The 115,343-nt window shown below is 51.9% G+C and carries 98 protein-coding genes and 2 tRNA genes; 35 read left to right on the plus strand and 65 right to left on the minus strand.

All coding sequences use genetic code 11. The features are described 5' to 3' along the window. Positions 1-82: 82 nt before the first annotated feature. The 9 genes from GAP13_RS00005 to GAP13_RS00045 all read right to left on the minus strand — a co-directional run bounded on the left by GAP13_RS00005 (position 83) and on the right by GAP13_RS00045 (position 9,547). On the minus strand, positions 83-322 hold the full coding sequence (locus GAP13_RS00005) for a transposase (protein ID WP_158904919.1): 240 nt from the start codon (positions 320-322) through the stop codon (positions 83-85). A gap of 232 nt (positions 323-554) precedes the next feature. Continuing rightward, a complete protein-coding gene (locus GAP13_RS00010; RefSeq protein WP_158904921.1) occupies positions 555-1,502 on the minus strand; it encodes a glycosyltransferase in 948 nt (315 codons plus the stop codon). Then, a complete protein-coding gene (locus GAP13_RS00015; protein WP_158904923.1) occupies positions 1,499-2,842 on the minus strand; it encodes a polysaccharide biosynthesis protein in 1,344 nt (447 codons plus the stop codon). Before GAP13_RS00015 ends, GAP13_RS00010 begins: the two co-directional genes overlap by 4 nt. A 37-nt stretch (positions 2,843-2,879) precedes the next feature. Continuing rightward, positions 2,880-3,800: an NAD-dependent epimerase/dehydratase family protein gene (locus GAP13_RS00020; RefSeq protein WP_158904925.1), complete on the minus strand. Its 921-nt coding sequence runs from the start codon at positions 3,798-3,800 to the stop codon at positions 2,880-2,882. Positions 3,801-3,847: 47 nt separating this feature from the next. Then, positions 3,848-5,608 carry a thiamine pyrophosphate-binding protein gene (locus GAP13_RS00025; RefSeq protein WP_158904927.1) on the minus strand — a complete coding sequence of 587 codons (1,761 nt, stop codon included), beginning with the start codon at positions 5,606-5,608 and terminating at the stop codon, positions 3,848-3,850. Then, positions 5,605-6,693, minus strand: coding sequence for a CDP-glucose 4,6-dehydratase (rfbG, locus tag GAP13_RS00030; protein ID WP_158904929.1), 1,089 nt, complete (start codon positions 6,691-6,693; stop codon positions 5,605-5,607). The genes GAP13_RS00025 and rfbG overlap by 4 nt, the downstream gene beginning before the upstream one ends. Further along, on the minus strand, positions 6,690-7,466 hold the full coding sequence (gene rfbF, locus GAP13_RS00035) for a glucose-1-phosphate cytidylyltransferase (protein ID WP_158904931.1): 777 nt from the start codon (positions 7,464-7,466) through the stop codon (positions 6,690-6,692). The genes rfbG and rfbF overlap by 4 nt, the downstream gene beginning before the upstream one ends. A gap of 3 nt (positions 7,467-7,469) precedes the next feature. Beyond that, entirely contained in the window at positions 7,470-8,798 is a 1,329-nt protein-coding gene (gene rfbH / locus GAP13_RS00040; protein ID WP_158904933.1) for a lipopolysaccharide biosynthesis protein RfbH, read from the minus strand. Positions 8,799-8,800: 2 nt separating this feature from the next. Further along, complete coding sequence (locus tag GAP13_RS00045; RefSeq protein WP_158904935.1) at positions 8,801-9,547, minus strand: ferredoxin--NADP reductase; 747 nt, start codon at positions 9,545-9,547, stop codon at positions 8,801-8,803. 564 nt (positions 9,548-10,111) lie between these two features. On the opposite strand from GAP13_RS00045, the gene GAP13_RS00050 reads away from it, so the two are divergent. The 11 genes from GAP13_RS00050 (at position 10,112) to GAP13_RS00100 (ending at position 21,496) form a co-directional block, all read left to right on the plus strand. Then, positions 10,112-11,359, plus strand: a complete 1,248-nt coding sequence (locus GAP13_RS00050; RefSeq protein WP_158904937.1) for an ATP-binding protein — start codon at positions 10,112-10,114, stop codon at positions 11,357-11,359. 413 nt (positions 11,360-11,772) lie between these two features. Continuing rightward, the gene (locus GAP13_RS00055) at positions 11,773-13,065 is read left to right on the plus strand and encodes an ATP-binding protein (protein ID WP_158904939.1); all 1,293 of its coding nucleotides are present in this window, start codon (positions 11,773-11,775) and stop codon (positions 13,063-13,065) included. A gap of 280 nt (positions 13,066-13,345) precedes the next feature. Next, positions 13,346-14,620, plus strand: a complete 1,275-nt coding sequence (locus GAP13_RS00060; RefSeq protein ID WP_158904941.1) for an ATP-binding protein — start codon at positions 13,346-13,348, stop codon at positions 14,618-14,620. 254 nt (positions 14,621-14,874) lie between these two features. Next, a complete protein-coding gene (locus GAP13_RS00065; protein ID WP_158904943.1) occupies positions 14,875-15,498 on the plus strand; it encodes a type IV toxin-antitoxin system AbiEi family antitoxin domain-containing protein in 624 nt (207 codons plus the stop codon). Next, the gene (locus tag GAP13_RS00070; protein WP_158904945.1) at positions 15,491-15,667 is read left to right on the plus strand and encodes a hypothetical protein; all 177 of its coding nucleotides are present in this window, start codon (positions 15,491-15,493) and stop codon (positions 15,665-15,667) included. The genes GAP13_RS00065 and GAP13_RS00070 overlap by 8 nt, the downstream gene beginning before the upstream one ends. Before the next feature lie 341 nt (positions 15,668-16,008). Then, the gene (locus GAP13_RS00075) at positions 16,009-16,428 is read left to right on the plus strand and encodes a GxxExxY protein (RefSeq protein ID WP_222126096.1); all 420 of its coding nucleotides are present in this window, start codon (positions 16,009-16,011) and stop codon (positions 16,426-16,428) included. 280 nt (positions 16,429-16,708) lie between these two features. After that, a complete protein-coding gene (locus tag GAP13_RS00080) occupies positions 16,709-17,347 on the plus strand; it encodes a type IV toxin-antitoxin system AbiEi family antitoxin domain-containing protein (protein ID WP_222126097.1) in 639 nt (212 codons plus the stop codon). After that, positions 17,344-18,144 carry a nucleotidyl transferase AbiEii/AbiGii toxin family protein gene (locus GAP13_RS00085; protein WP_158904949.1) on the plus strand — a complete coding sequence of 267 codons (801 nt, stop codon included), beginning with the start codon at positions 17,344-17,346 and terminating at the stop codon, positions 18,142-18,144. Before GAP13_RS00080 ends, GAP13_RS00085 begins: the two co-directional genes overlap by 4 nt. A gap of 84 nt (positions 18,145-18,228) precedes the next feature. Next, positions 18,229-18,348 (plus strand): AAA family ATPase, encoded by a 120-nt coding sequence (locus GAP13_RS13280; protein WP_222126098.1) that lies wholly within the window; start codon positions 18,229-18,231, stop codon positions 18,346-18,348. A 76-nt stretch (positions 18,349-18,424) separates the two neighbouring features. Continuing rightward, positions 18,425-19,699: an ATP-binding protein gene (locus tag GAP13_RS00095; protein WP_158904953.1), complete on the plus strand. Its 1,275-nt coding sequence runs from the start codon at positions 18,425-18,427 to the stop codon at positions 19,697-19,699. A 396-nt stretch (positions 19,700-20,095) separates the two neighbouring features. Beyond that, positions 20,096-21,496: an ATP-binding protein gene (locus GAP13_RS00100; RefSeq protein WP_158904955.1), complete on the plus strand. Its 1,401-nt coding sequence runs from the start codon at positions 20,096-20,098 to the stop codon at positions 21,494-21,496. A gap of 548 nt (positions 21,497-22,044) precedes the next feature. On the opposite strand, the gene mntA is transcribed toward GAP13_RS00100, so the two are convergent. From mntA to GAP13_RS00135, 7 genes are all read right to left on the minus strand, one after another. Further along, positions 22,045-22,440 carry a type VII toxin-antitoxin system MntA family adenylyltransferase antitoxin gene (gene mntA / locus GAP13_RS00105; protein WP_158904957.1) on the minus strand — a complete coding sequence of 132 codons (396 nt, stop codon included), beginning with the start codon at positions 22,438-22,440 and terminating at the stop codon, positions 22,045-22,047. 209 nt (positions 22,441-22,649) lie between these two features. After that, the gene (locus GAP13_RS00110; protein ID WP_158904959.1) at positions 22,650-23,450 is read right to left on the minus strand and encodes a hypothetical protein; all 801 of its coding nucleotides are present in this window, start codon (positions 23,448-23,450) and stop codon (positions 22,650-22,652) included. Positions 23,451-23,904: 454 nt separating this feature from the next. Then, a complete protein-coding gene (locus GAP13_RS00115; RefSeq protein WP_158904961.1) occupies positions 23,905-28,050 on the minus strand; it encodes an AAA family ATPase in 4,146 nt (1,381 codons plus the stop codon). Positions 28,051-28,405: 355 nt separating this feature from the next. Then, positions 28,406-29,119, minus strand: a complete 714-nt coding sequence (locus tag GAP13_RS00120) for a transglutaminase-like domain-containing protein (RefSeq protein WP_158904963.1) — start codon at positions 29,117-29,119, stop codon at positions 28,406-28,408. Between the two features lie 240 nt (positions 29,120-29,359). Next, positions 29,360-30,661: an ATP-binding protein gene (locus GAP13_RS00125; RefSeq protein WP_158904965.1), complete on the minus strand. Its 1,302-nt coding sequence runs from the start codon at positions 30,659-30,661 to the stop codon at positions 29,360-29,362. A gap of 907 nt (positions 30,662-31,568) precedes the next feature. Next, positions 31,569-31,901, minus strand: a complete 333-nt coding sequence (locus tag GAP13_RS00130; protein ID WP_158904967.1) for a LytR/AlgR family response regulator transcription factor — start codon at positions 31,899-31,901, stop codon at positions 31,569-31,571. Continuing rightward, positions 31,889-32,320: a type 2 periplasmic-binding domain-containing protein gene (locus GAP13_RS00135; RefSeq protein WP_158904969.1), complete on the minus strand. Its 432-nt coding sequence runs from the start codon at positions 32,318-32,320 to the stop codon at positions 31,889-31,891. The genes GAP13_RS00130 and GAP13_RS00135 overlap by 13 nt, the downstream gene beginning before the upstream one ends. Before the next feature lie 299 nt (positions 32,321-32,619). On the opposite strand from GAP13_RS00135, the gene GAP13_RS00140 reads away from it, so the two are divergent. From GAP13_RS00140 to GAP13_RS00150, 3 genes are all read left to right on the plus strand, one after another. Beyond that, positions 32,620-33,612, plus strand: coding sequence for an MFS transporter (locus GAP13_RS00140; protein ID WP_222126099.1), 993 nt, complete (start codon positions 32,620-32,622; stop codon positions 33,610-33,612). A gap of 79 nt (positions 33,613-33,691) precedes the next feature. Beyond that, entirely contained in the window at positions 33,692-33,940 is a 249-nt protein-coding gene (locus tag GAP13_RS00145; protein WP_158904971.1) for a hypothetical protein, read from the plus strand. Positions 33,941-33,952: 12 nt separating this feature from the next. Continuing rightward, positions 33,953-34,333 (plus strand): hypothetical protein, encoded by a 381-nt coding sequence (locus GAP13_RS00150; RefSeq protein WP_158904973.1) that lies wholly within the window; start codon positions 33,953-33,955, stop codon positions 34,331-34,333. Positions 34,334-34,430: 97 nt separating this feature from the next. Here the strand turns inward: GAP13_RS00150 and GAP13_RS00155 are convergent, their stop codons facing one another. Next, entirely contained in the window at positions 34,431-35,693 is a 1,263-nt protein-coding gene (locus tag GAP13_RS00155; protein ID WP_158904975.1) for an ATP-binding protein, read from the minus strand. Between the two features lie 299 nt (positions 35,694-35,992). On the opposite strand from GAP13_RS00155, the gene GAP13_RS00160 reads away from it, so the two are divergent. Further along, positions 35,993-36,259 carry a hypothetical protein gene (locus GAP13_RS00160; RefSeq protein ID WP_158904977.1) on the plus strand — a complete coding sequence of 89 codons (267 nt, stop codon included), beginning with the start codon at positions 35,993-35,995 and terminating at the stop codon, positions 36,257-36,259. Next, positions 36,228-36,620, plus strand: a complete 393-nt coding sequence (locus GAP13_RS00165) for a helix-turn-helix domain-containing protein (RefSeq protein ID WP_158904979.1) — start codon at positions 36,228-36,230, stop codon at positions 36,618-36,620. The genes GAP13_RS00160 and GAP13_RS00165 overlap by 32 nt, the downstream gene beginning before the upstream one ends. Before the next feature lie 47 nt (positions 36,621-36,667). Here the strand turns inward: GAP13_RS00165 and GAP13_RS00170 are convergent, their stop codons facing one another. Then, positions 36,668-37,357 carry a nucleotidyl transferase AbiEii/AbiGii toxin family protein gene (locus tag GAP13_RS00170; protein WP_158904981.1) on the minus strand — a complete coding sequence of 230 codons (690 nt, stop codon included), beginning with the start codon at positions 37,355-37,357 and terminating at the stop codon, positions 36,668-36,670. A 28-nt stretch (positions 37,358-37,385) separates the two neighbouring features. Between GAP13_RS00170 and GAP13_RS00175 the strand changes: the two genes are divergently transcribed. After that, positions 37,386-37,703, plus strand: coding sequence for a hypothetical protein (locus tag GAP13_RS00175; RefSeq protein WP_158904983.1), 318 nt, complete (start codon positions 37,386-37,388; stop codon positions 37,701-37,703). A 43-nt stretch (positions 37,704-37,746) separates the two neighbouring features. Here the strand turns inward: GAP13_RS00175 and GAP13_RS00180 are convergent, their stop codons facing one another. The 19 genes from GAP13_RS00180 to rny all read right to left on the minus strand — a co-directional run bounded on the left by GAP13_RS00180 (position 37,747) and on the right by rny (position 61,916). Continuing rightward, complete coding sequence (locus tag GAP13_RS00180; protein WP_158904985.1) at positions 37,747-38,964, minus strand: ISL3 family transposase; 1,218 nt, start codon at positions 38,962-38,964, stop codon at positions 37,747-37,749. A gap of 101 nt (positions 38,965-39,065) precedes the next feature. Next, positions 39,066-40,712 (minus strand): hypothetical protein, encoded by a 1,647-nt coding sequence (locus GAP13_RS00185; RefSeq protein ID WP_158904987.1) that lies wholly within the window; start codon positions 40,710-40,712, stop codon positions 39,066-39,068. Positions 40,713-40,878: 166 nt separating this feature from the next. Then, on the minus strand, positions 40,879-42,003 hold the full coding sequence (locus tag GAP13_RS00190) for a GNAT family N-acetyltransferase (RefSeq protein ID WP_158904989.1): 1,125 nt from the start codon (positions 42,001-42,003) through the stop codon (positions 40,879-40,881). A gap of 28 nt (positions 42,004-42,031) precedes the next feature. Beyond that, positions 42,032-43,540 carry a hypothetical protein gene (locus GAP13_RS00195; RefSeq protein ID WP_158904991.1) on the minus strand — a complete coding sequence of 503 codons (1,509 nt, stop codon included), beginning with the start codon at positions 43,538-43,540 and terminating at the stop codon, positions 42,032-42,034. Continuing rightward, the gene (locus tag GAP13_RS00200) at positions 43,537-45,177 is read right to left on the minus strand and encodes a hypothetical protein (protein WP_158904993.1); all 1,641 of its coding nucleotides are present in this window, start codon (positions 45,175-45,177) and stop codon (positions 43,537-43,539) included. Before GAP13_RS00200 ends, GAP13_RS00195 begins: the two co-directional genes overlap by 4 nt. Positions 45,178-45,247: 70 nt before the next feature. Next, the gene (locus tag GAP13_RS00205) at positions 45,248-46,063 is read right to left on the minus strand and encodes a polysaccharide deacetylase family protein (RefSeq protein ID WP_158904995.1); all 816 of its coding nucleotides are present in this window, start codon (positions 46,061-46,063) and stop codon (positions 45,248-45,250) included. A gap of 20 nt (positions 46,064-46,083) precedes the next feature. Continuing rightward, positions 46,084-47,766 carry a BamA/TamA family outer membrane protein gene (locus tag GAP13_RS00210; RefSeq protein ID WP_158904997.1) on the minus strand — a complete coding sequence of 561 codons (1,683 nt, stop codon included), beginning with the start codon at positions 47,764-47,766 and terminating at the stop codon, positions 46,084-46,086. Positions 47,767-47,790: 24 nt separating this feature from the next. Further along, positions 47,791-48,927: a glycosyltransferase gene (locus GAP13_RS13150; protein WP_158904999.1), complete on the minus strand. Its 1,137-nt coding sequence runs from the start codon at positions 48,925-48,927 to the stop codon at positions 47,791-47,793. Then, positions 48,924-50,117: an O-antigen ligase family protein gene (locus GAP13_RS00220; protein ID WP_158905001.1), complete on the minus strand. Its 1,194-nt coding sequence runs from the start codon at positions 50,115-50,117 to the stop codon at positions 48,924-48,926. Before GAP13_RS00220 ends, GAP13_RS13150 begins: the two co-directional genes overlap by 4 nt. A gap of 11 nt (positions 50,118-50,128) precedes the next feature. Next, the gene (locus tag GAP13_RS00225; protein ID WP_158905003.1) at positions 50,129-52,204 is read right to left on the minus strand and encodes a glycosyltransferase; all 2,076 of its coding nucleotides are present in this window, start codon (positions 52,202-52,204) and stop codon (positions 50,129-50,131) included. Then, positions 52,201-53,322 (minus strand): glycosyltransferase, encoded by a 1,122-nt coding sequence (locus tag GAP13_RS00230; protein WP_158905005.1) that lies wholly within the window; start codon positions 53,320-53,322, stop codon positions 52,201-52,203. The genes GAP13_RS00225 and GAP13_RS00230 overlap by 4 nt, the downstream gene beginning before the upstream one ends. Next, entirely contained in the window at positions 53,312-54,235 is a 924-nt protein-coding gene (locus GAP13_RS00235) for a glycosyltransferase family 2 protein (protein WP_158905007.1), read from the minus strand. The genes GAP13_RS00230 and GAP13_RS00235 overlap by 11 nt, the downstream gene beginning before the upstream one ends. After that, a complete protein-coding gene (locus tag GAP13_RS00240) occupies positions 54,228-55,337 on the minus strand; it encodes a glycosyltransferase family 4 protein (protein ID WP_158905009.1) in 1,110 nt (369 codons plus the stop codon). The genes GAP13_RS00235 and GAP13_RS00240 overlap by 8 nt, the downstream gene beginning before the upstream one ends. Positions 55,338-55,350: 13 nt before the next feature. Beyond that, a complete protein-coding gene (locus tag GAP13_RS00245; RefSeq protein ID WP_158905011.1) occupies positions 55,351-56,808 on the minus strand; it encodes a flippase in 1,458 nt (485 codons plus the stop codon). Further along, complete coding sequence (locus GAP13_RS00250; RefSeq protein ID WP_158905013.1) at positions 56,805-57,665, minus strand: DUF6675 family protein; 861 nt, start codon at positions 57,663-57,665, stop codon at positions 56,805-56,807. Before GAP13_RS00250 ends, GAP13_RS00245 begins: the two co-directional genes overlap by 4 nt. Continuing rightward, positions 57,665-59,104: an undecaprenyl-phosphate galactose phosphotransferase WbaP gene (gene wbaP / locus GAP13_RS00255; RefSeq protein WP_371709263.1), complete on the minus strand. Its 1,440-nt coding sequence runs from the start codon at positions 59,102-59,104 to the stop codon at positions 57,665-57,667. Before wbaP ends, GAP13_RS00250 begins: the two co-directional genes overlap by 1 nt. Before the next feature lie 225 nt (positions 59,105-59,329). Next, a tRNA-Leu gene (locus tag GAP13_RS00260) sits at positions 59,330-59,411 on the minus strand. Positions 59,412-59,541: 130 nt separating this feature from the next. Continuing rightward, positions 59,542-60,387: a TIGR00282 family metallophosphoesterase gene (locus tag GAP13_RS00265; RefSeq protein ID WP_158905017.1), complete on the minus strand. Its 846-nt coding sequence runs from the start codon at positions 60,385-60,387 to the stop codon at positions 59,542-59,544. Beyond that, positions 60,384-61,916: a ribonuclease Y gene (gene rny, locus GAP13_RS00270; protein WP_158905019.1), complete on the minus strand. Its 1,533-nt coding sequence runs from the start codon at positions 61,914-61,916 to the stop codon at positions 60,384-60,386. Before rny ends, GAP13_RS00265 begins: the two co-directional genes overlap by 4 nt. A gap of 483 nt (positions 61,917-62,399) precedes the next feature. Here rny and rbp point away from each other — a divergent pair, with 483 nt between their 5' ends. Then, positions 62,400-62,693: an RNA-binding regulator gene (rbp, locus tag GAP13_RS00275; RefSeq protein ID WP_158905021.1), complete on the plus strand. Its 294-nt coding sequence runs from the start codon at positions 62,400-62,402 to the stop codon at positions 62,691-62,693. 117 nt (positions 62,694-62,810) lie between these two features. Here rbp and GAP13_RS00280 read toward each other — a convergent pair whose 3' ends face one another. The 8 genes from GAP13_RS00280 to dxs all read right to left on the minus strand — a co-directional run bounded on the left by GAP13_RS00280 (position 62,811) and on the right by dxs (position 71,687). Then, positions 62,811-64,007: an ATP-binding protein gene (locus tag GAP13_RS00280; RefSeq protein WP_158905023.1), complete on the minus strand. Its 1,197-nt coding sequence runs from the start codon at positions 64,005-64,007 to the stop codon at positions 62,811-62,813. A 195-nt stretch (positions 64,008-64,202) separates the two neighbouring features. After that, positions 64,203-65,693 carry an RluA family pseudouridine synthase gene (locus tag GAP13_RS00285; protein WP_186338800.1) on the minus strand — a complete coding sequence of 497 codons (1,491 nt, stop codon included), beginning with the start codon at positions 65,691-65,693 and terminating at the stop codon, positions 64,203-64,205. Next, a complete protein-coding gene (gene truA, locus GAP13_RS00290) occupies positions 65,686-66,570 on the minus strand; it encodes a tRNA pseudouridine(38-40) synthase TruA (RefSeq protein WP_461493893.1) in 885 nt (294 codons plus the stop codon). Before truA ends, GAP13_RS00285 begins: the two co-directional genes overlap by 8 nt. Positions 66,571-66,574: 4 nt before the next feature. Further along, positions 66,575-66,952, minus strand: a complete 378-nt coding sequence (locus GAP13_RS00295; protein ID WP_158905025.1) for a holo-ACP synthase — start codon at positions 66,950-66,952, stop codon at positions 66,575-66,577. 18 nt (positions 66,953-66,970) lie between these two features. Next, on the minus strand, positions 66,971-68,005 hold the full coding sequence (locus GAP13_RS00300; RefSeq protein WP_158905027.1) for a CdaR family protein: 1,035 nt from the start codon (positions 68,003-68,005) through the stop codon (positions 66,971-66,973). Beyond that, positions 67,995-68,798, minus strand: a complete 804-nt coding sequence (gene cdaA, locus GAP13_RS00305; protein WP_158905029.1) for a diadenylate cyclase CdaA — start codon at positions 68,796-68,798, stop codon at positions 67,995-67,997. The genes GAP13_RS00300 and cdaA overlap by 11 nt, the downstream gene beginning before the upstream one ends. Further along, positions 68,795-69,724 (minus strand): dihydropteroate synthase, encoded by a 930-nt coding sequence (gene folP / locus GAP13_RS00310; protein WP_158905031.1) that lies wholly within the window; start codon positions 69,722-69,724, stop codon positions 68,795-68,797. The genes cdaA and folP overlap by 4 nt, the downstream gene beginning before the upstream one ends. Beyond that, positions 69,714-71,687: a 1-deoxy-D-xylulose-5-phosphate synthase gene (gene dxs, locus GAP13_RS00315; RefSeq protein WP_241864245.1), complete on the minus strand. Its 1,974-nt coding sequence runs from the start codon at positions 71,685-71,687 to the stop codon at positions 69,714-69,716. Before dxs ends, folP begins: the two co-directional genes overlap by 11 nt. Positions 71,688-71,825: 138 nt before the next feature. Here dxs and GAP13_RS00320 point away from each other — a divergent pair, with 138 nt between their 5' ends. Beyond that, positions 71,826-72,380 carry a hypothetical protein gene (locus GAP13_RS00320; protein WP_158905035.1) on the plus strand — a complete coding sequence of 185 codons (555 nt, stop codon included), beginning with the start codon at positions 71,826-71,828 and terminating at the stop codon, positions 72,378-72,380. A 34-nt stretch (positions 72,381-72,414) separates the two neighbouring features. On the opposite strand, the gene GAP13_RS00325 is transcribed toward GAP13_RS00320, so the two are convergent. From GAP13_RS00325 to GAP13_RS00335, 3 genes are all read right to left on the minus strand, one after another. Beyond that, a complete protein-coding gene (locus GAP13_RS00325; RefSeq protein WP_158905037.1) occupies positions 72,415-73,572 on the minus strand; it encodes a hypothetical protein in 1,158 nt (385 codons plus the stop codon). A gap of 59 nt (positions 73,573-73,631) precedes the next feature. Continuing rightward, positions 73,632-75,431: an alanine--tRNA ligase gene (locus tag GAP13_RS00330; protein ID WP_158905039.1), complete on the minus strand. Its 1,800-nt coding sequence runs from the start codon at positions 75,429-75,431 to the stop codon at positions 73,632-73,634. Positions 75,432-75,519: 88 nt separating this feature from the next. Beyond that, positions 75,520-76,428, minus strand: coding sequence for a GT-B fold glycosyltransferase domain-containing protein (locus GAP13_RS00335; RefSeq protein WP_222126100.1), 909 nt, complete (start codon positions 76,426-76,428; stop codon positions 75,520-75,522). Between the two features lie 200 nt (positions 76,429-76,628). On the opposite strand from GAP13_RS00335, the gene GAP13_RS00340 reads away from it, so the two are divergent. Continuing rightward, positions 76,629-77,657: an NAD-dependent epimerase/dehydratase family protein gene (locus GAP13_RS00340; RefSeq protein WP_158905043.1), complete on the plus strand. Its 1,029-nt coding sequence runs from the start codon at positions 76,629-76,631 to the stop codon at positions 77,655-77,657. Here the strand turns inward: GAP13_RS00340 and GAP13_RS00345 are convergent. Next, on the minus strand, positions 77,605-78,225 hold the full coding sequence (locus tag GAP13_RS00345; protein WP_158905045.1) for a TetR/AcrR family transcriptional regulator: 621 nt from the start codon (positions 78,223-78,225) through the stop codon (positions 77,605-77,607). The two genes, GAP13_RS00340 and GAP13_RS00345, sit on opposite strands and share 53 nt — an antisense overlap. Positions 78,226-78,230: 5 nt before the next feature. Continuing rightward, positions 78,231-78,731 carry an asparaginase domain-containing protein gene (locus GAP13_RS00350; protein ID WP_158905047.1) on the minus strand — a complete coding sequence of 167 codons (501 nt, stop codon included), beginning with the start codon at positions 78,729-78,731 and terminating at the stop codon, positions 78,231-78,233. Between the two features lie 486 nt (positions 78,732-79,217). Between GAP13_RS00350 and GAP13_RS00355 the strand changes: the two genes are divergently transcribed. Beyond that, positions 79,218-79,640 (plus strand): transglycosylase SLT domain-containing protein, encoded by a 423-nt coding sequence (locus tag GAP13_RS00355; RefSeq protein WP_158905049.1) that lies wholly within the window; start codon positions 79,218-79,220, stop codon positions 79,638-79,640. A gap of 88 nt (positions 79,641-79,728) precedes the next feature. Here the strand turns inward: GAP13_RS00355 and GAP13_RS00360 are convergent, their stop codons facing one another. Next, entirely contained in the window at positions 79,729-80,382 is a 654-nt protein-coding gene (locus GAP13_RS00360; protein ID WP_241864246.1) for a TetR/AcrR family transcriptional regulator, read from the minus strand. A 50-nt stretch (positions 80,383-80,432) separates the two neighbouring features. On the opposite strand from GAP13_RS00360, the gene GAP13_RS00365 reads away from it, so the two are divergent. The 5 genes from GAP13_RS00365 to GAP13_RS00385 are packed head-to-tail and all read left to right on the plus strand — an operon-like array spanning position 80,433 to position 91,826. Then, positions 80,433-83,939: an alpha-amylase family glycosyl hydrolase gene (locus GAP13_RS00365; protein ID WP_158905053.1), complete on the plus strand. Its 3,507-nt coding sequence runs from the start codon at positions 80,433-80,435 to the stop codon at positions 83,937-83,939. A gap of 56 nt (positions 83,940-83,995) precedes the next feature. Then, positions 83,996-86,977 (plus strand): PD-(D/E)XK nuclease family protein, encoded by a 2,982-nt coding sequence (locus GAP13_RS00370; RefSeq protein ID WP_158905055.1) that lies wholly within the window; start codon positions 83,996-83,998, stop codon positions 86,975-86,977. Then, the gene (locus GAP13_RS00375; RefSeq protein WP_158905057.1) at positions 86,977-90,717 is read left to right on the plus strand and encodes a UvrD-helicase domain-containing protein; all 3,741 of its coding nucleotides are present in this window, start codon (positions 86,977-86,979) and stop codon (positions 90,715-90,717) included. Before GAP13_RS00370 ends, GAP13_RS00375 begins: the two co-directional genes overlap by 1 nt. 36 nt (positions 90,718-90,753) lie before the next feature. After that, positions 90,754-91,326, plus strand: a complete 573-nt coding sequence (locus tag GAP13_RS00380; RefSeq protein ID WP_158905059.1) for a chromate transporter — start codon at positions 90,754-90,756, stop codon at positions 91,324-91,326. Further along, positions 91,314-91,826 (plus strand): chromate transporter, encoded by a 513-nt coding sequence (locus GAP13_RS00385; RefSeq protein ID WP_158905061.1) that lies wholly within the window; start codon positions 91,314-91,316, stop codon positions 91,824-91,826. Before GAP13_RS00380 ends, GAP13_RS00385 begins: the two co-directional genes overlap by 13 nt. A 50-nt stretch (positions 91,827-91,876) precedes the next feature. Here the strand turns inward: GAP13_RS00385 and GAP13_RS00390 are convergent, their stop codons facing one another. Both GAP13_RS00390 and GAP13_RS00395 read right to left on the minus strand, forming a co-directional pair. Next, positions 91,877-93,046: a hypothetical protein gene (locus GAP13_RS00390; RefSeq protein ID WP_158905063.1), complete on the minus strand. Its 1,170-nt coding sequence runs from the start codon at positions 93,044-93,046 to the stop codon at positions 91,877-91,879. Then, positions 93,027-93,977 (minus strand): DUF2156 domain-containing protein, encoded by a 951-nt coding sequence (locus GAP13_RS00395; protein WP_158905065.1) that lies wholly within the window; start codon positions 93,975-93,977, stop codon positions 93,027-93,029. The genes GAP13_RS00390 and GAP13_RS00395 overlap by 20 nt, the downstream gene beginning before the upstream one ends. A 143-nt stretch (positions 93,978-94,120) precedes the next feature. Between GAP13_RS00395 and pepT the strand changes: the two genes are divergently transcribed. Continuing rightward, positions 94,121-95,377 (plus strand): peptidase T, encoded by a 1,257-nt coding sequence (gene pepT, locus GAP13_RS00400; protein ID WP_158905067.1) that lies wholly within the window; start codon positions 94,121-94,123, stop codon positions 95,375-95,377. Here the strand turns inward: pepT and GAP13_RS00405 are convergent. Beyond that, positions 95,349-95,954, minus strand: coding sequence for an NAD(P)H-dependent oxidoreductase (locus GAP13_RS00405; RefSeq protein ID WP_158905069.1), 606 nt, complete (start codon positions 95,952-95,954; stop codon positions 95,349-95,351). The two genes, pepT and GAP13_RS00405, sit on opposite strands and share 29 nt — an antisense overlap. Positions 95,955-96,036: 82 nt before the next feature. Between GAP13_RS00405 and GAP13_RS00410 the strand changes: the two genes are divergently transcribed. The 6 genes from GAP13_RS00410 (at position 96,037) to sufU (ending at position 101,410) form a co-directional block, all read left to right on the plus strand. Beyond that, positions 96,037-96,360, plus strand: coding sequence for a metal-sulfur cluster assembly factor (locus GAP13_RS00410; RefSeq protein WP_158905071.1), 324 nt, complete (start codon positions 96,037-96,039; stop codon positions 96,358-96,360). Between the two features lie 96 nt (positions 96,361-96,456). Beyond that, positions 96,457-97,245: a Fe-S cluster assembly ATPase SufC gene (gene sufC, locus GAP13_RS00415; RefSeq protein ID WP_158905073.1), complete on the plus strand. Its 789-nt coding sequence runs from the start codon at positions 96,457-96,459 to the stop codon at positions 97,243-97,245. Further along, positions 97,235-98,668, plus strand: a complete 1,434-nt coding sequence (gene sufB, locus GAP13_RS00420) for a Fe-S cluster assembly protein SufB (protein ID WP_158905075.1) — start codon at positions 97,235-97,237, stop codon at positions 98,666-98,668. The genes sufC and sufB overlap by 11 nt, the downstream gene beginning before the upstream one ends. After that, complete coding sequence (locus GAP13_RS00425) at positions 98,665-99,711, plus strand: SufD family Fe-S cluster assembly protein (protein ID WP_158905077.1); 1,047 nt, start codon at positions 98,665-98,667, stop codon at positions 99,709-99,711. The genes sufB and GAP13_RS00425 overlap by 4 nt, the downstream gene beginning before the upstream one ends. After that, positions 99,708-100,958, plus strand: coding sequence for an aminotransferase class V-fold PLP-dependent enzyme (locus tag GAP13_RS00430; protein WP_158905079.1), 1,251 nt, complete (start codon positions 99,708-99,710; stop codon positions 100,956-100,958). The genes GAP13_RS00425 and GAP13_RS00430 overlap by 4 nt, the downstream gene beginning before the upstream one ends. After that, on the plus strand, positions 100,955-101,410 hold the full coding sequence (sufU, locus tag GAP13_RS00435; RefSeq protein WP_158905081.1) for a Fe-S cluster assembly sulfur transfer protein SufU: 456 nt from the start codon (positions 100,955-100,957) through the stop codon (positions 101,408-101,410). Before GAP13_RS00430 ends, sufU begins: the two co-directional genes overlap by 4 nt. Here sufU and GAP13_RS00440 read toward each other — a convergent pair. The 11 genes from GAP13_RS00440 to kdd form a co-directional block, all read right to left on the minus strand. After that, complete coding sequence (locus tag GAP13_RS00440) at positions 101,407-102,075, minus strand: 3-oxoacid CoA-transferase subunit B (RefSeq protein ID WP_158905083.1); 669 nt, start codon at positions 102,073-102,075, stop codon at positions 101,407-101,409. The genes sufU and GAP13_RS00440 overlap by 4 nt on opposite strands. 10 nt (positions 102,076-102,085) lie before the next feature. Next, positions 102,086-102,757, minus strand: coding sequence for a CoA transferase subunit A (locus GAP13_RS00445; protein WP_158905085.1), 672 nt, complete (start codon positions 102,755-102,757; stop codon positions 102,086-102,088). Between the two features lie 3 nt (positions 102,758-102,760). Next, positions 102,761-104,398 (minus strand): Na+/H+ antiporter NhaC family protein, encoded by a 1,638-nt coding sequence (locus tag GAP13_RS00450; RefSeq protein ID WP_158905087.1) that lies wholly within the window; start codon positions 104,396-104,398, stop codon positions 102,761-102,763. Positions 104,399-104,500: 102 nt separating this feature from the next. Further along, positions 104,501-105,241, minus strand: coding sequence for a lysine 5,6-aminomutase subunit beta (gene kamE / locus GAP13_RS00455; protein ID WP_158905089.1), 741 nt, complete (start codon positions 105,239-105,241; stop codon positions 104,501-104,503). 39 nt (positions 105,242-105,280) lie between these two features. Then, on the minus strand, positions 105,281-106,840 hold the full coding sequence (kamD, locus tag GAP13_RS00460; RefSeq protein WP_158905091.1) for a lysine 5,6-aminomutase subunit alpha: 1,560 nt from the start codon (positions 106,838-106,840) through the stop codon (positions 105,281-105,283). Position 106,841: 1 nt separating this feature from the next. Then, positions 106,842-108,656, minus strand: coding sequence for a MutS-related protein (locus tag GAP13_RS00465; RefSeq protein WP_158905093.1), 1,815 nt, complete (start codon positions 108,654-108,656; stop codon positions 106,842-106,844). Then, the gene (locus tag GAP13_RS00470; RefSeq protein WP_158905095.1) at positions 108,653-109,624 is read right to left on the minus strand and encodes a hypothetical protein; all 972 of its coding nucleotides are present in this window, start codon (positions 109,622-109,624) and stop codon (positions 108,653-108,655) included. The genes GAP13_RS00465 and GAP13_RS00470 overlap by 4 nt, the downstream gene beginning before the upstream one ends. Positions 109,625-109,629: 5 nt before the next feature. After that, positions 109,630-110,892 carry a lysine 2,3-aminomutase gene (kamA, locus tag GAP13_RS00475; RefSeq protein ID WP_158905097.1) on the minus strand — a complete coding sequence of 421 codons (1,263 nt, stop codon included), beginning with the start codon at positions 110,890-110,892 and terminating at the stop codon, positions 109,630-109,632. A gap of 2 nt (positions 110,893-110,894) precedes the next feature. Next, positions 110,895-111,716, minus strand: coding sequence for a beta-keto acid cleavage family enzyme (locus GAP13_RS00480; RefSeq protein WP_158905099.1), 822 nt, complete (start codon positions 111,714-111,716; stop codon positions 110,895-110,897). Positions 111,717-111,725: 9 nt separating this feature from the next. Continuing rightward, on the minus strand, positions 111,726-113,000 hold the full coding sequence (locus GAP13_RS00485; protein ID WP_158905101.1) for an aspartate aminotransferase family protein: 1,275 nt from the start codon (positions 112,998-113,000) through the stop codon (positions 111,726-111,728). Positions 113,001-113,031: 31 nt separating this feature from the next. Beyond that, positions 113,032-114,072 (minus strand): L-erythro-3,5-diaminohexanoate dehydrogenase, encoded by a 1,041-nt coding sequence (gene kdd / locus GAP13_RS00490; protein WP_158905103.1) that lies wholly within the window; start codon positions 114,070-114,072, stop codon positions 113,032-113,034. 421 nt (positions 114,073-114,493) lie between these two features. Between kdd and GAP13_RS00495 the strand changes: the two genes are divergently transcribed. Together GAP13_RS00495 and GAP13_RS00500 are read left to right on the plus strand one after the other, a co-directional pair. Beyond that, a complete protein-coding gene (locus GAP13_RS00495) occupies positions 114,494-115,048 on the plus strand; it encodes a hypothetical protein (RefSeq protein WP_158905105.1) in 555 nt (184 codons plus the stop codon). A 127-nt stretch (positions 115,049-115,175) separates the two neighbouring features. Continuing rightward, positions 115,176-115,248, plus strand: a tRNA-Thr gene (locus GAP13_RS00500). The last annotated feature ends 95 nt before the right edge of the window (positions 115,249-115,343 follow it).

A 115,343-nucleotide genomic window follows, 5' to 3' on the forward strand; every position in this document is an offset into this window, starting at 1 on the left:
TAAAATGTTGTATACTAGCTCTATAGAATCTAATAATGTGTCTACTTAAATGGGGTTAGTTCAGACTAAAACCGGAAAGTTATCACCGACTGTGACACGAGCGGAGCTCTTTGACTTCCTGCTCGTACTGGGCAACCGCATCGGAAGCCTTCACCTTGAGACTCTGTTCACCGCCCTTCACGAAGGTATCGACCCACGCCTGCACTTCGCTGGGCGCAAGATCGTTCTGCCGAGAAACATCGATTACCGTGGAGCTCTGCCGTAAGATCTGCAAAACAATGTCCGCTTTCTTCTTGGCAGTCCACCTCTGCACCTCTGCCATTTCTTGCCTCCTCATCCATTATGCATGGTCTGAATGAAGAGGGGAACAGAATACGATGAGCTTGCCTCCGAAGATCATGTCGAACTGCTCAAATTCAGGCACTTTTTCAGCTGTTCGGTACATCGCTTCCCTTTAAAGTGCGCGGGTTTTGGAGCATTTCCTTCATTTTTCATGCACTTTCCAAGGCTATTTTATCATATATTCTTTTCCCTAGAAAGACTTTATTACTTTTTCAGGAACCCCCACGTATAAACGTATAGACTTGTAAAATTCGAATTAAAAGTTTATTTGGAAGAAATAAAATAAAATGCAAAGTAATTCTTATAGTTCTAGTCATAGCATATTTGAAATATTTATTGTACTTTTTATATATTTCTCTATTATAAACGCCTCTACAATATTGAATTATTATTCTTTTAAAATTAAAAAGAGATGATTTAATTCCATGATCCTTAATACAGTTTAATTTATTTTCGAGAGTATATTTATCCGGCAATGATAAAATATATTCTGTCCAACGTTTTGTCCAAATCTCGTAAGTAAAATTCGTCCATGTATTTAATTTTTGGAGCGACAAAGAATTCATTATGAAGGAACCAATCCAATATATTCTCTTGTCTTTAAAAGGAATAATTTCAAATAATAATGCATGATGAATAAAATTTCCATCCAAATATCGTTCTATACTATCAGAATACTCAATTATAGTTTTTGAATAAACAAATGATGATAAACATGTCAAATGCCATCCAAGCTCTTTGAGTAACAAATTATAATCATTATATTCTTGATCAGTTATTATCTCTGATCTACCTGTATTTAGTAATATATAATCATATTTTGTCATTTTGCAAATATCAATTAGTTTATTAAGATTTTCTTCATCAAAAATAGTGCTATCGCTGATAATCCACCTATATTGAGCCGATGGATATGAAATAGCTTTTAGAAAATTTCTATCTTTGATATTCGTCTCATTTTTAAAATAAGATACATCAAATTTATCTTTGAATTTTTCGATTATCATTTTAGTATCATTAGATTCAGAATTATCTGAAATATAAACTTTTATATTGTATTTTTTTAAAATTGGGCATAAAGTCTCAATCTGCTTTTTTATGAAATTCGGTCTATTATAGGTTGGTATACATATAGCAATCAATTCACTATAATCATTCATAAATGCCATTCTTTCCTTTTATTAAAGAAAATTTTAAATGACCATGGTAATCCATATAGGTAAGAAGCAATGAATCCTGTGAAAAACATGGTAGGTGGAAGATATTTAGCGCTTAAATAGGTAGTAGCAATAATAAATATTCCGCTCACAACAGATGGTATTACAAAAGGCTCTTCTTTATGCGCACGCAAATAAATTGCTAGCCCATTCACAATAATCTGCAAAAACCATCCTGCCAGAAGCATTGATAGAGGCATCAACCCAAGGAATCTAACCTTCAATTTATCGAAGAACTGCCATCTTCCTGAAAAAACAAAAACCGCAACGAATAACGCAAAAATACCTAATAAATATGTTCCCAATGATAATATCATGTTTTTTCGAAATTCTTTATCCAAATTTTTCCATTCTCGTTTTGCAACCAACATATTCAATTTGGGTGTATTCGCAGAAAACCATGTATTCGAGATACTAAAAATTGCTGTGACCAGACTAATAGTAATTCCTACCTTGCCTGCTTCGATCGGCCCATGAAACTGGAACATAAATGGTGTATATATCTTGAAAATAAAATAGCCACTTGACCAGCTTAATGCATATTTCCATAACAGTCTGAGAATATCATGCTTCCAATCTGTGCTATCAGGTTCGGTTTTCCATAGAGTCCTAAGGAATTTTCGATATTTGATCAGAATTGCTGCCAGGTTGTACAAGTTCGCCAACAATAAAGATATAGCTATTGAATACAAACCAAAATGCAACATTAATGAAATAAACATTGAAAGAGTCCCGACTATGGCTGACTGAAGGCTTAATTTTTGAATATTTGATACTTGGTCACACCCCTGTATGAACGAAGAAACAACACTTGCATAAAACCCGATAGCAGCGCCTATTGAATAGATGATCCATGGCGCCAGCCATACAGAAATGCCAGCCTTTTGAATAAATAGGATATAGCCAACAATGAAAATTACTGGAAATGCGATAAGCACTATGCTTGTCGTCCATTTGAGCACAAATCGGAAAAGAGAAGCCATTCGCTTTCTATATCCCTCAGGACCTGACAAATCCAAAGATCCACTGAAATGCAGGAATGCAAATTCATGTGCAGAAAATTGAAGAATAATCGTGGTAAATCCAAGATCTGCAAAAACTGACAAAGCAGATATGCTGCTGAATGTATACCAAAACCCCTGAATTTCTGGAGTAATAAATAGAGGAATAAGAATAAGAGATATTGGACCTGATATAAGTCGCCAAAATTGATTAGTGTAAGTGCTTATAATATCTTTAGTAAATAGATTTCTAATTCTTATTTTGTTTATTTTCATTTCCATTTTTCTGATAATGAGGATTACTGATAATGATTAAATCTTATTGAATCAGAATTCTTGTTTCTCTTTGCACATTACAGATTGATGTATTTTCAGGAAAATAACCAAGTAGCTTTTGAGCATCACGATTTGTCGAGAAATAAACCACTTTTGTACCTGTCGGTGATGAATGGTCCTTTTCTTCGACTTCAATCTCTAGCCCGAATTCTTCAGAAAAAAGATTGAGAAGTTCGCTTTTTCGTACGGGCTTAGCACTATAAACATCAAGGGCGCAATTCAAAGGTTCCTTTTCAAGACAAAGCTTGACAAGCGAAAAAAGGTCGCTTGGTGCTACATAGTCACGAATTATATCTACTGAATTGGTATGGAAAATTGCGTGATCTTTTGTGCAGCGCACCATTTCGCATAGCAGGAAGCCCGAATCAAGATCTATGAAATGACTAAAAAAACCGAATATGCGCAGATCAATAATACGCAAATCGAGCATGGCTCGATGTTTTGCCTCAGAATTCAGTTTTGCTATGCGGTAAAAATCAGCTGAGGTGATATTGTTAACATCAATAGTAGCCAAGCTATCTTTTGTAACACCTGAATCGAAAGCAGTGCCATAGACAGCGCCGCTTGAAAAATTGATATAAACAACATTTTTATGGCTCAAAAGATAGTCAATTATGAGATTATCGTAATATTCTGTAATTCTGAAAAACTCGACACCAGCATCTTTTTGTTTGTGGGGATCGCCAATTCCAACGCAATTAATTACAGCGTCATAATTACCGTCAAGAAACTCTTCAAATCCAAGAACTCTAGAAAAAGAAATACTATCACAAGATTCAATGAATTCATGAACAGCTTGTTTATTGCGCGCAAAGAGAAATAGCTCACATTGGGGATCTTTAGCAAAATAGTAAATAAGATTTTTTGCAATATGGCTCGTTGCACCAAGAATTGCGATTTTCATCGAGTGTTTCTTTAAATTATAGGTTGATTAAACCATAAAGAATACTGTTAGCGCTTATCAATTAACATAAGTTGCTGCAATTCTTCAACTGGCAATTTAGGGTTAAGATCTTCAACAGGCATATTTACCTCAAGTTTTGGATAGACTACTGTATTTTCTCCTACATCAAATTCGATTATTGCTGCTTCTTTAGCATTGAATATGTTCTTCAGCCTCTCTTCATTTTCATAATCATTGTCTGCAATTCGGAAATATTGCAATCCATATGATTTACCCAAAAAATAAAAGTCTGGTATAATATATCCACTGTCCTTGGTTGTACCTTCTTTTCTGCTATCAAAATACAAATCTTGAAACTGAGTAATCATACCAAGAGATTTATTATTAATTAGAATGATTTTTATTGGAAGCTTATATTGCGCAATTAAAAGAAGTGATTGACATGAAATATGAAGGCCGCCATCACCGACAATGGCAAAAATAGGTCTGCTTTTGTTAGTTGCAAATGCTGCACCAATAGCAGATGGAACAGCAAATCCCATTGGTGCAAGCCCACCACTGGTTTTCCATGACTGATTATTTCTTATAAGTATTTTTTGTGCTGCAAACATCTGGTTTTGCCCAATATCAACGCAATAGATTTGATTATCAGAAGCATATCTGTTTAGAATATCCATTACTAAATATGGTTTCTTATTCTCAACATTTCTAGCAATCTCTGCGTTTTGTCCATATTGGCTTTTTAAACGATCTAGATAAAAAAGCCATTCATTATCTGAAGCATTCCAAGGCATCGTTATTAGTTCATCAATAAATAATTTAGCATCACCTACTGCTGCATATACGTTTCCGAGCCGATGATTCACAATTTCAGCTTCATCAATATCAAGACGAACAATGTTACCGCCTCTCACAAATGACGCTAGATTTGTTCCCGTTTGGCGAGTGTCTAGGCGGGAACCGATCGCAATGACCAAATCAGCATTTGCTATTGCAATATTGGCACAACGATTTCCATAACTGCCAATCATACCAATACTTAAACGATCATCCTCAGGAAAAGCCCCCTTCCCAAGAAGTGAAGTCACAACTGGTAATTTATAGAGCCTTGATAACTCTATTGCTTTTTCTTGAGCACCTGACAGTTTGATACCATTTCCCAAAAGAAGGAGCGGTCTCTTGCAATTTTTAATAAGTGATGCAAGGGTTCCCCTTGAAAAATTGCCAATATATTTAATGCTATTGAAAGCAGAAAGTTTATCATCAAATCCAGTCAAGGAATTCTCATCAACTTCTGCACGTTGTACATCCATCGGAATATCAAGAAGAACTGGTCCATATCTGCCATTTGTGGCAATAGCCCACGCTTTTTCCAATTCATAACGGATTTTCAATGGATTAAATACTTGGACTGCGTACTTAGTGATAGGCTTTACTATTGAAACGATATCTGTCTCCTGAAAACCCTGCTGGCGAATAGGCTTAGAACCTTTATATTCATATGTATTAACCTGACCAGTAATATATAGCGCTGGGATAGAATCAAAGTAGGCATCTGCAATTCCAGTGATCATATTTGTCGCACCAGGACCGCTTGTCGCCAAAGCCACACCAACAGTGCCTGAAAAAATTGAATAGCCCTCAACAGCAATTGCTGCAGACTGTTCATGATACGTCTGGATAAAATGAATATCAGAACGTCGTGACAATGAATCCATAAGATGGGTTATTGCACCGCCAGAATAACCAAACACTGCATGAACCCCTCGTTCCGAGAGGAAATTAACAATATAGTCTGATACTTTCATTTATGAAATCCTGATTCATTTTCAAAATCTATAATCTGCCCTCTTGAGATAGAATAAATATCCTCACCATGAAGAAATGCCAAGTTCCAATCCATAATTTTGCTAAGCGCTGTTTCAAGATTCCATGTCGGTTTCCAGCCCAGGCGGTTCATGGATTTGGAACAATCCAGCTTCAGATAGGCTGCTTCATGAGGTTTGAGGGCTGTATCGATTTCAAAACCTGCTGCTTCAGGCCACATGCTGCAGAGCTTTTCCACAATCCATCGAACTGGTCTTGCATCAGCATCATAAGGCCCGAAATTCCAAGCTTCAGCGTATTCGGTCCCTTTTGTGTAAAGCCTTTCAGCAAGCATCAGATAACCAGAAAGAGGCTCAAGCACATGCTGCCATGGTCGAATCGCTTCTGGATTCCGGATAAGTACTTTTCGCCCTTTACTTATCGCTTTGACAATATCAGGAACAAGGCGGTCTTTGGCCCAATCACCGCCGCCTATGACATTACCCGCTCGCGCAGTGGCAATTGCGACATGATGAGTGCGCCCATAGTCTTTTGGATTGAAAAAAGAGTTCCGATACGCACCGACAACAAGCTCGGCACAGGCTTTTGAACTTGAATACGGATCATAACCACCAAGCGTATCGTTTTCTCGATAGCCCCAAAGCCATTCCTTGTTGTCGTAGCATTTGTCCGTCGTGATGATGACCACGGAACGCACGCTCGCGCAACCTCTGATTGCCTCGAGTAGGTTCGCTGTTCCCATGATATTGGTTTCATACGTGAGCAAGGGCTGCTCATAGGAAAGCCTTACGAGAGGCTGCGCCGCCATATGTATCACAATTTCAGGCTGAGCTGACAAGACAGCCTTTTTCAGGTTCTCAAAATTCCTGATATCTCCTTTTACAGAATGAATTTTCTTTTCAAGATCAACAGCAACGAACAAGCTTGGCTCAGTCGGCGGGTCAAGCGCATAGCCATAGACATCGGCTCCAAGCTCATTGAGCCATATCGAGAGCCATGAGCCTTTGAAACCAGTATGACCGGTCAGGAAGACTCGCTTTCCTTTCCAAAATGCGTGATCAATCATTCCCATACCTTCCAGGGAGCCTTTCCACTGGACCAGAGTCGTTCCAATTCATTCTTGTCTCTCAGAGTGTCCATAGGCTGCCAGAACCCTTCATGTTTATAGGCACGAAGCTGCCCATCTCTGGACAAGTCTTCAAGAGGCTGGCGCTCCCAGATTGTTTCATCACCAGATCGAATATAGTCAAATATGCCGGGCTCACAGACAAAAAAACCGCCATTGATCCATGCGCCATCGCCTTTTGGCTTTTCCTGGAACTGAATGACTGCATTCTGGTTATCGATACCAAGCGCTCCAAACTTGCCAGATGGCTGTACTGCAGTGAGCGTTGCAAGCCTTTTGTTTTTTTTATGAAAATCAAGCAAAGATAGAATATCGATATCAGAAACTCCATCTCCGTACGTCAACATGAATGACTCATTACCGACAAATGACTGTATGCGCTTTATTCTGCCCCCAGTCATAGTGTTTAGTCCTGTATCAACAAGGGTGACTCTCCAAGGCTCGGAATTTGAGGCATGAAACTGAACCAAGTTTTTTTCGAGATCGATTGTAATATCTGTCTGGTGCATGTAATAATGATGGAAATAATCCTTAATTACATACCCTTTGTAGCCGCAGCAGATGATGAAATCGTTGAATCCGTAGTGGGAATAGATTTTCATGATATGCCAAAGAATTGGCTTGCCGCCGATTTCAATCATAGGCTTGGGTTTGAGGTCCGATTCTTCCGAAATGCGCGTCCCGTAGCCACCGGCCAGTATTACGACTTTCATGGGTTATGCTACCCCCTTTGATTTCAGGAATTCTTCAATGATGCCCAATGTATACTCAATTTGCTCCCTTGTGAGCCCCGGGTATGTTCCCAGGAAAAATGTGTCATTCATGATATGATCAGTCCGTTTGAGTCCTCCTGGCGCAACGCGGTGTTCAATACCAATGTACGCCGGTTGCCTGAGCAGGTTCCCTGCGAACAGGTTGCGGGTCTCCACTCCATGATTGTTGAGATAATCTGTCAGCTCCGTTCGGGTAAAGCCGGTATTTTCCGCAACAGTAACAGGAAAGGCAAACCATGAAGGGTCAGAACCCTCTGTCGGCCTGGGCAGGATGAACGCATCCCCGAACTTTTTAAAGCCCTCAGTCCAGGCCTTGAAATTGGCCTTTCGAGCTTCAATGAATTTCGGCAGTTTCTTGAGCTGCTCGACGCCAATCGCTGCTTGCATGTCAGTTACTTTCAGATTGTAGCCGATATGCGAATAGACATATTTGTGGTCGTAGCCTTTCGGAAGCGTTCCATAGGTGGCGCTGAAGCGCTTGCCACAGGTATTGCTTTCGCCTGGCGCGCAATAACAGTCGCGTCCCCAATCGCGAATGGAACGAGCAGCCCGAGCCAGAGTCTCGTCGCTCGTAAAGACACAACCACCCTCCCCCATCGTGATATGGTGCGCTGGATAGAATGAACATGTCGCAATATGGCCAAAACTGCCTACAAAGCGTCCTTTATACGTAGAGCCCAGAGCATCACAGCAATCCTCGATGAGCCATAGATTGTATTTCTCCACCAGCTTCATGATTGCATCGAGGTCGTAGGGGTTCCCCAATGTATGAGCAAGGAAAATCGCTTTTGTCTTCGAGCTGATCGCCTTTTCAAGCTGCCGCACGTCAATATTGTAGGTGCCGATTTCCACATCGACAAACACAGGGACCATGCCATATTGAATGATAGGGTTTACTGTCGTCGGAAATCCTGCTGCGACCGCAATCACCTCATCGCCTCGTTTCAGCCGCCTGTGACCCAGAAGCGGGCTGGTAAGGCTTGCAAGCGCAACAAGGTTCGCGGAAGAACCGGAATTGACAAGGAACGCGTACTCTGCGCCGGTAAACGCACAGAAGGCTGATTCAAACGCTTCTGAATACCTTCCTGAGGTAAGCCAGAAATCAAGCGATGCATCAACCAGGCTCTGCAGTTCCTTTTCGTCAAAGACGCGGCCAGCGTAGCGGACCATGCTCTTGCCGGGCTCGAAAGGCTTGGGGGCGAATTTGATATCATAATATTCTTTGACAAGCTCGGCGATTTGTGCGCGGAGTTCTTTCTCGGTTTTTGCCATTTTTACTCCCATTCGTCGATTTTTATATTTTCGGGGGAAATGCCTGCCTGAGAAAGCGCATCCTTGAATGCGGTAATCATTGCGGGCGGCCCGGAAATGAAAAATGCCGGGTTATTCAAATTGCTCGATTCAGCATGGATTTGGTGAATATCCAGACGGCCGGATTCCTGTCGTATGAATGAAGGCAGCCGCAGATTCGGCTTTTCATTTTCTACAAAAAGAGAAGCTTCCATGAGCCCGGCGCGGGCACAATGTTCTATGAGCTCAGCTGCAAGGAGCATGGAATTTTCGCGAATTCCGTAGTAAAGGCGCACGGTGCGCTCTTTTTGATTATTTGCCAACAAGCCATGGAAATACGGCAAGAATGGCGAAATGCCAGTTCCTCCCGCAATCATCACGACATCTTGCCCGGGCGCAATTGATGTATCGATAATGAAATTGCCATAAGGAAGCTTCAGCCATACCTCTCGCCCCGGAGAAAGATGGTCAGCCATACGGCGGGTATATCGGCCTTTGACACTGTACACTATCTCCAATTCTGGCATTCCAGGCGCAGATGCAATCGAAAAGACTCGCGATTCCGGCCAGAAGCCGCCTGCCGGATCATACTCATCAATAGTGAGATGCAGGAATTGCCCGGCTTTGAATCGTGGAGGATTGGACTCCGGCTTGAATTTGACTGAGTAGGTGTCGGGCCCAAAAGATTTGACGGAGAGGACTTCGGCTTTGAGTTTTACTGGATTGGACATAAAAACCCGCTAAAAACATTTATAGATACATTTGAGGATAAAAACAATCTTCTGCTTGAATTCTGGATAGCAAAATAGCTTCGCCCTCCAAACCCCTCGAGGAGCCCAGCGGGGATATTGCCTTTCACCCCGCACCTTTGCCTTCCGAGCCTTTTTTCAGCCTGGCGCGGGGCGTGCGGGAGGAACATGACGCTGGGAGCGGAAGGTCGCGGCCGAAACACGCTGACCCTTGCTCATCAGCTTTGAAATGTTCAGTTTGTGAACATTCGAAATTGTATAATAGGTATCGGCAGGGTGCAAGGGGGATTCCAGAGAATTTTTGACGGGATGGACGGGATAAGAGCTGGACAGGATTACAGGATGGTGCAGGATGGACGGGATGGTTTTTGGGGGGAGGATTCTAAAAAACCTTTATTTCATTGTGTTAATCCTGAAAAATCCTGTCATCATGTCAGATATTTTTATATGAAGATTTCTTATGCCACATTGTTGACATGCTGGTGCTCCTCGATGAAGCAGGGATTTTATGTTGATTTTTTCATGGTAAGGTATTAAAATTCTGACATGATTTATCGGGATATTATTGATCAGCTGCGTCCTTGGCTGACCCAGGATTTCATTCTCATTCTCAAAGGTGCCAGACAGGTCGGGAAGACGACCATCCTCCAGTATCTGCGACAGGAGCTTGAGAATGAAGGAAGAAAGGTACTATACCTCGCGGCGGACCTCGAGTTTGCCGATCCTTCGTTTGGAGACCCCCGGCTTTTCATACTTCGCCTCGATGACCGCTTCAAAGGCAGCACAGCGACTATTCTTATCGATGAATTTCAAACGATTCCCCATGCAGGCCTCTTTCTCAAAACCATCTATGATCACACGAAGGATCGGTATCGGTTCATCGTTTCCGGTTCCTCCAGCCTCGAGCTGACGAACAATGCCGAATCCCTGACGGGAAGGAAGAAAGAGTTCATAATCCGTCCCTTCTCCTTCCGCGAATTTGTGCGCGCTCGATTGCCGGACATACCCCTCCGATCGTTCACCCTCGATGAAATCCATGAGCTCGCCGATTACACCACACTCTATGGAAGCCTCCTCAAAGATGCCTACGCCGAATACCTCACCTTTGGCGGCTACCCCGGACCAGTGCTCGCACCCGCCCCATTGCGACTCGATATCCTCAAAGAACTCCTCTCCACCTACCTGCACAAAGATGTCGCCGGATATCAGAGAGTCGAACACATCGGAGGATTCAACAACATGGTACGTCTCTTGAGCGCACAGATAGGATCGCAGCTCAATAAGAGCGAACTAGGTTCCACACTCCGACTCAATGCAGAAACAGTTAACCGGTATCTGGATATTTTAGAGGGAACCTTTGTATTCAGCCTCGTGCCACCGTGGTTTTCGAACCCTCGCAAAGAAGTGAGCAAGATGCCGAAAGTCTATGTGAACGATCCAGGGATACTCCTCGCGACCGGTGCCAGGCCTGCGATTCGATCGCCCTATGATCTCCTCGACGGGCATGCGGTCGAAAACGCGGCCTTCCTGACACTCGCTCGCCGCTTTGAGAGGATACGGTATTGGCGCACCACAGGAGGAGCCGAAATCGATTTCATCGTGGAAACTAACAGAGGACCCCTTCCGATCGAAGTTAAATTTTCGGCTGCTACATCGACAGAGCCTGTCGCCCTGCGCAATTTTCGTTCCACCTACCCCGACGCACGGCAAGGCATCATCGTCTCACGAGACGCGATTTCTTCCAAGGGCGTACCGCTGATACCGGCGTATGTGATGGACTTCGTGGAGGTGTGAGAAGAGCAAGACAATCAAGACAGGATGGACAGGATGAGACGGGATGAACGGGATAAGAGTTTGACAGGATGACGGGATGAGACAGGATGAACGGGATGGTTTTTGGGAGGAGAGTTAGACGGGATGACGGGATGAGACAGGATGGACGGGATTTTTTATGGGGAAATGATTTAGAACCAATTATTTTGTCGTGTTAATCCTCGAAAATCCTGTTATCCTGTCGAGTATTCTGTGCATCCTGTCGAGTATCCTGTGCATCCGGTCGAGTATCACGCGAATCCAATCAAGCAGAGATGGCGACCAGCGTGTATCGCAAATATTGACATTTAACTTCGAAAAAGTATCGAAATTTACAACTTTTCTTGACTTATCTATCATTATTCCGCATACTTCTGCTAGAGAGGTGTATCAGCATGCAAAGAACTCTCATGATGAAGCTTCTTGAATGGAAAGCGCGTCCTTCACGGATGCCGTTGCTTCTCTATGGTGCGAGGCAGGTGGGGAAAACATATCTTCTCCAGGAGTTTGGGCGAACTTGTTTTCAGGATACGATCTATATCAACTTCGAGACGGACTCGAGGCTAGCCTCGGAATTCTCCGGAGACATCGATCCACACCGTCTGATTGGAGTGTTGGAGCTGTACTTCAATCGGAAAATCAATCCGGATTCGACATTGATCATTCTGGACGAGATTCAGGCCTGCGAGCGCGCCTTGACGAGCCTCAAGTATTTCTGCGAAAGAGCGCCACAGTATCCCATCGTCGCGGCGGGAAGCGTGCTGGGAGTCACAGTCCATCGGAACCAGCACTCGTTTCCGGTCGGCAAAGTCGAAATGCTCACGCTGTATCCAATGGATTTCGAAGAGTTTTTGCGAGCCCTAGGACAGGAAGCGCTCATCGATGTCATACGAGAAGCATATGCCAATCATGCGCCACTACCTGGAGCATTGCATGAAAAAGCACTTGAACTCTTCAAAACATACCTTATGGTAGGCGGAATGCCGGGCGCGGTGCTGGCATACCTGAAAGATGGCCGGATGCTCGATGCATTGTCCGTTCAGAGCCTCATTCTTTCCAGCTATGTTGCAGACATGTCGAAATATGCCTCCCCAGCGGAAACAACACGAATTCTCGCATGTTTTGACAGCATTCCGGCGCAATTGGCAAAGGAAAACCGGAAATTCCAATACAAAGTGGTGAAAAAAGGAGGCTCGGCGACTATTTTCGGCCCTTCGATCGATTGGCTGGTGGCGGCGGGAGTCGTCCTGAAATGCGACAGAATCGAACATCCTTTCATACCACTTGCAGCGCATAGGGACTTGAGCGCGTTCAAACTCTACATGGCAGACACCGGGCTGCTCCTGTGCAAATCGGGGGTGCCTGCATCGATCATGTTCTCTGGATGGGACAACAGCACCTTTTCGGGTGCCATTGCAGAGAATTATGTCGCAGCCAGTCTCAAGGCAAAGGGATATCCGTTGTACTACTGGGAATCCAAGGGCACGGCGGAGATCGATTTCATTCTCCCCCGCGGCGAAGAGGTCATCCCGATCGAAGTAAAGGCCGGCGTTCACACAAAGTCGCGAAGTCTCGGTGTGTATCGCGCACAGTACAAACCTGACCATGTGATTAGAATATCGCACAGGAATTTTGGGGTAGAAAATGGCATACAGGCGGTGCCGATGTATGCGGTGTTCTGTATGTGAATGACGGGATGAACAGGATGAGGACTGGACAGGATGACAGGATAAGACAGGATGGACGGGATGGTTTTTGTGCAAGGAGGTTTCAAAACCCATTAATTTATCCCGTTAATCCTGAAAATCCTGTCATCCTGTCGATTATCCGGTTCATCCGGTCGAGTACCTTGTACATCCTACCCGGCTTTCAGATATATTCCAATAATTACGCTGAATTTAGGCATTATATTCCAAAATTTACGCTGAAAACTGGATAATTCTATCTCGTTGTGCTATACTTTCACTCATGAAAAACCGCAAGATAGGCAGTAGTATTCTTGAAATTGCCGACAAGCCAGGTAGCAGAATCCTTGTCATCACGGGAGCCCGGCAGACCGGCAAAACGACACTGGCCCGACACCTTTTTCCTGAGTACACGTTTTTATCCATCGAAGACCCCGTGTTACGCAGCAGCTATGCGAACCTCACTGCCTTGCAATGGAAGGATCTGTATCCGCACGCGATCCTCGATGAGGTCCAAAAGGAACCTCGCCTCATCGAGAGCATCAAGTCGGTGTATGACCAGTGGGAAGAACCGCGGTATGTTCTCTCGGGCTCGAGCCAGTTGCTGCTGCTCGAGAAAGTAAGGGAGAGCCTTGCGGGTCGCTGTTCTATCATCGACCTGTATCCTCTGACCATTCCCGAGCTCGAGACTGAAAGCTGGAATGATCCGGTTGCGGATTCCCCATTCCAGAGTATGCTGCGATTTCCAGAGGAAATTCCCGCTCGGATTCAATCCCTGCTTCCAGATTTTCGCCTCGATCCGAACCATGCGCGTATCATGCACGCATGGAATCACTACGTCCGATTCGGCGGCTATCCGGCGCTGACCAACCCTGACATGGAGGATGAAGACCGCTACCGCTGGCTCGCGAACTATGTACGCACCTACCTCGAGCGCGATGTTCGTGACCTTGCCTCATTCAGAGATCTGGAGCCTTTTGTCAAACTCCAGCGGGTAATCGCCCTGCAGACCGCCTCGCTCGTGAATCATTCGGCCATTGGCCAGCAAGTAGGTTTAAGCTCAAAAACAGTCCAGCGATATCTTCGCTATCTCGAAATGAGCTATCAGGTCGTTGTGCTGCCTGCCTGGTCGGGGAACGAGCGCAAGCGCCTTGTCAAATCACCCAAAATCCACATGCTGGATTACGGAGTATTGCAGGCGGTTGTGCAAAAGCGCGGCAGCCCGACTGGGCTCGAATTTGAGAGCATGGTCGTTGCCGAGCTCTACAAGCAGGCGAACACGATCCTCTCCGATGCTCGTTTCACCTATCTCAGAACCCTCGACGGCCGTGAAGTCGACCTTCTCATCGAACTGGATGCCGGCTACCTCGCATTCGAAATCAAAACCACCGAGCACGCATCTACGGCTGATATTCGCCATCTTCGCGACCTTGGGGACATTCTCGACAAGCCCCTCTTGCATGCCTTTGTCCTCTCGAATGACCCCACGACAAAAACGCTCGCCCCGGGCATGACTGCCGTGCATGCCGCGTACCTCCTCGGGAGTGAGACGGGATGAACGGGATAAAAGCTAGACAGGATGACAGGATAAGACAGGATGGACGGGATGGTTTTTTTGGGAGGCGGGGATTTTTCAAACACAATTATTTCATCCAGTAAATCCTGGAAAATTTTGTCATCCTGTCAAGTATCCTGTGCATCCGGTCGAGCATCCCGTGCATCCTGTCGAGTATCGCCGCAATGGTGGCGCTCATTGCTTTTTGTCTTCTATGTCGATAAAATGTCGACATAGCGGTCAATATTGGAGAGGGCATGCGTACTATCAGTTTTGATGTTCCTGAAATTGATTACCTCCAACTCATGGAAAAACTCAAAGGATATGCGTATCCGCGCGACAAGGTGACAAAACTTCTGCGTTCAGGGGAACTTGTGCGCATCCGAAAAGGGCTCTACCTCTCAACCACGACACCTGTCCCGTATTCAAAGGAAATCCTCGCCAACCTCATCTATGGGCCTTCGTATGTTTCGCTGGAATATGCGCTCCAGCGCCATGGCCTCATACCGGAAGCGGTGCGGATCATCACCTCGGTCACCACTGGCAGAAAAAAGCGGTACAGCACGCCCGTGGGCATTTTCGATTACGTGCACCTTCCCGAGCGCTGCTTCGCTCCGGGCATGCAGTACGAGTCTCTTGACCGCAGAAGGAGCTACCTGATCGCCAGCCCCGCAAAAGCCTTGTTCGATACCTTGTTTCTTCGATACCCCGCGGTGCGCTCCGCAGAAATCGAATCCCACTTGTTCGAAAACATGCGCATTGATGAAGAAGAATTCAGTCGCATCGACTTTTCTGGCATCGAACTACTGCTCGAGCAATGCCACCGCCCTTCGATACGCGCGCTGCGCCAACTGGTTCAAAGGAGGAAGCCACATGGCTGATACCCTCTCGGTGCTTGTTGAAAAGCGCCACCCCCAGAGCCTCGATGAGTACGATTCTGCTGAAGTGATGTACAGGATACGAGAAGGGATGGACGGGATGGGAGTTAGACGGGATGACGGGATAGGACAGGATAAACGGGATGGTTTTTGGGGGAGATTTTTAAAATAAATATATTTCGTCCAGTGAATCCTGGATAATCCTGTCATCCTGTCGAGTATCTCGTATATCCGGTCAGACGGGATGAACGGGATGAGAGTTAGACGGGATGACAGGATGAGAATGGATGAACGGGATAATTTTTTTGGGGGGAGAATTTTAAAAAACCATTATTTCATCCAGTGAATCCTGGAAAATCCTGTTATCCTGTCGAGTATCTTGTCTATCCTGTCGAGTATTCTGTGCATCCGGTCGAGAAAAGAATCTATAAATTACAGGGGCGGGTTTGAGAGAAAATTGCAGATATTTGCTTGATTTTTCAATCAAGGGCCAGATTTCTGTGCGTATTTATTATGATGGACAATGAAGAAATTACCAGGAAGATTATTGCCTGCGCTTTTCAAGTGCATAATTCTCTGGGGGGTGGTTTTCTGGAGAGTGTTTACCGGAATGCGCTATTGATCGAGCTTTCTGGTGCGGGGTTATCGGTAATCAAAGAAAAGCCGATATCGGTTTTTTATCAGAATCATTTGGTTGGATCTTTTTATGCGGATATTATTGTCGAAGATTCTGTGGTGCTAGAATTGAAGGCTATTGAGGCTCTTGCGAAGGTGCATGAGGTTCAGCTTGTCAATTACCTGAAGGCGACTGGGTATGATCTTGGTCTTCTCATCAACTTTGGGCCTCTGAGGGTGGATGTGAAGAGAAAAACGAGGGTTTTCATGCCTGGTCTGGATAGGGCGAGACGGGATGAGCAAGATGGGACTGGATGAACGGGATAAGAGACAAGACCGGATGACAGGGTGAGACAGGATGAACAGGATAAAAGACAAGACAGGATGACAAGATAAGACAGGATGAACAGGATTTTTTTGTGGGGAAATGATTTAGAACCAATTATTTTATCGTGTTAATCCTGGAAAATCCCGTTATCCTGTCGAGTATCATGTATATCCTGTCGAGTATCTCGTGCATCCGGTCGAATATTAAATATATTCTGTCTTAACTCGCAATACTATTTACAATAATTAACATTTATGCTTATTATTGTAAATGATGAAATTTGAGACCTTGCTTGCGCTGTTTGGCGATCAGGTAATTTTCGATTTTACGTCGGTTCTCGTGCTCTGCGGCGAATCGAGAGAATCCACGCGCGTCGCCCTCCATCGCATGAAAAAAGCAGGCAAAATCATCGAGCTGAAGCGTGGGCTGTATGCCTTTGCCGCTCCCTACCGCCGTGTACCACTCAACGCCGCAGCGCTTGCCAACCTACTCTATGCGCCCTCCTATCTCTCGGAGCGATGGGCGCTTTCATGGTACGGGGTCATCCCGGAAAAGACCGCGATCTATACCTCTGTCACCACCCGACCAACCCGAAGCTTTGAGAATGCAATGGGGGTCTTCCAGTACCGGACAATCCAGACAACGCTCTTTGGTCCATACCGAACCGATACCATCATGGGGCAGCAGGTATCCATCGCACCCCCTGAGAAGGCTCTCTTCGATCTGTGGTATCTGGAGCACGGTGAATGGACGCAGGCGCGTATGGAAGCCTATCGCTTTGAACCGCGCGCGGTGGACACGGCAGCCCTTCGAGCGCTGATTGCAGCGAGCGACCTGCCACGGCTTGCGCGCGCCATGCGAGTCTGGGAAGACTATGCGCGGGAAGCGGCACAAGGAGTCATAATATGAAGAACGACGCACTGGGGCTTGTTCATTCGATTGCAGATCCGACCGACAGACTCAATGTCCTGCGAGAGTACATCCAGGCACTCATTCTGCGAAGTCTCCATGAATCTCAGGCATTTACCTCCATTGCCTTCTTCGGAGACACCGCGCTGAGGTTCTTGTTCAATTTGCCACGCTTTTCCGAAGATCTGGACTTTTCTCTGGAATTGGAGAAAGAATATCGACCAGTCGTCTGGATGCAGAAAATAAAGAGAGATTTGCAGTTTCAGGGGTATGAGGTTTCGATTTCCTGGAATGACAGGTCAGCGGTGCACGTGGCGTGGGTTGGAATTCCGCACCTACTGAAAGAAGCCGGGCTCAGCGGACATTCTGAGGAAAAACTATCGGTTAAACTCGAATTCGATACCAACCCACCTAAGGGAGCAGTGTGCGCATCGACGCTCATCAATCGCCACACCCTCTTTGCCGTTCGGCACTATGATTTACCTTCACTCATGGCAGGAAAAGTGAACGCACTGCTCACGCGTTCATTTTGCAAGGGGCGCGATTGGTATGACCTCGTGTGGTACCGAAGCCGAAGGCCACCTGTTGAGCCCAATCTTGAACTTCTCAGAAACGCGCTCGCGCAGCAAGGCGTTCACCTTGATGGCGACTGGCGAACACTCGTGCGAGACCGCATCAAACACACCGAATTTGAGGTCATCACCAAGGATGTTGCACCGTTCCTCGAATCGCATGAGGATGCAAAGCTGCTCAGGCCAGAGTATATCACAGCTTTATTGGAAGAAGGGCTTGGATGAGAGGGGATGAACGGGATGGCGTAAAGATTGGCATTTAACTTCAAAAAAATATCAAAATGTAATACTTTTCTTGACTTATCTATATTGATCATTCTGGACGAGATTCAGGCCTGCGAGCGCGCCTTGACGAGCCTCAAGTATTTCTGCAAAAGAGCGCCACAGTATCCCATCGTCGCGGCGGGAAGCGTCCGGCAATGCGTATGATTGACTTTCTCATTTTGTCCAGTATAATCAATCAAGTGGTCAAAATTGGCAAAATTTGACCACTTGAGGTGGCAAAATGATCAAGGATATGATCCTACGACAAAAATACGAAAAAGAAAAAATAGTAAAAGGCAACTATGTCGAGCGTAAAGAAAGAAGCACTGCAAAAAAATGGCTCGAAAGCGATTTGATCAAGGTAATCACAGGACCAAGAAGAGCAGGCAAATCAGTATTCGCCTTCATGCTTTTAAAAGAATCCCCTTTTATGTATTTCAACTTTGACGATGAATCGATACGGTTACGCAATGAATTCAATACAGACGAACTTATAAAAAGCCTCCATGAAGTATATGGCCAGTCCAAAATTGTACTGTTTGACGAGATACAAAATCTACCTCAATGGGAGCTTTTCGTAAACAGATTACAGCGACAGGGCTATAATCTTATAATAACAGGTTCAAATTCAAAACTCCTCAGCAAAGAACTTTCAACTGCGCTCACGGGAAGACATATCCCCATAGAAATCCTGCCGTTCAATTTCAGGGAATTTTTAAGCGCAAAGCATTTCGATTTCAAAGAAGAATTCCTGCAAATTCCGCAAAAAAAAGGAGAACTTCTTCGTTTGGCCGAGGAATACCTTCTTACAGGCGGTTTCCCCGAGATTGTGACAAAAGATCTTGAGCTCAAAGAATACTTAAGAACGCTTTTTGATTCAATCATATTGAAAGATGTTGTGCAAAGGTATCGCGTCAAATACACATCAGAAATAAGCGACATAGGAACATTTCTCGTCAATAATTTTGCAAGTCTATTGAGTTTTAGAAAGATACAAAACGCCCTTTCTTTGAGAAGCATCACGACGACTAAAAAGTATATCAACTACCTTGAAGAATCATATATCTTTTTTGAATTGTCGCAATTTTCAACAAAAGCAATCGAAAGAATGAAATCACCGAGGAAAATGTATATCGTCGATAATGGCTATATCACCGCAAAATCGGTGAGAACTTCTTTCGATAGAGGCAAACTGCTCGAAAATCTTGTATTCATAGAACTGGTGAAACAAAAGAAAGAACCAAATAGCGATTTCTTTTACTACAAGACGAGGAATGGGAGAGAAGTTGATTTTGTCATACGAGAAAATCTGCATATATCAGAACTCATTCAGGTTTCATACGATACTTCGAATATCGAAACCACGCAACGAGAGATAAAAAGCCTGATCGAAGCACGCGAAGAACTCAATGCCCAAGAGTTAGAAGTCATAACCTGGGATGAAGAAAAAGAAATTGAGAAAAATGGAAAAACAATTACCTTTAAACCGATATTGAAGTGGTTGTTACACTCATAGGGATACTGGGCGGGGATTTACGGGATGTTGGACGGGATGACGGGATAAGAACTAGACAGGATTACAGGATAATACAGGATGGACGGGATGGTTTTTTTTGGGGGAGGGAGGAGGTTTTATAACCCAATTATTTCATCCAGTGAATCCTGGAAAATCTTGTTATCATGTCGAATATCCTGTACATCCGGTCAAAGGTGTGCTGCGCGGCCAATGAACCAAAGGCCAGCTTTTCACCCACGCGCACTACCCGGGAGGTCTCTTCATATTGTCTTGTCGAGCATTCGAGCAGACATGGCGCTCTTGAAACCTTTAATTTTGTCAATTATTTGGTAAAATTACCTATAATAATAGCAAATAATTGTTGCACTATGGTATTTAGATGCTATACTTCTCTACATGAAACGGTATGCGCTCGAGATGCTCAGAAAATGGAAGAATGAGCCGAACAGAAAGCCGCTTGTCATTCGGGGTGCGCGGCAGGTGGGGAAGACGGAGCTCGTGCGGATCTTTGCGAAGGAAGAATTCGATACATTGATTGAAATCAACTTCGACGAACATCCTGGCAAGGCGAGCCTCTTCGCTGACGAGGATATACTATCGGTCATTCGATATATTGAAATCGACTCGAATATGAAGATATCTCCGGGCACAACGCTGCTGTTTCTGGATGAAATCCAGGCAGCTCCGTCGGTGCTTTCCAGGTTGCGATACTTCTATGAACGGATTCCTCAATTGCATGTTATTTGCGCCGGATCGCTGTTGGACTTTGCGCTCTCGGAACCCACCTTTTCGATGCCCGTCGGTCGCATTGAATTTCTGTATCTAGGGCCCATGACATTCGGAGAGTTCTTGCTTGCGCGCGGGCAAGGGGAGCTTGAGGATTACCTCGAATCGTATTCACTGACACGTACAATCCCTGAGGCCATCCATGCGAAATTGCGCAGCTCTTTGAGAGATTACTTCTTGACCGGCGGGCTTCCCGGCGTGGTCAAAGCCTCTGTGCAATCGAATTGTGATCTCGAAGATGTGGCCCGAGAGCAGCACAGCATACTGCAAACCTATTATGCGGATTTCGGGAAATACAAGCAGAAGGTCAATGTTCCATTTCTGCAGGGTATATTCCGGAATATTCCTGCACAGGTGGGGAAAACCGTAAAGTACACTTCGCTGAATTCGCAGGCGAGGGCGGCCCAGGTAAAAGAAAACCTCGAACTTCTGGAGAAGGCGCGCCTTATCTACCGCGTATTCCATTCCGATGGCAATGGCATCCCGCTGGGCGCAGAAATAAACCCTTCCTATTTCAAGCTCATTTTTCTCGATACAGGCTTGCTCTCTGCATTTCTGGGTCTGCGGCTGACGGATTTTTTGCCGAATGCCGAATATACGTTGATCCATTCCGGCGCTGTGGCAGAACAGTTTGTCGGACAGCACCTCTTGTATTCCGCTGAGCCTTGGGCAGAACCATCGCTCTACTATTGGAACAGGCAAAGCCCCGGATCGACCGCGGAAGTGGATTATCTCATGCAATGCAGGGGGCAGGTTATTCCTATAGAAGTAAAAGCTGGTTCTCGCGGCCGCCTGAGATCGCTGCACATGTTTGTGCAGGAAAAGCAGGTGCCGCTGGCAGTTCGCTTCAATACCGATCTGCCGTCCATCCATTCCACCCATACCGCGATTGCGGGAAAAGAAGCGAGGCCCTTTGTGCTGCTTTCGCTACCGCTCTATTTAGTAGAACAGACTCAAAGGCTTGTGGAGGGGATGGGAGACTGGACGGGATTACAGGATGGGACGGGATGAGGACTAGACAGGATTACAGGATAAGACAGGATTAACAGGATTTTTTTGTGGGGAAATGATTTAAGACACAATTATTTCATCCAGTGAATCCTGGAAAATCTTGTCATCCTGTCCAGTATCATGTATATCCGGTCAGACAGGATGAACGGGATACTGGAGAGGATTTCAGGATGGGGAGGGATGAACGGGATTTTTTTTGGGGGGGAAGGGAGGTTTTAAAACCCAATTATTTCATCCAGTGAATCTTGGAAAATCCTGTCATCATGTCATGTATCCAGTAAATCAGTCTTGAAAGAGGCCCAGTTATAGCGCCTTTTGAACGTAGCTCGAGAAGAGGCGGAAATCATCCAGGTGCTCCCATGCAATGGCATAGACAATAGCCAAATCGATGCTCTCAATTCAACACAAGAATATCTTGAATATCAACATCCTGAAATAACGTTTCTATGGAATTCGGCCTTTTTGCTTCGATTCGTTGGACACAACGCATAAGAGATTCTAGCTTGCTGGTAATAAGACTTTTATCTACCATTGATGAATTCCATTATTCACAGGGTTTGGGCATGTTGGAGGATGGGATGTATATCTTCGATGCAGATAAGACTGTTCAGGACGAGTTTCGTGTAGAGCTCGATGTCCCGGTTGAGAATGAGTATACCTTTGGATAACACCTGATGCAAGAAAAGCCCGCCTATGGTCCTTAGATCCGACAGGTCAATTTCTCGCCCACATATCCGACTGAATATCAGGATATAATCGAGTTTTTCATCAATGGATATGGGGTGGCGTAATGCAAGGGCAATATCGATATCGCTCTCTGCACGCAGCTGGTCATGTGCCGCGGAACCATGCAAAATTAAAAGAAGTATATCATCCTGCGCACCACAATACTCACGCAAGCGGGCAATGGTTTCTTCCTTGCTTCGGACTGCGCTGGAATTCATATGATAATGATACATCATTCGAAATAGCCGTACAATTCTTTCTGTAAAAGGAGATGGACAGGATACTGGAGAGGATGGACAGGATAAAAGCTAGACAGGATTAACAGGATTTTTTTGTGGGGAAATGATTTAAGACACAATTATTTCATCCAGTGAATCCTGGAAAATCTTGTCATCCTGTCGAGTATCATGTTCAACCTGTCATCATGTCAGATATCCAGCCAATCCCAATTATCATCCGATTTCTGGCGCGAGGGCATGATGGATTCGAGTTCTTTGAGCGCTGAGGTGTACACGACAGTCTGTTCCATTCGAGCGTCGCTGGAGGCGATAAGGCGCTGCACGAGAGGGTCGGATGAAGGGGTTGGTTCATTCAATACATAAGCCAGGTTGAGAAGGTCGATCATTTTTTTGAGGAGCGCTTCAACTCGATGTCGATCGCGCGTGCTCAACGCGAGCATACCGTCGCGAGTCATGCGCATCCAGAGAAGGAAGCGTTCATAGATATCCATGAGGTCTTCGCGAAGGATGTTGACGGTGTGATTTTTGAGGATTGAAGGCTTGAAAGCGTCCAGAATGTCCGAGGCTGCTTCGGCGCCGCTCTCTCGAAGCTCTCGCTGGTGGGGCTCGGAAATGCCAGTATACTGAATGCCGGTCAAGACTCGGTTGAGAGCCCGTTCCGTGGCCTGATCCCGCATGGCAGTATCAGAAGCAAGGGTTTTTTTGGTGAGGGTGGTTTTGTCGAAAAGACGGGAGAGCTCAACGGTTAAAAAGAGCTCGATGTCGCCTTCATCGACCGAGAGGTTATAGGTATCGGCGAGGAGACGAAATCGTTCGCCCGGCGTGAAGAGTGGATCGTCGACTGTGTTTATTTCGTGAATATGGCGCGCGAATTCCTCAAGGAGGGAGCGCTCTCCCTCTGAAAGATCGCTGAGGTTGGTGCTGAAGGTGGCTCCCATTTCTTTGGCGAAGTTTTCGAAGACTTCGTACCTTTTTTTGGAGGTGCTCATGGTGGTTGTAGCGTATACCACGGGAGGGCGCTCCGCAAGTGATGGTCGGGATATTTGACGGGATGGACAGGATACTGGAAAGGATTAACAGGATACTAGACTGGATTTCAGGATGAGGAGGGATGGACGGGATGGAGACTTTTTTTTGGGGGGGGAAGAGAAGACAGGGGACGGGCTGTTGCTTTTCCCAAAAAACATCCTGTTAATCATGGAAAATCCTGTGATCATGTCCAGTATCATGTATATCCGGTCAGAGGGAATGCACAGGATACTTGACTGGATTTCAGGATGAGGAGGGATGAACGGGATAAAGACTTTTTTTGGGGAAGAGAAGACAGGGGTCGCGCGGGGGTCTTTCGCCAAAAAAAAGATCCTGTTCATCTTGGAAAATCCTGTCATCCAGTCGAGTATCATGTACATCCAGTCGAGTATCCCGTACATCCAATCGAGAGGGTCAGTCGCCGAAGTCGAGGTGGGTCTGGTGCGAGTTGGCGATGGTTTTTTGGTACTTGCGGGTGAGGCGTTGGACTTGGGTGGGGAAGCCGAGCTGTTTCCAGAGCTCGATGGCGGCAAGGTAATCGCCCTTGTGCTCGTACATCCTGGCGATGCGGTGCTGGTCGCCGATGCGCGTGTAGATGGCGAAGGCGTGCTCCCACTCGTTGAGGTATTCGTAAATTTGTGCGGCATCTTTGAAGTAGCCGTTCGATTCGAGGAGCTCCGCTGCCTCGAGGTGCGCGCGATTGAAGCGGAGCGTCGCGGCTGCGTCTTGAATGCGGTGCTGCGCGAGGAGATAGGCGACGACCTTATCCTTGGTCTCAGGAATTGCGCTGAGAAATTGCCAGTTGGATTCGTCCACAGCCTGCGTGGCGAGTATCTCTGGATCAAACGATGCCTTGCGAACCAGCGAGCTGCAGACAGTCAACAAAGGATCGTTGAGGCTCAGCGCCAGCTCATCGAGATAGCCCACGACCGAGCGCATGGCAGGAGTCTCTTTAAAGCGCGACATCCAGTCCAAGCCCGCCGTGGAAATGCGCGAATAATCCCTGAGTCTGGCAAGGAGGCGCAATAGATCTTTCCCCGCATTGACCAGATTTTCGACACTGCTTCTGCAGAAATCGGCGAGCATGCTGAGCGAAAAGAGCATTTCATTCTTGAGCTGCGGAAGCATGCTGCGGTCTGCCGCATCGAGAATATCCTCGAGCAGGAGCACAAGACCGCGCGCCATCTCGAGCGCGTGCGCTCCTGTGAGCTCCGATGACATGTAGATCTTGCTCAGGTAGCCTATAGCTTTGCGCGCATCGAGCACAACACGCGCTTTATGCGCGCGATACTGACTCCACAGCGTGAAATGCGCTACTCGGCATACGGTATAGAGGGCCAGCATGTCGTCGTCGATGTGGCGGAGGCACTCGAGCATCTGTTTCTGTTCCTTGAAGAAAATAAAGAGCGCCAAGGCATTCAGGTACTCACCGCGCTCGAGTGTCTGCAATGCCTCATCGAAGAGGGCATTGGCCATGGCTTGATTGTATGCCTTCTCAGGGCTGGGATTGCGTGCGATGAGCTTCCATTGCAGCGTATCGATGCCCTGCAGCTTTGCGAGGCGTTGGTCGTGGGTTTCGGGGACATAGGCTTTCCACTCAGCGAGAGCGCGTTCGATATTCGGTACAAGGCTGTACTCGTGCGCCGCTTCGTGGTACATCTTTGCGCGCGAAAACTCCAAGGCTGCCCGCTCATGGGCGCCCGCCATTCGATAGGCTTCGGCTGCCTCTTGGTGCGCGTTGAGGGATACATAGAGCGTCGCGGCTTGTGCAAAGCGCCGTGTTGCCATGCAGCGGTCGGCTTCTTTCCGGAGGAACTCGACCGCAGCGGGGTCGGCGCCGGGGCCTGTTGCGCGGGCAAGGATGAGCTCGAAGGCGTGGGCCTCTTCGTGATTCTTTTTATAGTAGAACACCGCTTTTTCATAGTTGCCGGCTTTTTCATAGAAGTGAGCACAGTGGTGGTAGTCTTTCTTCTTTTTATAGTAGTCAGCGAGCAGCTCGTACTCCCCACCGCGACGCCAGTCTTCCAGCGCGTGGTCTACTTCGCCCATTTTGAGACGAACGCGCCCTGCCTCGGCATAGCGCCCCTCGCGTTCAAGTGCGAGAATCGAAAGCCGCGTGTGCGAGGTTTTGTCGCCCAGTTGCGTATAGAGTGCCATTGCCGTGGCAAGCTCCCCACTCTGCTCGAAGCACCATGCGGCGCGCGCGATATCGCCAGACTGTTCAAAGAGCGGCGCCGCATGGAGATAGTCGTGCGCCTGATAGGCAGCCCAGCCGCGCGCCTCTTTTTCTTTCTCGCGGTGAGCGGCATTCCGATAACATTCGGCCGCTGCCGCATAGTAGCCGCGCGCGAAGAACATTTCGCCCTGTCGGTTCCACTCCTCGGGCGATGAGGCCTTGCTCCAACTCTCTTCAAGGAGCGACGTGTCGTTGGTCGTGATGACGAGTGAGGAAAGGCGACCGGCGCCCCAGACGGCTGAAGGCTTTAGCCCATCGTAGATGGTGAGGATGGAGCGTGCGCGCATGATGGCGGTATAGAGAAGGTTGAGTTCGTGACTGAGATGGGGAAGCAGCGCTTCCGGCGCGCCATGCGTGGCGCCGTGAGTCATGGTGGACCATAGCGCGTTCGAGGTTTCATCCTCGATGAATTTCCAAAGAAGGACCGTGTCGAATTCGAGCCCTTTTGCCTCCTGGATGGTGAATACGAGTTCTGTGCCGAGCTGTGCGATGAGCCTGCGTTTTTCTTCGGGCGAGCGGACGAGGATGCTGCGGTTCGTGCCGCTCTGCCGGACGATGTGCAGGATACGTGCCTCTTCGATCCCTTCGATGACGACGGGCGGCTTTCCCGTAAATTTCCACGATTCTCTGGCTTCGAACTTGCCGGCCCCCACAAAGGTTTTTTTGAGGTCAAGGAGGGCGTTGCCGAGTTCCACGATCGCGCCAGTGGATCGGAAGTTCAACGAGAGGCGCGATATCTCGGGAACCCTGGCGCCCGACTCGAAAAAGCGAGCGCGTACGGCTTCCCAGCGAAAACCGCTCGGGTTGATGGTTTGACGCTCATCGCCCGCAAAGAGCACATGGTCGCGGTTTTTGCAGAGATCGAAGAGCAGTTCGAGGTGCACATCGGTCATATCCTGAATTTCATCGCAGATGACGAGATCCCAGACGCGAGGGTCCTGCATCCGTTTTCGTTCGATGAGGGCCCGTTTTGCGAGGTCGATTTCATCATAGAGGCCCTGTTCTTCTCGTTTTTTTTCGTAATAGGTCGCGAGGGCGTAGAGCTCCTTTCTGTCGTAGATGAAGTTGGGGGCGCGTTTCTTGCCCAGGAATTCATATTCTTCGAGGCTAAGGAGGGGGCGTGTGAGGAATTCTTTCTTCTTTTTGAGAAATTCGAGAACCCGCGACACTACCTGAAATTCTCCTTCTTGCGGCCTCATACCAAGGGCGTTGGAAAAGTCTTCCATGGTGGAGAAGGCTGAGGAGGCGGCGCAGATGGCATCGAGCCTTCCCCCGAAGGACAGCTGGCGGTAGCGCGCGAGTTCCGCAGCGAGTTCCTGCCGATGCGAGAGACAGATGCTGCCGCTGCCGAGTTCGCGGGCGAGGGTCTCCAGGCGTTTGAGAGAATAGGGAGGCATGGCGCCCTTGAGGATGGCGCGGATTTCTTCCCACAGGAGTTCTGGATCGTAGTTCTTGGCGAGGGGGTGGGCGGCGATCAGGCTCGTGAATTCGTTCAGTCCGACGAAAGTGGCCGGATTCTGCAGGGGGCTGTGGGGATCGATGTTCTGTCGCTGGAGTTCTTCGATGGTGAGAAAATCCGGGAATGGTGGGCGATCTTCGAGGGGGTTTCCTTTGACGAGGCCTCGGTAGAGTTTTGACGCTTCGTCGCGCAGGTAAGGGCTGTAGGTGACAAAAAGGCGCGATGCGCCGAGGAATTCTTTTCGGGAGAGGTAATAGAGGGCGATGGTCGTTTTGCCTGATCCCGCGGTGCCAGAAACGAGGAGCGGCGGGTCGCGCGCGAGGATAGCATATTGTGCGTTGGAGAGGTAGAGATGAAAGTCTAGTTCGCTGAGGGTGTGCGCGGCCAGAAGGCGCTCCCACTCGTCGTCGTCCAGCACATTCCATTTCTGGGGGCCGTAGTCGGCGACGACTTTTTCTTCTATGCCCTCTTGGGTGTGCCACTGCTCGGGTGCGGTATCGAGGTAGAGTTCTTCGATGGTCTCTTCGGTGTCGATGGGGAAGTCGAGGAATGGCGCGTTGTCGGGGAAGCCTGCCCTCGCTGCGCGCGTGACATCGTCGTGTTTGACGAGCGCCCATAGGTAGACGGCGCTTTGGTCATCGATTTTCCCCAAGGTGAAGAGCAGGCGGTCGCCTTTGGTGAGGCGCGCCTCGAAGAGGACTTTACGCGTGGTTCCCGAGAGTTTCTTGACGAGTACACCGCCTTCCCATATCCCGAGGGCGAGAAAGCGAATTTTCTCCGCGAATCGGCGCCGTTCGGCGGGCTGCATCTGGGCAACGCGCGCGGTAACGCGCTGGTTTAAAAATACTCTGTACTGGGTCTGCATGGGGATTTTGAGTATACAGGATATTTGACGGGATTTACAGGATATTGGACAGGATTTCAGGATGAGGAGGGATGGACGGGATGTTTTTTGGGGGAAAGAGAAAAAAGGGCTCGCGCAGAGGGTCTTTCGTCAAAAAAAGATCCTGTTCATCATGGAAAATCCTGTCATCATGTCCAGTATCATGTATATCCGGTCAGACAGATGAACGGGATATTAGACGGGATTTCAGGATGAAGAGGGATGTACGGGATGGTTATAGGGGGGGAGAAGAATGGCGCGAACAGCTATTTCATTTCCCCACAATAAAATCATGTGCGTACAGCTGGCGGTCAGTGTCTTTGCTTGGGGTTATTGCTCATTCTTTTGTCGTTAAAGCGGCCTTTGCGCCTTCGTCCCACGAGACGAGGGTGTAGTTCGCATCATTTACATAGTCTCCCGTTGGGTCAGTTCCATCATAGGCTTTCCATGTGCCATCGATAAAAACTTCTGCGCGATAGTGCTTCCATGTTTCGTGCGCCGCCGCATTGATTTGATCTTGTGTAAAATCCACGCCATGCGCGAGGAGCTTGGGCTTGAGTGCGTTGTATTCTGTAGGGCCCATGCCATTTTGCCCGCCTGTGACGCCGGGCATATATTCCTTCCAGGCTGTCATCCGCGTTGTCAGCTGATACGATTTGGCGACGGAAATGAACACGGCGGCAAAATCCCAGCACACCCCGTATATTTTAGTCTTTCCATCTTCCTGCATCGTGCGCTCTGAAATCATCTCGGATACGGGGAAAATACCCGGTAAAAAATAATTCCATCGCATTGCGTACGAAGCGTCTTCTTGGGTCCCTGGATCCGCATATTTCATGTACTCGTGCTGCCAATTGAGAATATTTTGTGCTGTCTCGGCATCATTGGCGCCCTGAAGGTCCTCGGCATGGATAGAAGCGAGCTGATCCGTCAGCTTGACGCATGGATCGGAGATGACGAATTTTTCGGTTATTGTGGCATCTTTTGGATTGACAGTGCAGGCTATGCACAGCGATGCGATGCCCAATGCAAGAATAATCTTTTTCATCATTGGTACCATCCTCACTCTTGTTCTGTGGTGCAAAGCCAATTTCTTTTTCTACTATACGACAGCGTTGTTCTTATTTCAAATTAATTACTGCGGTGGCGGGCGGGATTGACGGGATGAACTGGATGAAGAGGGTTTTTGGGGGAAAGGAAAATGGGTTCTCACGGGCTCATTGCCCCAAAAAAACATCCTGTTGATCATCGTTAATCCTGTCATCATGTCGAATATCCTGTGTATCCTGTCCTACTGGCAAAAGCGCAGGCCAGCCAGTGCGTAGAGGGGGATATTGGTCAGCCAGCTTTCTTCGCGGTACGGCGAGAGGGAGGTTCGGTAACAGCGAGGTGGCGCAAATTTGTCGCGGTAGACGCGAAGGCTCTTGGCCTGGAGGTTTTCTGCAGCCTTGACCTCCAACGGGTACAGCGATTCGCCACATTGGATGAGAAAATCGACTTTCGCCCGCGAGGTGTCGCTCGACCAATAGAACACATCGATATCATTGCGAAGACGAAGTTCCTGTGCTACATACTGCTCGGTCAGCGCCCCTTTCGCTTCTTCAAACAGATCGGAACCTCGCAGCATCGTCGATATCGGTATGTGCGCATGTGCGGCCAAAAGCCCGGTATCGACCATGAAGAGCTTGAAGGCATTGTCTTCCTGGTATGCTCGAAGGGGAATTCCAGGCTTTGACACCCGATAGACCTTGTGAAGGAGGCCGGCGTCGCAGAACCACTGGATGGCGAGTTCATAGTCACGAGCCCGCGCTCCTTCCCGCACCAAACCATACATGAATTTTCTCTGTTCCCTGGCAAGCTGTGAAGGGATTGAATTCCAGACGGCTCGTATTCGCGGAACCATCGCGGGGTCAGCGTATTTCGAAAAGTCCTGCTCATAGGCGTTCAGCAAGCGTTCCTGAAGTTCTCGAGCCTTGTTGAGATCTCCCGTAGCCACAAAGGTGCTGACGCATTCAGGCATGCCTCCTACTACATAGTAATATTTCAGATAGTCGATGAGTTTCTCTCTGAATGCCTCTATGAATTGCCAGTCGCGCCCACCAAGCATCTCCGCCAATTCCTGCTCCCCCAACGCCCAGAGGAATTCCTCAAAAGAGAGAGGATAGAGATCGAGAAATTCCACCTTCCCGACAGGGAATGAGGTTCCCGCATGCATCGCAATTCCCAAAAGCGAGCCTGCTGCAGCGATGTGATACTCAGGAGCGTTTTCGGCAAAATACTTGAGCGAGGTGAGCGCTCGCGGATTCGCCTGCACTTCGTCGAAAATAAGGAGCGTCGAAGCGGGTTCTATGGGGCAACCGGCTTCAATCCGTAACCCCGTTAGAAGGCGTCCAACATCCAAATTGGATGCAAAGAGCGCGGCCATTCGCTCATTCTCTTCGAAATTGATGTAAGCGACGTTCTTGTAGCATCGCTTTCCGAACTCCTTGAGGAGCCATGTTTTTCCAACCTGTCTGGCACCATGGAGAATGAGGGGTTTCCTATCGGACTTTTTTTGCCATATTTGAAGATCGAGGATGCTTTTTCGTTCCATGATGCATGAGAATAGCATTGAGCTGCACAAAAGTCAAACGAGTTTTGTGGCTTTCAATCACATTTATTGTACGAGTTTTTGTAAAGATGCAAGAAGGGATGTACAGGATACTAGACAGGATTTCAGGATGAAGAAGGATGAACGGGATGGGGGTTGGGGAGATTTTTTTCAATAAATTACATTCATCCAGTAAATCATGATTTATCCTGTCATCATGTCTAATATCCTGGGCATCTCGCATATCTTTCATCAAGGCTGAAAGCCAATCCACCCGAAGCAAAAGCCCTTTCCTACAGCCCGGACAAAGCGCTCACGGAAGCATACGCACGCGAACTGCTGGAGCAAAAAATTTGGGCGCTGGATGTCGCCGCGGCGCGGGATGAAGTCTATCCTTTTGTACACGACAGAGACCAGCTTAGCCTTTGGTCGCGGGAATTCTTTCTTGAAATCGCACGAAGAGTCCGATTCTGCTGAGTTAAAAATCGGGGTCTGATGGTATGAGAGCGATACACCTCATGCGTTCAAGCCTATTGTCAATGAAAGGAATTGGCTAAATCCCTAGAAGCCACCGCCTAACGAAGCAGTGGTACGGGGAGCATGGGCAGGAACGACTTCAGCTACAAACCGCACCATTGTTTTCAACCAGGCACATAATGAAGTCGACGCGCGCCGAGCTGCAAAGCGCCAAGGTGGCGCAAGGCGAGTCTGGGTGTACGGTTCAAATCAGCTGGCTTATGCTGGGCGCGCAAAGCGCCAGGGAGGCCGCCTGGCCTTACATCTTGGAATGTGCGGCCCGACAGCCCGCCTGCCCGACAGGCCCGACCTGCCTGACCTGCCTACAACTCCCAGCCCATCGCAGTTTTGAAGGCGGCGAGGTAGTCGCGGCTGATGGGGATGGTGAGGCGGCTCAGGTAGGACTGGCGGGCGCGGAAGAAGTCAAGGAGGGAGGCGAGGTCCTTTTCTGGCGGCAGGGCGGCTTTGGGGGCCCCTCCCCTGCGCAGTTCGCGGACGCAGCCCGCCTGATGCAGTCGCACCCAACCGGAGTTGCCCCTCCCCTGCGCAGTTCGCGGACGCGGCGGATGGCTTCTTCCAGGCGGTCTTTCATGACCGGCTTCAAAATATAATCAAAGGCATGAAGCTCGAAGGCCTTGATGGCATAGCGGTCGTAGGCGGTGATAAATATGATGGCGGTACCGGGGGGAAGTTGGGCGGCGGTTTCAATGCCGTTCATTTCGGGCATTTCGACATCGAGGAGGACGAGGTCGGGTTTGAGCTAAAGGACGGGATGATGGTATTGAGCGCCGTGCCGAGGCGGCTACCTTGTGGCGAAATTGCATGAAACCCCTTTTGAGCCGGTAGAGAAGCCCTTCGAAAAATGTGTTTTGAGGGCAGGAGAAGGCCCTGCTTTTTGGCGTAGAGGTAGTTGGACGAATCGCCTGAGTGCATGATGTCAGCCTGCGGGCTGCCTTTTTCGGCTTCCAGCTTTTTGATCATGGCTTCGGTTCCGCCCGGATTGATGATGTAGACTTTGACGCCGGGGTTGAGTTTTTTGAACTCGGCTTTATTCGTGGCTGCGGCTGCAACAGCATTGAATGCAAGTACCCTGACCGCAGGTACAATATGGTCGAGTAGTGGACCGGTTCTTTTTCCTGTGCCCACAGGCTGTTGCTTGCGAGTACCGCCATGAAGAGTGCAGCAAGTAGCAGGACTGCCGACAATTTTCTGAACGTTGCGTTCATGATATTGTGCTTCCTTGATTTTTTAAATTTGAGGGTCTGACCCCGTTTTTTAAATTTTGGAGGGGGCATTATTATGGGCAACAAGACGGCGGGTATTGGGCGCTGGCGCATAGCTGTTATGGGAACGCTTTTGCAGCTTTGCCTCGGGACGGTGTATGCATGGAGTTATTTCCAGAAGCCCATAATGGAGCGATTCGGCTGGTCCAACAGTCAGACGGCGTGGACGTTCAGCATCGCGATAGGGGCGCTTGGGCTCGCCGCAGCCTGGAGCGGGATGAACCTTGCAAAATACGGCCCGCGCGGGGCCTTGGAAAAGCTTTGGGCTCGGAAGGTTCAGCGGGACAGAGCGCGGGCGGACGGGGTGCGGCTAACCAGGGTGTGGCGCCTGCCGGCCAGAGCGCAGAGCCGGCGCTGCTCAGTTCCCGGGAAATTCGGGGCGCGATTTTCTCCGCGCGATTCGTGCTTATGTGGCTCGTGTTTTTCCTCAACATCACGGCGGGCATCATGTTCATCGGCTTTCAGTCACCCATGATCCAGGACATGGTGCATGCGCAGGATCCTGGCAAAAGCGCCGCGGAGCTTGCGGGTGTCGGGGCAACCCTCATCGCGATCAGCTCGATGTTCAACGGGTTTGGGCGGCTCTTCTGGGGAGGGCTGTCGGATCGCATCGGGCGGACCAGGGTATTCAGAATCATACTCGGCTCGCAGGTGCTCGTGTTTGTGGAGTTGCTGTTTGTGCGCTCGCCAATGGTGTTCGGGATGCTTGTGTGCTATGTGCTTTTGTGCTACGGGGGCGGGTTTGGGGCGATGCCGAGCTATATTGCCATTGTGTTCGGGCCGCGGATGATGGCGGTGGTGTATGGGGCGATGTTGACGGCGTGGTCGGCGGGGGGGATTGTGGGGTCGCAGATTGTGGCGTTTATAAAGGACCGCTGGCCGGGCGGGGCGGTGGCAGCGTCAGCGGCGCAGGCGGGCGCGAAGGTGGCGCAGGTGGCGGGCGGGGCGGCAGCGGGGGTCAACACTGGGGCGGCTGCTGCTGGAGCAGGGCCGGGGGTTAGAGTGGCGGCTGGAGCGGCAAATGTAGCGGCCGCAGGGCCGGCAGCGATGACGGCGGCCAGCTGGATTTTTCTCATCGGGGCGGCGCTGTTGGCGCTGGGGTTCGGGCTGTCGTTTTTGCTGAGTGATGGGGAAAATTTAAGAAAAGGGGTCTGACCCCCTATTTTCATTTGACACGTTCATTGTTGCATCTTATACTTACTATGTGGGAAATCCCACTATAGGAGATAGATCTATGTCCATTGAAAAAGAATATGATGCTCGTATAGACAAGAAAAAGCGCCTGACTATACGTGGCGCCCGGTATAGCAATTACCATGTCTGCGAATATGAAAACGGCACAGTCGTGCTTGAACCAAGAGAATTGGTACCTCCTTTCGAAGTCTCTAAGCACACCCTTGAAATGATGGATTCTGCAATGATGAATTTCAAGAATGGCAAGGCATCGGCGCCTGTCGATCTTTCTGCTTTCTCTGAAAAATAAGGCACCAGCCAGATGTTCTCGATACGACTCGGCGTTCCAGAGATGGAAGCGCTGTGGGCTGAGCTTTCCAGTAAAGCAAAGATGGGTACGCTCGGGAAGAACGAAGCAAAGCTATACATCAAAATGGGAAAAGCAATGGGCCTTTTATCGAATAATCCGAAGCATCCAGCTCTTCACAGCCATGAAATTGAAGCTCTTAGCAGACGATATGGCCAGAAGGTCTGGCAATCCTACCTTGAGAACAAGAAAAGCGGTGCTGGAAGGATGTACTGGGTGTACGGACCAGAGCAGAATGAGATAACCATAATAGGGCTTGAGCCACATCCAGAGGATAAAAAGAGCTCGGGTTATGAAAAGATCAGGCTTTCTGCGACTGGCCAAAAAGAAGCATAGGTTTCAATTTTCCTGCTTCGCTGAGAAAAGTTAAGTTTTGGGGTCTGACCCCGAGATTTAAAAATTTAAGAAAAGGGGTCAGACCCCTTCTTTAATTTCAGCCAAGCATATACGCCGGATGAATTGCTGTTATGTCTGGTGCGAGGTTTTTGGTTGCGGTGTCGTTTGAAAGGACAAAAGAATGGAGAAGCGGTTTGTCGAGCACGTCACTCAGGTCTCGCAAATGGCGTGCATCGGCTATGGATACTTTTTCTGAAGTCTTGATTTCGAAGGCGAGATATCCTTGTGACAGCTCAACAAGAAGGTCGACTTCCTTCCCATCGAATGTTCTGAGATACCAGAAGCGGGCATCAGAAAGAATGTTTTTTGCCTGCTTATACAGCTCAGCGATGACCATGCTTTCGAATTCAAGTCCTGTCGGACTGCCGCGCTTTTGGACGACTGCCTGGAGCACTCCATAATCGAGAAAATGGATTTTAGGGGATTTGACCAGCCGTTTGCCTTCGGTTCTTGACCAGGAAGGAAGGATGAGCACCTGATAGCTCAGTTCGAGGTACTGGACGTACCGCTGGACCGTTTTTGTAGTGATGCCGATGTTGTGCCCGACAGCCGAATAATTCAGTATGGTTGCTGTCTGAAGCGCGATATATCGCTGAAGCTTGACAAATGGTTCCAGATCCCTGAACATTGCGAGGTCCCGTACGTCACGCTCAAGATAGGTGCGCACATATTGCTTGAGCCATTCGAACCTGTCCTCATCATTGAGCTGAGGGCTGGTCAGTGCCGGATAGCCGCCGAAACGGACATAATGATTCCAGGCTTTCATTTTTTTTGCGTAATTGGCATCAAGCCTGAAATCGGGGAGCATGGATTCAAGCTGACGGGAAATGTCGCCTGGGTGTGACAGCATGATTTGGAAGGGAGAGTCTGCAATCGTGTCGTCCCAGCTTTCTGTTTCGAGTTCCGGGATTGTCAGTGGATACAGGTCGATGATGGTACAGCGTCCTGCAAGGCTTTCCTTTATTTTTTCAAGAAGGAGCAATTGGCTGGAGCCTGAAAGAACATAGCGCGGTTCTTCCCATTGGTCATAGACCGACTTGATGCTTTCAATGAGACGAGGTTCCTTTTGAACTTCATCGAGAATGGCTTTCGGATACAGTTCTTTCCACTGTGAAGCGGTCAAGCTTGCATATGCATTCCGCAGGACCGGATCTTCAATTGAAAGGAACTGGTATTCAGGAAAAAGGTGACGGGCAAGCGTTGTCTTGCCGGTCTGTCTGGCGCCGGTCAGAACAATAATTCTGCTACCCGGCTTGTCCTTGCGCGCCATAATACTGAGGGCACTCTTGCGGTTTTTCATGGTTTATATTTTACAATATGAGAGACAGCCTGTCCAGATATTAGCGTAATATATGGAATACAAATCCATTTTTTAGCGTAATTTTTGGAATTTAAGACATATCCGAATGCTGAATTTTTCTGGTCAGATCACGCGTTTCCATTCTCTAACGAATATAAAATAATCATGGCGCGCGCACCGGATGTAACGTTAAGAAAGGGGGTCTGACCCCGAGATTTAAAAATAGGGGTCTGACCCTAGGCTTAATTGGCTTGACAATATTATCATTTTTGATAATATTAGGACATGAAAGGGAGTATATGGCATATATTGTGCGAATCAGCAAGCAAGCCGACAAGACTATCGCCAAAGCTCCCAAAGCCGTTCAGCAGAAGTTTGCTTTGCTTTTAGATGACCTTGAAAAATATGGACCGATACGAAAGGATTGGCCTAACTTCTCTGCTCTTGGAAACGGCTTATATCACTGCCATCTGTCATATTCGTGGGTAGCGGTATGGCGAAACGAAAAAGCGAGCGTGCTTGTGGAGGTTGAATATGCGGGTAGTCGAGAAAGCGCACCATATTGAAGATTCTAAAAAACTCATCGCTGTCTCTGCGGAAGAAGCTGGAAAGATACTAGAGTATGCAAAGCAGATCGATCCCCATGCTCATTTTGTTGAGGAAACCCCTCTTTCGGACGGTTTCATTTCACCCCATGAATCGGGGTGGTATCAGGATGTGAAACGTTCCTGGCACCCCGGCATAACTCTACGCATCAGGCGCGAGAACGCTGGGTTGACGCAAGCACAGCTCTCCAGAATGACTGGACTTGCTGTAGCCAATATTTCCGCAATCGAGAATGGGCGGCGTTCCATGGGACTTAACGTCGCAAAAAAGCTCGCCACTGCCCTCAAACGGCCGGTATCGGAATTCATTGAGAAAAGTTAAAAAAAGGGGTCTGACCCCGATTTTTAAAAATTTAAGAAAAGGGAGGTTTACATTGCGAGGCTGTTGGGGCTGGCGTGGAGGATGTCGCGGGTCATGATGGTCAGGCTCTTGAAAAAATCGCCCGGATCGGGGGTGATACGCCATTTAATCGCTTTGAACATATCGCGGGGAAAGGTGGATATGATGTCTGCGATGGTTATGGCATCAAGGCCGGCTTCTTTTGATTCAGCCTCCTGCAATGCGACAGCCCAGTCGAATTGGTATGAACAAGCGATAAAATAGAGATCTGCGATGTCTTTTGGCTCCAGGCGGTAAAGTGCGGTAAGTTTGTTGGAAAGGATATTCCTGACCGAATCGATTCGTGGATAGAGCGGATGCGCAATGCATTCACCAAAATGCGCGGCCACGTCGTTGACAAAATCCAGCTTCAGATTTGTTTCTCCATCGCGGACGACTGCGTGTGTGTATGCTTCGTGGCGGATGATGCTTCCTTTCACGAACTGGTATCCGGCATTTTCAAGCGCGGAAAGGGATGCTTCGACAATCTCGTTGAAATGCTCCACGGAATTTCCGAAAAGATCGAGGTCGTCTGAATATCGGTGGTGGAAATAGATTCTACTGAGCGCGGTACCACCGGTGAGAGAAAGTACGCTGCCGCAAACGGGCGCGAGCGTTCGGAGAATCCCATTCTGAAGGGGATACAGGCTCTCCTCGTAGAATTTTTCGTAGCCGCTCATAATGCTCCTTTAATTCTCTCGGCCAGAGATGAGCGATGTTTTCGGTCGTGAGCAGGGCAATCGCCTGGTCTGCTCCGATAAGGCCAACAATATTCTGCCACGGAAGGGCGCGGAGAAGCCTTCTATAGATCGCAGGCTTGTGCAGGCCACCCGCACTCTCTTGTCTGTCCTCGAGAACGGCCAGGAGGGTTTCGGGGTCGGTATCGTAGTCCCATGCGATTCCGGCGAGAAGTTCGAGTTTTCGCTCCCTGGTGAACATGGGTTAAGTATAGCGCCGCGCCCAGCGGGGGTAAAGTTAGGGTTTTGGGCAATTGGGGTCGCCCGGATGGCCGGTTTGGGGGTCTGACCCCGAGTTTTAAAAATTTAGGCTCTTCCGACTTCTCTATGGGTCAGATCACCATTTCTGGCATCATCGACAAGCCGCCCAAGTGAAACAGAATGACCATCTTGAAGCGTGAGCGGTTGCGAAAACCGCAGGCTCGCGCTTTGAGTTTCTGTATCGTTGCATTCACTGATTCATTCTTGGCATTCGTTGCTCCAAGGCGAGTAGCATTCACAATGCCCCAGAGATACTGCCGAATCGTTCGTGCCACGTTGACCACGGGCGCCAGTCGGCTGCGCGTCATCCAATTAAGGAGCTTCCTCCAGTCTCTTGCAGCCTCTTCATGGCTTTTCGTGCGCAAGAGTTCTGCTGCCGCCTCCTTGATCCGCCAGGCGCGCGCCGTCTTCAGGTTGCTTCTGGCAAGCGAGGTGAACGCAGCATCGTGCGGGTACGAGCGAAGCCAGTCGTGTTTCGTCCGCGTCAATGGGCTTGTCTTTCCTTGCTGCTTGAACGCGCGGTGCTCGTCCGCACGTACCTTGTCCAGCGCTTTGTTGAAGTATTGCGCCACATGAAACCGGTCAAAACAGATTTTCTGTACGCCATCGGGGATGCTTTCCCGCACCGCTCCAATGTAGGCATCCCACATGTCCATGCTGACCGACTCGAGCGTACGCAGGGCATGCATATGTGCCAGAAACCATGATTTCAGCGTCTCTTTCTTGCGTCCATCGAGCACATCGACAACACAGTTGCGCTCCTGGTCAAACACCACGGTCACATACTCATGCCGCTTCTGAAATGAGGTTTCATCAATACCAATCCGGGTAAGCGGATGCGCTTCTCTCCGTGCCAGACCGCGCCTGACTGCCCGTTCCATGATCCCGGAAGCCGCATCCCAGCTGATCCGCAAGTGCCGCGCCACATCGGAAAGCGAGGCAACTTTCAAAAGCGATATGGCAACCGCCTCAAAGAGCGCCGTAAACCGTGATCCAGGTTCTCCCCAGGGGACTGTCACTTGCTTTACTCCATGCTCACTGCAGGATATCCGCGGCACTTCTGCTTCAAGAATCGTCGTAAAGCCGCAGGTATCCAAATGTCGCCAGCGGCGCTTCTGATGGTCATAGACCGGGGAAGGCTTTCCGCACACAGGACACGGGAAGCTTGCGCCTTTGGGATGACCGATGATGACTGTTACGGTTGCAGCTGAAAGATCGAGGCTCACCTTCTCGACAAACCAAGGCTCCTTGAGCCCAAGCAGTTTCTCATACAGTTCTCTGTCTTGCATGGCTTCAGTATGGCTGAAACCCCTTGCTTTGTCACCGTACCCATAGGATTTACTGAAGAGCCAAAATTTAAGAAAAGGGGTCTGACCCCTGGTTTTAACTACTATCGTTTGCGTTTGCGCAGCGCGATTGTTTCGATTTCGTGTTCGAGGTCGGTGACGGCTTGTCGCATGTAGTCGACTGAGTCAAAGAATTGTTCGAGTACTTCGCGCTCCGAGGGGTCGCCTGGGCGGCCTTTCGCTGGGGAGTTCATGAGGAGCATGAATTCGTTGAGGACGCCGATGAGGTTGGCGAGCTCGGTGAATTTTTCTATGGGGAGGTCTTCGGGGGAGCGGAGTTTGGTGTCGAGTTTGCGCATCCAGGCGATGTAGTTGGCGTAGATGTCGACAAGGGCAGCGCGCATTTCGCCGAATCCGTCGCGTTCGGGGTCGTAGTTTGCGAGCGCTTCGTCGCAATAGTCTTCTATGAGGTCGATAAGTTCGTCAGCCGCCTCGGGGAAGACTGTCCACTGGGGTGAGGATTCGAAAAATCGGTCCCAGAGGTCTTGGAGGGTGGTGCCGCGGTAGGCCATATCGAGCATGAGGGCTTTGATTTCGTCGGCGTTGAAGGCGAATTCGTACGCTTCGAAAAATCGGTTCAGGCGGGCTTTGAGCGAGGGTTTTCGGCCTTTGCGGGGGATGGCTGGGGCGCGAACGGGTGCGATGGGGCGGGCGGCCTCGGAAGAGGCTCCGTTGGTTTGGGCTGGAGCGGTCTTAGGCGGGGCTGCGCTGGCAGAGTTGCTGGTCTTGGCGGGGGCAGCGCTGGCTGGGCGAGCGTCGGGCATTTGCGTGGGGGCACAAGCCGCGGCGGCGGCGGGATTTTCTACTCTTGCGGGCGCGGCTGAGGTTGGGGTGCTGGTGGCGCGAGCTGCGGAGGCGGCCTTGCCCGGCTTTCTGCTCCCGGTGCCATACGCATCGAGTCCGGAAAGAACGATATGCTCGGGATCGACTCCTTTCTTCCAGATGAGATTCTCGCCTCCAAAGTAAATAATTTCGGCGGCTCGCCCTGCATCTAGATAATCGACGAGGGCGGCGGCGGGGTTCACATAGAGGGCTTCGCCGCCATAGCGATAGACAAGCGAGAGAAGCGTATCGTTGCGGCGGGGGAATTTCAGCTCGTCAAAGGCTCTGGCGAAGGCTGCATCCATTGCGGAAAACCACGCCTCGCGATCGAGGCGCGAGGCTTCTTGCGGCGTGACGGGGGCGGCGGTGAAGATGCCCTTTTGATAGCGTTGCACTGAGAGGCGCACATAGCTGCCTTGCTGGATGCCGCCCGGGAAAAGTGGCTCGAGGTCGAAGACGGACAGGCGGATCAGTCTATCGAAGGCTTGGGAAGCTTGGGCGAGGTCGGCGGGGAAGTTGCCGGGGTACATTTCTTCCAGCATATAGAAAATGTCCATGAAATTCAGAAGATTGTGGAAGCGAAGTATTTCATTATAGGGCAGCACAATATTCTTTTTGGGCAGCGGCGAGGCGTCGGGCAGGCGTATTTCGAGGCGTGGTATGGAAATTCTGTAGGAATGGAAGGGTTCGAAGCGGTGGCCTGGTATGAGTACCTTTTTAGCGCATTCGAGTGGGTCGAGGCGGACGAGAAAGCTCGCTCCTTCCGGGACGTGGGCGGGCGTTTTGGAGGGGGGCGGGTTGGGATGCGACTGTTTGGAAGGTGACTCTTTGGAATGGGGCGCCTTGGGGCTGTTTGATGACTGGCTCATTGTTTTAATTTAGCTGATTCGGAAATGGGTGTAAAGAGAAGTCGCGGCAATCTTCGGAAGTCAGCCCGTGACCCCAAGTTAACACTGGGGGGGTGGCTGGGTACGGCGGCGCAGCGGCGTTCGCGCGCCGGCGCAAAAGTTAAAAATTGGGGTCTGACCCCAAATTTTAAAAATTTAAGAAAAGGGGTCTGACCCCTATTTTTAACTTTTGGAGGGCGGGCTTGAGGGGGCTGCGTTTTATTGTTTCAAGGAGGTCGGATAGAAGGAAGGTGGGCCAGCCTTTGGCCGAGATGGGTGCGCGGTAATACATGAGGGGCATTTCGATGGTGCACCACTTTTTCTTATAGGGTTCATCGCCATTGGCAAAGTCGAAAAAAGTACAGCCCCGAGCAAGCGCGGTTTCAAACAAATGCATGAGCAGAAGACTGCCGGGCGAATATCTGCTCACATCTGCATCCATGAGAAATGAGGGCATGAGGTAAAAAAAGCGGGGTGGCTGAACAAGACCCCAGTGTAGGGCAAGGGGGCTTTCTTCTTTCATGAGTGCGCTGATGTGCACCGGCAAAGCCGGCTGCTGAGATGCTTGAAGATAGAATTCTGCAAATCCCGGAATGGCAAAATTATCGGGCACGCGCATCTGGGCAAAGCGTGCGCGTTTTTGCTGGATCATGTGGCGGGTGAGGGTTTCGCGCTCTTCAGGGCTTTCAGCGACGATAAAGCGCATGCTGCTGTTTTCCGAGAGTTTTTTCTCGGCCCGACGCAGGTTGTAGCGTTCTTTGGAGCTGAGGGTGTGGGCAGGAAGCTTGGCTGCATCGAACCGACGGGCGTAGGCTGAATAGTGCAGTCGTCTGAACTCTCTGCTGAAAAATGGATTCGGCGAGCCGTCGATACAGAAGGCAGGTATCCGGTCGAGGTATAGCACATCGCAGGATGCAGCGCGAGCAGCAGCGTGCAGAGCATTCAGAATGTCGGGCATGAGGGCCGGTTCGAAACGGTCATAGAGGGGGCCTGCGTAATCCGACACGCCATAGCCGAGCCATTCCATGCTGCGCAGGCCCTTTTGCTTTCTGATACCGAGGGGGAACAGCATCGAGCAGGTCCCGGAACGGAGCTCGGTAATCCTGAGTTCCCAGCCGTTCGCCATTCCTATGGTCTTGTACCAGGTTTCAAGCCATGCGTAGCTCTGAAAAGGGTACCACTGCCCTTTCTGTTCGAGGGCGGTCCAGGAAGTGCGGGCGCTCTCGAAGGACTGGTGGGCCTCGATGTTTATGCCGTCGGAAAAATCTCTCATAATATTTAAAAAAGGGGGTCTGACCCCTTTATTTAAAAAAACGATAGGCAATGCCGAGTGTCAGTCGGAAGAGGGGCTTGGTGTTCCCGGCCACAGGGGCGAAAATATAGGATTTCTGGTCGACAAGGGAGGCGCCTGCGGGCCAGCCGCCTGTTGGCGGATTCGGGGGGCGGAGTTCGAGCGCATCCAGAGCGATTCCTCCGGTCAGCGAGGCAGAAAAGAGCCAGGGGCCGGCGCTCTTCTCTCCCCCCAGCGAGAGCAGAAAGCGTTTTTCCAGCACTGGGTCGTTGAGCCATTCGAAGCCGGATTGCGGATCATAGGTGAGGTCCTGCCACGGGTTGGTGGGGCTGTTGGAACCGGCCAGCCTAAATTCGAAAGCAGACGCGAGTGTCGCGAATGGAAATGCCTTGTTCCAGCTGAGCTCAAGGGCGAGGTTATTCTCGCCATATTTGTAGCCAATCATGTTGTCTTCTGTCGCGATTGCCTTAGGCTGGAATCCGGCGGTGTTCCAGCCGATGTCGAAGCGTGTGTCGGGGAAATAGGTGTATCCGTACGCCAGCGTGCTTTCAGTGCCGCTGCGCATGGTGGAAGGGGCAAAGGTATATTTTGTCGCGCCGGCGATATTGAACGCCCAGGTGCCGCTCGGCTTTTCCACGGAAGCGCCGAGCGTGAGCGCCACCTGCCAGGGGTTGTTGGTCCACCCTGCTATTCCAAACATTCCCATATCATCGATAAATGCTTGTGCTATAAGGTTGTATTTGCCGGGCTTTTTTACATTGACAAAAAAGCCCATGACATAGTTGTCGTCGTAATCGCTGGACCATGGGGCGCCTCCCTGCCCCCGCACGTACTGGGTGAAAATCTGCGGCAGGGGGTTGAGAAAGTACTCATAGTCGAAATAGCGGCTGCCGGAGTACACGGTGGCTTCCTGAAAGCCTATGCGCATGTCGCCTCTGCGGATGCCGAACACATGCAGGTTCATGGCTCGGTCGGGGAAGCCTGACGGCCAGGCGTCGGTTTTCTGCCAGGAATCAATGGTAAGGCCGATCCAGCGTGTTTCGAAGAAAAACAGGGGGCCTTCGTACGCGATGCTCGCGGTGGGCGCAGAAATGCCGTTCGAGTTTATAAAGAGCGAATAGGGCGAATCGATATAGTCGAAATTCCGGAAGCGGCCTGCTTTCAGGGTTACGGGCCCGAGCTGCGAGAAAAACCCGCCCTCATCCATAAGGAAATAGATATTGCCGAGGGTCCCGCTCGGATTGTCGGCCAGAAATGGGGCGTACTTGCCATCGGTATTCGCTGAAAGTTTTCCTGTAAATCCCAGGAAGCCCGCATCGAACGAGAAAGCGGCAAACCCGTTCGGAGAGAGACCTCTGTTTTCGATTTCTTCCCCATAGCTGCCTTCATTCAGGACAGCCCCCGCGCCGATTTCGAAGGAGAGTTTTGCGGCGACACCCTGCGTCCGGGTTTGTGCAGAGAGCAGAAAAGGAACCAGCATGAGCAGAAGCCAGATGCAGGTACGGCGGAAACGTCTCATTGTTCAGTTCCTGTATATGTTCCTGCAAGAATACGGTATGACAGACTCATTTCGAGCTCGAAGGCGCTCTGGCCGTCATGCCAGAGGTACGCGGGCTCAATTGTGCCGCAAAGCGCACCGAAGGTCAACGAGATGGGGATGCTGGCAAGTACGTTGTAGCTGCGCGGCGCATTCTCGGTCGTTGTATTGTTGTACACTTTGGTATCGATGAGGTTCGCCTCGGTATTGAGGTCCAGGAACAAAAGGCGGTAGCCGAGGGAGAAGCCCCATCTGGATGCGCCAGCCTGCCGAGCGCCCGTAGCCCGTCCGAAGGCAATCTCGCCATGGCTGGAAATCCAGCGCACGCCCGGCCCATACGGGCTTGTGAGCGGAAGGAGGATGCTCCCGCCGAGGTAGCGCGGATAACGATAGATAAAGCGCAGAAAATAGTTGACATCGTTGGGCTGGGCCTGGCTGCCATCGTAATTGCCCCACAGCCAATGAGTGGAGCCAGCTTCGATGTACGCATGGATAACGGCAGGTTCGGTATTGAATGCTGAAAGGCCACGTTTTTCTTGTGCTTTCTGCTCCTTCTGCGCCGCAGGTATTTTCAGCGGGGCTGCGAAGCGGGCGCCCAGCACATATGCATCGATTGTCGGGGTGGCGGTATCTGATACCCCTATACCGTTCAGATTGATATCATCGAACCCCGCCTGGACGGAGAGCGCAAGCCACGAAAAAGGCTGCCAGGCTGCCGTCAGCACCATGGAATTGTTCGTCTGGGGCACCGATGCCTGATGCCGCGAAATGAGCGGAAAAAGGTCGGTCAGATAGAAGCGGTTGTTGTAGCGCGCCAGCATGGCGTGGTCCGCAGCGCTCAGGCTGAACTGGCCCGGCGAAAGTGAGCTCGCCGGCCATGCCGCTCCTGCGCTTTCTTTGTCGCCGGAAGACTGCGGCCCGAAGGTCCATGTGATTTTGCTCATTGCCTCGACAATCGTTGTCGGGGTTTTGTCTGTTTCGAATCCGTATCCGGGCTCGAGCGGGACATCATTTCCATCCCATGCTTTTACTGCGGGAATCGTCGCAATAATAGAGTCGAGCGAAAAACGTCCGAGCTTGCCGTATCCTCGCAGGGCATCGTACCAGGGGATCCGGGATGAAGACAGAAGGCCGCCTTCGAGTATGCCATTGTAGTCAACCCGGTCGCGTCCGAACGCGATACCGGCCGATCGGGTTTTCCAGTACACGACAGAGCGGCTGAAAAGGTTGCCTTCCACGCTTGTCGCGCCGTTTGCAAAGGGCAGGTTGTCGCTTCTGAAGTAATCGCCCTGCCATTCGGGTTTGACTGCAACGCGCGCGGCGACTCCAAATCCGCGTACGCCTGGAAGGGCGCTCCCCGCTTCTATGGAGAAGTCGGCCAGGGGCGGGCGGGAAAAATAGTTCCTTTGCACATCGATGCCGTTTTTGTATTGTTTCGAGGCATTTTCCAAAAGAAGATTCGCGCTGCGGGATGTTTCATCAAAGGTTGCGGTAAATGAGAGGCGCCATGATGCGTTCTGCACAGAGCTGGGGTTTGTCTGAGCGATTCCCTGCTGGGCTATCGCCGCAAGTAGAACAACAACAACAATTACGATGCGCAAATCTATTGATTGTTTCATGCCACCACCCTCCTTCACACGCAGTTCTGCTCCCTGCTTTTATCTATCCTTGCAATGCATTATGCTGCAATCAATTACCTAAACCCATATTGTTCATGCTTGTCCGGCGTCTTTTTCTGTGCAAAAAGTCGGACAGGCCACCCAATTTGGCTCTGAAAACGTGATACGGCATATCTGCATCGAGGACGGTGCGGTGAATTACAACGGGGCGCTGCACTGGCTCTTCGGTTTTTTTAAAGATTGCAGATTGTGTCGAAAAAATATATGAAAAGCCGGCATCGACCAATGCATTGTATGCTTTTTTGTTATAGGTATGGGGCTCGCCGCCCACCCATGCAAAGGATGCAACTCGTTTGCCAAGGTGCGCCTCAATGCTCTGCTTTGCCGCGAAGATTTCTCGACGTATGGTCGCATCATCAATTTCGCCTATCATTCGCATGTGGCTCTGGGTGTGGCAGCCGATTACATGGCCGCGGAGCGCAAGGTCCTGAATTTCTGTCCAATTCATGGCGATGGGCGGCTTTATGGCTTCTGGCAGGCTGATTCCGTGGTTCAGGCAAAACTGACGCTGCTCAGCCTCCGGTACTGCGGGAAGGCCCGCTGGAATTAAAAACCAGCCAATCAAGCCCCGTGCTTCCAAGAGGGGAGCTGCGACTTCATAATTGTCGAACATGCCATCGTCGAAGCTTATTATAAGTAATGGCTTTGTGTGCTGCAGCGAGCCATCCAGAAACCGCTCAAGCTTCTGTTCATCGATACATTCATAATGCGCAGCGAAATAATCGAGTTGACGGACTAAGTTGTCCTTGCTGGCGGCGAGTGTGACATGGTAACAGACCGCCCTAAGGCTCTCTGAAACTTTCCTGGATGCTGTGGTGTTTCTCATGTCCCGTCCCCGTGCAATTCCTAGAAATGCAAGCCGATGCCAAGCCAGACCTCGAAGCTATCCGCATCCAGGGCTCTGGTTCTTATCAGATCGAGTAGATTGTAGCCCACAGACAGCCGGTATGTGAAGGATCGCGCATATACTGGAAAGATAACAAAATCCGCCCCTCCTGCCAGGTACAGATTTGAAGGGTCCCAGAGTGGTTGGGCGGGGGTCGGCCGCACGTAGCCGGCGTCGACAAAGGGGATGATAAAGACTTCGGCCTCGAGCTTGGACCAGCTAAAAAATCGGCCCTGCGCAAAGTTGATTGGAAATTGCAGGTTGGCGATGGCAGCAATGTCTCCGTACAAAGTTGCCTTTATGCCGCGAAGATAGCTTCCCCACTCAACTTGGGTGCGGTACGAAGTGTCGCCCAGTAATGTCCAGCTTGCGTTCCAGCGGCCCAGTGCCCTGAACTCGAGCCCGGCAAGGTTCTTGAATGAGGTAAAAAAAGAGGCACTCCCATCAATGAGCAAATCGTATGCGCGGGCTGGCGATGGCTTCAGCATATAGCATGCTGAAGTTTCGGACAGGCTAAAAGAACTGCCGCGCCGGAAATTGCCCAGCCAGTCAACCGCGCTGTATCCAAGGCTAATGGTTGAGCCGAGGCCGGCATCATAGGGGCTGAAAGCTGCTAAATTGATGTTATAAAAAATATTCGAATTCAGGGTAAGGCTAAACACTGCTTGAGCGGGCATCTGAAATAGCGGAAAGGAAACACCCAGATAGGCTGCATTTTTCCATTGATGCGGCGCCGTTGCAATGGAGTCAAAAGAATAACCCGTATTCAGCCCTGCATTCCAATTCAACCCACGCCCGAAGGCGTAGTTCACATTCTGAGCAATATTGGCGATGTGTTCTTTGTAAATATCATGGTATTGATAGGAAAAAGTGGGCGAAAAGTTAAAAAAAGGGGTCTGACCCCATTTGTTAAATTTTATAACCGAGCTAATGGAGGCTGCAAAATCATAAATGTGTATCCCAGCGGCGGGGCTGTAGCGAAGGTTGCCTGATAACGCAGTATCCCAAGTACTGCCGAATGCTACGGGGTAAATTTCGAATTGCGTACCTACATCGAAAGTCTTTGTTATGATATAATAATTAGCCGAAGCAGTAATCGGATTCAATGTCCCGAGGAAATTGAAGTCTTTGTAGCGCAGTGCAAAGGAAAGGCCATCGGCTTCGCTGAATTTTGGAAATGGAACAGCAAGGGCTGTCCACGTATCTTCAACATATACATGTATGCGGACAGGGAGAGGCTCTACGGAAGGGGCTGCTGCCTCAGCTCCGGGCGCCAGTTTGGGTGGCACTGTCTCGGGCAGTTCAATATCGATGTGGGAAGATTCGGTGAAAACCCTGTTGTCTTTTAATATGCGCTCTTTTTCTGTGATGTAGAGGCGCAAGTCCTGAAATGTATCAAAAACTTTGCCAATTTGAATATTGAGGAGTTTTGCAAGCGCATAGGTCTGGGTGCGGCCTTTGATGATATAGATGACATCTTCTATGCGAAAGAAGCGAACAGTATTTTGGCCAGGCGGAGAAGATGCTGAGGGAAATTCCCCTCCCGAAGTTTGAGCTGAAGTTTGAGCCGACAAGCTGGCTCCAAGAATAAGCATAAAGAGAAAAACCCAAGGCAATGCGCTCTGTCGCGAAGGGGTATGCATTATTTCCGGCTCTCCAAGTATGTTCTAGCCCAACGTTCGTAAGAGTTCCGCGTACACGTCCTGGTAGCGTTCGACCATGTGGTTGGCCGAATATTCGTTTTGCCAACTTTCTCGCGCTGCGGCTCCCATTTTAGCACGTTTCTCTGCGTCTTTGGCAAGCATGCCAAGAGAGCTTGCAAGCGCCTCCGGGTTGTTCGCGACTAGAACACCGCGCGCAGTCTCTGTATATGGTTTGCCCTCCTTTTTTATTTGCGCAGCACCCTCGGCAATGCCCGCTTCTATGCCCAGCAGCTCCGGAATACCCCCTACCCTCGATGCCACAACGGGAAGCCCTGCGGAAAATGCTTCGAGAATACTCACCGGCATGCCTTCATGGTCCGAAATAAGAACATAGATATCGGCAAAGCGCAGAAAGGCGCTTGCATCGGGCACAGTCCCCAGCGCAAAAAAGTTGGGCGGATCAGCTGCGGACGGCTCCCCTCCTATCCAGACGATGCTCATTACGCCAACCAACAGCTGCGCGGCTTGTCGGAGGATATCGGCCCGCTTGGGGGGGGCGTTTCGCGCAATCATAAGCGCAACCGGAAGCCCTGCTTTGCGGATATTCGCCATTTTGGCGCTCACAAAAACAGGCAGGCCACCCTCCAGCTTAGCCTCGGACACGCCATTGGAGATGTAGTGGGGCTTGTACCCATCATGCTGCATTAGTGCAAGGTCGTGCTTTGATACTGCAATAATAGCACCGCACCTTTTTTTCAGCATTGCATCGAATGCAAGAAATGAAGGGTTGGCAATCTTGAGCTGCTCATATCCATGCATAGTGTAGACAATATGCGAAGCCGGGATACCCCATGCAAGTCGACCAAGGGCTGCGGCTTTTGAGGTATGCACGTGCACTATGTCGGGCCTCCAGATGCGATAGATAGTGGCAATTTCCAGAAGAGCGCGAACCTCGCATAAAGGAGAAAGCGCACGCTTCAGGTTTGGTACAACAATGCGCTCAATACCTGCAGGAATGCCGTGCCATGCTTCTTCGCCGCCTTCCGGGCCATATGCAATCGAGACGGTATGGCCGCGGGCTGCAAATCCTTCTGCAAGCGTCCGCGCGACAGTCTGAGCGCCACCGGCTTCGGAACGCGTAATGAGCTGAAGGATTCTCATACGCCTCGGCCTGTAAGAAGCCGGTCTCCACCATCTTTGCTCATAACGCGCTTTTTATCCGCTGCCAAAAGGCAGATGCCTAGATAAAAGCCAAGAAAACTGAGCCCCCCAGGCGCAAACGCATCGAGCGAAAAGAATACAATATACACCATTAAAGAAATATCAAAAAAACCAAATGGACTGGTCGATTTAGTGATTCTGGCAAAAATGAGCATGCAATATGCTAAAATCGCAAAAAGCCCATTTTCAAAAAACATGGCCAGCATGGAATTATGTGGACCAAAGCCATTCGATAAGAATCCTTCGTAGAATGGAGTATTTTTCATATAGTCATTGATCATGCGCACATTATCTGCGGAATCGGTCCAGCCCCAGCCGATCCAGATATGCTCAAGGCCTTTATGTGCAAACGCATTCCATAAATACTGCCGATTGGCAAGCAGCTTATTTATTGTACCATCAAATGTTAAAGAAAAATAGATAGTGGCAATTATAGCCATAAAAAAGAGCACATATCCAAGGTGCCTTTGTACATGTGTTCTAGAATTTGAGGCCAGCAAAAAGAAAGATCCTACCAAAAAAGCAAGCGGCGCAGTTCTGGAACCTTGCTCGCGCATTCCGATTGCTTCAAATAGCACAATTGAGAAGCCAGCCAGCAAAACCATCCATGAAAGCGCCGCTGCATGCTGCCTCCTTTTCTTTTGCACTATGTAGGCCAGAAAGAGAGGAAACCACACAAACGACATTCCGAATGTATTCGCATTATTGATCCATGGAATCACTCCCAGGCGCATTAAAATAGTTATGATGGTAACAGCGCCCGCCAGTATGGCTAGCGCCGCTCCGAAAATATCTTCGATTTCTTGTCTTGTGTATGCATTAAGAAGCCCTGCTGCGCCGCCAAGCACGAATACTCTCGATCCCGATTTTACAAAAGCTTTGAAACTGCCAGAGCCTATCGCATATAGAAGACCATCTTTGAGCGCAATCGCAAGAAAAAAGCCTAGCACCATGAGCGCCCATTTATCGGAAAGGACGGCTTTCCAGTTCAGAAGCAAATACCACGCAGAAGTGAAAAGGATGATGGCCACTCCTATATAGGTATAATCGCTGAAACTGAAGGCAACACCAAGAGCAAGTGGCACAATTTCATACGAAATTGCGAGCAGTCTGTTTTTTGTATTTTCCATTGACTCTCCATTTATTGCCACTGTTTTTTTAACAAATCATGATAACATTTTGAATAATTTTTTGCACTGCGGTGCAGCGAATACTGCTGTACTTTTTCAAGGCCATTCTGAATGGCTTTTTGCTGTTCTTCCGGATACCCAAGCTTCAAAACAGCCTGTGCTGCAGCTTTTGCATCGCCCTGCGGAAACAGTAGTCCGGCTCCCTTCACAAGCTCCGACAGGCCGCTCACATCGCTTGCGACGACAGGTAACCCTGAAGCCATCGCCTCCAATGCCGCAATGCCAAAGCCTTCTTTTTTTGATGTCTGCAGATAGAGCTGGCATGCGCGCAAAACTTGTGGCACGTCGTTCCGCGAACCCAAAAAGAGGCAGCGGTCGAAAACGCCGAGCTTGCGAGCCTCATCCTCCACAGCTTGGCGATCCGGACCATCGCCTACGAGTACGAGTGCGTATTGCTGCGGCAAAAGCGAAAGCGTGCGCAACGCTGTTGCATGATCCTTTATAGGCACAAAGCGGGCTGTCATCGCAATGCCCTTTCTGCCTTGCAAGCGTTCGAGGACATCGACTGCTGGCTCGATATGCAGCCCGAATTTTTCAGGGTCTACGCCATTTGGCGCGATAATTATTTTTGAGGAAACTATATGCAGCCAGCCTTTCAGCGCAGCAGCTACTGCTTTGCTCACACATAGAATCGCCTGGTAGCGGCTATAGGAAAATGTTTCAATGCCTCTGAAAAAAGGCAGGAGCATGCGATTGTTTTGGCTTGCATGTTCAGTTGTTACATAGATCGGCCTTTTTGCAACGAGACTTGCTGTCGCGCACCAGTGAAAGCTTGGCGCGAGGTGCGAATGCACAATATGCGGTTCTATGCGCCTGATCATCCGCAGCACTGAAAAAATATGAACAGGATTATAGGGGTTCGACGCGTTGTGCTGCTTGGGCTTCTGACAGGCAAAAAACACAGGGATTCCGGAATGGATCAGCGATTCGGCAAATACTGCATTGCTGCCGTCGAGCGCAAGCACATAATTCTGCACCCCCTGGCTTTGCAAGCGCGGTAAAAGCTCCGCTAGGAGCCGCTCCGCCCCTCCTGGTGCAAGCGAATTGATAACATGGAGAACCTTGACAGGCAGGGTAGCAGATACCGCAGCTACTTGCCCGTACTGCTGCGCTGCAATTCTTTTTAGCGAAATAGTGTCTACAAGCCAGGCGATCCACCCTGGAATAAAAGCGCAGCATACCCAGAGCCTGGCAGAAAGCGGAAGGTTGGCAACGGCCGCAATTGCTTTGCCCTGTGTTTTTGCATGCAGCATAAAGCGCACATAATTTGCCGATTCGCGCAGGATCCCCCCTATTGGCAAGCCACCTTTTTCGATCTCTTCCTTATAAAATAAAAGCGTCCCGAATATGTTTGTGGTTCGTAGCTTCAGGCTCCTGGAAGAAAGCCCTTCCGCATGGTACTGTGCCTCATAAAGAACCGTATTGACAAGATACAGCCCGAAGCCAGCTCTTGCGATCCGGTACCACACAACTGCTTCGGTAAGGAATTTCTCTCCTTCAAATTCCGGAAACGAAAATCGCCGCAAAATATCGGTTTTGAATACTTCAGCTTTGTCGCCTCGAATTCCATACTTGTATGTCAGCGATAGCGCATCGGCAACGCGAACATTTTCCGGCAAGGCTTCGCCGATAATCTTCCCTTTAAAATCCGCTTTCAGCCCGATGAGCCCCGCGATATTATCTGCATCTTCAATTTCGGACGAAATATTTCGGATAGTTGCCAGCGCATCAGGAGGAATCCGGTCATCAGAGTCGACAACGAAAACCCAGTAGCCCTTCGCAAGCCCAATTCCTTTGTTCAATGCCCGGTGTTTGCCGCCATTTTCTTGGTATACATGGACAAGATTGAGCTGGGGCTCGTTCTCCCACTCGCGCAGAAGGGTCCGGGTGTCATCTGTCGAGCCGTCATCGATAACTATCCATTCGAAATCCGTGAATGTCTGCGCTTCTATGGACCTTTTGAGTTCCGGAAGCGTATGTGCACGGTTATATGTTGCGGTGATAATGCTGATGAATGGCGTTTTCATTCGTGTTCCCCGGACAAAATTCGATCGAGAACTGCTGAAAATTTCCTGTACTGGGCATCAACGGATAATTCCTGCTCGTAATAAGTCCTGGCCTGGCGGCAAAATGATACATCGCAAACTCTGGCGCGCGTATCGAGATTGCGCAGTGCCTCGATCCAATCTGCTTTTTTTTTGGCCAGAATCGAGCCCGCACGGAGATAATCATAGCCGGCAAATGCTTCTTGTGTCCCAATGACAATCTTGCCATGCATGTAGGCTTCCGCTGTTTTTACTTTTATTCCTTGGCCCCAAAATATCGGGGAAACCACGCAATGTGCCTTCTGGTACCATGCTATTGTGTCTTCGACTGAGCCGACAACTTCGACATTTTTCCGTGAAAGTTCATGCCGGTACTGCTCGAATCCGTGCCCGACAATAAACAGTCTGCCATCCACATTCGGCATGACATTGCGCACAAACCATCGCATGCCATGCAGATTCGGGGGAAAGGCAGAGCCGACAAAGAGCATGACAAAATCATTTGAGCTATGGGTTGGATGGCGATGTGCATTGATGCCAGTGTAGACATCTTGCACAGGTGCAGCCACAATGAGGTCCGGCTTTCGGCCATATAATCTGGACATCATGCGGGCCTCCCTCTCCGATACGGCAATAACAAGGTCTGCGGCGGCAACTGCTGCTGTTTCTGCTCTGATAATTGCAGGCACAAGGAACAGATTATGAATCCTGAAGAGCCTGAGCGCTCTTTGTGCATAATATTTTCTTTCAATATTATGAAATAGCGCGGCAATACGAATTTTGCTGTCAAAGCGCCTGATATCTTCGCAGGCTCTTCCGTATACGCTCTGGTCCACAAAGACAAAATCCACACCGGCCAGCCGCTCCATCAGGATGCTTTGTTCTTTCTTCCCGTATGGCTCGAAATAGCCATGGAGGGCACCTATCAGAATCCTGCCTTTTGTGAGGGGTTCGGCAGTGAGCTCATTGATATACAGTTCATCAAGGTTTCCTTCGAAATATTGTCTGAGCATTGCAAGCACCGACTGCGAGACAATATCGGCACCACCTTGTACTGCGATTACCCGCTCACCGCGGATATAGAGAGCCTTAAAATTCATGACCTGTAACCTTGCGCAAGGGATAGCTGAAGATTACTTTGGCGATTTCAGCAAGGAACAAGCTCTGGCGAAGAGTTGGTGAGAGATCGTTGCCGAGGACTTGTCGCAGTGCTGCGCGGTTTTTATTCAGAAATCTCCAGTTATTTTCAGCCTGGGACATGAAGATTTTTAATTTGCGAAGGACAAAATTGCCCGAGGCAGTGTGTGCGCCTCCGCCCGCCATATCCCTTGGCAGATTCACTTGGACAGCGCGGGAGTCGTACCATATTCTGGCCCCTGATGCCTTTGCGCGAATGAGAAAATCTGTCTCTTCACGGAAACAATTGCCCGTATACGCTCCATCAAAGAGAAGGCCCTCCGCAAGCTTTTTCGAGACGAGAAAGGCTGCGTGCACAAAAGGCACTTCAATTGGTTTGGCATATGCAGCATCAAAATGGGCCTGGAGTGTCACGGGATTGATGATGGTCTGCCAATCGGCGGGCATCAATTTTTTTGCGTGCTCAAATGAATATAAGACCTGTGCATGGGGAACTTCCTCTTCCTTTATCATATACGGTGCACGGGCGCCTACTATATCCGCTTTCTGTGCGTGCAATGTCTCGAGCAAGAAGCTGAGGGAGCCTGGTAGAAGAAGTGCATCATCGTCTCCGAAGTAAATATAGGGTGCGCGCGCGGCATGGATGCCCAGATTCTTTGCATGAGGCTGTTTGAGATTCCGCTCACTGCGCAGATAGCGAATGCGGTTGTCCGACTGTGCGAGCTGCAGCACTGTATCTCTCGTCTCATCCAGCGAACAATCGTCGACGACAATGAGTTCGAATATCTCAGGCTGGAGATAGGTCGGCAAGGTTTTTTCCAGCAAATGCGCTCTGTTGTACGTCGGCACCACCACCGAAATGCATGGCTCATGCATCGGGTTCTCCTACTATCGCAGCAAGATGGCTGCTCCACGGGGCAATGCCGAATTCCTGTTCGACTGCGTGGTGCATTTCCTGTTTGCGAGCAAGGTCTTTCCACTCTGAGGCTGCGTGTGCAAGTATATCGTACAATTGCGCAAAATTGTTTGTGTCGGCATGATAGACACCAGGGAAACTTCTGTCCAGCAGGTAGGCAATCGCGCCGACTTGTGTTCCGACGACTGGTATGCCGCATGCAAGGGCTTCGAGCGTTACCATCTCGAAGCCTTCGTATCGTGAAGGGAAATAAACTACATCCGAAGCACCATATAAATCTGGCAAATGCGCATATGAAACACGCGTTTGTATAGAAATATTCGGCAAGACCTGCAAGATTTCTGATCCACGGGCGTCGGGTGAAACAAGGGTGAGGGTGACAGGCTGATGATGTTCAAGACAATATTCCGCAAACGCCTTAATTCTGTCGATTCCTTTCATCCATTCAAGGCGTCCCACAAAAAGAACCTTCAGTGAGGGCTTCGAACTGTGATTGCTCAAGCGACTGGAGGCGGCTGTAGGCTTGAAATGCATGGTATCTACTGTATTGGGAAGAATTCGGATTTTTTTTGCAGCGGTCCTGTAATATTTCTGCCACTCGCGAGCGGCCTGCGGCGAAACCGCAAGAACTTTTTTGGCTCTTTGCCCTGCGATCATTTCCATTATTTCTTCGAGGCCGAAAAGTTTGAGTTTCCAGGTGTGGGGTATCTGCAAGCCCGCTGCTTTTGCCACACGATATCCATGCATCGAGCCGTGGCAGAACAGCACATCGGCCTTTACCAAAAATGCAGAGTAGCCATTTCCAATGACGAATGCTCCTTTTTTTCGGAAAGTATGTGCGTAGTATGAAAGCAAGGCCGACTGCCAGAAAAAGCCGAACCGGCCTTTGAGCAAGAATGATGCGCTGCGTCCAAGGCTGGCATGTCTCAAGAAACGGGCATCCAGAAGCAGCACTGAATACCCTTGGGCGATGAGCACCTGGCGCGTATAGAACATAACGCGCTCTACCCCTCCAGCGTCCGAAATGCCTTTGGGCGAAACGATGACAGCAATCTTGGCCATTCCCGATCAATCCTTACTTTTTGCGAATGTATCGCAGCAGCGACAACAGCTGTTCATTTTTAAGCATCACTAAATAGACAAAATAGGCTGATGAACCTGCTACTATTGAGACTAGCAGTCTGACCGCCCCACCGTTCATAAAAAAAACGGGTCCATACGCAAATGCCGCACACAGAATTGCACCTGCGAAATATTGCAAAAACGTTTTTCTGTCAAAAATAGTACGCGCATCAGAACGGTTGCATAGTAGCGTATGCACAATGAGCACCGAAAGCTCACCTGCAAGCATCCCCCAGGCGGCACCAATCTGACCAGTTCTTGGCACAAGCAGCGCCATCGCTGCGCCAGTGACAAAAAGCCCTGTAAAAAAAGATATGAGCATTTTCTTTTCTTTTTTTTGTGGAATAAGAATTTGCATTTGCAAAAAATTGGAGAGAGCAACCACGGGCACAAGGAACGCGGTGATTCTGAGAGAACTAGCAGAGGCAGCGAAGGCCTTACCTGCAAAGACCACTGCTAAATCTCCAGAAACAGCAAAAAGCCCTGCTCCTGCAGGCAAGGCGAACAATACTATGAGATCGGCAGACCAGCGGAGAATGCTTCTAAACTCTTCTGGCCGCGTATCAGCAGAGGCCGCGAGCTTTGGCATAAGTACCGTACTCAATGTTGCAATGAATGTAATGATCATCCGCGCAAGACGAATCGAAATATAGTAAAAGCCCGCCTGCACATTGTCCGAAAAGAGGCCAAGAAACAGAAAATCCAAATTGGTGTACGCCGTAATCAAGAAGGAAAGAATCGCAAATACAATCATCGGTTCCACATGCCGAAACAGGTTCAGTCTTTTAAAACTGAATCGGACATATCGGGTGGCAGAAAGCACATTGACTACCATTGCAATAAATGAAGAACCTACAAACAATAAAGCATATATTTTGTAGTCGTTTTCTTTTTTTACCATAAGAAAAAGGCAAATAACGAACGCTGCTTTTATGAATACATTGCGCAGCCCGATATAGCGGAATTGCTCAATCCCCTGAAAAAACCATTCAATAAAGAGCGTCGAAGTAATGATTGTAGCGCCAAAAATAATAAAGAGCCCGAAGTCATTCCTGTATTGAGGAACAACATATATTATTATTGTATATACAATAGTACTTATTGCGGAAGAGAATAGGCTTATAATGAACAGTTCTGATGCAGTGTTTCCCATTGTTTTTCTGTCTGATCTGGTACGCGCAATTTCCCGCATGCCATAGACAGGCAGCCCAAGGGACGCTGCTACAATAAAATAATTAGTGAGTGAAGCGGCAACGCCGAGTTTTCCCATATTTGCAGGCCCCAGAATGCGGGCTATGTAGGGGTAGGTCAAAAGCGGTACTACCATATTAAGGAAGGTGCTCAGGCTGGAAAAAAAGAAATTATACAAGACTTTGGATTTTTTGAAGTCGGCATTGACAGGTTCGATCACGGGGAGCCTCTTTGAGAAGATTCGTCCTTGAGCGCTGTGTGCGTTGCGCGCAAAAGCTGAGCGCGCCGGCTTACCCATCCCTGAACTGCATTGATACGCTTTTCAAGAGCCGAATAAACATCAACAATGGAAGAAACTGTTTTGCCAGGCGTTGCAGAACAAAGCCCGATCGCCAGAAGTCCTTCGTCTACAGGAAAGATCATGAATTGCATGACAAGGGCATTTTTATCGAATGCTTTTATGACAAAATACGCAAGAGGTCTGGCATTGGTAAGGGTGAGCATAACGCTGTCGCGAGCGTTCTCTATCGAAATTGAATACCATGTCGAGCCGAAATTTACATCTTGGATATGTGCAATAAAGCTGAGGCTTTCTGGCAATTTCTCAAAATGCAGGCTCGGGAGGGCTTTTGAAGAACCTGCTGCAGCCACACGATAGACATCATCGAAGAGCACCGTGGTTTTTTTTCTTGTTTCCGAGTAATAGGTAACACCAGCAATTGTTTCAATCTGTGCGAGATTATTGACGAGATCCAGCCTGTCCTTTTCAGAAAATCCTATATTTTCTAGCAAAAATATATCGCCAATGAGCCACGTGGCATCATCTTGACCAGTAAGCCATTGCCGAAAGATAGCCTTCTTTGATAAAGGTATAAAGTGTTCAACCTGCTCCTCATCGGTGGCATCAAAAAGAAGTGGCGCGCTTACCAGGAGCCTTGCCAGCTCGTTGCTTGCAAGGTTGGGTAGCACATTGCGAAGAGGCTGGGCCGCGACAAAAGATGTCAAGCCCAGCAGCAAAACAGCAATGCAGCCTGCAAGCCAGGATTTAGCAGCACGCCGCATGGTTCGTTGCAGCATCAGTATGCACCTTTCCCTTCTATTACCGCAGCAAAGGTCTTGAAAAGAATATAGAGGTCAAGCCATAAAGACCAGCTTTGAATGTAATAAATATCCATGGCAACCCGCTCCTCATAGTCGGTTTCCGAGCGACCAGAAATCTGCCATAAGCCGGAAAGACCGGGCTTCACACTTGCAAGCAAGGCATAGTTATCACCGTATTTTTCTATTTCATCATCAATTATTGGGCGAGGGCCGATCAGGCTCATCTCGCCTTTGAGCACATTCCAAAGCTGTGGAAGCTCATCAAGGCTTGTTTTGCGTAGAAGCATACCGATACGCGTTATTCGCGGGTCTTTTTTCAGCTTGAAATTTTCTTGCCATTCTTTTTGCAGATCAGGATTTTCTTGCAGCATTTTTTCGAGCATTTCCTTCGAATTTTGATGCATTGTTCTGAATTTATGTAACTCAAAGAGCTTTCCGCCTTTTCCGCGCCGGCTGTGTGTATAGATTACTGGCCCTGGCGAATCGAGTTTTATAAGAATTGCAATGAGTATGCAAAGCGGAAGGAAAACAAGTCCCCCGACAGATGACAAAACGATATCAAAAATGCGCTTTAGCACAATATTATGTGAAAGAAGCAGCTGCTGCTCGGTCTGCACAGTGAGAATGCCATCGATATCTCTTACCGACATCCAAAGATTGGTAACACCAAAATAATCTGGAACTAAAAAATAGCTTCGAAAATTGCGCACATAATCGGCGATTATGACTGAAAGCCTCTCTCTGCCCACTCCCGGCATTGCCACTAGAGCTGTCTCAAAGTTGCATTCCTTGACAAGAGGAATGCTCAATTCGAGGCCTTTTAGGACAGGAATGCCCCGATACTCTCCTTGAAGTTCAGAATTATCGTCGAGCATGACAACTGGCCTATATCCGATTGAAGGCTTGTCCAGAAGCCTGTCCACCAGCATCCTACCCGTTACCCCCGCGCCCAGGACAACAACCGGTATTCCCCAATATTTTAATTTGATGAACATTTTCCTGACAGCGCTGCGACCCATCAGAAAAATCGGCACGCTCAGAATAAATGAGAGCACGAAAGCGCTGGAATAAATATCCAATTCATGATTCTGAATATAGAGTGAAAGAATGATACCACCATGTCCCATAAAGGAAGCGATCGCAAAGCGCCTGAGCTCCTCCTGGTGCGAAATATTTACACCCGGATACATGTGCAGCAGGTATAGAACAACCAAAAAAGCTGGCAAATAAGGCCAATACGTTACAAACGATTTAAAATCGATATCTTCCATTCTAAATAGATTGATTATAAAAAAGGCAGTGCCAAAGCTGAAAAGAATAGAAAAAATATCGCCGGCTATAAACAGGATTGCCATGAACAACTTTTCCCAATTCTTTCTTCCGCGATGCCTACTCAAAAATGCTTCAGAAGTCATGCAAGACCTCGCCTATACCAGATGAGTGAATAAATACTGGAAAAACTCACGACCATATTTTAAAGCATACCATTTTTATCAAAACTCAACAACAAAAGCCAAAGGGAAGTCTACCCACGAGTTGAAGCACCCTAAATTGCGCGCGCCGGCGCAAAAGTTAAAATTTGGGGTCTGACCCCTTTTCTTAAAAAAAAAGGGCTGCCCGTTCTGGGCAGCCTTTCATCATGCGGCGAAGAGGACTTGAACCTCCATGCCTCTCGGCACTAGCACCTCAAGCTAGCGTGTCTACCAATTCCACCATCGCCGCACGCTGAGGGTTATATATACTGGCGCGCGCAAAAATGTCAAGGGGCGACGCTGGAAATTTTCATGGGCCGGGGGCGAGGACGGATACGGGATTGGGCGCCCCTGTTTTTACACAAGGTTCGGAACACTATCTAAAGGCTCTCGTACACCCGCTCGATGCCCACACAACGCCGGCTCTCCGGATCGATGCGGAACAGCGCGCCCATGATGGCGGCGCTCCCCTCGGCGGTCTCCATCTTGTAGGGGATCTGGGTGAGGAAGCGGCGGACGCAAATGTCGCCGTTCATGCCGATGACGGAGTCGACGGGGCCGGTCATGCCAAGGTCGGTGAGGTAGCCGGTTCCTTTTGGAAGCGTGCGCTCGTCGGCGGTGGGCACGTGGGTATGGGTGCCCGCGACGATGGAGGCGCGGCCATCGAGGTACCAGGCAAGGGCTTCTTTTTCTTCGTTGGATTCGGCGTGGAAGTCGACAACGATGAGGGCGCCGGCGTTTTCGCGAGCAGCATTGGCGAGGATCTGGTCGGCTTTTGCGAAGGGGCAGTCGATGTCGTACAGTTCGCGGCGGCCCTGGAGGTTGACGACAAGCCATTCGAAGCGGCCTGAAGCGCCGCTCGCTCGCGTGGGGGCAGGTAGGCCGGGGGTGCCCTGCCCTTCTACGTGCGCAACGCCCCTGCCGGGCAGGCTGCGAGGGTAGTTCGCGGGCCTTAACAGCGCGGGTTCGGCTTCGAGCAAATCGGCAGCTTCTTTGCGCTCCCACACGTGGTTGCCGCTTGTGATGACATCGACGCCATAGGAGCGCATCGCGGCGATTTCTTCCTCGCCGATACCAAAGCCTTTGAGGGCATTCTCGCCATTCGCGATGACGAGGTCGGCTTCGGTTTTTTTTATAAGAGAGGGCAAAAACGTGAAAAGCGCCCGGAGGCCGGGCGCTCCCACGATATCACCGATCATGAGGACATTTGCGGTAACAGAACTCATCGTGCGTATTCCACTATGCGGGTTTCTCTAATGATGGTCACTTTGATCCTGCCGGGATAGCGCAGGTCGGATTCGATTTTCTTGGCGATGCTCTTGCAGAGGTCCTTGGCCTGGTCATCGGAGATCTGTTCGTTGTTGACGATGATGCGCAGTTCGCGGCCGGCCTGGATGGCAAAGGCTTTTTCGACGCCGGAGAAGCTCTCGGCAACTGCTTCGAGGTCTTCAAGGCGCTTGATGTAGTTGTCGAGGGTCTCGCGGCGGGCGCCGGGCCGGGCCGCGGAAATGGCATCGGCGATCTGCACGATGACGCTCTCGGGGCAGGTAGGCTCGACGTCGTTGTGGTGTGCGGCGATCGCGTTGATGACTCTCGGATCCTCGCCGAACTTCTTGGCGATCTCGGTGCCGATCTCGGCGTGATTCATGTCGCTGTCGGTGACGATGCCTTTGCCGATATCATGCAGAAGAGCGCCGCGTTTTGCTATCTCGCGGTTGAGACCCAGCTCGGCTGCAAGAAGACCCGCAATGACTGCTACTTCCTTCGAGTGCATGAGCACGTTCTGACCGTAGCTTGTGCGGTAATAGAGACGCCCGACCGCACGGATGAGTTCAGGGGCCATGTTGTGAAGGCCCAAGTCGAAGACGACCTTTTCGCCCTCGTCGTACAGCTTCTGGGTAATTTCTCGCGTGACTTTCTGGACCATCTCCTCGATGCGCGCAGGATGGATCCGCCCATCGGCGATGAGCCGCTCGAGCGAAATTTTGGCGATTTCGCGCTGAATGGGGTCGAAGCAGGAAATGACGACCGCCTCCGGCGTATCGTCGATGATGATGTCGACGCCGGTGAGTGTTTCGAGGGTACGAATGTTACGCCCCTCTCGCCCGATGATCCTGCCCTTCATTTCGTCGGATGGAAGGCTCACGGAAGAAACAGTCGATTCAGCCGTGGATTCTGTCGCTATGCGCTGAATTGTTGTGAGCAGGATATCTTTTGCCTTTTTATCGGCAGTAAGTTGGGCTTCCTGATCGATTTTATTGATGAGCACCTGCGCGTCGTGGCGGGCTTCATTCTCCATGTTCTGGATGATGAGCTTTTTGGCCTCTTCGGCAGTAAAGCCCGAAACGCGCTCGAGTTCCGCTGCGTAACGCTCTTCCTGCCCTGCAAGAAATGCTTCTTTTTCAGCTATCGCATTTTCTCTGCTCTTGAGATTCGCCTCGATGCGCTCGATCGATGCAAGCTTGGCATCGAGGTTCTCTTCCTTAAGGAGAACGCGCCGCTCATATTTCTGCAGCTCGATTCTCCGGTCGCGTAATTCCCTCTCTTGCTGGTTTCGTTCTCGAATGATCTGATCTTTTGCTTCTACCAGGAGCTCTTTTTTCTTGGCCTCCGCCTCTTTTATCGCATCCTGCAAAACATGCTCCGCTTCCCGTTCCGCGGAAGAGAGCTGAAATCTGGCATAAAGCCAGCGGATCATCCATCCTAGAATAAGACCGGCAAGAGGAAGGACGATGTACCACACGAATGGTGCCATATCCCCTCCCTTTTGATAATATGCCGTCATTTTGATTATACCGATGGCGGGGTCTTTGTCAAGTTTGTATAAATTTATGCAAATTCTGGAGTTTTAGGACGGGTTTCATGGTTATTTGGGGCAATTTCGGGGGCGGCGCGCTTGACGACTCCGCACAAAAGGTTTACATTGATTTTAGATAAGCGAAAACTGTGGAAGGACAAGAGCCTTCCAGTAAGTTTTCAGGTTGGAATTGGCTGTTTAATGCATTGTTTTTCCTTTCGTAGCACCGGCGCGCATACGGCGGCAAACGCACAAGCCGGAACTTCTCATCTTCGTTTTTCTTTCGGAAAGACCTACAGTAATCAAAACAGACTCCTAATTTCTCCTCTGAAGACTGCCGGAGCGGCGTTGTGCTTCCTAGTGATCGCTTCCGATTCGCCCTAGGCGGATCAAACCGGTCGCCGTCGTGATGACAGCGCCAAGATTTGAGGTTTTTCCGAAATGGCTAAGAAAATTTATGTCGGTAACATGAATTACAACACTTCCGAGCGTCAGCTCCAGGATCTTTTTGCACAGTATGGTGAAGTTTCGACCGTGAACATCATCGTCGACAGGTTCACCGGCAAGGCGAAGGGATTCGGCTTTGTCGAAATGGAGAACGCCGAAGCGGCCGATGCAGCAATTGCTGCACTCAATGGCCAGGAATTCATGGGCCGCCAGCTCCGCGTGAACGAAGCGCAAGAGAAGCCCCGCTACGAAAAGGAAGATGCTGGCTACAGAAGCCGCAGATACTGATTCTCGGCTGAACTAGCTTGAAGCTTTGAGCCCGGTGCATGTGCCGCCTGCGCCGGGTTTTTTTGTGCCCTGAACAGCCGCCACATTTTTTGTACGAAAAATGTGCGCGGCGCCGCATCAGTATAAGAATCCAAAAAGCCAGAGCGGAATTTTTCTGCCAAAGCCATATTCGATATTGTCCGCTGCAACATAGCTGTCAGGTATGTCCTTTATTTGCTTTCTCGTTTTGTTCTTGCCGCCAACTTCGATAGTGATGTTGCCATCTACGATGAAATCGCCTGTATCGGCAAAGGAAAGCTCATGGCCGCAGGCAAGCTGGTTTGCAAGAAATGTCTCGCAGGCATTGCCAATATCTACGCTTTGTTTCCTGAACAAATACATCAGATTGGTATTCTCGAGGAAAAGCTTGTTGGGCTTCTGGAGAGCGCTGACACCATGCGCATCGCGATACAAAGGTCGAATAAGTTTTGCTTCGGAAAGGTATCCAAGATATGTGAGCATTGTCTGTCGGTTGAGTCCTATCTTCTCGCTCAATTTTGAGATATTGGGAATGAAGGGAGCTGATTCGGCAATAATGCTCAAGAGCTGCTTGAGTTTTGGAACATAGGCAATATCGAGCCTGCGCAGAAGGGGCAGTTCCAGCTCGAGCGTCATATTGATAGTCTCCTCAAGGCGCAAGGGATAGGTGTCGGGTTCTTCAGCAAAATACGGATAATATCCTGTCTGAAGATATGCGGGGAAAAACTGGAATGGCTTGAACTGCGAGACAATTTCAGCAGATACAGCCTCATGCTCGCTTAGGATTTTCTCGAGCGAAAATGCCGGAAATGCCATGTTTGCCGCAAGTGCAAGATACTCACGGAAGGAAAGCCCTTGCATAGTGTACACAACCGCCCTTCGGCTCAAATCCGCTTTGGCGTCGAGAAGGTGAAGAAGGGATGAACCTGTAAATGTAATAAAGAGCTCCGGATAATCGTCATAGAGATTCTTGAGGATTTGCGACCAGCCTGGATATCGGTGGACTTCGTCGAGGAACAGATGCGTTCCGCCCTTCTTTGCGAAGCTGTCTGCCAGTTCAAGAAGGCTATGATCAGAAAACCATAAATTATCGAGACTTACATAGAGCACCTTGTTCAAATCCTGAGCGAATGTCTGCTTGATGTGCTGCAAAAGAAGGGTGGTTTTTCCGACACCGCGGGCGCCCCGAATGCCAATCAATCTCGCATTCCACTGAATTGAGTCATGGATACTGCGCACAAAATGCATCGGTGTTCGCGCGACTTTATGTCTGAATTGCTCGATCAAGTGTTCCATACTCATACTATAATTCCAAATCGTAATTTTGTACAATGAAGTAAACAATTTTTTGCACTTTTTGTTTAGTATGATAAACAAAAATCAGACAAACGAGAGGCGCTGGCTCTTTAATAGCTTAAAAGAGCGCAACCGAAAGAAGGTACAGGTTGCTGGCTTGGACGCTATTCGTATTACAGGTGCTGTGATGAAGCGCTATGTCGACGCGCGTCTCCGGATTCCCTGAGCGTCGAGCATGGCGATCATATGCTTGAAGTGCTCGGGAAGGGGCGCGGCAAAGATGTGGAATTCGTTATCGGCGGGCAAGCGGATTTTGAGGCGCCGGGCGTGGAGCATGAGGGTGGCGTCGGGAAAGTGGGGGTCTTTTTTGCTGTAGATGGGGTCGCCGAGGATGGGGCAGCCGAGGTGAGCCATGTGGACGCGCAATTGATGGGTGCGGCCTGTGCGGGGATAGAGGGCGACGAGGGTGTAGCGCTGGGGTGAAGTGGCCTTCTTGGAGGGGCCGCGCTTGGATGAACTATCTTTGGAAGGGCCGTCGTGGGAGGCGCTGCCTTCTGAGGGGTTGCCATTTGAGGGGCCGCGCCGAGAAAGGCTTTGGGGCGCTTCGGAGGCGCGGGCGGTCCCGGGGCGGGTGCTGGCTGCGGCGGCGCGGGAAGCGGTGATGGGGCGGCCCGGAGGCGTGGCGGTTGGGACCGCAGATTCGGCACAGGACGCGGCAGCGCGGGAAGCGGTATTGGGGCGCGATAAGGCGGCGCGGGTCGCAGATTCGGCGCGCGCGGGAATTTCCCAGATAGCGCGCACTTTGTAGAGGGTGAGGGCGTGCTTGCCGCGGCCGGACGGGCTGACGGCGAATTTCTTGCGGTCGCGGGGGCTGCGCGCAAGCCAGGTGTCGATGCGCCCTTCGGTTGTCGGCGGGGCGCCTCTGACGATGGCGAGATATTCTTTGCGCGCTTCGCGGTCGTGGAACTGGCGGCAAAGAAATTCATGGGCGCGGGCGGTTCGGGCTACAATGATGACGCCGGAGGTGTCTTTGTCGAGGCGGTGGACAATGCCGGCGCGGGGTGGGGGTTCGTTCAACAATGGTAGTGTTCCGAAGCTTGTGTAAAACGGTATGCGCTCGTTCTCGGGCTCGCGCTTTGATGTGGAATTGGGCTCAGGCTCGGGCTCAGATTTGGACTCTGATATGGCTCTGGACTCGCGATTGAGTTCGAGCTCGTTTTTTGCCTCAGCCTCGTTCTCTGTTTGAAGTCCAGTCGCGCGAGCATCCTCACCATGCAAGGAGAGCCACAGGACGCCGTTTGCGAGGGTGCCGCTCCAGTTGCCCGCTGCGGGATGGGTTACCATGCCTTGTGGCTTGTCGATGACAAAGACATCGGCATCGCGATAGAGGATTGTAAGCGGAACAGGCTCGGGCGTGATTTCTTCAGAAGGGGCTTCGGTCCATTCGAGTCTGAGGTGGTCGCCATTCTTGATTTTATGGGAGAGCTTGACTTCTTTGCCGTTGCAGAAAAGGCATGCGCCTCGGGCTTTGAGCTGGGAGCGGCTCATGAGGGCAAGGGTTTCGGAGAGGTATTTGTCGGCGCGCACAGGCTCGGAGAGTGAGGCTGTTCCTTCCCAGACCGAGAGCTGGTGCCCGTCAGATTTAAAAAAAGGGGTCTGACCCCTTTTTTTAACTTTTTTAACCATACGCTTCCTCGCTGTGTCTGCGCGGGTGGCCGTGGACGCGCTCGCCATACTCGACATTCCAGAGGAAAAGCCCGCAGGCAGGCGCGGTGGCTCCCGCCTTGCTTCTATCGCGGGAATCAAGCAGCTCGCGCATAAGGGATTCGCCATGGGCAGGGCTCTCTGCAATCCGCTCGAGCTCGAGCATGGTGCCGACGAGCGAGCGCACCTGCTTCCAAAGAAACGCGTTACCAGCTACCTGGTACACGAGCTTTTCGCCCTCGAAAAAGAAAACCGACTCGCTGATATGTCGCGAGCGCGACGGGCTTTTGTCCTGCGCCGAAGCAAAGGTCGAAAAATCGTGCTCGCCCAGCACCACTGCGGCCATCGCATTCAGAACTGCAACGCGCGGGTAGTACGGCACAAAATGCGCGCACCGCAAGGCAAAAGGATCCGGCGTGCCCCCGCACACGAGAAAATACCGGTATCGCCGCAAGGAAGCATCGAAACGCGCATGAAAATCGGCAGGCGCTTCCTCCGATGAAAGCACGCGGACATCGCGCGGCATGAGCTTGTTGAGCGCGAGTGTGAAGCGGTCCGCTGGAATGGATTGTATGTCCGTATAAAAACTTGCGACTTGTCCCATTGCATGCACGCCGGCATCGGTGCGACCCGCGCCGTTTACGCGGATTTCGTGCCCGTGCATTTTGGAAAGCGCCTTTTCGAGCTCTTCCTGGACCGAGCGGCCGTTTTTCTGCCGCTGCCAGCCCGAAAAATCGGTGCCGTCGTAGGCGAGAACAAGTTTTATGGTGCGCAGGGTGGACGCACGGCTCGGCATGGAATCAGGGCGGGCCGAGGCTTTGGGCACAGGCGGCTGCTGAAAGTCAGGATTTTGCTGCATCGCTTTAGTTTCCTTTCTCTATGATAACCACCGCAACCGCATTGTCCCCCTCATGGGTCATCGAGATATGGATTGTGCCACCGCCATGCCGCTCGAACTCGCGACGAGCATTCCCCTCGAGTTCCATGTACGGTCTGCCCGCGCTGTCATTGACCACCGCTACTTCCTTAAGGGCGAAATGCGCAAGCCCCGAGCCGAGCGCTTTGCCGAATGCTTCTTTTGCAGCAAAACGCGCGGCCAGCGAGAGCGCCATGCCTTTGCTGCGCGATCGGGCTGTCTCGATCTCCGCAGGGTGAAAAAAGCGCACAAGAATGCCGGGGTTTTCCATCCAGCGGCGAATGCGGTCGATATGGACTATATCAATGCCTATGCCAGAAATCATGCTGTGCTCCTCATGCGCTCATGGCTGGGTGGAAGGTGCTGCAGGCGCAGGAAAAGCGGGCAGGCCAGACGATCCGGAGGGCGCCAACAATCCCGGCAACACAGACTGCACAGATTGAGCAGTGCGCACATGTACAGAAATAACCAACGGATCATATGCCTCGACATCGTATCCATCGGGTACTACAGGCGTGAGCGGGACAGTATATTGCCCGGGCTTGGTAATCCCTTTGAAATCCGCCTGGAGGTGAGCATCGGCAGCCGCTGCCGCGTCCTGTCCCTGGCGCGGCAAGAGCGTCATTTTGCCTGTCGGCATCGTTTCGGCAAAGCCCAATGTTGGATCGAGATTCACAGCCTTGATCGGCACATTGTTGAGAGTGATGCGCCGCTCCTGTTTCTGGATCCGCGCAGTGAAGCGGACAGTATTCACATCGATGAGATTGATGAGGTCCGATGGCTTCGAAAGGGGAACGGTGAGTGAAAAGTCCCCAGTTTTGCCGCTCAATTCGATCACATCAGTAGAGATATCCTTTGTATTCGCGATGAGGTTCGATGGCCCTTCGATAGCGATTTCAGACGGCACGATCTCGTACGAGATGAGTTCGTAGCCTTGCTCGAGAAAGCCCTTGAATGTGGGGCTTATCGCGACGCGCTTCGCTGCCAGGCGCTCGAATCCGATAGGGATCTCGGCCGGGTCAGCGCGGAGCTCGAGGGGATCGATATCCCGCGCTTCTCCACGACGTTCGAGTTTCACCGGTACACGGAACACGCCCTCGGATTGGTAGCGCGTAAGGTCGAGGCTAGCAACGATGTCAGCCTCGCGGATGCGGTAAATCTGGTCGCGCTCGCCGCGGATCACGACCCGGACTGTTTTTGGATAGTCTGTTGAAGGCACGAAGCTCCGCCCCTCGGAGATATTGAGCTGGACGGTGATAAGGCGCTGGTCGAGGCGCGTGAGGTTATAGAGGAACATGATGAATATCGCGATGACGAGGGAAATGACCTTGGCTGGCCAGTTTTCGAGCAGTTTCGAAATTCTTGCATCAAGGCTCATAGTCTGCCTCGCTCGTCATGCTGCGGCTTCTGCTCTCTGAAAACAGCATGCGGAGCCGCTCCAAAATCTCATCGGCGGAAAGGTCATAATACAGCTTGGAATCATATGCAAGCGAGAGTGCTCCAGTCTCTTCCGAAGCGATGAGAACGACTGCGTCGGACTCTTCGGATATGCCGAGCGCTGCGCGATGGCGCGAACCGAAGGTTTTTCGGATGTCCTGCTGGTCGGAAAGGGGCAAGAAGCAGCCTGCTGATGCAAGGCGGCCCTGAGAGATGATCGCTGCACCATCATGCAGGGGATTGTCGTGTTCGAACACTGCGATGAGAAGGCTTGTCGAGACCAGGGCATCGAGGGCAATGCCTTTTTCGATATAGGATGAAAGGCCGACTTTGCGCGCAATGACAATGAGCGCACCCCGGCGTTTTTCAGCAAGATACACGGCAGCGCTGACTGCAGCATCGATCCAGGAAGTGCGGGCAGCCGCCTTCTGCTTGATGATCGACTGGCGACCAAGCTGAATGAAAATACGCCTCAGCTCCGGCTGGAGGATGATCGCAAGACTCACCACAAGTCCGGGTGCGAGGATATTCATGATCCATGTGACGGTGGAAAGGTTGAGGAAAAAGGCAGCGCCGTAGATGGCGACGAGGATGAGAAGCCCGCGGATGAGGTATACAGCCTCGGTCATGACAAGGAGCTGGTAGGTTTTATAAATAAGGAAGGCAAGAATTGCGACATCGAGAACGGGGCGCACATAGGTAACCAGGAAGTTCACAAGGGCTGGCGCATTCATAAAGACACCTCGCGCAAAAATTCCTTGCCCAATGGGCGGGCCGGGAATATTGCCGTGAACACGCGGAAGGCGTCGACGGTTTCGGCTACATCGTGGACGCGGATGATATCAGCGCCAGCCATCCATGCGGCAAGCGCTCCGCCTATGCTGCCAGCAAGCCTTTCAGGGATTTCTCTGCCGGTGAGTTCGCCGACAAGGCGCTTGCGGGAAAGGCCTATAAGGACGGGAAAGCCCAGGGAGCGGAGGCGCCCGATTCCCCTGAGCAGGGCCAGGTTGTGTTCTTTGAGCTTTCCGAAGCCTATGCCGGGGTCGAGGATGATGGATTCAGCTGAAACGCCTGCGGCTATGGCGCCCTTGGTTACTGCTCTAAGAAATGTGTAAACTTCTTCAAGGCAGTCGGCATAGGCAGGAGCGATCTGCATGGTCGCTGGCGTACCCTGCATGTGCATGAGCACGACTGCAGCGTGGTGCTTCGCGGCAATTTCGGCCATACCGGGCGCTGCCAGCGCTTCGATATCGTTCAGGATATCCGCACCTGCCTCGAGGGCCGCGCGCGCAACCTCCGGATGACGGGTGTCCACTGAGATCACTGCATCGCTCGCTGCCCTGAAGCGTTCGATGACCGGCAGAAGCCGGGCACGTTCTTCTTTCGGATCGATTTCAATAGAACCCGGCCTAGTCGACTCGGCACCGAAATCGATGATATGGGCTCCGTGGCTCACCATAGCAAGTGCTGCCTCCACGGCTGCCTGTGGCTCGTATTTTCTGCTTCCTTCGAAAAATGAGTCAGGCGTAACATTCACAATGCCCATGATGAGTGGCTGCGCGCCGTACAGAAGGCTGCGCTGCCGCGGCAGTTTCAGTATCGTCCGCGTCAATTCGGTTTGCTCGTTCTGGCAATGGGCGCTTGCGGGGCTATCGGACATGCTGTACCTCGCCAGGAACAGGAATCGGCGTTCCCCGGGCTATGGTTGAAGCGGCAACGCTTGCGGCATACGCGTTCTTTTTCGATTCCGGCCCAAGGCTCCGCTGCAATTCTTCCAGAGCTTTCTGAATTCCCTTTGTATTCAAGCCTGCCTGTGCGAGCAGCGCCTCTCTCGAAGCTTGCGCAAGTGGCGTGTTTTCGAATCCAAGGGATCTGATGCTCGCTCGCACGCCGCGGCGAGCCAAAATCGCAGCGAGTGTTTCGCCAAACCCACCAGCTCGCACGCCATCTTCTGCCGTCAGGATTGCATCATAGCGCGCGCAGAGCGATGCCAGATATTCCTCATCGATATGCGAGAGGAACCGCACATTGTAGACGTCAGCAAGCACTGCTTTTTTCTCCAGCGCATCGGATGCATCAGCGGCTGAATATGCGAGCGGCCCGACGGCGCACACAAGAATCCGCGCTCCAGCACGCTCCCTCATCATTGTTCCCTTTCCGACTTCGAGAGGGCGCATTGCCCCGTTCGCACATGGCGAAAATGCCTTCGGATAACGCATCATGCAGGGAGCATCCAGGGAAAGAGAGAGCTTCATGAAGGCCGCAAGCTCATCTCCATCTGCGGGAGCAAAGAAAATCAAGTTCGGCATGGCTTTGAAGAGCGCAATATCATAAATTCCCTGATGCGTTTCTCCGTCTTCTCCCACCGCGCCTGCCCTGTCGAGCGCAAACAGCACCGGCACATTCGCAAGCGACACATCCTGAAACACCTGATCCACCGCGCGCTGCATGAAGGTCGAATAAATCGCGACGACAGGCCGCAAGCCCCCCTGCGCAAGTCCTGCGGCAAAGGTCACCGCATGTTGTTCCGCAATGCCGACATCGAACACGCGCTGGGGCCAGCGCTCCAGCATTTTTACAACGCCTGTGCCCGAGGCCATCGCAGCCGTAATCGCCATTACACGAGCATCAAGCTCCGCAAGTTCGATGAGCGAATTTGCAAAGCACGAAGAAAAACTCTCTCCATGGCTTGACTCGCCAGCGCCAGGGATATCGGGGCACGAAGGGCCAAGCCCATGGAAGCTCTCCGGATCCTCTTCCGCCCTTTCGAGGCCTTTTCCTTTTTTTGTAATGACATGCACGACAACAGGGCGATTGAGATTTCGCACATGCGCGAAAGCATCAATCATTGCGGTGATACTGTGCCCGTCGATCGGGCCGACATATTCGAACCCGTAATCGACAAAGAGATTTTCCTTGAAAAAGATTGCTTTGACGGCGCGCTTGCTTCTGTTGATGAATTCGGAGAGCGGCTTGCCAATGCGCGGAATCTTGAGTACGGCAGCATCGACATGGGCGCGGAAGGACTGGTAGCGCATCGATGCCGACAACTTCGACAGATAGCGCGAAATGGAGCCGACTGAACGCGAGATGGACATGCGGTTGTCATTCAAGACGAGAATGAGGGGGAACCCGAGTTGGCCGGCATTGCTGAGCCCTTCCATCGCCATGCCTGAGGTAAGCACCCCATCGCCGACCACTGCGATCACTCTGCCCTGCTTCCCTGTATGCGTGCGCGCAGCAAGAAGCCCGAGCGCCGAAGAGATCGCGGTGGAAGAGTGGCCAGTATCGAAAATGTCGTGTTCGCTTTCTTCGCGTTTCGGAAAGCCCGAAATACCGCCCTGCCGGCGCAGCGTATGAAAGCGCTCTGCCCGGCCGGTGAGGATCTTATGCGGATAGCACTGATGTCCCACATCCCACACTATTGCATCCTGCGGTGAGTGGAATACCCTGTGGAGCGCGATGGTTAGCTCCACTACCCCAAGGTTTGAAGCAAGATGCCCACCATTCAGCTGTACCGTTTCGACGATGCGGGAACGAATTTCATCCGCAAGGCGACGAAGCTCAGCCAAGGATAATTCTTTCAGGTCGGCGGGTCCGGAAATGTGATCGAGTAATGCCATGTCGATATATTGTACCATTAATTGAAATGGGTTTCCAGGATAGTGCTCCGAACCTTGTGTAAAGCAGGTAGTGCAGAGCAATTTTCTTAATCAGCGCGGCCTCTTGCCATCAAATGGGGCTCGCGACAAGATATGCATATGCTTATAGACATCAAGATTCTCCATCTGCATCGACCGATTTATTATGAAAAGATCGAACTTGTGAGCGATGAAATACATAACGATGCGATATCTGCGCTTGCCGCACGGTATGGAGAGTGCCTTTTGGTTTTCAGGAATGATAATCTGCTCATACTGAGCGATGATGGGCCGCACCTTGCCGGTAAGCTCGTGCCCTCAACGGTGTACCGCATCGCAGCCCGGAATGGCGGGAAGGGAAGCACTGACACAGCTAGCGCTATACCCGACGAGTCTCAAGGAAATATAGCGGGCAGATCTGCGCCCCGCCAGCTTTCAGCAGATTATTCTATTGCCCGATTCACCCTGTCTGCAGCGGATTACGCGTTTTTCCAGTGGCGAGCGGAATCAGCGCCCCAACCGTCCATCATATTCGAGGAATTTGCGCGCGAAATCTGGTGGGAACGGCTCGAAACCGAAGGGGCATGGTTCCTGCGACTTGTGCTCGAGGACGGGAAGACCTCGGTTCAGGCCCTAAGATCAGTGCTCTCAACCTTGTGTAAAAGAGGGCACTGAGGAAAAAGCTTTCCGACAGCCCAGCACAAGCTGTTCAACCGAGCGCCAGCTTGGGAAGATACTCAGCCTTCGCTTGCCCTGGTGTCCGCCATTCCTTCTTCCAGCTTCTCGCCATCGTCGGGCTCAAAGGGCTTCGTGTCAGAAACGCCCGTTCTTCGAAAAAGCTTCTATATACGTTCTCGAGCGCAGTTGCATCGATGCCGCTCGCCTCGGCATGGGTAGCGGGTCTTCGGCCTTTCGGCCAGCGGATACGGTAGGGCTTTAAGTAGTTGTGCCACATGAGGTAGGCCCAGAGGCGCAGCATGCCGTTTGCGACATTGCGGTTGAAGCAGACACTCTCACGATGGTGGTTTGCCAGGTCCTTTCTGAGCTCGCGATCGGTGTAGTTCGAAGAAAAGAGTGGATTGTGGATCGTCCGTGGCAAGTATGAAGAAATCGTCAGGTGCACGAGTCGCCCCTCTCCCTCACCCCAGTAGGCTGCAAGCCGCCGCACGACCCGCGCATAGTCGGGCTTCTCATCGGTGATCAGCACGAAGGGCCGCTGAGGCTGTGGCGGCTGGAGCGCAAGGCTCGTCGCCAGCACCTCCCTGAATGACCGGCCGATCCCACCCCGTTCGAGCCGAATCTTCGAATAGAGCGCCTTTGCCTTCGCCTTCTGGTCCTGCCGCATGCTCCCTGAACGCCACCGTGTGCAGTGACTGACATCGAGCACGAAGCCGCTTGTCCGTCCCACCGCAATGGGGATTTCGCTGGGGAAGTACTGCGAGCAGTCGAAGGAGACAAAGCCGTCGATACAGATGTCTTCCTTGCTCCGCCGAGCGCGCAGCATCCGGGCGTGGAGCGCAATACCCTGGCGGGCCAGTCGGTCGATACGGGTCGTAAGCAGCGAAAGCGAGCAACCGAGCGCGCGACTCATCCCCCTTAGGCTCTCCCCACCGGCCAGCCTATAGAGCACATCCCGGTACGAGACAATGCGCTTGAGATAGTAGTGCGTAGAGAAGGTCTGGGTGGAAAAGCTTTTTCCGCAGCGCGTACAACGAAACCGGCGCACCTTCCCGAAGGCCTTGGTAGCATACCAGCCAATCGCATAGGCCCAGGGCGAGGCGGGTGCCTCGTGATGGTAGGCACACGCCGGATTGGGACAAAAGGCAAACCAGTGCACGAATACCTCTATGACCGCAGTAGCGGTCATAGAGGTATTCGCGCATACTGACTATCTTTGCTTCAATTCTTTACCCAAGGTTGAGAGCACTACTCAAGGATCGCGTAAATACGGCGTACGCCTGCGCTCGACGACTGTTCCTTCGTTATCTTGAACTTCCCAAGCTCCCCTGTGTGCGTGACATGCGGCCCGCCGCACACTTCTTTCGAAAAATCTCCGATAGTATAGACTTTTACAACGGGCTCATACTTTTCGCCAAATAGGGCTATGGCGCCCGAGGCTTTGGCTTCTTCGAGGAGCATCATGGTCATTGAGACCGGCAGGTCGCGGGCAATCTGCTCGTTGACGATGCGCTCGACTTCGGCAATCTGTTCTTGAGTCATCGGCGCGGGATGAGAGAAATCAAAGCGGAGGCGCTCGGCAGTCAGGTTCGAGCCTTTCTGCGCGACATGTTCGCCGAGCACGATGCGAAGAGCCTTGTGCAAAAGGTGGGTTGCAGTGTGGTAGCGCGTGACGACCTCCGAATGGTCGGCAAGGCCGCCCTTGAACACTTGCTCGCTTCCTGCGCGCGACAGTTCCTGATGCTTTTTGAACGCTTCGTCAAAGCCCGCGCGATCCACGGCCAGGCCGTTTTCGCTCGCGAGTTCTTCGGTGAGCTCGATGGGGAAGCCATAGGTGTCGTAAAGTCTGAACGCAAGGCGCCCGGACATGATTTTTTCGGGGTTTCTGAGCAGGTTTGGCAGCATTTTTTCGAATTCGTGCTCGCCCTTTTGCAAGGTTTCGAGGAATTTTCTCTCTTCGCGCTCGAGTTCTTCGATGATACGCGCGCGGTTTTCTAGAAGCTCGGGATATGGCTCTTTGTAGATTTCGATGACCGCTTCTGCGGGCTTGGCGAGGAAAATGCCGTCAATGCCGAGTTTTCGCCCGTGTCGGACGGCTCGCCGAATGAGGCGGCGAAGGACATAGCCAGCTCCGATATTCGATGGCAGCACGGCTTTCGGGTCACCGAGAATGAATGTTGCAGCACGGATATGGTCCGCGATGATGCGGAAACTGCGATCGGTCTCCGGATTGTTGTCGAGCGCGCCGTAGCGCTTGCCTGTGATCGATTCGAGCACGGCGAGAATGGGTGTGAAGGCTTCGGTTTCGTAGACCGATTTTTTGCCTTGGAGCATAGCGACGGTGCGCTCGATGCCCATGCCCGTGTCCACGCAGGGATGCGCAAGCGGCTCATAGCTGCCGTCGTTTTTTTTGTTGTATTGCATGAACACGTCGTTCCAGATTTCGAAGTATTTGCCGCAGTGGCAGCCGGGACGGCAGTCGGGCCCGCATGCGGGTTTGCCGGTATCGACAAACATTTCGGTGTCTGGACCGCATGGACCAGTTTCGCCTGCGGGACCCCACCAGTTATCCTCACGCGGCAAGAAATAGATTCGCTCTTCGGGGATACCAAGCGAGCGCCAAATCGAAGCCGATTCCTCATCCCGGGGAACGCCCTCGTCGCCAGTGAATACAGTCACCGACAGCTTTGCCGGATCGATGCCCAAGTACTCGGGGCTTGTCAGGAATTCGTACGACCAGCGGATTGCTTCTTTTTTAAAATAGTCGCCGAGCGACCAGTTGCCAAGCATCTCGAAAAAAGTGAGGTGACTCGGATCGCCTACTGCGTCGATATCGCCGGTGCGGATGCACTTCTGGTAGTCAGTGAGGCGCTTGCCCGCCGGGTGAGGCTCGCCAAGCAGGTACGGAACGAGCGGGTGCATGCCCGCGGTGGTAAAGAGCACCGTGGGATCGTTTTCGGGGATGAGAGACTTGCCGCTTATCTCCGAATGCCCGCGGGCCTTGAAAAATTCAATGTATTTTCTGCGTAATTCATGGATTGTAATCATAGCCCAGCCAGTGTACCGAAAGCTCTTTCTCAGGTCAATGAGAGAGGTGGCCGAGCATATCCGTCACCTATTTCGCGAGCAGCGCGCACTAGTGCGCAGTTTCGAAGGCTTGACCTTTTCTTGTTTCAAGCCATGACCGGAGAGGCTCATGAATTTCAATATCTGTCACCCTGCACGGCGCAAGGGTGCGGCCTTCATATGTCAGGCAAACCAAATCATCGAGCGCGGCGGCGCGCCAAGCCGCCGGTATCTGCTCGTGAAGGTTGTAGGGATAGTTATAGGTTTCGGGCAGAATGCGAATTTTCTCTCTTTCCACGTCAGAAACGACAACCGCGCTGAACACGGCCTGAAAGAGAAATAGCCTGCGAAAATTGTCACAGCATGCTTCCAATTGAAATTCACGATCGCTCACCAGCCGTTCGAAGCTCTTGAGCCATTTTCGGAACAAGCCATTCCCTGGGCGTACCGCGAGGCCATGAGAATTGAAATATGCGCGAATCGCTTGCCGGTCGACGAAGGATTCGACTGCGAATTCGATATCCTCGATACCGACAGTTCTGAATATGCCTTTCCAGAACGGGTCGAGAGGTTCAGAAACAAGAAGCCCGACATTGTGGACATGAACCGGTCTCAGCGCTGCTGCGAACTCGCCTCCCAGATCGAACAGCAGGGGCGGCTGAACCACGAGACATTCCGGGTCAAGCCAGATCAGGGATCCCGTGTCCGACGCAGCCATCGCCTCGGCAGTGGCACATGTGAATACTTTGTCGCCGAAAGGGTAATCCATGAATTTTCTCTGCACGGAAAGCGGAATTACTTTCACCTGAAGTCCTTCGAGGTCGTCACACGGCTCATTCGCAGGTTTGGTTGCGAAAACCCATATCTCGCAGTCTCTCATCGGGCCGCCAAATGCGCGTATGCTGTCGATGAGCAGACGCGCATGCGCCTTTTCGGCGCGCGACCGAACTTGGGTGATAAAAATACATTTCAAGACCATTCTCCTTTTTTATTGCTGATAAGTATAATGATACATTATTGGATTCCCGCACAGAAGTGCAGCTTCATATCGAAAAATTCCTCAATCGTTGTTGCTGAATGAACACTCATTCATTATAATTATATACAGCGATGCTGCGCTGGCGACGAGCAAGAATCGGGCGTCAAGCTACATTCGTAGGCTGTTTCTGGAGGCAAATAATGCGCGTGTTTGTCAGTGGGGGGTTCGGGAATGTCGGTATAAGCACGGTGCGTGCGCTTCTTTCCGCTGGTCACGAGGTGTGCGTGTTCGAGCATCCTTCTGCTAAGGAGAAGCGTTCCGCGCGCCTGCGCGAGCTTTTGAAGGCATCAGGTTCGAAGCTCAAGGTTTTTTTTGGCGACATTACAGACGAAGCAGCGATTTCTGAAGCAATGGCCTGTTTTGGAATCGATGGATCTTCCGAAGGGCCAGATGCAGTGATTCACTTAGCGGGAATCATTCCGCCTCTCGCGGATCGAGATCCTGAGCTGGCATACCGCATCAATGTGGGAGGAACGAAGGCGCTCCTCGCTGTCTGCTCGATCTTGCCTCGCCCTCCTCGCTTTGTGTTTGCGTCCAGCATTGCGCTGTATGGCGACCGTCTTGCTTCGCCATGGATTTCCGCGACGGATCCGCTTTTGCCAAACGATACCTACAGCAAAACAAAACAGGAATGCGAAGCTCTCATCAGATCCTCCGGCTTGGAGTGGGTCATTCTTCGCCTCTCCTATGTTGTTTCCAGCGACTGGCTGCCCTTCGATCCCATGCTGTTCAAAGTACCGCCCGCGACACGATTCGAGGTCCTGCATACCGAAGATGCGGGGAGAGCGTTCGCGGCAACCTGCCAGAATCCGGATGCTGTAGGAAGAATTTTCAATATCGGGGGCGGAGCCGCATGCCGGACAACGTATCGCGCGTACCTCGACCGGCTCATGCGGCTTTTCGGGCTGGGCAGCTCTTCATTTTTGCCGGATGAGCTCTTTGCAAAATGCAACTTTCACTGCGGCTGGTTTGTGGATTCGGATGAAGCGGAGGCGGTTTTGCATTTCAGGAGCAAGACTCTTGAGGATTACTATTCTGAGGTACAATGGCGAACGCGATTTTTGCGCCCTTTGGCGAGCATTGCGGCCTTTGTGGTCAAGCCCTGGATGCGTTCTCTCAGTCCGTATCGGGTAAGCCCTGGCCGAGTGCGTTCTCCACAATTAGTCTGAAAAAAGCCTGAATATCATCTGCGCTGAGCTTCAGATCAGTTTTGGAGGAAAGGCGCAGGGTCTCGAGCGCGCCGAGCAGGAGCACCGTGATGCCCGTGTTGTATTGGCGCGGATCATTCTCTGCAGTGCCGGAAACCTGGCATTCTGAAACAAGCTTTGTAATCATGGAAGAAAAATACTGCAGTTTTTCTTCAAGCCTCGCAGTCGTCCCCGCTTCGGCAAGCAACAGCATGATGAGTTCGACATCGCTGAAGAGCTTTGGTAGCGCCTTGTTCACAAAGAACGAAAGGATTTTAAGCGCGGTGAGTCTTTTATCGGCGTTCTGGCTGCCAAGCTGGATCGAAGCGATTCCCTCTTCAAGCCACAATCGATACTCATTCCAGCCTTCTTCGATGATTGTCTCGACCAGCACCTGCTTTGAATCGAAATAGGTGTAGATGCTGCCGACAGGAATGCCGATTGCTTCCGCCATCTCGTTCATGGATACACCAACTCCCTCAAGCGCAAAAAGGCGCTTTGCGGTATCGAGGATGAGTTTGCGCTTTTCTTCGGTTTTGGGTCGAGGCATGAATGTTATTCCTGTATTTCTTCGAAAACGCCGAGGGTTTTGTTTTTGCGCACCCTGTTCCAGTCGAAGATCCGGCCATTCATCGAAATATAGACGCCTGCCGGAAGCAGCTGGACTGCCGCGAATGCTGCGCCGAAATTGAACAGTGCATCCGAGTCGAGGATTTTATAGGGGATCATGGCTCCGGTGAGCACGATGGTTTTATCGAGTCGGGCGCTGCCGATGAGCTTTGCCGTCTCCGCCATGGTGTCGGTTCCGTGGGTGATTATAATGTGCCGCTCTGGTGCTCTCTTGCACGCATCGAGTACCGATTGGCGATTTGCCTCTTGCATGTAGAGGCTGTCGATAAGCTGGTTGAGCTCGACTTGAACGGGCACCGATACTCGTGCGCGCTTCAATACTTCGGGAACATGCGTTTCGGTAAAGGTCAGTTCGCCTTTTATTTCGTCATAATGCTTGTCGAATGTGCCGCCAGTAACAATAATGCGAATAGCTTCGGGATTCATAATGACCGTATAGTACCATGCCGCGCAGAGATATTCCAGCATATTATTTAATACGTTATCGTTAATAATATAAGTATTGTTTTTGCAGTTATTAAATTAATTTTCTGTCAATACTGCTTGACTAATTTTTTCATTTCATTACACTTTCTTTTAATTTGCGGTATATTTTACTGCGAATATTTCGGTTTTTTGGGGAGGATTTTCAGAGTGCAATCTGAAAAAAAGTCAGTATTTTTAACGAGGAAGAAGGCTGCGAGGCTTGTTATTGCTGCTTCTTTCTGTATTGCTTCATTTTTTCTTATTTCATCTTCAGCGACGTTATTCGATTCCAGTATTTTTGCAAGCACAAAAAATAAAAATTCCAGCATTATGTTTGCTGTCACCCTTAAGAATAATGGATCCTATAGCGATCCTGTTTCGCGCCTGTATATCAATGATAAAACAAAAAATCAGGTATTAAAATTCTTCTCTGCAATTACAAATTCGATGCCCGTCGCAAAAGCGATTCTTGACAATTCGATAGCGCATAACGTCAGGCCTAGCCTTGCATTTGCGGTTGCATATGTCGAAAGCCGCTACAATCCAAAAGCCCGTTCGGTCAATACGAGCGGAAGCCTCAACAGCGGCCTTTTTCAGCTTAATTCATCGGTATTCGACAAAATAAGCGAGAAGCAGGTATTCGACCCTTATCACAATGCCAGGATTGGAATCAGCCATCTGAAAGAATACCTCATCCTCAGCGAGGATGAATTCACTGCGCTTGCCGCGTACAATGCCGGCATTACGCGCATTGCCGAGCAAGGCATTCCCGGCGTCACGTTCAAGTACATTTCGGAAGTTTCGATTATGGAACGGAAGATTATGGATCTCTTTGTTGCCAGCATGGTGCTGAGCGGCAATCCGCTCTGATATTTCGCATGCGCGCTGCATGCACGAGCATCTATTGTATGCCGCGTGCCACATTTATTGTTTGCGGCGTCTTATCGCCCAAGGCACATCAGGGTCGCATGCTCTGCACGAAGGGAGTGAGCGCCTCGGCAAGCCCTGTCGCTTCTTTGCGCCCCAGCACCACGAGGCGAAATACAGTCGCCTCAACCAGGGCAAAAAATATCTCCACTGTGCCTTTCACCGAAGAGGTCTCGCTGAATTCTCCCCGCTTTTTGCCTTCGATTACAATATCTGCTAGAATGTGCCGCATTCTGACCGTGCGCCTGCGCACTTTTTCGTCCGGATTTCCGCCTGCTGCCTTGAGCCTGAGCAAGTAATCCAGCACTACCGACAGCAGCTTCGATTCCTTCTCGCACGCTTCAACAACCATTTCGCCGATTTTTAGGATTTTTTCTTCGCTGTTCATGCTTTCGTCGTGCGCGACAACCGCGATCTCGATTTCGACTGAACCGAGAAAACGCTTGAGGCTCTCAGCAAATATCTGTTTTTTGTTCTCGAAATACAGGTAGAGAATTGTCCTTGTGATGCCGCAGCGTTCGGCAATTTTCTGGAAGGTGGTGTCTTCGTATCCTTCTTCAATAAACACATCGAGCGCTTTTTCGAGAATTTCCTGCCTGCGTTTTTCGTGAGCAACCTGTCCAGACAAAATGACCCCCTCTGTCGATATGTTATTATACCATATTCCCCATTTTTCGTACATCATTCGTTGCCCGCAGGCCAAATTCCGAGTATAGTTACCGTAGGAGAAAAACAATGGCGTTGCAGATCAGCAGATCCCTGCGATCGGTGAATGTTCCTCCGAAGCATCTCTGGATGCCTTTTGGAGCAATTGCGATACCGGATTCTGTTTCGGCGCGCGTGGTCGCGCAGAAATTCCAGTTGCCGGCAAGCGAATTGCGAGCGTTATCCCTCATCGACGATGCGTCGCGCATCATTATTGATTTGTACCGCCAGCAATTGTCAAAAATGCTCAGGCATATCGCGGAATCAGCAATGGGGACAGAGAAAGATCGTTCGGCGCTTGCAGATGTGCTCAAGGAGCTCGCGCTCGAATTTCCGCCTCCTGAAGTATTCGATGGTATCGCTGACGCCTCGGATTGGCTTGAATCGTCAAGCCGGGCAAAAGACGGCAAATTGCTCTCCCACCGCGAAGCAGCTCTCGAACAGCTCATTCTTGTCCGGCTTTTCAACGAAAACCCTGCCTGCGCACCATACAGGCCGCTATTTGACGATGGAGTCTCCCCGGCAGGGACAGCACTAGCCGGAAGCCTGGCGGCGAAAACGCCGTATCTGGCCGTTTTTTCAAAACTCGAGGAAGCACTCAAGGCGCTCCCGGGGCTTTCGTACGAAAAAGGCAAGGCGCTCGACCTCATAAGTTTCCTCAGGGAGCCTGCCAAGCGCGCGCCACAGTCGCTTAAAGCGCAACTGCAATGGATTGTCGACAATTGGGGCGAGCTGCTGGGGGATTTCCGCCTTGCCCTCCTTGCGGGCATCGATATGATCAACGAGGAAACCGCACCGCGTTTTCCGGCCGGTCCGGGGCCGGCGCACGCATACCACTATCGCAGCAGCCTGCATGAATACGAAAAATTCAGCGCGGACCGCAACTGGATGCCGTCTCTTGTGCTTTTAGCGAAGAACACCCTCGTGTGGCTGCACCAACTATCGGTTTTCTATGGCCGCGAGATTTCGCGCTTGGATCAGATTCCCGACGAAGAGCTTATCACGATGGCGGAGAGGGGCATTAACGGCCTGTGGCTCATCGGTATCTGGCAGCGAAGCCCCGCCAGCGAAAAAATCAAAAAGCTCTGCGGTAATCCGGAGGCGGCCGCTTCGGCTTACTCGCTCTTCGATTACGAAATCAGCCCGGAACTGGGCGGCTGGGAGGCATTGGACGCATTCAGGGAACAATGCCGGCAATTCGGCATTCGGCTTGCGGCTGATATGGTGCCCAATCATACCGGTATCGATTCATTCTGGGTAAGAACCAAGCCTGAGCTTTTCATGAGCGTGCCCTACTGTCCATTTCCGAGTTATACATTCAACGGACCCGACCTCTCCAGCGACCCATCGGTCGGCATTTGGCTCGAAGACCACTATTATAGCCGCACCGATGCAGCCGTCGTGTTCAAGCGGCTCGATCGGCATACAGGAGAGATCCGCTATATCTACCATGGCAACGACGGTACCGGCATGCCCTGGAACGACACTGCCCAGATCGATTTTCTCAATCCGGCAGCGCGCGAAGCGGTCAAAGAGCGCATTCTCCACGTTGCATCGCATTTCAGCATTATCCGCTTCGACGCGGCCATGGTGCTTGCAAAGCAGCATATCAGGCGCCTGTGGTACCCTGCTCCCGGCGCAGGCGGCGCGATTCCCTCGCGCTCGGAACATGCGATGAGCGATGAAGCCTTCGACGAGGCGATTCCGAATGAATTCTGGCGCGAAGTGGTCGATTTGTGCGCGGAAAAGGCGCCGGACACCTTGCTTCTTGCGGAGGCATTCTGGCTCATGGAGGGCTATTTCGTCCGCACCCTCGGCATGCACCGCGTGTACAACTCAGCCTTCATGAACATGCTCAAGGAAGAAAAGAACTCGCTCTACCGCCTGACCATAAAAAACACCCAGGAATTCGATCGGGACATTCTTAAGCGCTTTGTCAATTTCATGAGCAACCCGGATGAGGAGACGGCTGTAGCCCAATTCGGCAAGGGCGACAAGTACTTCGGCGTCGCAACCATGCTCGCCACCATGCCAGGGCTTCCCATGATCGCCCACGGTCAGATCGAAGGCTTCACCGAGAAATACGGCATGGAATTCAAGCGCTCGTACAAGGACGAAACGCCCGATCGCGACTTTATCGCCCGCCACGAGCGCGAAATTTTCCCGCTTCTTCGAACAAGGCCGCTCTTTTCCGATATCGAGCACTTTTTTCTCTACGATTACATGCGCGCCGATGGCACTATCGACGAAAATGTCTTTGCCTATACGAATGGCCAGGGCGAACAGCGCGCGCTCATCCTCTACAACAACTGCTGGGAGCGCACATCTGGCCGCATTCACAATTCATGCGCCTTTACGCAAAAAAGCCCAAGCGGCAAGAAACACCTCGAAACCATAACCCTAGCAAAAGCCCTCGGCGTCGAGCCATCGCCCGATAATTATCTCATCATGCATGAAATCCGTTCGGGACTGTGGTTCATCTATCGAAGCGAAGAAATCGCTTCGAGCGGACTGCAGGTTGCGCTCGAAGGCTACCAGAGCAAGGTGTTTCTCGAAATTTCCAGCGTGCACGACACCGAAGGACGCTATGCGCGGCTGTACGAAATCGTCGATTCGAAGGGCATTGCGGATCTCGACGATGCCCTGCTCGAGGCCGACCAACCAGACCTCTTCCGTGCCCTGCATAATGCCATAGTGAGCCTGAATGGGGTCGAAGCCGTCGAAAGCCTGTCAAAGAGCGAAGCAATCGCGCGCGCCGCCATATTCTCCGAAATGTTCTTTTCAAGGCTTTGCGCCACGGCTGGCTGCGAATATACCCACCCGGCCTCGCGCGCTGAATCGATCCGCCGGGCGGTCTCCTGGATGAGTTCGGTCTTGTCCGGTCTCTATAATCCTGAGATTCTGGATGAGGCTCCGCTCGCGGCATACAGGATCGGCGCGCCGCGCAAGCGACTGACACTTCTGGTGTATGCATTCATCTCCGCACTCGCCAAATCGTTCGCCGCTGATGGCCTGAGTGAAGATATCGGCCGTGTCGTCGAGGAATACCGCATCACCAAGAAACTAAGAGAATTTGCGGTTGCGCTGAGCAGGACCATACCCGACGAACCAGAAAACAGCATAGATCCATCTGCGGAAGCTGAAATCGCCATCGCGTGGGCACTGCGCGCCGATGCAAAGCTTTTTGCGGCGAGCGCGGTAAGCGATTCCGGCAAAAAAGAGAGCGCGGTCGGCGCGAGTCCCAGTGCGCACGACATTCTCGAATGGGCCTTCTCGAACGCGCTTATGCGCGCGGCGCTCGGTGTCAATCATTATCGCGGAACAGAGTACTTCAACAGAGAGCGGTTCGAGGCGTTTATCGGACTATTGCCTGCCTTCGGGTGGATCGACTCGATTACCCAAATCTTCCCTGAAGGCGATGTCGACGCTGTCGAATTCTGGCATCTGCGTGCAGAACTTTTGGCTGCGCATGAGGCGGATTCGGGATATCTGACTAAAACGCTTCTGGAAAACGTTTTGGCACATGCATCGCCTTGAATTGGCTTGAGCACGAATTTCTGGAGCACGCATTCCGCTAATATTTCTGGCATGGTATGAAGAGGCAGGTCGAAGCAATGGACAGGCGCGCCGCGCGCTACGCTGAGCTTTTGAAAACCCCAATCGGCTCTGATATCGAGCAATACGTGCGGGACAATACAGTAATCTTCGCTTTCCCCTCCCAGGATGCAGCGGATTCATGGGCTCGCGCGCTTTTGGCTTCGAAGGTCTTCAAGGCCGTGGCGCTCGATCGTTTTTTAGGATTTGAACCGCTATTGCGTACAATCGGGCTCGATGACGAGCGAGAACGGGAGAGCGAGCGCGCCGGGACGCGGATGGCACAGCATGCTGACCGATGGGCATGGGCGATACGGGCGCTTGAATCGCTCGAAGGCAGCGAAGCGCAACATTCGCTCGTTCTGAGACGAATTTTGCCCACTCTGCCCGGCGGCGAGTCATATAGCATTTCGCATCTTCTGCGCCTTGTGAGGCTTGTTCCGGCACTATATGAAATCGATGCCTATGCCCGGCAATCGAGGAAAGAACCACTTGGCAGCGCCGAAAAACAAAGGCAATTCGCCTTCTTGCGCGAGGAGCTCGAAGACCTAAAGGCGCTGGCGCGCCATTATCGCGATTTTCTCAATGACCAGAACATCATCGATTATCATTTTCAGGCGCAGGATCAGAGCTTGTCGTCAGGGCAGCACATTCGCGCCTACGGACTTAAAAGAGATTTTGCGCGCCTCGGGCTCGGGATCGAGCATGAGCAACCCAGACTATACTTCCCCGAAAGCGCCTTGCCAGATTCTTCTGAAATACGCCTGCCGCCCTATATTCAATTCGATTCTGCAATCGACGAAATCGAGTATGTGTTCGCTTCTATTTCTGAAGAAATCGAGCAGGGTCTCGAACCGGAAGATATTGCCATTTCAGTCTGCAGGCTGAATCCGCAGAAAGCCGCATGGATCCGCCAGATTGCCGCAGACTGCGGAGTGCCAGTATCGATTCGCTCGGGATCGCCGCTTTCTTCCACCCCATTCGGGCGTCTGTTGCGGGCCATTCAGCAGGCGTCGCGGGAAGGACTGACCCTCGATGCGCTGGACTCGCTCGCCGTGTTTACGAGCATCCAGAATCGAGATCCTGAAGCATGGAGACAGCTTCGGATAACTGCCGCTCGCGCGCATATCCCCTCGCCTTCGCCGAATGCGGCGTATGTTCATGGGCTCTGGAAGGAATCGGCGCAGATCGGCATGAGTGTTCTCAACCTTGTGCAAAAGTACGACGCGCTGTGGAAAGACATTACAGAGGTTGCGCAGAGCAAGAATTTCTCCGGGCTCTACCTGGCAATACTCCGTTTTCTCGAACGCTGGGTCGATACAACCAAACTGAGCGCGGAAAGCTATACCGATCGCTCCATGCGCATGGCGCTCGATGAACTGCAGGCTTTCGTCGAGCGCGAAGATGCTTTTCAGACAAGCCATTTTTCGCCCTTTGAGGTATATCTTGCAGCTCTGAGCACAAAAAATTACATACCGGTTATGGCGGAAAATGCTGTCCGTGTATTCGATTTCGGCACCACCGCCGGCCTGGCAGCGATTTCGCAGTACATAATCGGCGCTTCGCAGGATGGCCTGGCCGCATATTTCGAAAATCAGACCGCGCTTCGCAGTGAACTTGCATCGCTGCTGGGCCTGGACGGAACATATCGCATCGAGGAGCTCGTTGCCCTGCACAGCCTGGGCGATGCCCACTTCAGTTTTGCGCGTGAAAGTTTCGATGGCTATGAAGTCGCCCATCCTTTTTTCGGAGCCGCTTTGGCTGAAAACGCGAATGCAATGCGCAACGGGACAGCTTCTGTTCTGTCTCGGGTACCTCGACGTGTCGAGCGTGCGATATGGCAATCGACGACCATGCTGGCAAGCGATACGCCGCTCGCGCTCACCAAAGGACAAAAACAGCGCTTTTCCGAGGGCTTCTCTGCTTTCCCGGGCCACCTTGCCTTTGATACGCGCACCTATGCCCACCCCGCCCCGCTAGATGCGCCCATCGCGAAGCGTTTCCTTAAGGCCACTGACAGCTTTGATTTCGACAGAGATTTCGCCATATTCAGCCCGCATTCATTGAGAGATCGAATGCGCTGCGGGTTTCGCTGGTTTGCCTCGCGCATTGGTGCTGCAGATATGTACGCTCTCGATGATCTTTCCATGATTCTGGGCAATTTTCTGCATACAACCTACCAGCGCATCATCCGCGCGCTTATGCAGCACGCTTCTGCATCGACTTCTTCTGAGGTCACGGATGACATTTTCCTCGATATCTTCAAGCAGGCGGCCAAAACGACGGCCGAGGAAATGTTTGCCTCAAAAGGTCCAGGCATCCGGCCTGCCCTTATGACCTATTTCGATCGAGCGCGCCACCGTCTGAAAACACTCCAGGAATTCGAAGCCCTCGCATTCCAGCCATATCGAAGAGAAGGCTTCGAGCTGCCTTTCGAGCATGTTTTCGATTCCGAAAAAGCGATCCTGAGAGGCAGAATCGACTGCATTTTCAGCCGGATCGACGAGAGCGCGGGCAATGCCCAATGCCTGGTTATTATCGATTACAAAAAAAACAGCATCCCGAAAGCTTCTGCAATGCGCCCGCGCGGCCAGGAATCATCAGGGGTGGTCGACGATAGCGATGATATAGAGGATACCGCGAGCTCGATGGCTGTTCAGGAATTGCAAGTGCCGCTTTACGCCCTTGCAGAAGAACTAGATGGCAAGCTGGTTGAAGGAGCGCTGTACTGGTCGATTGAAAAAGCCGAAGGCGTAGCGTATATCGCTCCTCCCGCCCTTCCACCAGGTTATGGGCTCGCAAAAGCATTCAAAACAGCCTCGGAAACTGCTGATGTCCGCGCGGTACTGCGGCAAACGCTCGCTGCTGCAAGCATGGCTGTCCGCAATGGGGAGCTGATCGACCTAGCACTCGATCGCGCATCCTGCGGCGACTGCCCGTTCCGCGCGCTCTGCAGATATTGGTATTTTCTGGAGTCATAATGAATAAGCTCGACCTCGATGATGCACAAAGACTCGCGGCCTGCACGAAATCGACCGCAGTCGTCACTGCCGGAGCCGGCGCGGGGAAAACCCGGGCGCTCGTTGGCCGTTTTCTCTACCTTGTTCTTGAAGAGCATGTCGAGCCGGAATCGATTCTCGCACTCACGTTTACCCGCAAGGCCGCAGCCGAAATGTTCCAGCGCGTGTATGAAGCGCTCGGCCGCCCAGAAAATGCTCGCCCGGATCTTGCCAGCCGACTCTCGAATGCGCACATTCAGACGCTCGATTCGTTTTGCAGGGAAATTGTGGCTGGCTGCGCGACTTTGTACGGTTATACGCCCGATTTTGTCATAGACGAAACAGCCTGTGCCGAGGTTGCACACAAAACCGCATACCGCTACGTCCTCGAGCAAATGCAAGCAGATGGGCTGCGCGAGCTCCTTGGCGCCTTTGGTTTCGATGCGGTAGTCAGCGACTTGTTTGCTTCATTCGGAAGCGCGAATGTCGAACCTCATTGGATAGGCCAGCATGTATGCCATCGATCCTTCGAGATCGGCATGCGGGAATTCGAACAGACCGGCACCAGTGTAGTCCAGCAGATGCAAGCAATCGCGGCGCGCATACTCGATGAAGCCGGCAAGGGCACGATTTCCGATTTCAAAGAAGGGAGCGCAAAAACTGTTCGCGTCGCGCAGGTTTTGCTCGAGGCTCTCGATACGGATGCGTCAAAAGACGGGGCTAGCCCGGAGCCCGGCACAGGCAGCATGCAGCAATTTTCTCGCCTCAAGGCTTTTCTCGACTACATCGACAAGCCCGAGAACAGTGTCAACTTCCAGCGTGTCGGGAAAAAAGACATCGAAATTGCAATCAAGGAGCAGGGGCAGCTACTGTTAAGAGACAAAAAGCTGCTCAAAAAGCTTCGGCAAATCATCGATTTCGAGCTGTTCCTTCCGCAATACCGCGCTGCTATGGAACGCCTCGACGAATATGCGGACGCGCTGTGCGAAGAAAAGCGCCGCGCCAATATCATGAACTACAAGGATCTTGGAGCGCTTGCGGTTGATATCCTTTCGCGACAAAAAGATATCCGAGAGTACTGGGCATCGCGGTTCCGCTATATCCTCATCGATGAATTTCAGGACAACAATGCGATCCAGAAGCGGCTTTTGCTCTTACTGAGCCAGGAGCCGGGGATTGAGCCAGGCCCGGCGAGCGCGGAGAGTTCGACAGGAGCAGGACGTCCAGCGAAGATTGCCGAAGGCAAACTCTTTTTTGTCGGCGACGAAAAGCAATCGATTTACCTGTTCCGCGGGGCCGATGTGAGCGTGTTCAAAGCGCTGGCAAGCGAACTGGCAGCTGAGCGATTCGCGCTTGCCCGAAATTATCGCAGCGCAAAAGCGCTGATCGATTTTTTCAACGAAGTGTTTGCGGTAGTCCTGCAGCCAGCTGACCCAGCTCAGCCGCAAGCTTTCGAAGCGATCTACGAACGGATGGAAGCGAGCCCAGAGCCCGAGCCGCCAGGATTTGTTCCGCGTATCGAATACCACCTCGTTTCAGATGAAGTGCCGCTGGAGGGGACCTCGCTACAAGAAGAGGCTGGCCCAGGTTCGTCCGCTGCAACTTCTTCTGGCGCAGCCGCTCGCGTCGCGAAGCTTGGCTCAGCCCTCTCAGCCAGAGAATCCATGGCCTTCCGCATGGCCATGTGGATCCGCAATGCTGTCGAATCCTCTTCGCCATTGTATATCCGATGCAAAGATAGTCTCAGAAAAGCCGAATACAGCGATATCGCGATTCTGATGCGCACCACAAGCCGCCAATACGAAATCGAAAAATACCTGCGCATGCTCGCTGTTCCCTTTGTCACCGAGACTACTGCAAGCCTCTTCACTGAGGCACCGGTCAATGATCTCTATTTTATATTGCGCCTGTTGCTCGACAGCCACGATCTTTTTGCGACTGCTGCGGTGCTGCGAAGCCCTCTCTGCCGAATCACGAATGATGGCTATGTATCGATATTGACAGAAAAACTCAGCCTTGCGGAGCTTCGTGCCAGGTCGCCTTCCGGGGCGCTTGCAGGGCTGAGTGCGGAAGACCAGGCAGCTGTTCAACGCATGGTCTTCTTCTATGATGCCTTCAGCGCGATCGCCGATCATCTGCCGCTTATGGAGATCATCTCGTTTGCCTGGGAACGTGCGTTCATAGGTCTTTCGATTTTGTCCGATCCCCAACGCCACCCGTATCTGGAACACTGGAACGCGATACGCTCAATTGCCGCAGAGACAGAAGCACAGGGCGGCCACGTGCCTGAATTCCTCAGAACGCTTCGGGCTTTCATAGACCAGAAAAGGCTCTTCGATTCAAGCACAATCCAGAAAGAAGAAGCGCAGGGCGTCAGGCTTATGACCATCCACAAATCCAAAGGCCTCGAATTCCCTATTGTGCTCATCCCATGGATGGAAGCCGGAACGAACAAAAGCGGAGGCAGCGATCTGTGGGGCGTGCTCGATGCGCCTCCGGATACGAACCAGGACAGATACTTCACCATCGATATCGGATTCCACGACCGCGCGGATAACGGTTCGAACATTCTGCAGACGCAGGCTCGCACCTTGCGTGTCGAAAAAGAACATGCCGAGACAAAGCGCCTATTCTATGTCGCATGCACGCGCGCAATCGATCACCTCATTCTGTTTGGCGCGGCGCCTTCTCGGTCCTATGATACCGACAGTTTCCATGCGCTGCTGTTCCAGAGCACCTATAAGCTTCATCCTTCAGCAGCTGGGTATCCGGAAGCCGAGCGCCAGCAAACTGAAAATCCACAAGAAGAGCGCCCAGCAGCCGAGCACGCAGAAGCAACAAGCTCGCGGCACCTAGCGAGAATAAAGCTCAGTTTCGAACCGCTCGCGTTCGAACAGGAAGTGCACAGAGAGCGCAGAGCGACCCAGAAACCCGATCTTGCCCAAGTCGCTGCCATGTACGAACGAGCACGCATAGTCGACCTCAAAAGGCCTGCGCGCAAGTTGACGGTGAGCGCAGTTAAAGCGCACGTGGTCAGATCCGAAGCCCCTGTGCCAGCATTTTCCCCTCGCATCATCCAGGAAACCTGCTTCGAGCCTGCATCGGAAGTGTTCGAGAAAAAACGGGCGGCACAGGAAGGAACATCAGACCCGGCTGCTTTTGGCACGTTGGTGCATGAGCTGTTCGCGCATTTAGCTTCAGGCAAACCGTTTGAAACATTCTCGCCATCAGCGATGTACCGCACAGCCAGGAATTCGCTTCGCGCAGATACAGCGGGAATTGCCAGCGTAAGCCGCAACCCAACAGGGACAGAGCTTCAGAAAAAACCTTCGGACGAAATAGCGCGCGCGTACCGCGAACTTGTGCCCCTTCTGAATAGCGACTGCTTCAAAACCCTCTTACAAGGAAATACAGTCTCTATTGAATATCCTTTCCTTCTTTCTATTCCCCCGTGGATGCTCGAAGGCAGAATCGATATGCTCATTGAGCAAAGCAGCGAGGTTATCATCCTGGACTTGAAAACAGATGCACGCTTTGCCCCGATAGATTATGCTCTTCAGCTCGGTATATACCAGAAAGCGATCCGAGAGCTTTTTCCGGACAAGCGGGTTCGCGCCGGTCTTGTGTATTTGCGATTCGGCACGTTTGCATGGATCGAGGGAGAGCTTGAAGAATCCGCAATCGCGCGCTATTGTGAGGCCTTGGCTGCCGCTCAGGAATAAGGTATAGATATACATTCACATTTCGAGGAGAAACCGATGAGAATGCCTGCAAGGGCGGAAGATATCACCAAAACCGAACCGACACCATGGCATATTTTCCTGGTTCTGGCTCAAATCAATACGCTGACACTTGGCGGTGGATATGTCATTGTGCCCGCAATCGGCAATGCGTTCGAAAAACAGGGATGGATTGAAGAAGAAGAATTTTATCGCATTTTTTCGCGTGCGCAGGTATTCCCAGGACCAATAGCCCTCAGCACAGCCTTTCTTGCATCGTATAGAATCGCAGGTGTTCCGGGAGCCATAGCCGCGGTGCTCGGTACTGTGCTGCCACCATTTTTTGCGCTCATTCTTGTGGGAGGCTTTATAAGCCTCTATGGCAATACTGAGCTGTTCAAAAGGTTCTTGGGTGGCGCAGGTGCGGTTGTCCCGGGCCTTGTCGCTTCCATGTTGTGGAAAACAACCAAGAACAGGAAATGGTCCGTGCGCGCAGTGATCGAGGTGGTCGGGCTCGCGATTTTGCTGGTTGTATTCCCTTCAGCAGCATTTTTTCTTCTGCTGGGTGGCATTGCAGTATTCTATATCGGACGGCTTGTATGGAAATCCTGAGTGTTTCGCTTGCATTTTTCAAGATCGGCATAGTCGCGTTTGGGGGCGGCTGGTCGGTAGTGGGGCTCATCAAACATGAGATTGTCCCGCGATGGATGAATGCTGAAGCTTTCAATTCGCTCATCGCGATTGCGCAGTCAACGCCCGGGCCGATTGCGCTCAATGCAGCAACGCTGGTGGGATGGCAGAAAGCCGGCTTTCTGGGAGCGCTTGCCGCAACGTTTTCTGTAATTTTATTTCCTTTGCTCGCAATGAGTTCTGCTCTTGCTTTTGCCAAATATATTCCGCTCAAGCGCTCGCTCGCAGACGAAAGCCTTCGCTCGGGCAGCATGGCGATGATTCTCATGACGCTCTGGACATTGCTGCCACGCACAGCGCTGCCAATGCCTTGGATTTTTGCGCTTGCCGCCTTCGGGATCACGGCATTCACTAAGCTCAATGCGGTCTATGTGATTCTCGGAGCGGGCGCGCTCAATATGCTGATTGGCGCACTTCACTAAAACAAAGGATTTCACGAGCCCAAGGCGCGCTGGCGGTGCTGTGCTCCCTGCTATTCGCGCCGAATTTCCCGCCATTCGCGCTGGACTTCTTTGACTGCTTGAACAAAAGCAGGATACTCTCCAAGCGATTTGAGCGGAGTGAGCTCGCGAGGCAATGAAACGGGCATGACGCGCGCCAGACGCATTTCGGCAAGCAGATTGTCGACATTATCAAGCGCGCATTCGCGTTTGGATGGATCGTTGCCGGGGATATGCCAGCCTGCGTCTGGTCCCTGGCCTTCGACATAGTAGCGCTCTTTCAATAAAAGTAGAGCCCGACGCAGCCAGTCAGCGCGGTACACGCGGATTCCTACATTGGTAAGGCTGGTTGGCGCTGCATTCGGCTTCGAGCCCGCCAGTTTTTCGTGCCAGAACCCGGCAGGCAGGCCATTTTCTTCAAGAAATACAGGATAGGCGGGCTTTTCGGTCATGGCAACGGGGATAATGACGCCAATTTCAATACCTTTCGCATCGAAGGCAGCAAAAGCGCGCAATGCAAGCTCGACTGTCAGGGGCGAATTGGCATCGCCGGCAAAATTCGTGACGACATACCGGGCATTCTGCCACAGGCTCATGCACTGCAGAGCAGCATCGCCATGGCCTGATACCTGGCCATCGGGCCCTTCTTTTTGAGTGAAAAAAGCAATCCGGGAGTGGGGCATCTCAAGGGGATTCAATACCTGCGCTTCAATTTCGCGCTCCCAGCCGCGCACGACAAGGATATGCTCTTTGATTGCGCGCACCGCTTCCACTGCATACGCGGCCATGGCAATGCGCCCTTCACCCTTTTCGCCATGAATAAAATCGGGCACCGGGAAAAGACCGCGCGGCGCATCGAGAGGGAAGGAGGCAGCGACCTCGCCTGCCGGCCATGCGCCTGGGTTTTCTCTTGCCTTGAGAAGTGAAGCTTTCCAGCGCGTGCCCGCGCCTGCCAAAAAGGTGATCGATAGAGCGCGGCCTGCAAAGGCACTGCGCAGCAGCTGAGCAGTCAGCTGAACAAATAAGGCGCGGCGCATTGATTCATCGACAGGGCTTTCGGGCATAGAAAATGCCTCGAACAATGGAGCTGCGTTTATGGCGTTAGCTGCGCTGGCGGCTCTTGCTGCATTTGGCGCGCCGGCTGTCCCGGCGGTCTTTGCAATGTCATGTGTATTCGCCATTTCAGTCATCTGAACACTCATGAACAGTCCCCGGCCCACATTCGGCAGGCGGCTCAAGCGGTTGCGGCGCAAAATCAGCACGATCAGGATGGAATACCATGTATTTCTTGACAAAACCGACAGGGCGGTAGGTCATTTTGGCCTGCCTGAGCCCCTCGTCTCCGAGATCCTGTTCGCGATTGATGTACCGGTAGTGTTTTGCCAGCGATTGCGCGAATGCCTGATTGATAAACTGATAAATACCTTTGAAGCGGTCGCAGGCCTTCTCGAAATGGATTGCGAACATCTTGCCTTTCGCGAGAGGCTCACCAAGGCACCAGCCGACCGGCTCATTCTCGATATAGTACACAGCGCCTCGAAGCCCTAGAACTTCAAAATGTTCCAAAGCATCGCGCGCCGCCGCATAGTCGCCATCGACACCCTTCGCAGTCCGCCATTCTTCCAATACAGCGAGCGCATCTTTGATCCGCGCTTTTGTGAACGCTCTTTGCTCGCAGGAATACGAACTCACAAAGCCATTTACCAGATTGCGCTTTTTATGGTATGCGCGCCCATTGAGCATTGCCAGATCTTCGCGGTTATAGAGATAATCAAAATTGTCCCTGTCCTCGAAAACAAGATAGCCGCGCGCTTCAAGCTCGATGCGGTGCTGATTTGCCTGCGTCTCGGACATGTGGCGCATGTAATCATACTGGTGCATCAGCTTGTCAAAAAGGTCCACAGAAGGGAAACAGCACGGTAAATAGAAGAAGGATTTCTCCCTGCGATGCCCGGAAATAACAAGATTCCCGTCGGGCAGGCGGGAAATTCGATAGTTATAGGTGTGGCGGAACAGATAGAGCCCGGCAAACGTAAACTCTGAAATGCCGTCAGGCAAGAGATTGAGATTAGGATATAAAGCCTCTCTTGCATCGAGCTCGAGGGGCGCGAACTCAGGATAAGTCGGAATCATTATATGAATATACTACCGAAGAGGGCACGACAAGACAAGAATACCCATAATCGCATGTTCGCCTGGTTTTTACCCAAGCTTCAGAACACTACCCCAGTTCCACCCTTGCGCGACCCCACTCATCGGTGCCATATTAGACTATCATGAACAGAACAATCGAATTTCTTTCCCGTCCTTATGCGGACGAAGTAATGAACCGCTTTGTCAGCTATGCGAAGATCGACACCCAGAGCAATCGCCACGCTGAAGAAACGCCGACCACAAAAGGCCAATGGGACCTCGCGCGCACACTCGAACGCGAGCTTCGCGAGATGGGTGTGCCCGATGTCGAACTTGACGATCGCTGTTATCTGATTGCCCGCCTGCCTGCAAGTCCCGGCAAAGAGCAAGCTCCCTGTATCGGGCTTATGGCGCACATGGATACCGCGAGCGATGTTTCGGGAAGCGGCGTCAAGCCTCGAATAATCCGTGATTATGATGGCAAAGCGGTACAACTTTCGGAGCAGTACATCCTTGATCCTGCCGAGTTCCCCGATCTTGCCGAGCATGTGGATGACACCATTATCGTGACCGACGGAAGCACCCTCCTTGGCGCAGACGACAAGGCAGGTGTCGCCGAGATCATGACGGCCATCGCCTGGCTCATCAAGCATCCGGAACTCGAGCATGGCCCCATCGACATCTACTTCACGCCAGACGAGGAAACCGGCAAGGGGATGGACCACTTCCCCCTTAAAAAAGCCAGGGCAGTCGCCTGTTATACCCTCGATGGCGGGAAAGCGCCCGAAATCGAAGCCGAATGCTTCAACGCCTATGCGGTAAAGGCCGAATTTTTCGGCAAAGTAATCCATATCGGCGCCGCGCGCGGCAAGCTCGCGAATGCGGTTGCTATGGCTGCAAGTTTTATCGGCATGCTGCCGCGCTCCGAAAGCCCCGAAGCCACCGACAGTTGGTATGGGTACTACTGCCCCATCGAGGTGTCAGGTACCATCGACCATGCGTGGACCGAAGTATACCTTCGCGATTTTTCCTCGGACCGCATGCAGGAGCGCATCGCGGCGCTCAAGGCATTTGCTGCTGCAGTCGAAGTCCAGTTCCCCGGTGGACAGGTAAAATTAGCCATCACCCAGCAATACCTCAACATGAAACAGAAGCTCGATGCCCAGCCCGCAGTGCTCGAAAAACTTGAGCGGGCGATCAAGACTGCTGGCTTCGAGCCGGTCATGAAACCCATCCGCGGAGGAACCGATGGCTCGCGCCTTACCGAGATGGGCATCCCCACGCCAAACCTCTTTACTGGCGGCTACAACTATCACAGCCGCTTCGAATGGGCTTCCGTGTCGGAGATGGCGCTCGCGGTCGAAACAATCATCAATCTTGTGCTGATCTGGGCTGAATAGCCAGCATGCTGTGAATGCTGTCCAGCCAGGCTTTGCGCTGGGCATAGGTACTGTGTCGGAGGTTCCAGAACACGTGGACATCCGCTTCAGTTACGCCGCAAAATGTAAGCACATTCTCTTTCCAGACCATAACGGGCGGCCAATCATTTAGTATGCCGCTTTCCGGCTCTCGCGCGTCCGTCGTGATGAATACATCGAATCGCTTTTGTGAGAACAGGCCCGGTGCATCAGCGTTTTTGAAATCCGCTTCCCTGAATCCATATGCGATGCCCGGCCGGAACACCCTGTCCAGAAATCCCTTCATAATAGCAGGCGGGCCTCCCCACCAATCCGGATAGACAAAAACAACCCGGTCAGCTGCCTGTATCCGCTCCTGATAGCGAAGCGTCGTCTCATCGAAACTGAACTTGCGGGGCAGCTCTTCCTGGGGCATCACCGGGTTGAAAGCATCGGCATAGAGGTCGATCAAGCCCACAGGATCGTACCCTTGCTGCCCAAGCGAGCGCACAATCTCGGCAGCTATCGCACTGTTGAAACTCTGTTTTTTGGGCTGAGCCAATATTACTAAAGCGTTCATTCCGTCTCCCTCAAAAATTTTTGCTAAATTCCTACTTGACAACTAGAATATATACACAAACTTGACTATATTAGTATAGTATATGGCAGAGAAAACAGAGAAATTTTTGGAAGCAGCGTTACTGGAAATGCTCAAGGCGGTGAAAGACCCCGAGCTGGGCTATTCCATTGTCGATTTGGGCTTGGTGTACCGTGCCGAACAGACAGAAGACGGGATTGAGGTCGACTTTACCCTGACCTATATCGGCTGCCCGCTTGAGGCTCAGCTGAGAAGGGACATTGAGCGGACCTTACAGAAAAAAACCGGCATTCGTCCGGTGCGCGCGCGGCTGGTTTGGAATCCACCATGGACGATAGATCGCGCAAGCGATGAAATCCGCTTGAACATGGGCTATGCGATCTGGTAGCAGCTGGGAACTGGTGCCGGGCGTGCGGCCATCGGCCATTGATAGCGGCCGCCCGGTTTTACCCAAGGTTGAGAACACTATGAGGAAGGAACCATTATGCAAGAAGGATTGATCATTCGCGGCCTTTCGGCAGGTCTCGAAAATAAGCGCATTATCGATGCGCTGCATCTTGAAGTGCCCGACGGAGAAGTGCACGCCCTCATGGGGCCAAACGGCCATGGCAAAAGTACCCTCGCCAACATTCTTATGGGCCACCCCGGCTATGCCGTCGAGGAAGGCGAAGTGCTCTTCGATGGCGAGAATCTCCTCGATCTGGAAGTGTGGGAACGAGCGCGAAAAGGCCTCTTTCTTGCCTTTCAGTACCCAGCAGAGATCCCCGGTGTCACCGTATCGAAATTCTTGAAACGCATCGCCGACTTGCGGCGAAACCCGCCCAGGAATACCTCGGTGTTTTTAAGCGAGCTCAAAGAAAACTTGCGCATGCTCGATATCGAGCCGGCCTTTGTGAACCGCTATCTCAACGATGGCTTTTCCGGCGGCGAGAAAAAGCGGATGGAGATTCTCCAGCTTTTGACAATCCAGCCTCGCTTTGCCATTTTCGACGAAACCGATTCGGGCCTGGATATCGATGCGCTCAAAGTTGTAGCAGCAGGCATCAACCATATGCGCGGGCCTGGCTTCTCCGCCCTCGTGATTACGCATTACCGGCGCCTTCTCGATCTCGTCAAACCAGACAAGGTACATATTCTGGAAAAAGGGCACATTGTAGCTTGCGGGGGCTTCGAGCTCGTCGAGCTTCTGGAGCGCGACGGGTATGACGGCATTCGCCGCATTGTCGCGAATCCGGCGAATCCGGAAGTCCGGGAGGCTGTGTATGAGCACTGAAAGTGCTGCCCTCCAGCCTGATACCTCAATCCGAGCCATAGGGGAAGGCTACGCCGAGCGCTTCGGTTTTTCGATGCCGAACCGCTCGATCGTCAAGACCAGCCAGGGCTTGACCGAAGAAACAGTCCGCGCAATCAGCAAAACCAAGGATGAACCTGAATGGATGCTGCGCTTCAGACTCCGAGCTCTGCACCTCTTCCAGACACTTCCGATGCCCACATGGGGAGCGAATCTCTCTCAGCTCGAATTCGGCTCAATGACCTATTACTCGAAGCCCACAGAGAGTGCAAAAGATTCCTGGGATGCGCTGCCTGCTGATATCAAATCGACCTACGAACGGCTTGGTGTGCCCGAAGCGGAGCGAAAATTTCTGGCAGGCGTGGGAGCGCAGTATGACTCCGAAATGGTCTATCACAATATTCGCGAAGACCTCAAGAAAAAAGGCATCCTCTTCTCCGATGTAGAAACGGCCGTACGCGAACACCCTGGCCTAGTCAAGCGCTTTTTCGGAACCGTCGTACCGCCCGATGACAACAAATTCGCTGCGCTCAACAGCGCGGTGTGGTCGGGTGGCTCCTTTGTCTATGTGCCGCCCGGCGTGCATGTCGACATACCCCTGCAGGCGTATTTCAGAGTCAACTCGCAGGCCTTCGGCCAGTTCGAGCGGACGCTGATCATCGCGGACGAAGGATCTTTTGTGCATTACATCGAAGGCTGCACGGCGCCTGTGTTCTCGAAGGACAGCCTACATTCGGCGGTGGTGGAAATTATTGCTCTGCCGAATTCGCGGATTCGCTACTCCACAGTACAGAACTGGTCGAGCAACATGTACAACCTTGTGACCAAGCGCGCGTTTGCCTACGACAACGCAATTATGGAGTGGGTGGATGGCAATATCGGTTCCAAAGTGACCATGAAGTATCCGGCCATTTTTCTCATGGGCCCGGGGGCCCGAGGCGAAGTGCTTTCGATTGCGTTTGCGGGCAAGGGTCAGGAGCAGGATACGGGAGCGAAAATCTTCCATTTTGCATCGAATACCTCAAGCGTCATCACCTCCAAATCCATTTCGAAAGACGGAGGGACAGCGAGCTATCGAGGCCTCGTCAAAGTCGAAGCAGGGCTCACGAACATCAAGTCCAAGGTAGAATGCGACGCGCTCATCCTTGATCCCCATTCCCGCTCCAACACCTATCCTACAATGGATATCCGGTCGGAACAGGCTACCATGGAGCATGAAGCCAAGGTATCCAAAATAAGTGAAGAACAGCTCTTCTATCTCATGAGCCGCGGCCTTTCCGAAGAAGAGGCCGCGATTATGATTGTAAACGGCTTTATCGATCCGCTTGTGAAAGAATTGCCGATGGAATACGCAGTCGAACTGAACCGTCTCATAGAGCTGGAAATGGAGGGATCTGTAGGATGAGCGGCACAATCTTGGACACACTGAAGGTCTCCAGGCGCGAGAAAGCAAACGACGCTGCGGCGCTCCTTTTCCCCGCGGACTCGAAAAGTTCCGGCTTGAAGCGCCTTGATATTGCGATTTCGAGCCCCGCTTCGGGAGCGCTGTCAGGCGCTCCACAAGAACCGAAAGAACCGGCAGAATACGAACAATACAGGGAAGCTTCCATCGCGCTGGGGGCGGGAGCGGAAGCGGCTGTCCTTGTGCGCTTTGTGGCTGCCGGTGCTGCATCTCAAGATCGCGCAGCAGACGAACCGGCACGCATGCAAGACGCCCGCTTGGCGCGCGCAGAAAACCCGGAAACTCCTGGCTCCCTGCGTCTCACTACGTCCCTGCATATTCGCCTTGCAGCCCATGCTCGACTCAACCTCTATGTGCTATCAAACCTGCCTGCTTCGTTTTCCCGCGAGGCGCTCAGCCACGCCGCGCTGAGCGAAGGCGCTGTGCTCACCTGGACGAACGTGGTGTTCGATGAAGGAAATGGCCTTTATACCACCCGAATCGAACTCGAAGGAGAAGGCAGCGAACTCGATTTTGCCGGTGCCTATGGGGCTCGTTGCACTACTGAGGGAGAACACGCGCTCTCGATTCACCACACAGCGCCGCACAGCAAAAGCCGCACTATTCTCAAATCGGCGCTGAAAGATTCGGCCCATCTTGCGTTCAGGGGCCTTATCCATGTAGAAAACACAGCCCGCGGCACAGACGCGTACCTTGCGAACCGAAACCTCGTACTGGAGGATGGAGCACGCGCGGAAAGCTTCCCACAGCTCAAAATCGAAACAGACGAGGTAGCCTGCAGCCATGGGGCCACCACAGGCGGGCCTCGCCAGGAAGAGCTCTTTTATCTCATGAGCCGAGGGCTGGACCGCGCAGCAGCAAAAAACATGCTGGTGCTGGGGCATCTGGGATCGGTGCTGAACAGGCTACCGCCCGACCTCGCCGAGGAAATGGAAGACATTGCGGCATCGGCGCTTGGCCTGAACGCGCAAGGAAGCTGCATATGAAAACGACCTTCTCTGCCCTGGCTGAGGGCGCCGATATCAGCATAAACGCTGCTGTGGCCCGCGAACTGAAAAAAGAATACCCAATCTTCAGAACACTCCCCAATCTTGTCTATCTCGACAATGCCGCGACCACCCAGAAACCCTTGTCGGTGCTCGATGCTGAGCGCGATTTTTACATGCAATCCTGTGCAAATGTGCATCGCGCAATCCATACCATAGGGGAAGAGGCGACTGCTCGCTACGAGAAAGCACGCTCCAGCATGGCGCGGTTCATCGGCGCTGCCCCCAAAGAGTTGATATTCACCCGCGGAACAACTGAGTCCATCAACCTCGTCGCGCGCACCTTTGGCGAGACGCTGCGCGAAGGCGACGAAATTATTCTCTCCGTGATGGAACACCATGCGAATATGGTGCCCTGGCAGCAACTTGCCGAGCGGCGGGGTGTCGTGCTCAAATTCATCCCCGTCACCGATCTTGGCGAGCTCGATCTTGCCGAATACGAAAAACTTGTCAGCCCGAGAACGCGCCTTGTGGCAGTGACCATGGTGTCGAATGTGCTGGGCACAATCAACCCGATCGACAGGATTGTAGCAACAGCGAGGTCAGCAGGGGTGCCGGTGCTCCTCGATGCAGCACAGGCAGCGCCATCCATGCCCCTCGATGTGAAGGCGCTTGGGGCGGATTTTGTGGCTTTTTCGGGGCACAAGATGTATGGGCCTTTTGGTATCGGCATTCTTTGGGGAAGCGAAACAATGCTCGACAGAATGCCGCCATTCCTCGGGGGAGGTGACATGATCTCAGAGGTCAGGCTGGAAGGTTTTTCGGTCAATGAGCTGCCGTATAAGTTCGAAGCGGGAACACCGCCCATCGCTCAGGCAATCGGGCTTGAAGCAGCGGCCGAGTGGCTTTCCAGCGTCGGACTTGAGGCCCTGGGCGAGTATGAGTCAGCCCTCGCGCGCCGCTTTCTGGATGCGATAAAAGACATTCCTGGGCTCAGGGTTATGGGCAGCGCTCGCCAGCGCGCAGGCATTGTCGCATTCACGCTCGAAAACGCGCATGCGCACGATGTGGCTGCCTATCTGGACAGGCGCGGGATTGCAGTTCGCGCAGGGCACCATTGTGCGCATCCTCTGGCACGCCGGTTCGGTGTTGTTTCTTCAGCCCGTGCAAGCTTTGGCGCCTATAATCTGCCCGAAGACGCCGATGCCGCAGCACGGGCTCTGGCCGATGCGCAGGAGGCACTATGAGCGACCCCTACCAGGCAATATACGAAGAAATTATCCACGAGCACTACAAAAAACCGAAATACCGCAGAATCCTCGAAGGACTGCCATATGCGGAAAACCCTTCATGCGGAGACCGCGTGCGCATCTCGATACAGGTGGGCGATGATGGACACATTGCCAGCGCAGCCTTTGATGGCTCAGGCTGTTCGATCTCCATGAGCTCCGCAGACATCCTTGCCGAGGATCTTATAGGGAAAACCCCGGAAGAAGCCCGAGCGCAGGTAGAGCGCTTCCTTGCGGTACTCCGTGGCGAGCTCGACGTCGATGAACTCGATGCCTATGGCGATGCTGCAGCATTCAAGGGCATCGCCCGCCTTCCGGTGCGCGTCAAATGCGCCGCCCTCGCCTGGAGAGCAGCGCTGGCCCAACTCGACGCAATCAAATCAAAAGGCAATAAGGCCGCAGCCAGCTAAGCCGGCTCCCATAAAAGGATGTCCTCTGCCAGCTCCACATCCGCTTCGGTATGCGCGATAATCCATTCGGCTGTCCATGGCGCGAACACTTCCTTCAGAATAAAAGAGTGGCCGCTTACCACAAAAAAGCCTAGATCCGTCACCACATAGTCCACTTCATGCGCCGCCGTGAGCGGCAGGCTGCATCGCCGTTTGAGCTTGCTCGCTCCCGATTTCTCGAAATGCGTCGTCGCTGCGATGACATGCCGGGAGCCAGCCACAAGATCCATAGCGCCGCCCATCCCTGGAACCATTTTGCCGGGAATCTTGTAGTTGGCCAGGTTGCCTTCCTGATCGACTTCGAGCACGCCGAGAACCGTATAATCGACATGCCCGCCTCGAATGATTCCGAAGCTTGTCGCTGAATCGAAAAAACAGCCGCCTGGCAGGATCGTCACGGCCTTTCCGCCTGCATTGGTCAGGTCCTTGTCTTCCCCGCCGGGAGCGGGTTCAGGCCCAAGGCCGATAAGCCCGTTCTCGGACTGGAGAATTACCGTTACCTCTTTCGGAATATAGTTCCCCACCAGGGTCGGAAGGCCAATCCCCAGGTTGACCACATCTCCCGTTTTGAAAAAACGCGCGATGCGCTGCGCAATAATCTCTTTGTTTTCGATGTATTCGGGCATTGCGGTCTCCTTACGCCGTCACCAGGTAATCAACAAAAATCGATGGCGTGTGCACATGGTCTGGATCGATTGTTCCGATTTCTACCAGCTCCTCAACTTCCGCAATCACGAGCGAACAGGCGGGCGCCATAATCGGGTTGAAATTTCGCGCAGTCTTTGCATAGACAAGGTTCCCTGCTCGGTCACCTTTTTTCGCTTTAATAATCGCGACATCGCCAGGAAGCGGAAGCTCGAGCAGGTACTTTCTGCTATTCACTTCGAAGACGTGCTTGCCTTGCTCGACTTCTGTGCCTGCGCCGGTAGGCGTCAGAATACCGCCAAGCCCGAACCCCGCTGCCCGTATGCGCTCTGCCAGCGTTCCCTGCGGAACAAGCTCGACTTCGATTTCGCCAGAGCTCATGAGTTTCTGGGTTTCCGCATTGGTGCCGATGTGAGATGTGATGACCTTCCTGACAAGGTGGTTGAGAATGAGAGGCGCCAGCCCTGTTGTCCTGCCCGTTTTCGGATCGTAGATAGCCGTATCATTGCACACAATTGTGAGTTCTCCAATGTGCGCCTCGCAGAGTGCAGCGATAATCGCGTCGGGCGAGCCACAGCCGAGAAAACCGCCAATATGCACTACAGAACCGGGCTGAATGAGCGCTGCCGCTTCGCGCGCGCTGATAACGGGTTTCGCAATCATGGCTCAGTCTTCCAGCTTGTATTTCTGCACGCCCCATACCTTGGGCAACACCGCAATGCCAACCGCAAACAGCACTGCCGTCACGAGGAGCGCCAGAATGGTGCTGTCAGTTATTCCAAGCGTGACTATGCCAAACGCCGCGCAAATGGCCACAAACACCGCATAGGGCATCTGCGTTGCCACATGCTCCAGGTGTGGGCAGTTCGCGCCCGTTGACGACAGGATTGTCGTATCGGAAATCGGCGAGCAATGGTCGCCAAAGACCGCCCCTCCCATTACCGACGCCGTCGAATATACCGTGATATTGATGAGAGCATTCCCGGAGAGCCCCATTTTCTCGCCCAGCGCGACCGCGATTGGCATTGCAATCGGGATCATGATCGCCATCGTACCCCAGCTCGTCCCCGTCGAGAATGAAATAACACAGGAAATCAAAAACACAATGAGCGGCAAAAGCCAGAGCGGGAAATTGCCGCCCCGCACCGCCTGGGCAAGATAGTTCGCAAGCCCCACGCCGCCATCTTCCGGGGATTTCTTGATGATAAAACCGATAGACCACGCAAGCGAGAGAATGACAATGGCAGGCACCATCGATTTGATGCCATCCACAATCGCTTCGGCACTCTGCGAAATATTGAGGAGACGCCGCAGCAAAAAATAGATATAGGAAAAGACAATCGCGAACATGATTGAATAAAAGAGCGCCTTCGACGCATCGGTATTGTTGAAAGCCTCTCCGAGGGACATCGAGGCCATCGCTTCACCCATGTTGTGAATATTTTCGCCATCGATCGAGCCCATCCATGTCGTGACCGGGAAGAACACAACCGCGCAGACAATGAGCAGCAGAAGCGGAATGAGAAAATCGAACCAGGTAGCGTTGGTGGTCGCCGCTTTCTGATCGAGCTTGCCTGCGACAATCCCGTACTTTTTCTCGTCAAAAAGCCCAAGGCCTTTTTCGGCTCTGGCTTCCGAGCGCGCCATGGGACCGAAATCGCGCCCTTTGAATGCGACAAATGCGACCATCAGGATAGCGAAAAGCGCGTAGAGATTGTTCGGTATGGTGCGGATGAAATAGGTGAATTCGCTGATACCCAGCTTGTCGAAACCTTCGGAGCCTTTGGTATAGCTCATCACAGTGATGACCCAGCTCGAAATCGGCGCGATAATGCACACCGGCGCGGCGGTGGAATCCAGAATATAGGCAAGTTTGGCGCGCGATATCTTCTTTTCGTCGGTGACCGGCCGCATGCAGGCGCCGATGGTAAGGCTGTTGAAGTAGTCATCGATAAAAATGATGATGCCGAAAATCCAGGTCAAGAGGAGTACACTGGTTTTGCTTTTTGCCTTCTTGCCCGCCCACGAGCCAAATGCGTAGGCCGCTCCTGTTTTATGCCACATGCCGACAAGCGCCCCCAGCAGCGCACAGAACAGAATAATACGGATGTTCCAGCCGTCCGCCAGCATTTCGGCGAGCAGATCGGTAAGTCGTACGAGCGCCTGCAGCGGGTTGCCGCCAGCAACCGTCATCGCCCCGGCAAAGATGCCCAAGAACAGGCTGACAATGACATCCTTTGTCCAGATGGCCAGCAGCACCGTCAGAACCGGTGGCAACAATGCCAGAATCCCGAAGTTTTCCATATGAAGCCTCCTATGTATGAAAATGCCGCACCTGTTTGCGGGTGCGGCACTGGATACCGAGTGTCATTCTTGAGCGCGATCGGAAAGAAAAGCGCTTTTTGCTCATTTCCGGCCCTCCTGGACCATTTTTTTTACGATGAATGTGGCGACATCCTCTGCGTACGTCCCATGGCCAAAACCCGCATCGAAGCCGATTTTGGCCGCAAGCTTGTTGGAAATACGCGGGCCGCCCGCAATGCAGATGAACCTCCCGCGCTCGCCCTTCGCTTCGAGAAGCTCGATAAATTCAGTCAAATTATGAACATGCGAATTTTTCTGAGTGACCACTTGCGACACGAGAATGGCGTCGGCATTGTGGGCTTCCGCGTAGTCGATGAGTGTTTCGTTCGGCACCTGGGCGCCGAGGTTGTGCGCCTCGATCATTTCGTAGCGCTCGAGGCCGTAATGATGGTTGTAGCCCTTCATATTCATGATTGCATCGATACCGACAGTGTGGGCGTCGAAGCCGGTGCAGGCGCCGACGACCACGACCTTTCTTCCAATATGAGCTCGAATGAATGCATTGATTTCGTCCATCGTCATGGGCTTTTCGGAATCGTCGCGATCGCCTTCCACTGTGTCCCAGTCGATGCCATGCTGCGTCGCCGCATAGACCACAAAGAAGGTAAACTCGTCCGACATGGGCGCCATATGGACCACTTCCGCTTCATGGAAGCCCCAGGCCAGCGCAATTCGCCGCGCTGCCTCGAGAGCCCGCGAACCAGCCGGAACCGGAAGGCTGAACGAAAGCTGGACTTTTCCATCGTCCATCGTGTCGCCGTAAGGTCTGATGATGTGCGCCATACTGACTTCCTCCTCTATGCCGGTATTCCGCCCCCGGCTTCACGCCAGCCCAAGCGAGCGCTCAAGCATCGATTCAACAGGGTTGAAATAGCCCTCACCTTTCTCCACAATGCCTTCGAAACCCTTCCCGCCCGTGCGTGAGCGTGAAATATCCGCAAACATGGCCTTCTCGATGCTCTCCATAAGGCCAATGCGCTCGACTTCTTCCATGAAGCCTAGCGTTCGGTCGAGCACCTCATGAGCGCGGCGCACAATGAGGCCATCAGGCCTGAACTCGATCTCGTCCATGATGGACTCGATGCCGTTCATCACGTAGAGCGCGGTCTCGACAGCGATGTGGCGGTCCATCATAAAGGGCGTATGGATTGCCTCGGTGAGCATGCCCAAAAGGTGGATGCCCTGCCCTGTCGCCTTGGACACGAAGTTGAACATGTTGTCCATGACGAGGCCCTTGAAGATGTCGCCGGACATGTGCTTGGTGGGCGGCATGTATTTGAGCGGGTGTTCCGGGAAGATTTCGCGCGCCATCTGCGCCTGCGCAAGCTCGTAGAGAATGCCGTTTTCGATTGAAGGATCCATCTCGAAGGCATGGCCGAGGCCCATCTGCCAGGGCTTGAGGCCTGCGGCGTAAGCAAAGCGCTCGTTCAGGAACTGCGAAGCGAGGACGGTATAGGCTTTTTCGAAGGCGTCGCTGGTGGTAAGGTAGTTGTCTTCGCCTGTGTTGATGATGATGCCCGAATACGCGTTGATCATGCGGCTAAAGCGCTGGTCGACAAAGGTGCGGTACATGTTGATGTCGCGGAAAAGGATGCCGTACATCGAGTCGTTGAGCATCATGTCGAGGCGCTCGAGAGCACCCATCGCCGCTATTTCAGGCATGCAGAGGCCCGATGCGTAGTTGGTCTGGTAGATGTAGCGCTGCTCGCGCTCCATGACCTCGTCGAGGGCCTGCCGCATGATGCGGAAGTTTTCCTGGGTTGCGTAGGTGCCGCCAAAGCCTTCGGTGGTCGGGCCGTAGGGTACGTAATCGAGAAGGCTCTGTGCCGTGGTGCGGATAACGGCGATGACATCGGCACCAGCGAGCGCGGCGGCTTGGGCTTGTTTGACATCTTCGTAGATGTTGCCGGTGGCGACGATGAGGTAGAGAAGGGGGCTGTGGCTGCGGCCTTTGAATTCTTCGAGTTTGGATTCGCGGTAGGCGCGGTTGGCGTCGATGCGGGAGAATTGCCGCCGCGCGAGCGCTGCTGCAAGCTCCTTGGCCTTCTGGCGGTCGCCCATGGGGAGGGTCGCGATATTGAAGCCTTCGGCGATGCGCCTGTCGAGCTCGCCCTGCTCAAGGCCAGTCTGCACAAGCGCATTCGCGTACCAGACCGCGGCCCCTTCGCTCATTTTGTCGCGCAGGGCGTCGACGACAAGGTTCGGGACGGGCGCTCCTTCTGTCGAAACGCCATCCGCTCCGAGGAGCCGCAGTGTCGCGCGTTCGACGGTGACGGTCGTGTGCGCATCGATAAAATCAAGCACTGGCGCGCAAATGTTTTTTGCCAGCTCGCGCGCACGGTCGATTTTCTCTTTTGGTAAATTGAGCTTGTTGGTGACCATATCATTCAGCTCCTCGTTCTTTCTGCTTGTCCTGAGCCGGCGGAGCCCGCCGCGTATCACTCTCAGCCAGCAACTCCTGGGCTCTGTCAACGAGATCCTTGTCGAGACCAAGAAGGCGCGCCACTGCCAGCGCATCGGATTTCGCATGTGCGCTCGCCTTGCCGGTTCGAATCACTTTGTATTGCATGAGCGAATTGATCTGCGCCAAAAGAGCATCCAGCGAGCGCTCGCTCTGCGCAGGTGTCGATTCGATTATGCTCCGAGCCCGCTCTGAATCGAGACCGGCCATGCGGTACGCAGTCCCTTTGCCCTCAGGCAGCGAGCACTCAATATGCGTTGCAAACAAGGCCACAGTTCCCGAAAGCGAAGCGAGCTGTTCGACAGCCGCCTGCATCAATGCTTGGGCTTCTTTTGCGCTCGTAGTATGAGCAAACTCGTCGAAGACAGCAAAACCCGGCTCATTTTTGGCAGCGTGTAAAACCTCGATCAATCTCCGAATTTCAAATCCATATGCCGAAAGCCCCCTACCCCGGCTTTCTCCGGCCGCGCCGATCACATCGATCCAGCCAAACACGACCGTTTCGAATGCCGCAGCCGGCACAAACATGCCGCACTGCGCAAGAAGCTGCAAGAACACCAGCGTCTGCAGGACGCAGGTTTTGCCGCCCATATTTGATCCGCTCAAGATACCGACCGGCGTATCCAGTTCGAAATCAAGCGGCATATACGCCACGCCGCGCTCGCGGCATTCCTCCTCAAGCGGAATGAAACGCGCGCCATGGCATTGAATGCAAGCCGTCCCGCGCGCACGCAGGCGGGGGCGCACCATACCCAATTCCTGTGCCAGCTTCCACTGCGCCAGAGAATAATCAAACCGCTTCACGGCCCTGCAATAGGATTGCAATGCGTCTTTTGCTGCAACAACGAGGGCCGAAAGGCGCACAATCGCTGCCTGCTCAAGCAGCTTCTCCTCATCCCGCGCCTTGCGTCGCGCTTCTTCAGCTTCAAGAAGTTCGGTATCCGGTACAAGCCGAATCATCATCGAACGCGAATCGTAGGGGTCAGCAGCCAGCAAAGGCCCTTGGCCAAGACGCCCTTTCCCCATCGCATCGAGCGCCTTATCCACAGGCAGGATGAGCATCTCTCTTCCTGCAAAATCGATGCCGTATGCTGTGCGGGCAGCCTCCTGGAGCTTTCTGCGCCTCTCGAGGGCTGTTTCGCTCAATCTGGCGATCCTCGCACGCACTGCTGCCAGAGCTGGCTCATGCCGTTCGGAAATCGAAAAGCTCTCGGCATCCGAGCCTCCTGCAGACAACACGTCAAGCAATTCCTGGGTACTGAAAAAAAAACCGAACCGTGTCCGCGCTTCATCATCGAGCAATTCGAAAATGCCTTTGTAATGGACGAGAAATTTCTTGACAAGGAAAAGCTCCATGAGGCCCCATGCATCGGCATTGGATGGGCTGCTTGCGGAAATCTTTTTTGCGGCGGAATTGCTCGCGGAAAAATTGGCCGCACCGGAGCTGCCGGGGGCACTATTTCCTGATGTGCCAGCCAGCGATTCAGGGATTCGCGTCAGCCTCGAAAGGTGCCAAAAGAGCTTGTCGCGGCGCGCGGAATGTTCGAGCGAATCCAGAGCCGCGCCTGCAGCTTCGATATCGTCATAGAATGATTCCAGCGCCTCAAAATCGGTGAAAAAACCGATTTCCGCCACTCTTTCCTTGCCATAGGGGCTCAGAGGCGCAAGGCGCGCAAAAAGTGAATCAGCTTGACTGAAGGACAGGACATGCGGCGGCACAGGCAGAGGTTTTTTCATACATCGCCCCTTTTGTATCGGGCTGAACGCCCGATGTCCGCTGCTTGCGCTTGTTGAGCAAAGCGCGAACCCTCTTCATGCTCGTATGGGTTCCAGCTGAGAATCGAATCGGCGACATCGTGCGGCAGATAGAACATGAATTCTTCCGGTTCGATATCTCTAAGCGCGACAACGAAACCGCGAAACGAAATTTCTTGCTGGATAAACAGTCTACCCCGCGCTGAAAGCGACGCGATTTCGTCCGGGCGGAGAAAAACGCGCGTGATGTCCTTGATGAGTATCGGAATGTCCCTTGCGCTTTTGTGCTTTTCGAGTGTGGCGCTCGAAAGAGCCCCTTCGAAAATCAGTGCTTCGCCTTCTCGTGCTCGGGACGCATCCCATTTAGGCAAATGGACAAGCTGATAAAAAGTAGCCATGCGTTTTGCAATCTGCTGGCAATCCGCCCGATCAGCGCGGACCGCGCAGTACAATTGCGGGTCAGGAAGCACTGATATCTGCGTTAGGCGATCCAGTGTCCCATCGATGATGACTGCATCGATCCCGCGCAGGTGCCGCGCCGCTTCGACGAGCGTTGCAAGCGCTTCGCTTCGGGCTGGCCCTGCTAGGATCGCGCTTCCAGACCTTTCTGCGCGAGCCAGCACTATCGGCCCCAGCGCACTGGAACCCACCGGACCTGCGATGAGCTCCGGCATGCAATCGAGAAACGGCAGCGCGTTGGCGGCGGTCGAGAACACTTCGCCCTTCTCTACTTCGAAGGTCGGCATTTCCAAGCTCGGCATTTTCAAGGCAGGCGCACCCGCAGGCTCCCGGCCTCCACCCTCGTACCCCGCAGAAATCAGCGCGCATTTCAAGCCTTTTTCGCGAAGCAGCGCAAGTATAGCCTTCGCCAGCATGGTCTTCCCGCTTGCTGCGGCAAAACCTGCAATAAAATTCACGCGTCCTGCAAAAAGCGCAGCATTAAGCGACATAGGCTTTAGCATTTCCCGCGCTTGAGATTTTTTGGCTCAAGCACCTTTTCCTCGCCGCTCAGCAGCTTTGCAACGCCGCAGGTTGGATTGAGCCAGGGCTCATCGTAGCAGATGCGGCATTGGCCGCAGTCCTCGTGGTATGTTTCGGGCTCCTCATAGGAGGTGATGACGCCTTCGTAATTGCGCAGGATGACCCGCTTTTCGTTCGATGTGATGAGGTAATCCGGCATGACTGGAATTTTGCCGCCGCCGCCCGGTGCATCGATGACAAAGGTCGGCACGGCCATTCCGGAGGTGTGGCCGCGCAGGTTTTCGATTATTTCGATGCCCTTGGATACGGTGGTCCGGAAGTGTGAAATCCCAAGTGACATATCGCATTGATAGATATAGTAAGGTTTTACGCGAATAACCAAAAGCTTTTGCACTAACTTTTTCATGAGCACCGGGCAGTCGTTGATATCGCGCAGAAGCACGCTCTGGTTGCCCAAGGGGATGCCGGCATCGGCGAGCTTTTCGCAGGCTTCCTTGGCTTCTTTTGTTAGTTCTTTTGGATGGTTGAAGTGGGTATTCACATAGATTGGGTGGTATTTCTTGAGCATGTTCACGAGTTCGTCGGTAACGCGCATGGGCATAACGACAGGCGTGCGCGTGCCGATACGGATAATTTCGACGGTAGGAATTGCCCGCACTTTTGCGATAATGCGCTCGAGCCGCTCGGTCGACATGACGAAGGGATCGCCTCCCGAAATAAGCACGTCGCGGATTATCGGGGTTTTTCTGATGTACTCGACTGCGGCATCGATGAGCTCTTCGGATTGATGAGCGTCTTCGTGGCCGACAAAGCGGCGGCGGGTGCAGTGGCGGCAGTTCATCGAACAGATATTGGTAGCCAAAAGCAGCACGCGATCGGGATAGCGATGCGTGAGCCCCGGCACTGGAGAGTCGACATCTTCGTGCAGAGGGTCGACCTGGTCGGAAGCGAGAAAGTGCGTTTCCTGGATGCGCGGAATTGCTTGCAGGCGCACCGGGCACACGGGATTCGCTGGATCGATCAGCGACGCATAGTAGGGCGTAATCGCCATGCGGAACACTTTGAGCACTTCGCTGATATCATGGCGCTCTTTGTCAGTAAGCGGGACAACCTGTGCCAGCGTATCAATATCGCGAATGTTGTGGGCCATTTGCCAGTGCCAGTCGTACCATTCTTTAGCAGTCACTTCTTTGTAGAGTGGGATCCGCCGCCAGTCGAACGAAGGGAATTCCTGCATGTTCATCTCCTGAGCTTGAGCATGGAGCGCACGTCATCGCTCGTTGCAATGCCGAACTGCGCTTCTTTTGCAATGCGCGCGGCACGCTCGACAAGCTCCGCGTTGGATGCGGCCAGCTGGCCTTTTGCGTAATACACATTGTCTTCGAAGCCGACTCGGATCCATCCGCCTGCAGCAATCGCTCCATATTGAGCAGGCAACGAGGCCCGGCCGATGCCCATCACAGTAAAAAACGAGCCTGAAGGAAGCGCGTGCTGGAAAGCAAGCAGGTTTTCAATCGAATATGGCACCGACCCGGGAACATTCAGCACAAAACCATAATGGAAGGGCGGCTCGACAAGCCCCTCATCGATAAGGATGCGAGAGGCATACACATGCCCCACATCGAAGCACTCGAGCGTCGGGCGGACTCTGGACTTCCTGAAAGCCTCGGCAAAGCGCCGCATGACCGGCAGCGGGTTCACAATGTAGTCGTTGCCGAAATTGACCGTACCGCAATCAAGGCTGGCCATCTCGGGTTCGAGCTCGACGAGAGGAGCAAGGCGCGCTTCGGGGCTGTCGCCAACTGCACCGCCTGTCGTGATTTCTATTACAATGTCGCATTTGCGTCGGATGAGCTCCATCGTTTTTTTAAAGATGCGCGGGCTCATGGTGGGGTTGCCCTTCCCATCCCGGACATGGAGGTGCAAAATCGCAGCACCAGCCCGCCAGGCATCGTATGCGGCGTCGGCGATTTCCTCGGGTGTGACGGGCAAGGCGGGATTCTGGGCCTTGGTTGTCTCTGCGCCGGTGCACGCGCACGTGATCACCATTTTTCTATCCATATGGTCTCCTCAGCTCCCTATCGGGAATCGCCTGGCGGTGAGCTCGAGCGCTTCTTCGATTGCGGCCAGCGCCTTTTCGAGATCAGCATCGGTATGCCGGTGAGCAATATACCAATGATGGTACGGCTGAATGAAAAGCCCGCGGCGTATGGTCTGGGTGTAAAAATATTCGCGCCGCGCGCGATAGGTTTTTTCTTTGTCGGCAGGGTGAGGGTTGAATGTCATATACGGCATGGGCGGAATGCCCGAAACCGTCACCGGCATGCCCGAGCGCTCAGCGATTTCGCGAAGCCGCGCCAGAAATTGTGTGCCGCGCTTCCAGAGCGAATCGGGCACTTTTTCTCGTTCGAGAATATCGAGGCACTTCATGGCCGCGACCATTTCAAGGCTGTTTGGGAAAAAGGTCGATGACACAAACACTTTCTTTTCGGCGACCTGCATTACCTCGCGCTTTCCGACAACCGCACTGATTGCATAGCCGTTGGCGAGCGCTTTGCCAAAGGTGCCAAGGTCTGGCGTCACGCCATAGCGCTCCTGCGCACCACCCATCGAAACCCTGAACCCTGTGCGGACTTCGTCAAAGATCAGCACCGCGCCATAGGCATGCACAAGTTCTTTTACTGCTTCGAGATAGCCTGGAGGCGGGGCCATAACCGGCTTTGCATTCGGATGCCCTACAGGGGTGATGATCACTCCGGCTACCTCGCCTTTGTGGGCAGCTAGCTTTTCTTCGAGATCGTCGAGCTTTCCGTATTCGAATTCGATGGTGAGGCTCGAAATTTCCTCGGGCACGCCGCCCTGCACCTCGACGCACCAGTCGTGCCAGCCATGATAGCCACAGCGAAGAATATACTTGCGGTCCGTATATCCGCGCGCAATACGAACCGCAAGGCTCGTTGCATCGGAGCCGGTTTTGACAAGAATTGCCTGCTCGGCGCAGGGAATCAGCGACACAAGCCTGCGTTCGAGTTCATTCTGGATAGGCTGGACCAGCGAAAAGCAAAAGCCTTTTTCGAGCTGGGCCTGCACCGCTTGAGTAATCTCGGGCTCGTTGTACCCGAGAATTATCGGCCCGTAGGCGCACAGCATGTCGATATAGTCATTGCCATCCACATCGATAATGTGGCCGGCATATCCGCGCTCAAGAAAAATCGGGTACTCTCCCTCGACAAAGTTGTATGGCCTGCGGATGCCCATTATGCCGCCCGGGCAAATTTCCTTTGCCTCGGTATACATCTGCATCGATCTGTCGAGCTTGAGCCTGGGATATTCTTTTGCTGCCATTCTGGCCTCCTTTCGGGATATGCAAGCTCTTTTATTTTACATATTGCGATTCAAAGAATGCTCTGAGCTTGGGATTCTCGCGCAGCTCCCACAGCGTGATTTCTGCGTGGTCCTTGGTATAGCCATTGCCGATAATCATGAGCACATCCTTTCCGACACCTTCCGCGCCAAGGGCTGCTCTTGTAAAGCTCGTTGCCATCGAGAAAAAGTACACTATGCCCCCGTCGCGAACAGGAAGAATCGCCGCCATCTCCGTGCCCTGGATATTCACACAGCTGATCGCAATATCGAATTCGTGCCCCTTGTTTGCAGAGAGTACCTGGGTCAGAAATTCGACAGGCTTTGTTGCGTCGGCAACGACGATTTCGTGAGCAAGCCCCATATCCTGGATATATGTCCGCGAGCGCTCGGAATGGATATTCGCTACGACTCGCCCTGTGGGGCCGACGCGCTTCATCGCTTCGTAGCAGCATAAAAGGCCCGATTTCCCGCCTGCCCCAAGCACCAGAACTTTGTCGCCCGGCTTTACAAGCTTTGCCGTCTGTGCGGGCGCGCCTGCCACATCGAGCGCCGCGAGCGCAAGCCGCTCATCCATATCATCGGGAAGCTTTGCGTAAATTCCTGATTCAAAAAGAATTGCCTGCCCTTCAATCTCGACGCGGTCGATATCCTTGTGCACGGCCAGAATGCGGTCGATTTTGAGCGGTGTAAGCGATAGCGAGACGAGGCTTGCAATCTTGTCGCCTGGCTTGAGGTCGCGGCTTGCGAGTGCTGGCCCGATTTTCGCCACGCGCCCGATAAACATGCCACCTGAGCCCGTAACAGGGTTCTGCTGTTTCCCGCGCGTACTGACAATATTCATGATAATTGCCTTGATTTTTTCCTCGTCGCCAGCGGCTTCATTTTCGATTTGCGTGAAACTTGCAGAGTCGATATTGAGTGCGATAACATCAACCAGAATCTCATTATCGAATAACTTCGACATGTCATTGTCGAGCTTCTGCGCAGTCTGCGGCATTGCGCCTGCCGGTTCAATTACGCGATGTGTTCCATATTTGTCACCCATTGGCATACGTTATTTCCTCCCTGCTTATATTCCCACGGGTTTCCCGAATCGTCAATGCTGAATTTGATAAGTATATATATGTAAATATTTTATGAATATTTATGCGAAGCTGGCTCCGGGATAAAAACAAGCTGCCTGCATCGATCCTCGCAGAGCGCCAGCTAGGCAGCCTGCTTGGGATATGTTCGCGCTCGGAAAAACGCGAGCCCCAGCGCGCTTTTTGGATATTTTCGGGAAAATGAGATTCAAATTGTAACCTTACCCGCCTTGCGCTATATTGTAGTATGAACAAGAAAAAGATGCCAATTTTCTGGATGAACAGGTTTTGGTACACGCGATTTTATTCTTACGAGTGTAAAAATACAGGTTTACAAAATCGCTCTGATGCCTTATATTTATGCATGATGATTTAGAAAAAGGCAGGAGAATGCTTTCATCATTCAATTTTAAAGAGTACGAAACTGTCACCGCAAACAGCAATGCGTTCAAAGGAGTTGAAATCGATCTGATGATCGAGATCCTCAAGGACTGGAAACAGTCTCCCGGGGATCCCTATACCCTCCTTGAGCTGCGCGATGGCAAAACGCTGGTTGCATTCGCGCTCATCCATCGCGTCTCGGGGCGCAATTTCACCTTTGACATACGATTTATCGTACTTGATCAAGACTATCGCTCAAGCTCGGCAATCCAGCATCTTTTCGATATGATCGATGCTGAACTTCTCAAGAAAATCCCTTTTGCAGTCATACGCGTAGAAATTTCTTCGGTAAAAAGAGACAGCCTGGGAGAGCAAGCCCTCGAGAATGCAGGCTATAGCCTTATCGGTCACATTCCGACGTATTATGGGGAAAATGACGATTTTTATTTCTATATAAAAGCGATATTCCGCAATCCCCCTAATTTCATAAAAATATCGAAGCCATTCGAAGACCAGGCAGCTTCCGCTGCGCCTCTTGAAGAAATTCACACATTGGAAGAGTAATATGCTCGTAGGTGCAATAGAAGGCGACGGTACAGGCATGGAAGCCGCATCTGCAAGCGGCCGCGTTTAAAAGGCCGGCCTTGATTTCAGACTCTTCTTTCTGCTATAGTACGCGCGGTAATTTCGAGCCGAGATAGCTCATTTGGCAGAGCGGCGCACTCGTAATGCGCAGGTACCGGGTTCGATTCCCGGTCTCGGCTTTTTTTTCGGCGAAAGCTCGGCAACTCCACGGCATCCCTGACATGAATGTGTATGATTTGTTACAGCACTGTGGCGGGTGCTGCTTTCTTGATAT

It is taken from the genome of Rectinema subterraneum (assembly GCA_009768935.1).
GTDB classification, from domain to species: Bacteria; Spirochaetota; Spirochaetia; order Treponematales; family Rectinemataceae; genus Rectinema; species Rectinema subterraneum.

Coding starts and splice junctions, on each gene's coding strand:
- GAP13_RS00005 (WP_158904919.1), bottom strand. CDS start 322: ATGGCAGAGGTGCAGAGGTGGACTGCCAAGAAGAAAGCGGACATTGTT.
- GAP13_RS00010 (WP_158904921.1), bottom strand. CDS start 1,502: ATGAATGATTATAGTGAATTGATTGCTATATGTATACCAACCTATAAT.
- GAP13_RS00015 (WP_158904923.1), bottom strand. CDS start 2,842: ATGGAAATGAAAATAAACAAAATAAGAATTAGAAATCTATTTACTAAA.
- GAP13_RS00020 (WP_158904925.1), bottom strand. CDS start 3,800: ATGAAAATCGCAATTCTTGGTGCAACGAGCCATATTGCAAAAAATCTT.
- GAP13_RS00025 (WP_158904927.1), bottom strand. CDS start 5,608: ATGAAAGTATCAGACTATATTGTTAATTTCCTCTCGGAACGAGGGGTT.
- rfbG (WP_158904929.1), bottom strand. CDS start 6,693: ATGATTGATCACGCATTTTGGAAAGGAAAGCGAGTCTTCCTGACCGGT.
- rfbF (WP_158904931.1), bottom strand. CDS start 7,466: ATGAAAGTCGTAATACTGGCCGGTGGCTACGGGACGCGCATTTCGGAA.
- rfbH (WP_158904933.1), bottom strand. CDS start 8,798: ATGGCAAAAACCGAGAAAGAACTCCGCGCACAAATCGCCGAGCTTGTC.
- GAP13_RS00045 (WP_158904935.1), bottom strand. CDS start 9,547: ATGTCCAATCCAGTAAAACTCAAAGCCGAAGTCCTCTCCGTCAAATCT.
- GAP13_RS00050 (WP_158904937.1), top strand. CDS start 10,112: ATGATTTATCGGGATATTATTGATCAGCTGCGTCCTTGGCTGACCCAG.
- GAP13_RS00055 (WP_158904939.1), top strand. CDS start 11,773: ATGCAAAGAACTCTCATGATGAAGCTTCTTGAATGGAAAGCGCGTCCT.
- GAP13_RS00060 (WP_158904941.1), top strand. CDS start 13,346: ATGAAAAACCGCAAGATAGGCAGTAGTATTCTTGAAATTGCCGACAAG.
- GAP13_RS00065 (WP_158904943.1), top strand. CDS start 14,875: ATGCGTACTATCAGTTTTGATGTTCCTGAAATTGATTACCTCCAACTC.
- GAP13_RS00070 (WP_158904945.1), top strand. CDS start 15,491: ATGGCTGATACCCTCTCGGTGCTTGTTGAAAAGCGCCACCCCCAGAGC.
- GAP13_RS00075 (WP_222126096.1), top strand. CDS start 16,009: ATGATGGACAATGAAGAAATTACCAGGAAGATTATTGCCTGCGCTTTT.
- GAP13_RS00080 (WP_222126097.1), top strand. CDS start 16,709: ATGATGAAATTTGAGACCTTGCTTGCGCTGTTTGGCGATCAGGTAATT.
- GAP13_RS00085 (WP_158904949.1), top strand. CDS start 17,344: ATGAAGAACGACGCACTGGGGCTTGTTCATTCGATTGCAGATCCGACC.
- GAP13_RS00095 (WP_158904953.1), top strand. CDS start 18,425: ATGATCAAGGATATGATCCTACGACAAAAATACGAAAAAGAAAAAATA.
- GAP13_RS00100 (WP_158904955.1), top strand. CDS start 20,096: ATGAAACGGTATGCGCTCGAGATGCTCAGAAAATGGAAGAATGAGCCG.
- mntA (WP_158904957.1), bottom strand. CDS start 22,440: ATGAATTCCAGCGCAGTCCGAAGCAAGGAAGAAACCATTGCCCGCTTG.
- GAP13_RS00110 (WP_158904959.1), bottom strand. CDS start 23,450: ATGAGCACCTCCAAAAAAAGGTACGAAGTCTTCGAAAACTTCGCCAAA.
- GAP13_RS00115 (WP_158904961.1), bottom strand. CDS start 28,050: ATGCAGACCCAGTACAGAGTATTTTTAAACCAGCGCGTTACCGCGCGC.
- GAP13_RS00120 (WP_158904963.1), bottom strand. CDS start 29,119: ATGATGAAAAAGATTATTCTTGCATTGGGCATCGCATCGCTGTGCATA.
- GAP13_RS00125 (WP_158904965.1), bottom strand. CDS start 30,661: ATGGAACGAAAAAGCATCCTCGATCTTCAAATATGGCAAAAAAAGTCC.
- GAP13_RS00130 (WP_158904967.1), bottom strand. CDS start 31,901: ATGCCCGAAATGAACGGCATTGAAACCGCCGCCCAACTTCCCCCCGGT.
- GAP13_RS00145 (WP_158904971.1), top strand. CDS start 33,692: ATGTCCATTGAAAAAGAATATGATGCTCGTATAGACAAGAAAAAGCGC.
- GAP13_RS00150 (WP_158904973.1), top strand. CDS start 33,953: ATGTTCTCGATACGACTCGGCGTTCCAGAGATGGAAGCGCTGTGGGCT.
- GAP13_RS00155 (WP_158904975.1), bottom strand. CDS start 35,693: ATGAAAAACCGCAAGAGTGCCCTCAGTATTATGGCGCGCAAGGACAAG.
- GAP13_RS00160 (WP_158904977.1), top strand. CDS start 35,993: ATGGCATATATTGTGCGAATCAGCAAGCAAGCCGACAAGACTATCGCC.
- GAP13_RS00165 (WP_158904979.1), top strand. CDS start 36,228: ATGCGGGTAGTCGAGAAAGCGCACCATATTGAAGATTCTAAAAAACTC.
- GAP13_RS00170 (WP_158904981.1), bottom strand. CDS start 37,357: ATGAGCGGCTACGAAAAATTCTACGAGGAGAGCCTGTATCCCCTTCAG.
- GAP13_RS00175 (WP_158904983.1), top strand. CDS start 37,386: ATGAGCGATGTTTTCGGTCGTGAGCAGGGCAATCGCCTGGTCTGCTCC.
- GAP13_RS00180 (WP_158904985.1), bottom strand. CDS start 38,964: ATGCAAGACAGAGAACTGTATGAGAAACTGCTTGGGCTCAAGGAGCCT.
- GAP13_RS00185 (WP_158904987.1), bottom strand. CDS start 40,712: ATGAGCCAGTCATCAAACAGCCCCAAGGCGCCCCATTCCAAAGAGTCA.
- GAP13_RS00190 (WP_158904989.1), bottom strand. CDS start 42,003: ATGAGAGATTTTTCCGACGGCATAAACATCGAGGCCCACCAGTCCTTC.
- GAP13_RS00195 (WP_158904991.1), bottom strand. CDS start 43,540: ATGAGACGTTTCCGCCGTACCTGCATCTGGCTTCTGCTCATGCTGGTT.
- GAP13_RS00200 (WP_158904993.1), bottom strand. CDS start 45,177: ATGAAACAATCAATAGATTTGCGCATCGTAATTGTTGTTGTTGTTCTA.
- GAP13_RS00205 (WP_158904995.1), bottom strand. CDS start 46,063: ATGAGAAACACCACAGCATCCAGGAAAGTTTCAGAGAGCCTTAGGGCG.
- GAP13_RS00210 (WP_158904997.1), bottom strand. CDS start 47,766: ATGCATACCCCTTCGCGACAGAGCGCATTGCCTTGGGTTTTTCTCTTT.
- GAP13_RS13150 (WP_158904999.1), bottom strand. CDS start 48,927: ATGAGAATCCTTCAGCTCATTACGCGTTCCGAAGCCGGTGGCGCTCAG.
- GAP13_RS00220 (WP_158905001.1), bottom strand. CDS start 50,117: ATGGAAAATACAAAAAACAGACTGCTCGCAATTTCGTATGAAATTGTG.
- GAP13_RS00225 (WP_158905003.1), bottom strand. CDS start 52,204: ATGAAAACGCCATTCATCAGCATTATCACCGCAACATATAACCGTGCA.
- GAP13_RS00230 (WP_158905005.1), bottom strand. CDS start 53,322: ATGAATTTTAAGGCTCTCTATATCCGCGGTGAGCGGGTAATCGCAGTA.
- GAP13_RS00235 (WP_158905007.1), bottom strand. CDS start 54,235: ATGCATGAGCCATGCATTTCGGTGGTGGTGCCGACGTACAACAGAGCG.
- GAP13_RS00240 (WP_158905009.1), bottom strand. CDS start 55,337: ATGGCCAAGATTGCTGTCATCGTTTCGCCCAAAGGCATTTCGGACGCT.
- GAP13_RS00250 (WP_158905013.1), bottom strand. CDS start 57,665: ATGCTGCAACGAACCATGCGGCGTGCTGCTAAATCCTGGCTTGCAGGC.
- wbaP (WP_371709263.1), bottom strand. CDS start 59,104: ATGACTTCTGAAGCATTTTTGAGTAGGCATCGCGGAAGAAAGAATTGG.
- GAP13_RS00265 (WP_158905017.1), bottom strand. CDS start 60,387: ATGAGTTCTGTTACCGCAAATGTCCTCATGATCGGTGATATCGTGGGA.
- rny (WP_158905019.1), bottom strand. CDS start 61,916: ATGGCACCATTCGTGTGGTACATCGTCCTTCCTCTTGCCGGTCTTATT.
- rbp (WP_158905021.1), top strand. CDS start 62,400: ATGGCTAAGAAAATTTATGTCGGTAACATGAATTACAACACTTCCGAG.
- GAP13_RS00280 (WP_158905023.1), bottom strand. CDS start 64,007: ATGGAACACTTGATCGAGCAATTCAGACATAAAGTCGCGCGAACACCG.
- GAP13_RS00285 (WP_186338800.1), bottom strand. CDS start 65,693: ATGGTTAAAAAAGTTAAAAAAAGGGGTCAGACCCCTTTTTTTAAATCT.
- truA (WP_461493893.1), bottom strand. CDS start 66,570: ATGCAGCAAAATCCTGACTTTCAGCAGCCGCCTGTGCCCAAAGCCTCG.
- GAP13_RS00295 (WP_158905025.1), bottom strand. CDS start 66,952: ATGATTTCTGGCATAGGCATTGATATAGTCCATATCGACCGCATTCGC.
- GAP13_RS00300 (WP_158905027.1), bottom strand. CDS start 68,005: ATGAGCCTTGATGCAAGAATTTCGAAACTGCTCGAAAACTGGCCAGCC.
- cdaA (WP_158905029.1), bottom strand. CDS start 68,798: ATGAATGCGCCAGCCCTTGTGAACTTCCTGGTTACCTATGTGCGCCCC.
- folP (WP_158905031.1), bottom strand. CDS start 69,724: ATGTCCGATAGCCCCGCAAGCGCCCATTGCCAGAACGAGCAAACCGAA.
- dxs (WP_241864245.1), bottom strand. CDS start 71,687: ATGGCATTACTCGATCACATTTCCGGACCCGCCGACCTGAAAGAATTA.
- GAP13_RS00320 (WP_158905035.1), top strand. CDS start 71,826: ATGCTTATAGACATCAAGATTCTCCATCTGCATCGACCGATTTATTAT.
- GAP13_RS00325 (WP_158905037.1), bottom strand. CDS start 73,572: ATGACCGCTACTGCGGTCATAGAGGTATTCGTGCACTGGTTTGCCTTT.
- GAP13_RS00330 (WP_158905039.1), bottom strand. CDS start 75,431: ATGATTACAATCCATGAATTACGCAGAAAATACATTGAATTTTTCAAG.
- GAP13_RS00335 (WP_222126100.1), bottom strand. CDS start 76,428: ATGGTCTTGAAATGTATTTTTATCACCCAAGTTCGGTCGCGCGCCGAA.
- GAP13_RS00340 (WP_158905043.1), top strand. CDS start 76,629: ATGCGCGTGTTTGTCAGTGGGGGGTTCGGGAATGTCGGTATAAGCACG.
- GAP13_RS00345 (WP_158905045.1), bottom strand. CDS start 78,225: ATGCCTCGACCCAAAACCGAAGAAAAGCGCAAACTCATCCTCGATACC.
- GAP13_RS00350 (WP_158905047.1), bottom strand. CDS start 78,731: ATGAATCCCGAAGCTATTCGCATTATTGTTACTGGCGGCACATTCGAC.
- GAP13_RS00355 (WP_158905049.1), top strand. CDS start 79,218: ATGCCCGTCGCAAAAGCGATTCTTGACAATTCGATAGCGCATAACGTC.
- GAP13_RS00360 (WP_241864246.1), bottom strand. CDS start 80,382: ATGATGTACGAAAAATGGGGAATATGGTATAATAACATATCGACAGAG.
- GAP13_RS00365 (WP_158905053.1), top strand. CDS start 80,433: ATGGCGTTGCAGATCAGCAGATCCCTGCGATCGGTGAATGTTCCTCCG.
- GAP13_RS00370 (WP_158905055.1), top strand. CDS start 83,996: ATGAAGAGGCAGGTCGAAGCAATGGACAGGCGCGCCGCGCGCTACGCT.
- GAP13_RS00375 (WP_158905057.1), top strand. CDS start 86,977: ATGAATAAGCTCGACCTCGATGATGCACAAAGACTCGCGGCCTGCACG.
- GAP13_RS00380 (WP_158905059.1), top strand. CDS start 90,754: ATGAGAATGCCTGCAAGGGCGGAAGATATCACCAAAACCGAACCGACA.
- GAP13_RS00385 (WP_158905061.1), top strand. CDS start 91,314: ATGGAAATCCTGAGTGTTTCGCTTGCATTTTTCAAGATCGGCATAGTC.
- GAP13_RS00390 (WP_158905063.1), bottom strand. CDS start 93,046: ATGAGTGTTCAGATGACTGAAATGGCGAATACACATGACATTGCAAAG.
- GAP13_RS00395 (WP_158905065.1), bottom strand. CDS start 93,977: ATGATTCCGACTTATCCTGAGTTCGCGCCCCTCGAGCTCGATGCAAGA.
- pepT (WP_158905067.1), top strand. CDS start 94,121: ATGAACAGAACAATCGAATTTCTTTCCCGTCCTTATGCGGACGAAGTA.
- GAP13_RS00405 (WP_158905069.1), bottom strand. CDS start 95,954: ATGAACGCTTTAGTAATATTGGCTCAGCCCAAAAAACAGAGTTTCAAC.
- GAP13_RS00410 (WP_158905071.1), top strand. CDS start 96,037: ATGGCAGAGAAAACAGAGAAATTTTTGGAAGCAGCGTTACTGGAAATG.
- sufC (WP_158905073.1), top strand. CDS start 96,457: ATGCAAGAAGGATTGATCATTCGCGGCCTTTCGGCAGGTCTCGAAAAT.
- sufB (WP_158905075.1), top strand. CDS start 97,235: ATGAGCACTGAAAGTGCTGCCCTCCAGCCTGATACCTCAATCCGAGCC.
- GAP13_RS00425 (WP_158905077.1), top strand. CDS start 98,665: ATGAGCGGCACAATCTTGGACACACTGAAGGTCTCCAGGCGCGAGAAA.
- GAP13_RS00430 (WP_158905079.1), top strand. CDS start 99,708: ATGAAAACGACCTTCTCTGCCCTGGCTGAGGGCGCCGATATCAGCATA.
- sufU (WP_158905081.1), top strand. CDS start 100,955: ATGAGCGACCCCTACCAGGCAATATACGAAGAAATTATCCACGAGCAC.
- GAP13_RS00440 (WP_158905083.1), bottom strand. CDS start 102,075: ATGCCCGAATACATCGAAAACAAAGAGATTATTGCGCAGCGCATCGCG.
- GAP13_RS00445 (WP_158905085.1), bottom strand. CDS start 102,757: ATGATTGCGAAACCCGTTATCAGCGCGCGCGAAGCGGCAGCGCTCATT.
- GAP13_RS00450 (WP_158905087.1), bottom strand. CDS start 104,398: ATGGAAAACTTCGGGATTCTGGCATTGTTGCCACCGGTTCTGACGGTG.
- kamE (WP_158905089.1), bottom strand. CDS start 105,241: ATGGCGCACATCATCAGACCTTACGGCGACACGATGGACGATGGAAAA.
- kamD (WP_158905091.1), bottom strand. CDS start 106,840: ATGGTCACCAACAAGCTCAATTTACCAAAAGAGAAAATCGACCGTGCG.
- GAP13_RS00465 (WP_158905093.1), bottom strand. CDS start 108,656: ATGAAAAAACCTCTGCCTGTGCCGCCGCATGTCCTGTCCTTCAGTCAA.
- GAP13_RS00470 (WP_158905095.1), bottom strand. CDS start 109,624: ATGTCGCTTAATGCTGCGCTTTTTGCAGGACGCGTGAATTTTATTGCA.
- kamA (WP_158905097.1), bottom strand. CDS start 110,892: ATGCAGGAATTCCCTTCGTTCGACTGGCGGCGGATCCCACTCTACAAA.
- GAP13_RS00480 (WP_158905099.1), bottom strand. CDS start 111,716: ATGGATAGAAAAATGGTGATCACGTGCGCGTGCACCGGCGCAGAGACA.
- GAP13_RS00485 (WP_158905101.1), bottom strand. CDS start 113,000: ATGGCAGCAAAAGAATATCCCAGGCTCAAGCTCGACAGATCGATGCAG.
- kdd (WP_158905103.1), bottom strand. CDS start 114,072: ATGCCAATGGGTGACAAATATGGAACACATCGCGTAATTGAACCGGCA.
- GAP13_RS00495 (WP_158905105.1), top strand. CDS start 114,494: ATGCTTTCATCATTCAATTTTAAAGAGTACGAAACTGTCACCGCAAAC.